Consider the following 115,343-nt stretch of genomic DNA (forward strand, 5'->3'; position numbering starts at 1 on the left):
GGATGCTTCAGCGGCCGGTTCGTCGCGTTGCGGCGCGCCTGGCACCGGCGCCCGCTCATTCGTCACACTATCTCAAAAATAGAACAAAACTTACCGTGATTCGCGACTGTGAAGCGAAAAAACCTCAATTCGGTCGGAAATGCCGCGCGGGAAGAGGGAATGGCAAGAATTGCGCCGTTGCCAGCGGGACGGCTGGAACGGCATACTGCCGGCGCGATACGGCTGGCCGGGGGCCGGGCACCGGCCGCGGTCCGTGGCGGACCGCCCCGCCACGCGCGCTGCCGCAGGCGGCGCGTATGCTACCGCAAGTACGTGTCGCGCGACGTACTTTCTTCATGGAAAACTGACTTGAATCAAACCGCCGACTCCGCCACCCCGTCCGCCGACACGTTGCTGCGCATCATCGCGGCGCAAGCCGAAATCGCGAAACTCGGCATGGATCTCGGCAGCGTGATCGCGTACGTGGCCGAACAGATGCCGAAGCTCACCGGCGCGAGCGCCGCCGCGGTCGAATTCGCCGAAGGCGACGACATGGTGTACCGGGCCGCGTCGGGCACGGCGGCCGGCATGCTCGGCCTGCGGTTGCGGCGCTCGGGCAGCCTGTCGGGGCTGTGCGTGCAGCAAGGCGAGTTGCTGCACTGCATCGATTCCGAAACCGACCCGCGCGTCGATCGCGATGCGTGCCGCCGGGTCGGCCTGCGCTCGATGCTCGTGATGCCGCTCGCGCATGCCGACACGACGGTCGGCGTGCTGAAGGTGATGTCGCCGGACGTCGACGGCTTCTCGCCGGCCGACTCGGCCACCCTGCGGCTGATGGCCGACCTGATCGCCGCCGCGATGTTCCACGCGGCGCGCAACGAAGCGAACGAGCTCTACCTGCGCGCGACCCACGACGCACTCACGGGCCTGCCGAACCGCGCGCTGTTCTACGACCGCCTGCGCCAGTCGATGCACTCCGCGCTGCGCGCAAGCGGCCGGCTCGGCATTCTCAACATCGACATGGACGGGCTGAAGCCGATCAACGACGGGTTCGGCCACCGCGCGGGCGACGCCGCGCTGCGCGAGGTCGCCACGCGGATGCAGGCCGCGGTGCGGCGCTCGGATACGGTCGCGCGCATCGGCGGCGACGAATTCGCGGTGATCCTGCCGAATATCGGCACCCGCGACGATGCCCATGCGCAAAGCACGCGGCTCGCGCGGCGGGTGGGCGAGCCGTTCGAATTCGACGGGCATGCGCTGCAGCTCGGCGTCAGCGTCGGCATCGCGGTGCTGCCGGACGACGGCACCGACATGAATGCGCTGATCGAGCACGCGGACCACGAGATGTACGAGGCCAAGCGCACGCGATCGCGGCGCTCCGCGCAAGCATGACGCCTCGCATGCGCCGGACGGGCCGTTCCCGCCGATAGCGCGCTTGCGCTGGCCCTAACCGATCGGCGACACCGCGAGCGCGAGCCCGACGACGAGCCACTGCACGATCGCCACGAGCACCGCAGCCCGGCACAGCCCGACCGCGCCGCGCACGCGTGCGTCGAGCGTGCGCCCGGCCTTCGCCGCGTCGATCCAGCCCAGATCGGCGAGCGCGCGGTCGAGCGCCGCGAGCCCGTCGTCGACCGTCCCGTCGCCTTGCGCCGCCCGCGCCAGCGCGGCAAACAGCCGCCGATCGATCTCGATGCGCACCGCGTACCACAGCGCCGCGATCCCCGATCCCGTGCTGACGACGGCCAGCAGTACCCGGGCGAGCGTCGCGGGCACCCAGCCCGCCGCGATCCACCCGCCCGCGCCGGCCGCAGCCAGCGCGGCCGCGATCGCCCAGACGCCCGCATCGAGCGCCCCGCGCGCGGCGGCGATCCTGAACGGGCCGGACGGATCGCGCATCACACGCGCCCCACGTCGCGCCGGCGATCGATCCACTGCTGCAGCACGGCCACACCGTCATCCGACCAAACCGCGCGCGGCCGCACGGCGCGCACCGCGGCCAGCGCGTCGCGCGCATCGGTGAACCCGCGCCGCGCGGCGAGCCACGCGGCCGCGCACAGCACGCTGCGCCCGTAGCCGAGCGCACAGCAGACCAGCACGTCGCGCCCTTCGCCGTGCAGGCGCTCGAGCGCCGCGACGGCCTGCGCGAGCTGCGCCGCCGTCGGCGCGACGAGGTCGAGCTGCGGCACGCACGCATACGCGAGCGATGCATCGGCCGCCGCCCAGCGCGGCATCTCGGCGGTCAGGTCGACCAGCGCGGAGAAGCCGAGGCGCCGGATGTCGCGCGTCGTCGGCGTCCGGCCGATCGACACGCGTTCGTCGATCCGCACCGGCGCCGGCTGGCGGATCGTCCACAGCCGCGAATTGACGAACGCGCCGGCAATCGTCGGCGCAAGCAGCGCGCCGATGGAGACCGGAAACCGCCCGTGCGCGTCCTTCTGGAATGCGCCGGGCGCACCGCGCCGGTAGGCCCACGCAACGCAGGCGAGCGCCAGCGCGACCCACCCCGCCGCCAGCGCCCCGGCCGGCGCACGCGGCACACAGGCCAGCGCCGCGCATGCGACCAGCGCGGCGCCGAACGCATAGCGGCGCGCGAGCGCGCGGCCGGCCTGGCTCGGCGATGCATCGGCGCCCGGCAACCGGCCCGCGGCATCGCGCAGCGGAAACAGGAACAGCGCGAGACAGCCGACGGCCGCCCCGGTCGGCACGTCGATCGCGTGATGCTGGTAGGTCGTCAGCACCGACACGCCGATCGCCGCGAACCACAGGTGCAGCACGCCGCGCGCGAACGTGCCGCGCAGGTGCTTCGCATAGACGGCCCACAGCACGACGAGCAACCCGATATGCAGCGACGGCGCCTGGTTGAACGGCTTGTCGAAGCCCATCAGCAGCGTGAACAGCGCGCCGGCCACGCCGCCCGCGTCGGGCCGCTCGAAGCCGAAGCGCAGCGGCCACGCGATGAAGCATGCGACCGACACCAGTTGCACGGTCAGCAACCGTTTCACGTGATCGAGCAGATCATCGCGGCGCGTCCAGAAGAAGAACGACAGCGCATACAGCAGGTCGATCGACCAGTACGGCACGATCGTCCACGGCACGAACGGGATCGCATGCTCCCAGCCGAACGCGAACGTCGGCACCGCGGCGCGGCGCGCGGCGAGCCAGTTCGCGAAGCCGTACGTCGAGAAGAACACGGTGCCCATCGCCGCGAGCCAGCCGAAACGCAGCGCGAACGACGCGCCGCGCGCGCCGGCCGCCGGCTCGGCCAGCCCGCCTCCCGCACCCGCGCCCGCGCCGCCGCCGAGCGCGCTCATGACGCGTCGACCCGCTGCGCGAGACTGACCGTGAAGATGCCCATCTCGTCGATCCGCTGGTCGAGCTTGCGGAAGCCCGCCCGCGCGACGAGCTCGTCCATTTCGGCCTGCGAACGGCGGCGCATCACCCACGTCGACTCGCCGCGGTGATTGTTCAGCGCGCGCGCGATGAATTCGAGCTGCGGATGCCACGGCTGCCCCGTGTAGACGAGATAGCCGCCCGGCGGCACGGCCTGCGCGAGCCCGCGCAGCGAGCGCTCGATCAGCGCGTTCTCGCCGAACAGCTCGTACAGGCCCGACACGATCGCGAGCGTCGGCCGCGGCTCCAGCGTCGCGAGCGACGCCTCGTCGAACGCGTCGCCGCGCTCGAAGCGCGCGATCGGCTCGAGGCCGCGCTGCGCGATCAGCACGCGCCCGGCCTCGACGTTCGGCGGGCTGTAGTCGCGCAGCGTGATGTCGTCGGGCGCCGCGCCGTCGCGCTCGGCGGCCATCGCGATCGCGTCGAGCACGTAGCGCCCGTGACCGGCCGCGATGTCGACGATCCGCACCGGCGTGCCGTGCGCGCGCAGCCGGCCGATCGCCGCGCCGATCAGCTCCTGCAGATGCACCTTGCGCTGGCGGATGCCGACCCAGCCCGGCGAATCGAGATACGTGCGGTCGATCAGCGCGCCGATGCCGAACCGCCCCTGCGCGCGGTTGCGGTACACGTAGTCGAGCGTCGAGCCCGAATCGAAGCCGAGCCGCAACCCGAGCGCGATGCCGTCCGACAGCGCGCCGCCGGCTTTCAGGCCGGCGCGCGTGAGCGCCCAGTATGCCCGGGCGAACACGTTGGCCGGCGGCCGGCCGAGCGCCGCGTATTCGTCGTGGAACGCGCCGCGCCGGTCGGCATCGGCGAGCGACACGCGCGGGCTCGGCGCATCGAACTCGCGCAGCACGAACGCGCGCAGCGGCGCGAGCGCCTGCGCGCGGTCGCGCTCGCCGAGCGTGTCGTGGTAGAAGCCCGGCAGCACGATGCGCTCCTTGCGCGCCGAGCCGAGCCGTTCGAAGAAGCGGTCCTGCGGGCCGCGATGCACGACCCAGTCGGCGCCCGAGATCAGCAACTGCGTCGGCACGGTGATCGCGGCCGCGTCGGCGACGATCCGCTGCGCGGTATCGTGCAGGTCGAGCAGCATGTTGACCGCGATCGGCCGCGTGATCAGCGGATCGGACGCGTAGCTCGCGATCCGTTCGGGATCGTGCGTGAGGAATTTCGGCTTCACGTAGCTGTTCACGTAGAACAGCCCGCGCAGCTTGTGTATCAGCCGCAGCCCCGGCCGCGCGAACGGCACGTAGAGCTTGATGTGGAATGCCGGCGACGCGACGACGAGCGCGCGGATCGGCGGCGCGTAGTCGTGCGCCCAGGCCGCCGCGAGCACCGCGCCGACGCTCTGGCCGACGACCGCCATCTCCTCGATCGCGATGCCGTGCGTGTCGCGGATATGCTCGACGAAGGTCTGCAGGTCGCGCACCGACGCGGCCGCGCTCGGGCTGTAGCCGCGCGCGCCCGGCGAGCGGCCGTGGCCGCGCGCGTCCCACGCAAAAAAGGCGAAATCCGGCAGGTCGAGCTCGTCGACGAGGTGCGCGACGCGCGCCGAATGTTCGTGCCCGCGATGCAGCAGCACGATCGCGCCGCGGCAGCGTGCGCTCGTCGCGGGCCAGTGGCGGTAGAACAGCGTCGCGCCGTCGTGCGTGATGAAGTCGGCCTCGCGGGCCGTGCGTGCGTTCATGCGATCTCTCTCGTTTCGTTATTCGAATCATGCGGCGCCGCCCTCCGGCGCCGGTCCCGCCCCGCGTCGGCGGCCGATCAGCCGCCCGCTTCGGCGATCCCGGCCTGCACGCGCCGCACCGCCGTCACGATCGACAGCACGATCAGCAGCCGCCACAGCCACGCGGCGGCGCCGCCGACCGGCAAGCCGAGGCCGATCCACAGCGCGAACGCGCCGAGGGCCAGCGCCCGGTCGCTCTTGCCGAACGGGCCGTCGTAGCGGCGCGTCGCGCCGACGAGCGGGCCGATCAGCCCCGCGCATTCGACGATCACCGCCGTCAGCGCGAACAGCCAGACGTCCGCCGGCGCGAACGCGGGAATGGCGAGGAACGGCAGCACGAGCGCGACGTCGGACACGATGTCGCCCAGCTCGTTCAGGTACGCGCCGAGCGTGCTCTTCTGCCCGTGCTCGCGCGCGAGCATCCCGTCGATCGCGTTGAGCGCCATCCGCGCGAACAGCCACAGCGGGATCAGCAGGAACAGCGCGCGGGCGAACACGCCGAGCCCGGCAAGCGCGCCGACGACGATCGAGCCGCCGGCCGCGAACAGCGTGACCTGGTTGGCCGTGACGCCACGTTCGGCGAGCGAATTCGCGAACGGGCGCAGACGGTTCTGGAATTTGGGTTTGAGTGCGTAGAGGCTCATCGTTTCGTATTCGTATTATTCGCGCGGCACGGTCGGATAGTTTCCCGCCGCCATGCCCCGAGCGGCGAAACGGCCTTCGTCGGCCTGGATTGAACGGCCCTCATCGTCGCCGAGCCGCCCCGATGCGTCAAGCATGCGGCCCGGCCCGCCCGCGTGGCGCCAATCTGGCGTTTTTCGGCGAAACTCGCGATAATCCGCTGGCCCGATCGCAGCGAGATCCATTCGAACTGCAGACGGGCACTCGTGCAACAGCCGATTATCACGCCGCCGACCGGCGCATTCGCCGCGACGCGACAGCGTGCGACGGCGAATCGTCCGATTATCGCGGACCTGCGACAGGCAGCCACGAACTTTGAAAAAATTTAAACAAGAGCCGTCCGGCGCGCATCCTGCCGCGCCGGCATTCCGGGGTTCCGCCCACCGCGCGTGCGCGGCGGGCCGGGCATGCACGCAGGAGGCCGCGCGCCGATGAACATCCTCAACGTCTGGCAGCGCGATTTCCTGCTGTCCATCGTGCGGCTCGTCGCCGGCGCGTATCCGGTCTGGCATCAGGCGCCGCCGTCCCCGACGCAGAAGATCTATTTCTCGAACCATACGAGCCACATCGACACGCTCGCGATCCTCGCCGCGCTGCCGCGCGACGTGCGCGCGGTCGTGCGGCCGGTCGCCGCGCGCGACTACTGGGACAGCAGCGACCTGAAGCGTCACATCGCGCAGAAGCTGCTGAACGTCGTGCTGATCGACCGTCATCGCGAATCGGGCGGCGACCCGCTGGAGCCGGTGCGCGACGCGCTGCGGCAGGGCCACTCGATCATCATCTTCCCGGAAGGCACGCGCGGCGCCGACGTGCTGCCGCAGCCGTTCAAGAGCGGGCTGTTCCATCTCGCGACCGAATTCCCCGACGTCGCGCTCGCGCCCGTCTACCTCGAGAACCTGCAGCGCATCATGCCGAAGGGCGCGATCTGGCCCGTGCCGCTGATCTGCAAGGTGCATTTCGGCGCGAACGAAGCGCTCGCCGCGCAGGAAGACAAGCCGACGTTCCTCGCCCGCATGCGCGACGCGGTCATCGCGCTCGCGCCGCCGCAGCGGCCGGCCGGCTGAGCGCGCCCCCTTCTCCCTTTTCCGGATACCAACCATGCGAACCCTCTTCTGGGAACTGGTCGCGGGCGTCACGGGCGTGCTCGTCGTCGCGACCGTGATCGGCGCGATCCTCGGCGCGCGCAGCGGCGGCGCGAGCCCGACCATCGTCAACCTGAACCAGCGCATCCGCGCATGGTGGGCGATGATCGCGATCATGGCCGTCGCGATCGGCCTCGGCAACAACGTCACGTACCTGGTGTTCGCGCTGCTGTCGTACCTGACGCTGCGCGAGTTCATCACGCTCACGCCGACCACCGCGAGCGACCATACGACGCTCTTCATCGCGTTCTTCATCGCGATTCCCGTGCAGTACCTGCTGCTCGGCATCAACTGGTACGGGATGTACTCGATCTTCGTGCCCGTGCACCTGTTCTTCGCGATGTCGCTTGTGTCGGCGCTCACGCAGGACACGCGCGACTTCCTGAGCCGCAACGCGAAGATCAACTGGGCGCTGATGGTGTGCGTGTACGGGCTGAGCCACGCGCCGGCCGTGCTGATCCTCGACATTCCGCGCTACGCGGGGCAGAACGCGCTGCTGCTGTTCTTCTTCCTGTTCGTTGTGCAGATCAGCGACGTGCTGCAATACGTCGTCGGCAAACTGTTCGGACGCCGCAAGATCGCGCCGCAGCTGTCGCCGTCGAAGACGGTCGAGGGCTTCATCGGCGGCGGGCTGCTCGCCACGCTGTGCGGCGCATCGCTGTATCGCGTGACGCCGTTCGGCTTCGGCGCGGCGTTCGGGATCTCGCTCGCGATCGTGATCGCGGGCTTCGTCGGCGGGCTCGTGCTGTCGGCCGTCAAGCGCTCGCTCGGCACGAAGGACTGGGGCTCGATGATCGCCGGCCACGGCGGCATGCTCGACCGCGTCGATTCGATCTGCTTCGCCGCGCCGGTGTTCTTCCACCTGGTGCGCTACCTGTACGTGTGAATGCGCGGGCGGTGCAATGCCGCCCGTTCCCGCGCGAAGGATCAGTACCCGTCGCGCAACGCCTTCGGCACGACGTAGCGGCCACGCGCGGCGTCGAACTTCACCGTGTAGCGTGCATGGATGGCCTTGTCGCCGCGCGTACCCGTTTCCGTGACCGTCAGCGGATAGACGTCGCCCGTGCCGGCGGTGTCCGGCGCGATCTCGAAGCGGCGTTCCTCGCAGCGCGCGCGGGCGTTCGCGCATTCCGTCGACTCCGCGTTGTCGAGCGCCTCGTCGATGCGTGCCGCCGCATGCACCAGCGCATTACCGACCGGCAGCCAGATAGAACGGAAGCGTTGCGTATAGCCTTGCCGCGTGTCGCTTTCGCCGATAACGAACCCGAACAGGTGCGGCCCAAGCCGCTCGATGCGCACCGTACCGGGTTCGCCACGCCCGCCCGATGCGATCTCCGTTTTCTTCGCGACCGGCTCGAGCGTCCTGCCGTCCGGCGAAGGCTTCAGCACGTACAGGTCGATCGCGCCCGGCGTCGCGTCCGAATCCATGCCCGGCATCCCGTTCTGTACCGCCGCCTCGGTCTCGCCGCACATCGCGAGCAGCGTGCGCGGGCCGTCCGCGGTCGCCACGCGCAGCACGCCGCACGGCGAATGGATGAAATCGTCGCCGTCCGCCTGCCAGCCCTTGCGGCTTGCGCGCCAGTTGCCGTACGTGTCGTGGATGAAGGTTTTCAGTTGGCGGTCGGGCTGGGCCGGCTCGGCGGCATGAACGGGCGACGGTGCGGCGAGCGCCGTGAGTCCCGCGAGCGCGCCAAGGGCGGCGAGCGAAGCGAAGAGCGGCTTGAGACGTATGGTCCGGTTCTGGGCAGTCATGACGAGATCAGGTCGGATGGGTGTGCGGCGGATTGTTGCAGAAACGACGGGGCCTCGTCGATCCTTCACACGTCGTCCGGGGCGGAAAAGAATGGCAACCGCCCGTTGCCGACGACGACGCGCCCTGCATCGTTGCCCATCACGTCATCGCCTCGTGCCTGCGCACATCGCGGGCGAACTCATCGAGCATGCGGACGGGCGGCGCGAACTGCTGATCCCGTGAAGGCCCGGCCTCTTCCCGTCCCCTTCCCGACCGCGACGCCCGCCGTCACGCCGGATCCGGCACCTCGATCGCCAGCAGCGCCGAACTGACCGACTTGCCGTGCGCATCGAGCGCGAGCGAGCGCGTCACGCCACCGCCGAGCGCATCGCTCAGCACGAAGTTGAACGCACCGAGCGCCGGCAACTCGTAGCGCACGACGTCGCCGTGCACGATGCCCGCGAGCCATGCCTTCACCGCCTGCGCATCGAGGTGCGTGCGCAGATGATCGTAATGACGCGGATCGCGGCAGATGACCGACACGTTCAGCGTATTGCCCTTGTCGCCGGTGCGCGCATGCGCGAGTTCACGCAGTTGCATCAGGCCTCCACGAATGAAAACGACGGCGTCACGGCCGCGCGCGGCAGCAGCACCGACTGCACGGCGATCACCTCGCGCGTCGACTTGAACGCGCCGCCGCCGCCGGCCGGCCCGTTCGTATAGAGCGTCTCGACTTCGTTGCCGATTCGCGCGGCCTCGGCGGCGTTCGCCGCGCGGCCGGCCACCCGCACGCGCACCTCGGCCGGCTCGCCGCGCACGGCCGGCGTCGCGTCGCCGTACAGCGCATCGACGCCGATCAGGTCGAAGCGCAACTCGGTCGCCGCGACGCCGGTCAGCGCGAGCCGCTCGCGAACGATGTCGAGCGCAAGATGCGCCCGCGCGAGCGCACCCGGCCCGCCGTACGAGATCTGGCCTTCGCCGATCCAGCCGTCGACATACGCGACCGACACCTTCAGCGTGTCGGGCCGCGCGGCGCCGCGCCCGCCCGTCACACGCACGCGATCGGTCGCCTCCTCCGCGACCGCCACGCGCGTGAAATCGGCCACGACATCGGGCTGCAGATACCGCGCCGGGTCGTGAATCTCGTAGAGCAGTTGTTCCTTGCAGGTCGCCGCGCTCACGCGGCCGCCCGCGTGCGGCACCTTCGTGATCACGACCGAGCCGTCGGCCGCGACCTCGCCGATCGGGAAGCCGAGCCGCGCCAGATTCGGCACGTCCTTGTAGCCGGGATCGGCGAAATAGCCGCCCGTCACCTGCCCCGCGCATTCGAGCAGATGGCCGACGACGGTCGCCTGTCCGAGCGTGTCCCAGTCGTCCATCCGCCAGCCGAATGCGTGGATCAGCGGCGCGGCGAACAGCGACGGATCGGCGACGCGCCCGGTCAGCACGACGTCCGCGCCGGCCGCGAGCGCGTCGACGATCGGCGCGGCGCCGAGATACGCGTTCGCGGATACGATGCGGTCGCGATACGCGGCGACCTCGTCGCCCGATTCCTCGAAACGGAACGCGCCGCGCAGCACGACGTCGAGCACGTCGTCGCCTTCGACCGCCGCGACCTTCAGCCCCGCGATGCCGAGCGACTGCGCGATCCGCGCGGTACGCCGTGCGGCCGCGCGCGGATTCGCCGCACCCATGTTCGACACGATGCGCACGCGCTTGACCGCCGCGACCGGCAGCACCGCCTGCATGCGCGCGTCGAGCAGCGGATCGTAGCCGAGCGCCGGATCGTTGCGCCGCGCCTGCTGCGCGATCGCGATCGTGCGCTCGGCCAGGCATTCGAAGACCAGGTAGTCGAGTTGCCCGTGTTCAGCCAGTTCGACCGCGGGCTCGATTCGGTCGCCCGAATAGCCGGCGCCCGCGCCGATGCGCACGCGCCGTTCATGTGAAGGCTTTGCTGTCATGTCCGTACCGTCGTCCGGCGGAGCGCGCCGCCGGGAAGAATCAAAAGACGCCGAGCACGACGCAGGCGATCGTCATCACGATCGACGCGCCGAACAACAGCGGAAACGTGAATTTCTGGTGCTCGGCGAGCTCGATCCCGCACAGGCCGACGACGAGGAACGTCGCCGGCGTGAGCGGGCTGACCGGGAACCCCGTCGTCATCTGGCCGAGCAGCGCGGCCTGCCCGACCTGCACGGCCGGCACGCCGAGCTGCCCGGCCACTTCGGCGATCACGGGCAGCACGCCGAAGTAGAACGAATCGGGATCGAACAGCATGCTGAGCGGCATCGACGCGAGGCCGAGCGCGACCGGAATGTGGCCGGCCATCGACGGCGGCACGAAGCCGACCGCCGCCTGCGCCATCGCCTTCAGCATCCCGCTGCCCTGCATGATCCCGGTGAACACGCCGGCCGCGAGCAGGATACCGGCCATCATCAGCGCCGCCCGCGCATGCGCGTCGATGCGCTTCCGCTGCATGTCGACGTCGGGGTAATTCACCATCAGCGCGATGCACAGCCCGACCATGAACATGATCGCGGGCGGAATCTTCTCGCCCATCACGACCATCGTGCCGAGCACGACGAGCGTCAGCACGAGGTTGAACCAGAACAGATGCGGCCGACGCAGCGCCTGCTCGTCGGCCGTCAATTCGCGCCTGGGCAGCGGGATCGACGCATCGTCGCGCGACAGGCCGAGCCGCTTCTCCTCGCGCCGCCCGAGCCAGTACGCGACGCCGAACACGAACACGAGCCCGATCGCCTGCACCGGAATCAGCGGATTGAACAGCGCCGACACCGGCAGGTGCAGCGACGCGGACGCGCGAATCATCGGCCCCGTCCACGGCAGGAAGTTGATGCCCGCGGCCATCGACACGGCGGCGGCCAGCACGCGCCGGTCCATCTTCAGCCGGTCGTACAGCGGCAGCACGGCCGGAATCGTCACGAGAAAGCAGACGGCGCCCGAGCCGTCGAGGTGGATCAGCAGCGCGAGCAGCGTCGTGCCCATCACGATGCGCGTCGGCCGCGTGCCGACCGCGCGCAGGATCCGGTCGATGATCGGGTCGAGCGTGCCGGCATCGGTGATCGTCCCGAAATAGAGGATTGCGAACACGAACATCCCGACCACGGGCGCGAGGCCCTTCAGCCCGTCGATGACGAACTTGCTGGTGTGCAGCCCGAAGCCGCCGATCAGCGACGCGGCGATCGGCACGATGATCAGCGCGACGAGCGGCGACATCCGCTTCGACAGAATCGCGGCCAGCAGCACGACGATCGTGCCAAGCCCGAGTAACGGCAGCATCCGTGTCTCCTACCTTGTCTTTTGTTGGAGACGAGCGTAAGGTCGGCGCAGCGATAGCACAATTGAAATGATTTGATCGTAGCAATCACGAATCGTTATGGATCTGAATCTTCGCGACATTCGCGCGTTCGTCACCGTCGCGCACGCCGGCAACTTCACGCGCGCGGCCGCGCGGCTGCACCTGTCGCAGCCGGCGCTGACCGTGCAGATCCGCCGGCTCGAGGAAATCGTCGGCGCGCGCCTGTTCGACCGCAACAGCCGCAGCGTCGCGCTCACGCAGACCGGGCGCGAGTTGCTGCCGCTGTTGCAACGCTCGCTCGACGACATGGAGCGCGTGCTGCGCGATGCGCGCGCGCTCGGCGAAGGCGCGAGCGGCACGGTGCGGCTCGCGTGCCTGCCGACCTTCGCGTCGAGCATGCTGCCGGAGCTGATCCAGTCGTTCCGGCGCGACGTGCCGCGCGCGGGCTTCGAGATCCGCGACGGCGTCGCGAGCCTCGTCACCGCGCTCGTGCGCAACGAGGATGCCGATCTCGGGCTGACTGGCGGCGACACGTTCGATGCGTCGCTCGAGGTGCTGTATGTGGGCGCCGACCGGCTCGTCGCCGTGTGCCCGCAGGATCATCCGCTCGCGCGCAAGCGCCGCGTCGGCACCGCCGACGTCGCCGGCGTGCCGCTCGTGCTCACCGCGCAGGGCACGAGCGTGCGCAGCGTCGTCGATGCCGCGCTGGAAGCGGCCGGCTGCACGGCCGACATCGCGTGCGAGCCGACCTACATGATGACGGCCGTCGCGATGGTGCGCGGCGGCCTCGGCGTGACGATCCTGCCCGCGACCGCCCGCGAGGTGCGCGCCGAGCCCGATCTGGTCGCGAAGCCGATCGACGATCCCGCGTTCGTGCGGCCGATCGCGCTCGTCGTCAAGCGCGGGCGCACGCTGCCGCGCGTCGCGCAGGCGTTCGCCGACCTCATGCTGGCGGAATTGAAAAAGCGCGCGTGAAGCGCGGTTCCCACATCGGGACGGTTCGCGCGTCGCTTACTTACTGCGCCGCCGGGTCGACGTGCAGCGATTCGCCAATCGCATAGAAATTGCCGCCCGCGATGTAGTGCAGGCTGCGCAGCGCGGGATCGGCCGATTCGAAATACCAGTGGCCGTCGCGGAACACGCGCGTGTCGGACCACGCGGCGACCACCTCGCCGATGAACAGGTCGTAGGTCTGCTGGTTGTGCGGCTCCGGAATGAGCCTGCACGCGAGCCAGCCCGAGCAGCCGGCGACGAACGGCAGGTCGTGACCGTCGACGTCGAACAGCGTGACGCCCGCGTCGCGCAGCTTGTCGGGCCGCTCGGCCAGACTGTGGCTGCCGACCGCATGCGTGAGCCGCAGTTGCGCGGCCGTCGGCACCTGGATCACGAACATGCCGCTGCGCTCAACGAGCTCGCGCGTCTTCGCGGATTTGTCGAGCACGACCGTCAGCTTCGGCGGCAGGAAGTCCAGCGCGCACGCCCACGCGGCGGCCATCACGTTGTCGACGCCGTCGTGGCGGGCCGACACGAGCACGGTCGGGCCGTGATTGAGGAGACGGTAGGCTTTGTTCAGCGCCACCGGCGCGATGTGACTGTTCATACGGGCTCCCTGGAGAACGGCGCGCACGGACGGATGCCCTGCGGCGCGGCGCCGGCCGTCGCACTTGCGCGCGGCCGGATCCGAGGCCGCATTCTCGCACCCGATTTCGATCGGCGCAGGCGCCGCGGCAGGTCACTTCGCGAACAGTTGGCCGATGTCGCGAAACGCCTTGAATTCGAGCGCATTGCCGCACGGATCGAACAGGAACATCGTCGCCTGTTCGCCGACCTGCCCCTGGAACCGCACGTACGGCTCGATCACGAACGTCACGCCGAACGAACGCAGCCGCTCGGCCAGCGCCTCCCAGCTTGCCCAGTCGAGCACGATCCCGAAATGCGGCACCGGCACGTCGTGGCCGTCGACCGCATTCGTATGCGCGCTTTCCTGCGACGCGGTTTTCGGATGCTCATGGATCACGAGCTGATGGCCGTAGAAGTTGAAGTCGACCCACTGCGCGCTCGAGCGCCCCTCTTCCAGCCCGAACACGCGGCCGTAGAAATCGCGCGCGGCCGGCAGGTCGTGGACGGGAATCGCCAGGTGAAACGGGGAAAGACTCATGATGGCCTCGTGAAGGAACGCTCGCGGGGCGCGAGGACGGCACCATGGTAGACAAGCCCGGACAAAAATTAAATCAATATAAAATTGGCTGATTAACAAACGAAATTGATGAATGATCCGCGAACTGAAAACCCTCGTCGCCGTCGCCCGGGAAGGCACCTTTGCCGCCGCCGGCAACCGTATCGGGCTCACGCAGGCGGCCGTGAGCGCGCAGATGCAGCGCCTCGAAGCCGAACTCGGCTTCGCGCTGTTCGACCGGCAAGGGCGATCGGCCCGGCTCAACGAGCGGGGCCATCACGTGCTCGACCAGGCGCAGACGCTGATCGGCCTGTACGAGAACCTGAGTTCGACCGCGGCCGGCTCGCCGGCCGCCGTGCGCGTGACGATCGGCGGGATCGCATCGGTGCAGAGCGCGCTGCTGCCGGCCGCGCTGGCCGCTTTCCATCGCCGGCACCCCGCATGCCGCACGCGCGTGATACCGGGGCTGTCGATCGAGCTGGTCAACCGGGTCGACGCGGGCGAGATCGACATGGCCGCGATCATCCGGCCGCCGTTTGCGCTGCAGAGCGACCTGCACTGGACGACGCTCGCACAGGAACCGTTCCGGCTGATCGTGCCGCGCGGCGTCAAAGGCAAGGACTGGGCCGCCCTGCTCGCGAGCGAGCCGTTCGTGCGCTACGATCGCGCGTCGTTCGGCGGCCGCCAGGTCGACCGCTTTCTGCGCAAGATGCACATCGCGGTGCGCGACACCTGCGAACTCGATGAGCTCGACGCGATCGTCAAGCTGGTCGAGAACGGCGTCGGCGTCGCGATCGTGCCGCAAACCGCCGTGTATCGCCGCTGGCCGGCCGGCGTGCGCGCGATCGACCTCGGGCATCACACGTTCCATCGCGACATCGGCCTCGTGCATCGCGCGCGGCGCACGATGTCGGAACCCGCGCAAACGCTGGCGCAACTGATCGAGGCGGCGTCGCGGCGACGCTCGCCGCCGCAAGCCGCGTGATCGACACGTGGCGGCTCGGCGGCGAATGGGCAAGCCGCGATGTCGTCCGCCCGACGCGAATTGCCCGCCTTTATCACATTCATTCCGGCCACGCCAATTCAATCCGTTAAATAACGATTTGACGAAACGATAACAATGTTGGGAATGAGGCAATTCGCCCGAAAACCACCTCGAATTATCACTCGACACGCAAAACTCAACGACACCTCGCCCAAACTCAGCCCCCTATTGGTACGCAACGATCAATAATCCAAATCCCTCAATGATGAATTTCATAAAACAGGCCTGTCTGCCCCAGGCCACAATGGAGAATTTCATTTTTGCGGTTTTATCGCGGCTCTGTAGTCTCCTGCCATTCCGGATCACGAACCCACACCAATGCGCAAGGAGATGACATGAAACGCACGACCCTCTCGCTGATTTCGCTCGCGTCGTTCGCGGCGATGCCCGTCGCGCATGCGCAGTCGAGCGTCACGCTGTACGGCGTGATCGACACGTCGATCACCTATGTGAACCATGCACAAGGCAAGGACAACGCGTGGATGCTCGGCAACAGCAGCGCGGGCAACCTCGCCGGCAGCCGCTGGGGCGTGAAAGGCACCGAGGATCTCGGCGGCGGGCTGAAGGCGCTGTTCCAGCTCGAGAACGGCTTCGACCCGAGCAACGGCCGGCTGGGCCAGGGCAACCGCCTGTTCGGCCGGCAGGCCTTCGTCGGGCTGGCGAGCGACCGCTACGGCACGCTCACGTTCGGCCGCCAGTACGACCCGCTCATCGATCTCGTGCAGGGCATCACCGCCGACAACTATCTGGGCAGCGCGTTCGCGACGCCGGGCGACGTCGACAACTACGACAACAGCTTCCGCGTCGACAACGCGGTGAAGTACACGTCGGCCGTCTATTCGGGCCTGCAGTTCGCGGCCATGTATTCGTTCGGCGGCATCGCCGGCAGCACCGGCGCCGCGCAGTCGTACTCGGCCGCCGTGTCGTACAACAACGGGCCGTTCAGCGTCGCGGGCGGCTACTTCCACGCGACCAACAGCCCCGCGTCAAGCGGTGTGCGCAACGGCTGGACGAGCTCGTCGGACGGCACGTTCGACGGCCCGATCAATAACGGCTACGCGAGCGCCCATTCGATCGGCATCGCGCGCATCGCGGGCCAGTACGTCGCCGGCCCGTTCACGTTCGGCCTCGGCTACAGCAACGCGCAGTACCGCCGCGACGCCAGCTCGGTGTTCGGCTCGAACGAGCACTACAACACGGGGCAAGGCTTCGTGAACTACCAGGCGACGAATGCGCTGCTCGTCGGCGTCGGCTACAGCTACACGCGCTCGGGCGGCGACACGTCGGCGACCTATCACCAGGTATCGGCCGGGGCCGACTACAACCTGTCGAAGCGCACCGACGTCTACCTGACCGCCGCGTACCAGCACGCGAGCGGCCAGACCGGCGACGGCAAGGGCGGCTCGATGGCCGCGCAGGCATCGATCGGCTCGTACGGTTACGCGGGCACGAGCTCGCAGACGATGGTCAACCTCGGCCTGCGTCACCGTTTCTGATCGCGATACGGCAGGACGGCCGGCCGCGCGCGGCGCGACCGGCCGAATCCGCATTGCGCAAACGGCGGCTTCGGCCGCCGATTTTTTATCGCTTTCTATCGCCCCCGCCAACGGCCGCCGGGCGATTTTCCCTGTCGCGCCGCTTATCGCCGGCTTTACCGCGTGGCTGACGCAGCACGTCAGGTTTCCATCGCCGCCGTTGCATTCGCATGCGCATAATTTCCGGCCATTTTTACCGATCAGGCATCGGCTCGGTCCCTGATCCGGCGCGATAAAAATGCCCGGCGAACGCGCGGGCAAATGCAAAGGAAAGTTTGACGCGAACCATTTGCCCGCCTGCTATGGCACACTTCGCGTCTGCGTAATTTCCTTGCACCGGGCGGCCGGATTCCGCCCCATCCTGCCATGCCGCGTCATACTTCTCGCCCGCTCGGTCGCGCCACGCCGACCATTGCCTCGACGATCGCGCTCTCGTGCGCGCTCTGCGGCGTCGCGCGGGCCGACTGCCTGGACGACGCGGCCGCGTTCCAGCACGTGAGCGTCAGCCTGATGCGCGGCATCGCACAGGTCGAATCGGGAATGAATCCGAACGCGGTCAACACCAATACCAACGGCACGGTCGACATCGGACTGATGCAGATCAACAGCACGTGGCTGCCGACGCTCGCGCGCGAAGGCATCACGCGGGAAAGCCTGTTCGATGCGTGCACGAACGCGTATGTCGGCGCGTGGATCCTGTCGCAGAACATCCGCCAGCTCGGCCCCAACTGGAACGCGATCGGCGCGTACAACTCCGCGTCGCCCGACAAGCGCCTCGCGTATGCGCGCAAGGTCTATGATGCAATCCGGACCATGCCGGATTCGCCGGATACTCCCATGCCCATCCTTCCACCGTCCTTCACGCCGCCGCAACAGGCGCAGACGTACAACCCGTTCGCGAGCCTGAGCGTGTCGGCGCCGCCCGTCACGCGCGCACGCACGATATCGCCGGCCTCGCCGCCTCCGCCGCCGCAGGGCGGCCCCGCCGGCCCGGCCGGTACGTACAACTTCGGATGGACGGTCACCGGCGCCGACCAGGCCAAGCCGACCCAGGTGTTCGACGACGGTGCGCGGGTCTACGTGCAGTTCAGCGACATGAAGCACGTGCCGGCGATCTTCACCGAAACGTCGGCCGGGCGCGTGCTGATGTCGTGGGAGCTGCAGTTTCCGTATGCCGTCGTGACGCGTCCCGCGCAAACGTTGATCTTCCAGCTCGGGCCGTTCGAAGCGCGCGCGCAGCGCAGCGCGGCGGCCGCAGGCATGACCGCGCAGGCCGGGACGGCGGGCACGGCGACGGCCGGGGCATCGAAGAAATCGGCCGGGACGGCCGCGCATGCGGCGACGAACACGGCGTCCAATACGGCAGCGAAACGCACGGCCTCGGCCGATGCGCTGTGGTACGTGAATACGCCGTCGACGTCGGGCACGGCGGCGGCCTCGCCTTCGACCGCGAATATTCCCGCCACGCTGCCGACGGCCATCACGTCGAACACGCCGCCGCCCGCGCCGGCTCAGGCACCGGCCGCGGCCGCTCAGCCGTCGCGCGCCAGCGCGGACGCCCTGTGGTACATCTCGAAGTGACGCGCGTCCGACCGCACGCGCATCGCGGCGATCATGGGCCCGCTGTCGGCCGCGGTTCGGGCGCGTTCATGTCGTCCACCCGTTGCAGCTCGGCCGTGCCGTTCTGCCTGAAATACACGCGCAGATAACGTGACGTCGACGATTCCGGCTGCGGAATCGTCACACGCCCTCACCCGCGCCGCACCCAGATCACCTTGCCGTCGCGAATGCCGAGATTGCGGCGCTCCTCGCGATAGTCCATCGTGCCCGGCAACGACTTGCCGTCGCGCTCGAGCACGCGCCACAGGCAACCGTCGAGCAGCGCGGCCGCATCGGTTTCGGTCTTGCCGACCAGCGCGTCGTCCGGCGTGGCGTCCGCCTTGCACGCCGGCGTGGCGCCCGGCTGCGCGGGAATCGTCGCCGCGCCGCCGGCGGTGGCGTTGCGGTGCTGCGTGTTCATGTCTGCACATCCTGCAAAAGTTGCGCTCGCAACGAGTGCGACGAGCATCGCGATCGTGTTCTTCATCGGTTTCTCCCTGTCTCGGCCCGGCGGTCCATGTGCGGCATTCGTGCACGACCGGGTATCGCATGCGTGATCGGTTCCGCACGCTGCCGGCCGTTTCCTGACGGAGCGGGCCAGCGAACGGCGGCCATTTTCGACCTGGCCGAGCCGTCTCGGCGCACCTGCGTCGCGGGCCGGCCTGACGCCGGACCCGAGCGCATGTTACCGCACGCGGTTCGCGGCGACCGCGCGACGCCGACGCAACGCGTGCGCCCGGCACACGCCGGCCCGCGTCGGCATCCGTTCAGAACTTGTAGGTGACGCCCGCGATGCCGTAGTAGTTGCTGCGCGACTGCACGATCGGGCTGTCGCCCGCGCGGCCGAGCAGCCGCGTCACGCCGCCGGTCGCGAGCACCGACCAGTGCCGCGACAGCGTCCAGTTCCATGCCACCGCCATCGACGCGCTGTCGACCCCGCCGCTCGCCGAATACGGCCGGAAGCGGCTCGTCAGCGACTGTGCATCGGTCACGCCGTAGAAGGTCTGCATGTAGCGTCCCGAGCCCGCGTGCACGGTGCCCGTCACGATGATCTCGTGCCGCGACGTCTTGAGCACCGGCACCGCGAGATCCACGTGCCCCGACACGCCGCGCGACGTGTGCGTCACCGGCGTATCGATCGTGACGCTCAGTTCCGCCGCATCGAAAAACGTCACGCCGGCGCGCACGCCGACGAGCACCGAGCCCGGAATCCGCCCCATTCCCTTCAGGTAGTCGGAGCCCGGCAGATCGAAGCGGTTCTCGTCCGCGCGGCCCGCGTCATAGCTCACCGCCGCCGACACGAACGCACCGTGCGGCAGGTTCAGCCGGTAGCCGGCGCCCTGCGTGCTGTCGATGAAGAAGCCGTTGCCGAACGTGGCGGAAAACGACGGCGCGACGACGCCGCGATACTGGTTGCTGCCCGCGTAGCGCGGTGCGAACCCGCCGCCGAGCGACAACGCATACTGGTTTTCCGCGTGGGCGGCGGCGGCGAGGGTCAGGCCGGCGAGCGGCATGCAATAGCGGTAGCGGCGAAGTAATGGGCGCACAATATTGAGATAAGAGTGACGAAGCCCGCAGTCTAGGTGCCGCCCTGCGCCGAGACTGTCCCGAATGTGCGGCGAATCTGTGCGCAATTGTGTTCGATTGTTCGAGATTGTCTCCCCGCTGCCCCGCCGGTCGATCCGCCGGATAGAATTCGCGTGCCGCGTCGCGCACCAGCCTGCCGGGTGCGAAATGGCGCGTGCGCCCTGAGGAGACCATGAACGAAGTTCCGCTCAAATACCGTGTGCTGCTGATCGAGGACGACGATCGCCTCGCGCAGCTCGTCCGCGAATATCTCGACGGCTACGAATTCGCGGTGACGGTCGTGCGGCGCGGCGACCTCGCTGTCGCGGGCGTCCGCGAGCACCAGCCGGCCCTCGTGATACTCGACCTGATGCTGCCGAATCTCGACGGCATGGAAGTCTGCCGGCGCATCCGCGCGTTCACCAACGTCCCGGTGCTGATCCTGACCGCGCGCGCGGACGTGTACGACCAGGTCGCCGGGCTCGAGACGGGCGCCGACGACTACGTGACGAAGCCGATCGAGCCGCGCGTGCTCGTCGCACGCGCCCGCGCGCTGTTGCGCCGCGCGCAGCCGGCCGCGTCGGAAGCGCCGACCGTCGCGCCCGACGCGCTCGTATTCGGCGAACTCACGATCTCGCCGCCGAACCGCACCGTCACGTGGCGCGGCGAGCCGGTCGAGCTGAAGACCGCCGAATTCAACCTGCTGCTGATCCTCGCGCGCGCGGCCGGCACCGTGCTGAGCCGCGACGACATCCTGAAGCAGTTGCGCGGGATCGAATTCGACGGGCTCGACCGCTCGGTCGATTCCGGCATCTCGAAGCTGCGCCGCCGCTTCGAGGACGCTTCGTCGGAGCCGCACAAGATCAAGACGATCTGGGGCCGCGGCTACCTGTTCAGCCCTTCCGCATGGGACGAGTGAATGCTGCGCCCGCTACTCCGGTTGTATCTCGTCGTGATCCTGTTCGTCGGCGCGTCGATCATCTTCATCCAGCTGTCGTTCGACCGGATCTTCTACGAGCGCGGCGCGCAGGCTCAGCGCGACTCGCTGACGACCTACTCGTTCGTGCTGAACGACTATCTCGAACGCCATCCGGGCGCGCAGCGCGAGCTTGCGTTGCGCGAACTCGCGCTGCACGGCCGCGAAGGGTTCGGCTTCATGTCGATGGCCGACGCGCGTGCGCAATTGAGCGGCGCGCCGCTGCGCGATCTCGATGCCGGCCGGATCGCGATCAGCTACAACGGCAAGGATTACTACATGCCGCTCGCGGACGGCTCGGTGCTGCATGCGCGCCCGATCGAGGCGCCGGACCTCGACATCCGCATCTATGCGTACATGCTGCTCGCGCTCGCGACGCTGCTCGCGGTGGTGCTGTGGATTCACTACCACTGGCGCGACATTCGCCGGCTGCAGGATGCCGCGCGCGCGTTCGGCGCCGGGATGCTGTCGACGCGCGTGAAGCTGTCGGGCAAGTCGAACATCTACGAGCTGTCGCAGCAGTTCAACGACATGGCCGCGCGCATCGAGGCGTCGATCAAGCAGCAGCGCGAAATGATGCACGGCATCTCGCATGAACTGAAAACGCCGCTCGCCCGACTCGAATTCGGGCTCGCGCTGCTCGCCGACGCCGACGAAACGGGCCGGATGCGCGAGCGCCGCGACGCGCTGCGGCGCGACGTGCGCGAACTCGACGAGCTCGTCACCGAGCTGCTGACGATCGGCCGGCTCGAACAGGGGGCGAGCGAACTCGCGCCGATGGACGTCGACGTCGACGCGCTGATCGACAGCGTCGCCGGCAACGTCGCGGACGACATCGCCGATCGCGGCATCGCGCTCGACGTGTCGACGCTCGATGCGCCCGCGACCCATGTCTGCGATCCGAAGCTCGTCGCCCGCGCGCTGCTGAACCTGATCCGCAACGGCGCGCGCTATGCGTCGCGCAAGGTCGTGCTGGCCGCCACGCGAGACCGGTCCGGCGCGCTCGTGCTGAGCGTCGACGACGACGGCCCCGGCATTCCGGCCGCCGAGCGTGCCCGCGTGTTCGAGCCGTTCCAGCGGCTGGACTCGAGCCGCGACCGGCAGACCGGCGGCTTCGGGCTCGGCCTCGCGATCGTGCGGCGCGTCGCGCAGGTGCACGGCGGCGACGTGCGGCTCGAGGATTCGCCGCTCGGCGGCGCGCGCTTCGTGATCACGCTGCCCGTGCGCGCGCTGCCGGACACGCTCTTCGACGTCGCGCAGGACGCAGCGAGCACGCATGCCGACGCGCGGCGCCGCAGCGGCACGGGTGCGGTCATCCCGCTTCGATAAAACACGCGGCGTGCGTCGGCCTGCCCCGCCCGACCGCGCCGCCGCTCAGCGCCGGCGCAGCAGCGCGACGAAGAACAGGCTGCCGAACAGCGCGGTCACGATGCCGATCGGCAGATCCTCCGGCGCCGCGAGCGTGCGCGCGGCGACATCGGCCCATACGAGCAGGATCGCGCCCGCGAGCGCGGCGACCGGCAGCAGCCGGCCGTGCTCGGCGCCGACGACGCGACGGCACAGATGCGGCGTCACGAGTCCGACGAAGCCGATCGCGCCGCTCACCGCGACCATCGCGCCCGTCGCGAACGACGCGACGACGAACACCTCGCGCCGCATCCGTGCGCTCGGCACGCCGAGCGACGCGGCGGCGACGTCGCCCGACATCAGCGCATTCAGTTCGCGCCGGCGCGCATGGAGCGCGCCGACGGCGAGCACCGCGCACACGGCCGGCACCGGCAGCAGGTCCCAGCGCGCGAGCCCGACGCCGCCGAGCATCCAGAACAGCACCGACGATGCGGCGCGCTGGTCGCCGAGATACAGCAGCAGGTTGCCGAACGCGGCCATCATGAACGACACCGACACGCCCGCGAGCAGCAGCCGGTCCGATTCGAGCCGGCCGCTCCGGTAAGCGAGCGCGACCACGCACGCGGTGGCCGCGAGCGCCCCCGCAAAGGCGGCGGCCGACAGCGTGAACGGGCCGAACGCCGCGCCGGCCACCACCGTGACCGCGACCGCGCCGAGCATCGCGCCCGCGCTCACGCCGAGCAGGTGCGGATCGGCCAGGCGGTTCGCGGTCGCCGCCTGCAACGCGACGCCGACCGTCGCCAGCGTCGCGCCGACGATCGCGGCCAGCAGCGCACGCGGCATCCGGATCAGCCACACGATGCTGTCGTCGCCCGCTGCCGCGGCGAACGCGTCGGCGCCGCCGAACGCCGACGCGACGTGCGCGGCGACGATCCGCACCGCGGCCGGCATCGCGATCGGCGCCGGGCCGAACGCGGCCGACACGACGATCGACGCGATCAGCAGCACGGCCAGCGCCGGCAGCACCACGCGCATGCGGGGCCGCGCCACCTGCCCGCGCACGCTCATCGCGCCGCTCCGGCAAATGCGGCCGGATACAGCGCGCGTGCGAGCGTCTCGACGGCCGCGACGTTCTCGGGGCCCGGCGTCGCGGCATCGTAAGGAATCACGACGAAGCGCCGGTCGCGGATCGCGGCCACGCGCGCGAGCGCCGGCTGGCTCGACAGGAACTGCTGCTTCTGCGCGGCCGTGACCGCCGAATAGTCGACGATCACGATCACCTGCGGATCGCGCGCGACCACGCTTTCCCAGCTCACCTGCGTCCAGCTGCGCGGCAGGTCGTCCATCACGTTGCGTGCGCCCGCCGCCGCGAGCAGCGCGGTCGGCATCGCGAGCCCGCCCGCCGTCATCGGCTTGTCGGTGCCGCTGTCGTACACGAACACGCGCACTGGCGCCGGGCGCCCGATCGCACGCGACACCGCCGCGAGCCGCGCGCGCATCGCGGCGACGACCTGCGCGGCGCGCGCATCGACGCCGAAGATCCGGCCGAGATTGGTCAGGTCGCGGAACACGTCGTCGAACGATGCGGCCGACTGCTTCATCACGTGCGAACACGATTCGGTCAGTTCGTACGTGCGGATGCCGAACGGCGCGAGCGTCGCCGGCGTCACCGGCCCGCCGACATGCATCCCGTAGTTCCAGCCGGCGAGATAGAAGTCGGCGCGCGCGGCGGCCAGCACTTCCAGCGACGGATACTGGCTCGCCAGTTCGGGCACGCCGCGCAATGCGTCGCGCACGCGCGCGGTGCCCGTCTTCCAGCCGCCGATGCCCGTATAGCCGACGAGCCGGTCCTTCAGGCCAAGCACGAGCATCATCTCGGTGAGGTTCACGTCGTTGCTCACCGCGCGCCGTGGCGCACGCTCGAACGTCACGTCGCGGTCGCAACTGCGCACGGTGACCGGATAGGCGAGCGCGTGAACGGCCGCGCAGCCGAGCACGGCGGCGACAAGCAGCCGGCGGGACACGAAGGACAAGAGAGTAAACGGCATGGCGGTCATTCCGGATGAAGCGGCGTGATGCGCGGGCGGCCCGTGACGGGATGGCGATCGACAAGCGCGGCGACGCCGAACACGTCGCGCAGCAGCGCTTCGGTCAGCACGTCGTCCGGCGCGCCGGACGCGACGACGCGTCCGTGCGCGAGCACATGGAGCCGGTCGCAATACGCGGCCGCGAGATTGAGGTCATGAATCGTCGCGAGCGTCGCGATGCCGAGGCGGCGCACGCGCGCGAGCAGTTCGAGCTGGTGACGCAGGTCGAGATGATTGGTCGGTTCGTCGAGCAACAGCAGTTCGGGCTGCTGCGCGAGCGCGCGGGCCAGCAGCGCGCGCTGCTTCTCGCCGCCCGACAGCGACGCGAAACGCTGGGCGCGGCGCTCGACGAGGCCCACATCGTGCAGCGCGGAGTCGACGATCCGGCGATCGTCGGCCGATTCCGCATCGAACGCCCGCTTGTGCGGCGTGCGGCCCATGCCGACCAGTTCGTCGACCGTCAGCCCGAAATCGTCCGGCGTTTCCTGCTGCAGCACCGCGATGCGCCGCGCGACCGCGCGCGGCCGCATGCGCCACACGTCCTCGGCGTCGAGCGCGACGCGACCCGCGTCGGGGCGCGCGTAGCGGAACACGCAGCGCAGCAGGCTCGTCTTGCCGCTGCCGTTCGGGCCGACCAGCCCGACGAATTCGCCTTCGGCCACCGTCAGCGTCACCGAATCGAGCACGTCGACCGCGCCGCCGGGAGACCAGCGCACGCGTTCGATGTCGAGCATGTGGGTGACGGCACGCATGTCGTGCCGGCCTAGAAGCGCATCGTCGCGACGAGCTCCGCCGAGCGCGACGGGCCGAGCAGCCATTGCTCGCCGCCGTTCGACGTCGTCACCGCGTACGTGCGGTTCGCGAGATTGCGCAGCGTCAGCGCGAGCTCGGTGCGCGACGTCGGCTGCCAGCGCAGCGACGCATCGAACACCGTATACGACGGCACCTGTATGCGATTGGCGTCGTCGCCGTAGGTCGGGCCGACGTAGCGCACGCCCGCATTCGCCTGCCAGCGCTCGGCGAACGCCCAGCCGAGCCACAGGTTCGCGGTCCGCTGCGGCACGCCGGACGGCACGTTGCCGGCCCGCGACACCGTCGCGCCGCCGGCCGTCTGGTTGAATGCGTCGTAGCGCGCACGCAGCAGCGCGACGTTCGCATCGACCGTCCAGCCGTGCGGCAGCCGCGCGCCGCCCGTCAGCTCGACGCCGCGCGACGACTGCCGGCCAACCTGCTGGCGCAGCGCCGGATTGAACGGATCGGTGCTGAGCAGGTTGCGCTTCGTGATGTCGTACACGGCGAACGTCCAGTACGCGCGACCGTCGAGCAGCGTCTGCTTGAGGCCGGCTTCCCACTGTTCGCCGGTCGCGAGCCGGTAGTCCGCCTGCGACGCCGACAGCGTCAACAGCGAGCCGACGCCCTCCGCGCCCGTCGTGTACTGCGCATACGCGCTGAACGTCGGTACGATGTCGAACACGAAACCGGTGCGCCAGCCGACGTTCGCGAATCGCTTGTCGAAGCCCGCGCCGGTCGCCGCCTGCTCGCGGCTGAACGCGATGTGGTCGTAGCGCAGGCCGCTCACCCACGCGAGCCGCGGCAGCACCTCGAGCCGGTTCTCGGCGAATACCGCCGCCTGCCGCGCGCGCGTGCCGAACTGCGGCACGGTCGGGTCCGGGCTCGTGAATACGCCGGGATCGAAGCCGTGCGCCGGTACCGTCGTTTCGCCGCCGTACGGCGAATTGTTGATGCCGCTGAACGTGGTCTGGCTGAATTCCGTGCCGACGACGAAACGGTTCGCGCGACCGAACAGCATGCCGTCGAAGCGCGCGCTCAGCCGGTCGCCGATCTGTCGCTGATGGTGGCCGATGTCGAGATAGTCGCCGCGCGTGACACGTCCCGTCGCGCGGTCCAGCACATACGATTCGGCGTTGCGCCAGTGACGGTTCGACGTCAGGTAATAGAGCTGGTTGTCGATCGTCACGCCGGCCGCGGGCCGGTAGCTGGCCGACAGGCGCGTCCACTGGTCGTAGTACGAAATCGTCGCGTCACCGACCGTGTAGTTCAGCTTGCGCAGCGACGGATCGAGCACGCCGTTCGGCGCGGGCACGCCATAGTACGTCGCGGGCATCTGGCGCCCGTAGTCGTAGTCGAGCGTCAGCGTGAGCCGGGGGCTCACGTCGACTGTCAGCGCGCCGCCGATGGCCGTCGTATGCGTATCGGCCCGCTCGGCGAGACCGTTCGCGCGCGCATCGCTCGCGTAGAAGCGGTACGACAGCCGCGGGCCGAGCGCGCCCGTCGTATCGAACGCGAAGCGCTTCGCGCCGTCGGGGCCGATGCCGGCCTGCAGCGTCGTCTCGCGCGCGCGCCGAGGCCGCTTCGGCACCACGTTCACGACCCCGCCGATCGCCCCTTCGCCGTACAGCACCGATGCCGGCCCGCGCAGCACCTCGATGCGCGCGACCGACCACGTGTCGAACGGAAACGTGATCGTGCCGGCCGCCGGCATCAGCCGCACGCCGTCGAGCAGCATCATCACCGATTCCTGCCCGCTGAAGCCGCGCACGCTCGATGCGGTGCCACCGGTGCCCGGTGCGATCGCGCTCGCAAAGCCGGCCGTGCGCGTGACCGCGTCGAGCACGGTGCGATCGCCGCGTGCTTCGATCGTATCGGCCGTGACGGTTTCGACGCTCGCGGGCGTGTCGAGGCTCGCGAGCCCGAGCCGCGAGCCCGTTTCGAGCGGTTGCGTCAGCGGGTCGGCCGGTGCGGACGAAGCCGTGACGCTGATCGCCGGCAGCGCGTGCCGGTCGTCCGGCGCCGATGCGGCGGCTTCGGCGGCCAGCGCGTGCCGGTCGTCCGGCGCCGATGCGGCGGCTTCGGCGGCCAGCGCGCCGGTGGTCGCGATCGCGCAGCCGACCAAGGTCGTGCAACCGCGTGCCGCGCGCGTGCGCCAGGCGCTCGCGTTCCGGCGCGGCGCGGCATGGCGCCGCTCCCCGCGCGCCGGGGTGTGTCCGATTCTCGTCACGTCGTATCGATCTTCGCAGGATGTCGTCGCACACGAGCGGCCCGGGCAGCCCGCCCGGCCGGCGACGAAAACCCCGGATGATACAATATATCAACTTGATTCGTCAGGATTTTGATAGCTTGGGATGCCGCTCCGCGCGTCTGCGGCGGGAAACCGAACTGCATCCGCGGCTTGTCGGCCTGCGGCCGGTTGCGTGCCGTGAACGCGTGCACCCGCACACGTACGCGCTTGCCGTGCGCGTCGTCGAGGCCGCGCCCGACCTCGCGCAGGGCCGGCAACGCGGCCGCAAGCCGGTTGCACGCTAGCGCGTGTTCCCGCTCACCCGCCGGTCTTGAACGCCGGCAACTGCTGCCCGAGCCGTGCGCCCATTTCCGCGCCGAGCGCCTGCAGCGCATTGAACGGCCGGATCATCACCTCGAATTCGACGATCCGCCCGTCGTCGTCGAAGCGGATCATGTCGATCCCCTTCAGCGCCTTGTCGCCGACGGTCGCGTCGAACTCCAGCACGACGCTCTTGCCGTCGTCGGTCGCGAACTGGCGGTGATACGTGAAATTCTCGAGGATCGTGATCACCGTGCGCAGCGCCATCAGGAGCGCGGGCGCCGGCCCGTACGGCTTGAACGCCATCGGCGAACGGAACACGGCGTCCGGATGGACGATCGATTCCAGCGCGCCGAAATCCTTGCGCTCGACCATCGCGTGCCACGCGTCGAGCGATTTCGCGACGGCGGGATGAACATTCAGCAGTGAGTGCGTCATCGCGGTCTCCAGTAACGTTGTTGGATCGAATGGAAACGAGTCGGTATCAAAGCGTCGCGGCCAGCGTCGTGCCCTGGTGAATCGCGCGCTTCGCATCGAGTTCGGCGGCCTCGTATGCGCCGCCGATCAGATGCACGCGGCATCCGGCGGCTTGCAGTTGCTCCGCCAGCTCGCGCGACGGCTCCTGCCCCGCGCAGATCACCACGTTGTCCACCGGCAGCGTCTGCTCGACGCCGTCGATCGTCACGTGGAAACCGTCGTCGTCGATGCGGCGGTACGTGACCGCCGACGACATCCCGACGCCGCGCGCCTTCAGCGCCGCGCGGTGAATCCATCCGGTGGTCTTGCCGAGCCCGTCGCCGACTTTCGACGCCTTGCGCTGCAGCAGATGCACGTGCCGCGCCGCCGGCTCGGGCCGCGCGGCGCCGAGCCCGCCCGCGGTCGCATACGTGCTGTCGACACCCCATTCGCTGAAGAAACGGTCGGCATCGACACGCTCGCCGCCGTCGCGATGAACGAGATATTCGGCGACGTCGAAGCCGATGCCGCCCGCGCCGACGATCGCGACGCTGCGGCCGACGGCCATGCCGTCGCGCAGCACGTCGAGATAGCCGAGCGCCTTCGGATGGTGGATGCCTTCGATCGGCGGTGTACGCGGCACGATGCCCGTCGCGATCACCACTTCGTCGAATTCGCGTTGCAACAGCATCTCGGCGCTCGCACGCGTATTGACGTGCAGCGTGATGCCGCGCAGCTCGATCTGCCGGCGGAAGTAGCGCAGCGTCTCGTTGAACTCTTCCTTGCCGGGCACCTTCTTCGCGAGGTTGAACTGGCCGCCGATCTCGGCGCCGGCCTCGTACAGCGTGACCGCGTGACCGCGTTCGGCCGCCGTGACCGCGAAACCGAGGCCCGCCGGCCCCGCGCCGACCACCGCAATCCGCTTGCGCCGCGGCGCGGGACGAATCACAAGCTCGGTTTCATGGCACGCACGCGGGTTCACGAGGCACGACGTGATCCTGCCGCTGAACGTATGGTCGAGACACGCCTGGTTGCAGCCGATGCACGTGTTGATTTCGTCCGCGCGCCCTTCCCGCGCCTTGCGGACGAATTCGGCATCGGCGAGGAACGGCCGCGCCATCGACACCATGTCGCAATAGCCGTCGGCGAGCAGTTGCTCGGCGACTTCCGGCGTGTTGATCCGGTTGGTCGCGACGAGCGGAATGCCGACCTTGCCCATCAGTTGCCGCGTCACCCACGCATACGCGGCGCGCGGCACCTTGGTCGCGATGGTCGGAATGCGCGCCTCGTGCCAGCCGATACCGGTGTTGAGGATCGTCGCGCCGGCCGCCTCGATCGCCCGCGCGAGCCGGATCACCTCGTCGAGCGTCGAGCCGCCTTCGACGAGATCGAGCATCGACAGCCGGTAGATGACGATGAAGTTCGCGCCGACGCGCTCGCGCACGCGCCGCACGATCTCGACCGCGAAGCGGATACGGTTGTCGTACGCACCGCCCCACGCATCGTCGCGATGGTTCGTGCGCGCGGCGATGAATTCGTTGATCAGGTAGCCCTCGGAGCCCATGATCTCGACGCCGTCGTAGCCCGCATGCTGCGCGAGCGCCGCGCATCGCACGAAATCGGCGATCGTCTCGTCGACCTCGTCGCTCGTCAACGCATGCGGCGTGAACCGGTTGATCGGCGCCTTCAGCGCGCTGGGCGCCGCGAGCGCCGGGTGATACGCATAGCGCCCGAAATGCAGGATCTGCAACGCGATCCTGCCGCCTTCCGCGTGCACCGCGCGCGTCACGACACGATGGCGTTCGGCTTCCGCGTCGGTCGTCAGCATCGCGCCGCCGGGCGCCGGGCGGCCACGCTCGTTCGGCGCGAAGCCGCCCGTGACGATCAGCCCGGCCTCGCCCCGCGCGCGCTCCGCATAGAACGCCGCCATCCGCTCGAAGCCGTTCGGCGCCTCCTCGAGGCCGACGTGCATCGACCCCATCAGCACGCGGTTCCGGAGCGACGTGAAGCCGAGTTCGAGCGGGGTCGTCAAATGCGGATAACGGGATGTCATCGGGAGCGTCTCCAATTTTTATGCAACAAGTTGCACGAATGGTAGCTCGCCGCCCTCGTTTATGCAACATGTTGCATAAACAGGGTCCCGTCGTTTGTGCCATGGCGCCGATATGGCAAGATGCAGGCCATTGCGCAGCCTCCTTCGATCCGACATGTCCCTGCCTCACGCGCTTCTCACCGCCCTCGCCGAACGTCCCGGTTCGGGGTCCGAGCTCGCCGATCGTTTCGATCGCTCGATCGGCTACTTCTGGCAGGCGACGCATCAGCAGATCTATCGCGAACTCGGGCGTCTCGAGGAAGCGGGCTGGATCGAATCGCTGCCGGCCGAATCCGGTCGCGGCCGCAAGCGCGCGTACCGGATCCTGCCGGCCGGCAAGAAGGAATTGCGGCGCTGGATCGCCGAACCGGAAGATCCGACGCCGTTGCGCGAAGCATTGATGGTGCGCCTGCGCGCGGAGGCCGTGCTCGGGCCGGCCGGCCTCGAGGACGAGATCCGGCGGCGCATCGCGCTGCATCAGGAAAAGCTCGACCTGTATCTGCAAATCGAGGCGCGTGATTTTTTGGCGGCCGGCGACCCGGCGGCCGGCGAGTCACGCACGAAGCGCCTGCAGCATCTGGTGCTGCAGGCCGGCATCGCGAACGAGCGGTTCTGGGTCGAGTTTTCGCAGCACGCGCTCGATACGCTGCGTCTGCCGAAGGATTGACGCCGCGGCGCGGCGGTTCGCTTCACCGCCGCTCGACATCGTGCGTCTGACTACATGGCGAGGATGCCTTTACAACGGTCGCCCCGCGCCCGTCGTCATGAAGAACCCGCCGCGCGGCCCGCGTTGAATCGCCGCGCGGCGAAACCGGATCACGCGTCCGGGAAAATCACCACCTTGCCCTTCACCTGCCGGTTCGCCATCCGCGCGATCGCGTCGGCCGCACCGTCCAGCGACACGCGCTCGGTGATCGCGGGCCGCACCTTGCCGGCCGCGAACCATTCGGCGAGCAGCCGCATGTTCGCGGCATGCTGCGCCGGATCGCGGCGCACCGCATCGCCCCAGAACACGCCGAGAATGTCGCGCTCCTTCAGCAGCGCGAGGTTCAGCGCGATCTTCGGAATCTCGCCGGCCGCGAAGCCGACCACGAGAAACCGGCCGCGCCAGGCGGTCGCACGCAGCGCCGCTTCGCTGCATGTGCCGCCCACCGGATCGTAGACGACGTCGGCCCCGCGCCCGCCGGTCAGTTCGTCCACGCGGCGGCGCAGATCCTCGGTCGCATAGTCGATCGTCTCGTCGGCGCCCGCTTCGCGGCACAGCGCGAGCTTGTCCGCGCTCGACGCCGCCGCGATCACGCGCGCACCGAGCGCTTTCGCGATCTCGATCGCGGCGAGCCCGACGCCGCCGGCCGCACCCAGCACGAGCAGCGTCTCGCCCGGCTGCAACCGCGCACGCTGCTGCAACGCGTGCAGCGACGTGCCGTACGCGAGCACGAGCGCCGCGCCCTGCTCGAACGTCATGCCCGGCGGCAGCGCGGCGAGCTGGTGCGCATCGGCCACGCACTGCTGCGCGAACCCGCCGTGCCCGGTAAACGCCATCACGGAATCGCCGGGCCGCCATGCGGTGACGCCGTCGCCGACCGCATCGATCACGCCGGCAAACTCGGCGCCCGGCGAAAACGGCAGCGCCGGTTTCACCTGATAGAGCCCCTGGACGATCAGCGCGTCGGGAAAATTGAGCGACGCCGCCTTCACCTGGATCCGGACCTGCCCGGCAGCCGGTTCGGGAATCGCGACGTCCTCGATGCGCAAGCGGTCGATCGGGCCGAATGCGGTACACAACAGGGCTTTCATGCGCTTCTCTCTCCTTGCGCGGCGTGGCCGGGCATCGGTATGGTCCGCGGGATCCGCCCGCTCGGCCGGTTCGCGACGAACGCACGATGGCCTTCGGCGTCGGCACGATCGTCAGCATTCCGGCTGGCAGAAATTTAGCACGGTCGTTCGCAACCGACAACGACGCACACGCGAGTCCGCGCACCGGGAGGCGCGCCGGGTCGCGCGATGCGGCCCGGCGCCGCCGCCACGAACGGTGGTTGCGTCAACCCGCCCGCGGTTTCGCGAGCTGATCGGCAACCGGCAGGCTGCGGATACGCGTGCCGGTCGCCGCGAAGATCGCGTTGGTCAGCGCCGGCGCGACGGGCGGCAGGCCCGGTTCGCCGACGCCGCCGAGCGGCGTCGAGTAGTCGTCCGGCGCGACGAGATGCACGCGGATCTCGCGCGGCGCCTCGTTCATCCTCAGCACCTGGAAGCCGTTGAAGTTGCTCTGCTCCGGGTGGCCGTCCTTGAACGTGATCTCGCCGTGCAGCGCGATGCCGAGCCCCATCACGACCGCGCCCTCGAGCTGCGAGCGCACGCGCTCCGGATTGACCTGCGGCCCGCAGTCGATCGCGATGTCGACGCGCGGCACCGAGATCCCGCCGTCCGCGCCGACCTGAACCTCGCACACGGCGGCCGTGTACGACACGAAGCTGCGATGCGCGGCGATCCCGAGCCCGTGCCCCTTTGGCAGCTTGCGCCCCCAGCCGGCTTCGCGCGCGACCGTCTCGACCACGCGCCGCAGCCGCCCCGTATCGACCGGATACAGCGCGGGATCCTCGCCGTAGTTCACGTTCTTCACCGTGATATGCGGTTCGAAACGCCGCGCGGGCCCGATCAGTTCGAGCAGGAAATCCTTCGGATCGCGGCCGGCCGCATGCGCGAGTTCCGACACGAAACTCTGGATCCCGAACGCATGCGGGATGTTGTACACCGAACGGAACCAGCCGATCCGCGTGTGCGCTTCGGCGGCCGGATTCTCGATCCGCACGTTCGGAATCGCGAACGGCAGATCCGCGATGCCCTGCGCGAGCTCGCCCGGCTGCTCGTGCACGACGCCGGCCCGGAACGTCGACTGGATCGACGGCGCGACCGTGCGATGCTGCCACGCGACGACCTTCCCCGACGCATCGATCCCGCCGTCGAACGCCTCGAGCGACACCGCGTGGAAGTAGTCGTGCGCGATGTCGTCCTCGCGCGTGAAGGTCAGCTTCACGGGCGCGCCGACCGCCTTCGACAGCAGCGCGGCTTCCACCACGTAATCGGGCTTCGACTTGCGCCCGAAGCCGCCGCCGAGCAGCGTCACGTTGACCGTCACGCGCTCGGTCGACAAGCCGAGCGCCTTCGCGATCTCGTCGCGCGTGGTCTGCGGCGCCTGCGTGCACGTCCACACTTCGCAACGGCCGTCGGCCACGCGCGCGACGGCCGCGGGCGGCTCCATCGTCGCATGCGCGAGATGCGGGACGTAGTACGTCGCACGCACGCGTTTCGCGGCGCCGGCGAGCGCGGCCGCCGCGTCGCCGTCGTTGCGGATCACGTCGCCCGGCTGCGCGGCGGCCGCTTCGAGCGTCTTGCGATAGGCGGCCGAGTCGTAGCCCGCATGCGGCCCGCGCTTCCAGTCGATCTTCAACTGCGCGCGTGCCTGGATGGCCGTCCACGTATCGCGCGCGACGACGGCCACGCCGCCGAGCGGCTGGAAGCCGGACGGCAGCGGCGTCGACGCCAGTTGCACGACCTTGACGACGCCCGGCAGCTTCTCGGCGGCCGACGCATCGAACGACGCGACCGTGTCGCCGTAGGCCGGCGGTCGCGCGACGACCGCATACAGCATGCCGTCGAGCCGCGTATCGATCCCGTACTGTGCCCGGCCGCCGACGATGTCGCGTCCGTCGATCAGCGCCGTCCTGCCCTTGCCGATATAGCGGAATTCGGCCGGCGCCTTCAACGCGAGCGTCGTCGTATCCGGCACCGGCAGCGCGGCCGCTTTCGCCGCCAACTCGCCGAAGCCGAGGGCGCGTCCGGTCTTCGGGTCGACGACCTCGTGCACCGTCACCTTGACCTGGCGCACGTCGACGCCCCACTCCGCAGCGGCCGCCTGCGCGAGCATCGTGCGCGCGGCCGCGCCCGCGCGGCGCAGCGCGGCGAAGCTCTGGCGCAAGCTGCGCGACCCATCGGTGTTCTGGTTGCCGTAACGCGCCTCGTCGCCGACCGCTTGCGCGACCTTCACGCGCGCCCAGTCCGCGCCCAGCTCGTCGGCCACCACGAGCGCGACGCTCGTGCGCACGCCCTGCCCCATCTCGGAGCGGATGCAGGTCACCGTGACGGTGCCGTCCGTTGCGATCGCAACGAACAGGTTCGGATCGTCGCGCAAGCCGTGCGGCATGCCCGCGCCGCCATACCGCGGATTCGCGCTGACGGGCGGCTGCACCGGCGCGGCCGCCTGCGCGAGCGACGGCACGCCGAACGCGAGCAGCAGCCCGCCTGACGCGAAGCCGAGCAGCAGCGCGCGGCGGCTTTCGTTGTGGACGGAAAGTTCGGATGCGCTCATGCGGCACCTCCGCGGCGCACGGCCAGCCGGATCGCCGCGCGAATGCGCGTATAGGTGCCGCAGCGGCAGATGTTGCCGGACATCGCATCGTCGATGTCGGCGTCGCTCGGATGCGGATTCGTCTTCAACAGCGACGCGGCCTGCATGATCTGCCCGGACTGGCAGTAGCCGCACTGCGCGACGTTCAACTCCTGCCACGCCTGCTGCAGCGGGTGCGTGAGGTCCGTCGACAGCCCCTCGATCGTCGTCACGCGCTTGCCGGAAGCCGCCGCGACCGGCGTGATGCAAGACCGGATCGCCACGCCGTCGAGATGGACGGTGCACGCACCGCACAGCGCCATGCCGCAGCCGAACTTGGTGCCGGTGTGGCCGAGGACATCGCGCAGATACCAGAGCAACGGCATGTCGGGATTGCCGTCGAAGTGCTGCTCGCTACCGTTGACGGTCAGCGTGATCATCGTTCACCTCCTGGTTGCGATGCCCGCCGGGCAGGCATCGGGTGGGGATTCGAACGGCGCGGCGCACATTCCGAACGATCAGGCAGGCGTGGCGCCGTTTCGTCGGCCGTGTCCCGTGCAGGCACGGCCGGGCGGATGCCGCGAACGATGCTGTCGGCCGTTGCCCGTGCAACCTTTCAACCGAACGCCGGCCGGCCGCTCGTCCGCATGGATCGCCGTCGGCATTATCGAACCATTTCGGATTCGACGTCGGATCGGGGCGATTCGGGAGTTTTAGGCAAACGGGAAGAAAACACGGCCGGGAACGAGGCGTGGCGGCGGCATGGCTGGCGAATGCAACGGCGCGATTCGTGTCGGGGCGCACACGTGCAAACATCCGGCCGACCTCGCGGCCGGACCGGATGCTCGATGGATGCGCGCGAACGCGTCGAAACGCGCTACCGCATGGTCTTCCTCACGGCGAGCGCAACGCCTGCAACCCGAGCGTGAGCGCGTTGAACGGCATTTCGGCAGCACCCATCGCGAAACTCGTCGTCTTCGTGGGCACGCCGGGCGTACGCATCAATGCGTGCACGATCCGCTCGCTCGCATGGCCGTCGCCATACGGATTGCTCGCGCGCGACATTTCCTCGTAAGCGCTCTCGCTGTCGAAGAGCCGCGACGCCTCCCACACGATCCTGTCCTGGTCGGTCCCGACGAGCCGCGCGGTGCCGGCCTGAATCGCCTCGGGCCGTTCGGTCGTCTCGCGCGTGACGAGCACCGGCTTGCCGAGCGCCGGCCCTTCCTCCTGAATGCCGCCCGAATCCGTGATGATGAAATACGCGCGCGACATCAGGAATACGAACGAAAGATATTCCTGCGGCTCGATCAGGTAGATGTTCGGCACGCCGCCGAGCCGCGCGCGCGCCGGCTCCCTCACGTTCGGATTCAGGTGCAGCGGATAGACGAACTGCGCATCCGGATAGCGTTTCGCCAGCGTGCAGAGCGCGTCGCAGAAATTCCGGAACGGTTCGCCGAAACTTTCGCGGCGATGGCCGGTGATCAGCACGACGCGCCGCGACGGTTCGAGAAACGGGAAGTACGCGGCGATCCGGTCCGTTAGCGCGGCGGTGCGATCGAGCATGCGCTTGACCTCGTGCAACGCGTCGATCACGGTATTGCCGGTCAGCGAGACCGCCCCGCCCGGCACGCCCTCGCTCAGCAGGTTGTCGCGTGCCTGCCCGGTCGGCGCGAAGTGCCATGACGACACCGCATCGGTCACGCGGCGATTCAGTTCCTCCGGCCACGGCGACCAGATGTCGCCGCTGCGCAGCCCAGCCTCCACGTGCCCGACCGGCAGATAGCGATAGAACGCCGCGAGGCTCACCGCGAGCGTGGTCGTCGTATCGCCGTGCACCAGCACGACGTCCGGACGCAATTCGTCGAAGACCATGCCGATCGCCTGAAGAATGCCGGTTGTCACGTCGGTCAGCGTCTGGCCCTGCCGCATCAGGTTGAGATCGTAGTCGGGCTTGATGTCGAACAGCGTCAGCACCTGGTCGAGCATTTGTCGATGCTGCGCGGTCACGCATACCCGGGCGTCGACACCCGCCTGCGCCTTCAGCGCGCGCACCAGCGGCGCCATCTTGATGGCCTCCGGCCGAGTCCCGAACACAAGCAAGATCTTCTTCATCGTTGTCCTCGTTTAGCCGCTTCGCGCGTGGCGATCCTGCACGTGGCGCGAAGCATGTATTCGGGCGGCGCACCCCGTACTCGCGCGCGATCGACATGCCGTGGTGCTGCGGGGCGAGCGGGCCACCTCGTCCGCGCGGTCCGGGCCGCGCGAATCGTCGTACTACCGGCCGGTTGCGGTGGATCCATCACGTCATGAACAGCTCCTCGCCGTGTCGAGTGTCAGGTCCTCCTGCTACAGCAATATTCAAACCAGCCGGCCCGCATCCCGGCCCGCTTCGTTTCACGGCGATCGTGTGCACGCGGCGCGTTGCGGAATGTTTCACAACTGCTACGGGCGCCCGCACCGCCGCCCCCCGCGACAACGACAAACAGCGGGACGCGCGCGCGATCCGTCCGACGACGTCGTCCGACGAATCGCGCATGCCTGTCGTCACGCGCGACGCATCGAAGCGCGCGCATCTTTCGACGCGCGTTGCGTCGTCTCGATTCGCCCCTTTCGTCGGTGCAGCGCGTGGCGCGCGCGGCCGTCGGCCGCCGTCGCGCGTACGGAATTTCTCCGGCGCGAGACGGCGCTTGCGTCACACGAATCGGTGCGCGGGAAATGTTGCGAATGTGTAACGCGGCGCCGAATCCGGCAAATACATCGGAGTGCGTTCCATTTTCCTCATGCGAAACCGGCGCGCGTTTCGACCGCCATACCGCCGCCTGCGCCCCAATGGACGGGACGAACCGGCCGCCACGCGAAATGCGCAACGCTTGCCGCCGGCGCCGCGCGGGCTGAATGCGATCCGTGCACGCTGATTCGTCAGTGAATCAAAACGCGCCGCCCACGCGCGTCCCGGATCTGCTTCCCGGGCACGGCGCCTTGCCGCACGGGGCATCCGGGCAGATGGCTCACGCCTTGCTTGATGTCGGACAGGTGTCCCGAAGCACTCGCACGGCAGCAGACGGACGGGGACGCCAAGGCAACGAAGCCGGGAGGCGACGCAACGCGTCCGTCCGGGGCACCCGACCACGGCCCCTGCGCGACGGACGCGCCACCGCTTTCCATTGACATCCGCGCGATCCACGCAGCGCTTCGGCGCTCGCGGTCGTCGTTGCGGGACCGGGGACCAGGACATGAAGAAAACGCGCACGGCGTCACTCTGCGAGCAAGGCATCCTGCTGCTGATCGTGCTTGCCTGCTCGCTGATCGTGCGCGATACCGACACCGCATCGCAGGCAATTGCCGAACCCGCCCGGTTCGGCGCACCGGCTGCCAACGCCGCGAACGCCGCACACATCGCGATCGCGGTGGAGCGCGCCGCGCTCGACAGCGTGACGCTGTCCCGCTCCGCGCAGGCGTCGCCCGATCCGGATGCGTCGCTCGCGCCGCCGCCCGCCCCCCCGCCGGACCTCACGCTCGATCCCGAATTGCTGCTGATGCCGTGCGTGGCCTACCTGTGGCTGTTCACGCTGCTGACGTGCGCGTATGCCGCGCGGCACTACGTATTCAGCATCGACCGCCTGTTCAAGCCGCAGCATGCGCCCTACCGGACGATGACCCACGGCGATTGGCCGCGGCTCACGGTCTTCGTCGCCGCCCACAACGAGGAAACCGTCATCGTCGATTGCCTGATGGCGCTGCTGGCCACGACCTACCCGCGCGACCGGCTGACGATCATTCCGGTCAACGACCGCTCGACCGACAACACGCGCGCGCTGATCGAGGAAGTCCGGGCGCTCGCGCCCGAGCTGATCCAGCCGTTTCACCGCGAGACCGGCAAGCCGGGCAAGGCGGCCGCGCTGAAGGATGCACTGCGCTTCATCCGCGGCGACATCATGGTGGTATTCGACGCCGACTACCTGCCGCGCCCCGGGCTGCTGAAGGAACTCGTCGCGCCGTTCTTCGACCCGGAAGTCGGCGCGGTGATGGGCCGCGTCGTGCCGCAGAACGCCGACAGCAATCTGCTCGCGCGGCTGCTCGATCTCGAGCGCGCGGGCGGCTACCAGGTCAACCAGCAAGCCCGCAACAATCTCGATCTGGTGCCGCAGTATGGCGGCACGGTGGGCGGCATCCGCAAGAGCGCGCTCGACGCCGTGGGCGGCTGGTGCGACGACACGCTCGCCGAAGACACCGACATGACCTACCGTCTGCTGCTGAGCGACTGGCGCACGGTCTATCTGAACCACGCCGAATGCTACGAGGAAGTGCCGGAGCGCTGGGCCGTCCGCGCCCGGCAACTGACGCGCTGGGCGAAGGGCCACAACCAGACGATGCTGCGCTATCTGCTGCCGGTGCTGCGCAATCCGCTGATTTCGCGGCGCTGCCGGCTCGACGGCGCGCTGCTGCTCGGCGTATTCGCGATGCCCGCGCTGCTCGCGATCGCCTGGAGCGCCGCGCTCGCGCTCTACCTGTTCAACGGCGTGAACTCGACCGCGCTCGGTCTGCTGCTGTCGCTGTTCGCGCTGTTCTCGTTCAGCACTTTCGGCAACTTCGGCGTGTTCTTCGAGATCGTCGTCGCCGCGCGGCTCGACGGCCGCGCGACGCGCCTGCGGCTCGTGCCGGTCAACGTCGTCGGCTTTTGCGTGACGATTGCGGCGGTCGTCTCCGCGCTCTGGGGGCTCCTGCTCGACGCCGCGTTGCGCCGCGAACTGAAATGGGACAAGACCGAGCGTTTCCGCCGGCAACTGAAACCGGAGCGATGAGCGATGACGACCTTCAACGTGATGGTGCCGGTGGCCGGCGTGCTCACCCTGCCGTTCCTGCCGCTGCTGCATGAACTGATCCGGCGCAGCGACGTCGCGGCGCTGCCGATCGGCGACGGGCCGTTCGTCGATCAGGCGCTGCTCGCCGCGCGCTGGCACGACGCGCTGCGCGCGCACGTGGCCGGCACGCCGCCGGCGGAGGCGTCCGTCGCCCCGCCGTGGCAAGCGCTCGGGCTGGCCGTGCAGCACGCGGACGCGATCCACGTCGCACGCGACGCGCATCGCGACGACGTGCTCCACGCCGATCGCACGATCACGCTCGACGACGGCGCGCGGGCGGCGTACGCATTCGCCGACGAGCGCATCGACATCCACACCGGCGCGACGATCGGCACGCTCGCGCATGCGCCGCTGGTGGACGTCGACGGCGCGGTGCTGCGCGGCGTCGTGGTCGGCGGCACGGTGCGCCTGCGCGGCGCCGGCGGCTTCGCGTGCCTGTATGGCGAGCCGATCGTCTTCGGCGCGGCGCCGGACCCGCGGCCCGCGGACACGGCGGCCGCTCCGCGCCGCGCGATCTCGCTCACCCGCCACTTCGCGTCGCTGCCGCATCGCTTCCTGCACGGCCGTTACCTGCTGCCGTGCGACGTTCGCCTGCCCGCGCATACGGTCGTGCAAGGCAACCTGATCGTCGACGGGACGCTCGTCCTCGGCGAAGGCTGCGTGCTGCGCGGCAGCGTCAAGGCGCATCGCGTCGAGCTCGAACGTCACGCGTTGCTGCACGGCGCGGTGTTCGCGCGCGACGACGTGTTGCTCGCCAACGCGAGCTGCATCGACGGCGTCGTGTCGGCCGGCGGCCTGCTGCGGCTCACGGGTGCGCGCATCGGTGTCGCCGGTCATCCGGTCAGCGCGTGCGCGCGCGACGTGTCGATCGTCAATCATGCCTGCGTGCATGGCGATCTCGTCGCATGGCGCAGCGGCTGGTTCCATACATCCCGTCAAGGAGCGCCTCATGTCTGATCGCCCCAGCCATCGCGGCCCGCGCGCGCCGGTTGCCACCCTCGCGATGCTGTGCGGTGTCGCCTTCGGCGCGCCCGCGGCGCTGGCGGAGCAGCCGGACGATGCCGCCGCCGTGCAGCCTCCGCCCCCCGCGACCGTCATCACGCCGCGCATGCGCGACGAGTCGATGTTCGTGCGTGTGGACGCGGAAGGCCTTCCGGACGGCGTGCCGCTCGCCGAGTTCACGCCCGAGGATACGAACCGGCCGCCGCTGCCCGATGCCGTCGTCGCCCATGTGCAGGCGCCGCAGGAATCGCATACCGAACTGACGCTCGGCTATTCGAGCGCGCACCTGACGCACGGCTACGGCGACTGGTACGGCGTCCACCTGCGCGGCGTCTATCAGGATGGCGGCCGCACCATCCTCGGCGAACTGGCGCAACTGCACCGCTTCGGCGAGAACACGCAGCTCGGCGCGCTGACCTACGTGCAGGATCTCGGGCCGGACTGGTTCGGCGGTATCGGCTTTTCGGGCACCACGTCGGGCACGATCCTGCCGAGTGCGCGCATCGACGCGTCGATCAACCGCAAGCTGTTGCCCGATCGTTCGCTGGTCGTATCGCTCGGCGCCGGCTACGCATGGAACCGCAGCGGTCACCGCGATCAGCTCTATCACGCCGGGGTGATCTGGTACGCATTGCCGAAGTGGATTTTCGAGGCAGGTGCGAACTATACGGTCGATTCGCCCGGATCGGTGAAGGCGCCCGGCTACTACGGCGCCGTCACCTACGGCGAAGCCGGCAAGAGCGTGATCGTGCTGCGCGGCGGGGTCGGCCGCGAGGCGTATCAGGTCACCGGCTCGGGCACGCAGATCGCGGATTTCCGCAGCCACGAGATCACCGCGAAATGGCGCTACTGGTTCACGCGCAAGTGGGGAACGCAGCTCGAACTCGCCTATTACCACAACCCGTACTACTCGCGGATCGGCGGCGAGCTCAGCGTGTTCTATCGCTGGTAGGCGGGCGGACGCCGTGCACACGCATCCCGTCCGTCCTCCCGTCGATCGTTCGCTGCGCATCCACGCGCATCCGCAGCGCTGGCTGTGGTCGATCGCGCTGCTGACGCCCGCGCTGTACGCGTCGCTGTGGTTCGGATTGCCGCTGGCGTGGCGCTACTGGCGCGCGGTCATGGCGTGGGGCGCGCGCGAGATCGATCCGGCGCTTCACGTGATCGTGATCGGTTATCCGCCCGACGCGCCCCGCGTGCCGCTGCTGTCGATCGACGTCGCGGCCCGCCTGCCGGGCGGCATGCTGCTGGCCGCCACCGCCGCGCTCTGTGCGATCGGTTTCGCCGCATCGTTCATCCGGCGTGCGAACTGGCTGCCTGTTGCATATCTGTTACGTATCGCGAGCTTCACCCAGTTGCTGATTTGCGCGTACTTCTGGCTCGCGCCGGGCACGTTCCCGTATGTCCCGCAACTGCATCTGCGCGACATGTTCGTGCTGCACGGCGCGGCGATCGCGCTGATCCCGCTGGTGATGGCCGCGCTGTACTACCCGCTCGATTTCTCGCTGCTGCAAAAGGCCGCCGCATCGCTGCTGGTGCTCGGCTACTTCGTGGTCGCGCTGCCGTTCGTGATGCTGCTGCATGCGACGATCATCCATCACGGCTCGCTGCTGTTTCTGCCGTTCTGCTATTTCCTGCTCGGCGGGCCGCTGCTGATCGGGCTGCTGGTCACGCTCTATACCTACTGCGCGAGCTGGCCCGGCGCACTGACGCGCGATCGCGATTCCGTCTGCTGATAGGGCCGTCAAACGCGCCGTATCAGCGATGAAACGAATCCGCCGCGTTTGCGACCGCGCCGCGCGACGTGCATCGCAGGAAGCCAGCAGGACCGGGCCTCCTGCGCCAATGGCACGTTGTTCGCTTCTTTCAACGTGTCGCATCGAGTCCTCTCGTCGGCGAAGGCAGCGCCGCGCACCGACGCATGTGCGCAACCGGCTGCCGTCGGCACGCACCGCTCGATACCCGACGAACCGGACAGCCGCACACACCTACGGGGCTGGATTGGTCGACCTGGCGGCACGCGGATCACGCTGCCGCACGCCCCCATTCCTTGAGCGAGGAGCACACCATGTTGGCAAAGTCAGGCAAGTTCTTGCGGATCCTGTTCGCGCTGTTCGCGCTCGCGTTCGCATTCAGTCCGGGCGGCGCTCAGGCGGCCACCAACCAGCTTCTGCTGTTGGTGCCCGACACGCTGACGCTGCCCGATCCGCGCGTATCCGCATGGCTCGACAGTGCGCAGGAGGAAGGGCTGCAGATCAAGGTGATGACCGACAGCCAGTTCATGGCGGCCGGCGCGTCGCTGTCGCAGTATCCGGGCCTGATCCTGCCCGATCAGGTACATACGACCGCGGCCGACTCGCTGGTAACGGCGATCCAGAACTATGCGCTGAACGGCGGCAAGGTGATGCTCGTCTACGATTTCGGCGTGCTGAATGCGGCCGGCTTCTACGTCAGCCCGAAATCGCGCTTCAGCAGCATGGTGGGCGTGGACTACGTGCTGTATGACCAATACGGCGGCAACATGATCGGCCTCGGCAACGTGACCGGCATGAGCAGCTGGTTGCGCACGCTCCAGGTGCCTCCCGGCAAGTCGATGGCGTGGACCACGGCTTCGTCGAGCACCACGACCGCGAGTGCGCTCGCATCGACGAGCACGTCGGGTACGTCGACGAATTCGACGTCGGGCACCGCACAGTTTCTGGCCGCCAGCCCGTCGAACCCGGGCGGCCTCGCCAACTACAACCACGGCGCATGGTTCCAGTACGCGACGCCATCCACGGGCAGCGGCGTGCTGAACCAGACGGCTCCGAAGCTGACCGGCACCGTGACCGGCAAGCTGAAGAAGACCACGACGTACACCGCCAATTCGCTGCTGAGCACGTCGACCGGCAAGACGGCCAACACGCTCGCGTCGACGCTGGCCACCACCACCGACACGCTCGAAGGCATCTCCGGCTACGTGTACGGTTTCCTCACCTATCCGAGCTTCGTCACGCAGGGCACGTACACCGGCACGACGATCCTGACCTCGCCGACCTTCGGGCTGGTGTCCGGCTACAACACGTACGGCAACGGCGGCGTGCTGTTCGTCAACCTGCCGCTCGCGTACCTCGACGGCCAGACCGACGGCATGCTGATCCACGGCTACCTGCATTATTTCGGCACGCAGATGCTGAACCTGCCGTCGCTGTCGCCGCTGCCGAAGGCGATGGCCGGCCTCGTATTCAACTGGCACTTCTGCGCGGGCGATCAGCTCCAGCCGGCGCTCTACCTGAAGAGCCTCGGCGTGTGGAACAACGGGCCGTTCTCGCTCGTGGTCACGGCCGGCCCCGATGAAGCGGCGTTCGGCGACGGTGGCGGCCTCAATCTCGCCAACAACCCGCCCGCGCAGAATCTCCTCAAGTATTTCGTGAGCAAGGGCCATCGCGTCGGCAGCCACGGCGGCTGGATTCACGACTACTGGGGCGCGAATGCGAGCGAAACGAACGCGAGCACGTTCACGCAGTACCTGGTGATGAATCACCAGGCCGTTCAGGCCGTGACGGCCGTGCCGGATGTCGAGTACGCGGCGCCGGAAGGCAACACGCCGACCTGGTCGGTCAACTGGCTCGAAAGCAACGGCTTCAACGGCTACTACTTCACGGGGCACACCGGTTCGGCGCCGACCCGCGCATACCGCAACGGCGCGCTGCTGAACCCGGGCCTGTGGGCTTACCCGGTGATGCCGTTCGGCAAGTACGCGACGTTCGAGGAGTTCCAGCAGTACGCGGTGCCGACGGCCGACGTGAACAACTGGTATGCATCGCTGATGAACTTCGTCGTCGCGAACCGCACGAGCCGGCTGATCTATGCGCACCCGCTCGGCGCGTCGTCCTATACGTCGACGCTGTCCGCGATCTTCTCGCAAGCCAATACGCTGAAACTGACGGGTCAGTTCAAGTGGTACACGATGAGCGACATCACGACCTTCGATCGTGCACGCCTGAACGTCACGTGGTCGGCCACCGACACGGGCAGCGGCTGGGCGTTCGCCGCCAGCCACCCGACGAGCCTCGCGAACATGACGTGGCTGCTGCCGAAGAAGGGCTTCGCACTGCCGGTCATCACGCAAGGCTTCGGCAGCGTCGTCATCACCGACTCGACGTACTGGCTCGTGACCGCGAACAGCGGCACCAGTCTCAAGTTCACCAGCGCCAAGGTGCACTGAGCCGCGACATCGACATACCCGCCGGCGCGCGACGCGGCCAACGCCGCGCCCGGCGGGATTTGCGCAGGACCACCGCGCAGGAGCCCCCATCATGAACCGGCCCGCGCTGTTCCCGGCCGCACGCGCACGCGTGACGGCCATCGCCCGGCTATGCCGCCTGTGGTGCGTCGCGTGCTGTGTCGCCGCGTGCGGCGTCGCGCTGCACGCGAGCGCCGCCGAACTCCAGCTCAACGGGCTCTACCAACGCCCGGACGGCGCGATCACCGTGCGCCTGAACGGCGCCGGCATCGATCCTTACTTCGCGTCGAAGGCGCTGCTCGCCGCCGCCGACGCCGGGCTCGACGCCCATCAGGCCGCGCTCGCGTGGATCGCGTGGCTGTTGCCGCGCCAGCGTCCGGACGGCGGCTTCGATCGCTACTGCATGAAAAGCGGCCAGTACAGCGCATGCGCCGAAGCCGATGCCGACGACGCGATGATGGCGACCTGGATCGAACTGCTCGCCCGCTTCGCGCCGCCCGACGGCCTGCCCGCCGCATGGGAGCTCAGCCTGAATCGCGCCAGTGCGCACCTGGACACGCTGCTCGCCAAGCCCACGGGCGTCTATCAGATCTCGTCGACGCTGCGCGTCGCGCTGCTGATGGACAACGTCGAGGTGCACAGCGCGTTCCAGGCGCTCGCGGCGTACTACGTCCGGCATGCCGACTCCACGCACGCCGGCCCGTGGAGCCAGCGCGCCGACCGGCTCGCGTCCGCGATCCTGAAGGTGTTCTGGCGCGGCACGCAGTCCGGCTTTCGCGCGAGCACGCAGCGCATCAGCGACACGACGTTCTACCCCGCGAAAGTCGCGCAGATCTTTCCGCTGCTGTCCGGCATTCAGGTTCCCGAACAATCGAACGACACGATCTACGCGCAGTGGATGCAGAAGTACGGCAAGACCTGGCTGCAACTCGCCGGCTCCGATTATCCATGGGGCTTGATCGCACTGGTCGCACTCAAGATGAACGACAGGAACACGGTCGCGTGCTGGCATGCGCGATCGGGCCCGTACCGGCACGGCGCACACTGGAACGTACTGGAGGAAGCGCTTTACCTGGCATTCGAAAGCCGGATGGCCGACCCGGTCGCGCCCGCTCAATGCGGCTTCACGACGGCGGCGACAACGGAGACCGCGTCACGCTGATCGACGCGTGCGCACGGTCCGGGGGAATCTACAGGGAAGGAGACGTGTCATGTGTGGCATCGTCGGCGCGGTCGCGCAACGGGACATCGTCCCGATTCTGATCGAAGGTTTGCGCCGCCTGGAATATCGCGGCTACGATTCATGCGGGGTGGCGACCGTCGTCAACGGCCAGGCACGCCGCGAGCGCAGCGTGTCGCGCGTCGCCGACCTCGACGCCCACGTGCGCAGCGCCGGCCTGTCCGGCAGCACCGGCATCGCGCACACGCGCTGGGCGACGCACGGCGCGCCGGCCACCTGCAACGCGCATCCGATCTTCTCGCGCGACGAGATCGCGCTGGTACACAACGGCATCATCGAGAACCACGAAACGTTGCGCAGGCAACTGGCCGACGAACACTACGAGTTCGACGGACAGACCGACACCGAAGTGGTCGCGCACCTGATCCACAGCAAGTATCGCGGCGACCTGCTCGCCGCCGTGCGCGACGCGACCTCGCAACTGCACGGCGCGTATGCGATCGCGGTGTTCAGCAAGCACGAGCCGCAGCGGCTGATCGGCGCGCGGGCCGGCTCGCCGCTCGTCGTCGGCGTGAAGGACGGCGAATGCTTTCTCGCGTCCGACGCGCTCGCGCTCGCCGGCATCACCGACCGCTTCATCTTCCTCGAGGAAGGCGACATCGTCGAGCTGACGCCGGGCGGCGTACGGGTGCTCGATCGCAACGGCGCGCCGATCGAACGCGCGATCCAGACCGTTTCGTCCACGCAGGGCGTGGTCGAGCTCGGGCCGTACCGGCACTTCATGCAGAAGGAAATCTTCGAGCAGCCGCGGGCCGTGGCCGCGACCATCCCCGATGCCGGGCTGTTCGACCCCGCCGTATTCGGCCCGGACGCCGCGCGCGCGTTCGAACAGATCGACAACGTGCTGATTCTCGCGTGCGGCACGAGCCACTACTCGGGCCTGACCGCACGCCGCTGGCTCGAGACGATCGCGCGCCTCCCCGCGCAGGTCGAGATCGCGAGCGAATATCGCTACAGCGACGCGCTCGCGACGCCGAACACGCTGGTGGTCAGCGTGTCGCAATCCGGCGAGACCGCCGACACGCTCGCCGCGCTGAAGTACGCGCAGGCGCTCGGCCACATCGACACGCTGGCGATCTGCAACGTGCCGACCAGCGCGATGATGCGCCAGACCAGCCTGCGCTTCCTGACACGAGCGGGCCCGGAGATCGGCGTCGCGTCGACCAAGGCGTTCACGACGCAGCTCGTCGCGCTGTTCATCCTCGCCGTGACGCTCGGGCGGCTGCGCGGCTACGTCGACGACGCGCAACTCGCGCGCTATGCGCTGCAGTTGCGGCGCCTGCCTGGCGCACTCGAGGACGTGCTCGGGCTGGAGCCGCAGATCGCGCGCTGGGCAGCGGAATTCTCGCAGCATGAAAACGCGCTGTTTCTCGGGCGCGGGCTGCACTACCCGATCGCGCTCGAGGGCGCGTTGAAGCTGAAGGAGATCTCGTATATCCACGCGGAAGCGTATCCGGCCGGCGAGCTGAAACACGGGCCGCTCGCGCTCGTCACGCACACGATGCCCGTTGCGACGATCGCGCCGAACGATGCGCTGCTCGAGAAGCTCAAGTCAAACATGCAGGAAGTGCGCGCGCGCGGCGGGCAGCTCTACGTATTCGCGGATGCCGATACGCGGATCGACAACGGCGAAGGCGTGTCGGTGCTTCGGATGCCGGATTACTACGGGCTGTTGTCGCCGATTCTGCACGTCGTGCCGTTGCAGTTGCTCGCGTATCACGCGGCGTGCTTGCGGGGCGCGGATATCGACAAGCCGAGGAATCTGGCGAAATCGGTGACGGTGGAGTGATGGGCGGTTGCTCGACGCGCGCGGGCCGGTGAAGATCGCCAACCGATCGAGCCGGCCCGCCCTGCACGATTCGCCGTCGATTCGTGCCTTGTCGAATCCCGAATACTTCGTACAATACTTAAACCCTATGCCGGCCAGTCCACCGTGGAAAGGCTGGCCGGGACCGCCTTCGCCCCGAATCGGGTAACCCCCGTTCGGCGAACGACAACGGAAACCTACCGCGCAACGCAGGCCGAATCTCTCCGGGGGCCGCAACGTGTCGACGCATGCCAGGAAGCCGCTGATATCGCTCGTCGTGCCTTTTCATGACGAAGAAGAAACGATCGACGCATTCTTTGCCGAAACGCTGCCCGTTCTGGAGTCGGTCGGCTCGGTGCGCTTCGAGATCGTCTGCATCAACGACGGCAGCCGCGACGGCACGCTGGACCGGCTGCTCTCGGTCGCCGCCGGCGACGCGCGCGTGCACATCGTGGATCTCACCCGCCGCTTCGGCAAGGAGGCGGCGCTCACCGCCGGCATCGACGAAGCGGCCGGCGCGGCCGTGATCCTGATCGACGCCGACCTGCAGGACCCGCCCGCGCTGATTCCCGCGATGCTCGAACGCTGGCGCGCGGGCGCCGAGGTCGTCGCCGCGAAGCGCACCGACCGGATGTGCGATCCGCTGATGCAACGCGTGGCGGCCTCGCTCTACTACCGCGTGCACAATCGGCTCTCCGAAGTGGAGATGCCGGAGAACGTCGGCGATTTCCGGCTGATGGACCGCCAGGTCGTCGACGCGCTGCGGGCGCTGCCCGAACGGCGGCGCTTCATGAAGGGCCTGTTCGCGTGGGTCGGCTACCGTACCGAGATCATCGAATACACGCGTGCGCCGCGCAGCGGCGGCCGCTCGAAATTCTCCGGCTGGCGGCGCTGGAATTTCGCGCTCGAGGGCATCACGAGTTTCAGCACGGTGCCGCTGCGCGTGTGGACCTACGTCGGCCTCGCGTTCGCCGCGCTGTCGTTCGTCTACGGCGCGTACATCGTGATGCGCACGCTGCTGTATGGCAATCCGGTGCACGGCTACCCGTCGCTGATTTCCGTCGTGCTGTTCGTCGGCGGCATCCAGTTGATCGGCATCGGCGTGATCGGCGAATACCTCGGCCGCATCTATCACGAATCGAAGCAGCGCCCCGTCTATCTCGTGCGGCGGCGCTACCGCGCCGAGCGCGATGCGGCCGCGCGACCGGCATCGAAGCTGCTGCAGTTCCCGCTCAAGCGCACGCACCCGGCGCGCCGCCGGGTCGCGACGCCGGCGGCCACGGGCATCGCCGCGCGCAAGGCGTCGTTCAAGTAAGCGCGGGCCACGTCAATTGGACATCCTCCGGCAATCGACACGCCCGACGGCGCGGCCCGTCGTCGCGTGGCTCACGTCGCGACGCGTCGTCCTGTACAGCGCGCTGATGCTGGTGTCGTACGCGCTGTTCATTGCGATCTGGATCGCGGTCGTTCGTCACGCGTCCGGCAGCGGCGGCGTCACGCCGCGCCCGGGCGCCGACTTCTCGGTGTTCTGGTCCGCGTCGTACGTGATGCTGCACGGCACGCCCTCGCACGCATACGATTTTTCCGCATTCTCGCGGCTGGCGACCGGGCTGTTTCCGAACCTTCCCCGCGACGTCTTCGCACCGTGGCTGTACCCGCCCACCTATCTGCTGCTCGTGACGCCGCTGGCGCTGCTGCCGTTCGCGCTTGCTTATCCGCTGTTCGTCGCGTTCGGCGTGCTCATGCTCGGCCTCGCCGCGTGGTGCGTATCCGGCCTCCGCGCGATGCCCGGCGCATCGCGCGCCGGCGCATTCGCGCTGGTTGCCGCGCCATGCGTGTTCGTCACCGCGACGCTCGGGCAGAACACGTTCCTGACCGCCTCGTGCGCGGCGCTGGCCGTTTACTGGGCCGATCGGCGGCCGATATATGCCGGCCTGTGCATCGCGCTGCTGTCGGTCAAGCCGCAACTGGCGCTGCTGTTCCCGTTCGTGCTGGTCGCCGCGCGCGCATGGCGCACGATCATGTGGGCCGCGCTCGCGACCGGCGCGTTCGCCGCGTCGAGCGTGCTCGTCTGCGGCGTCGAGTCGCCGCGCCTGTTCGTCGCCAGCGCCGGCATCGCCCGCTCGATCGTCCTCGAGCATGGCGTCGGGTTCTGGCTCGCGTCGCCCACGCCGTTCGCGGCGTTTCGTCTCGCGGACGTGCCGCTCGGCGCCGCGTACGCCGCGCATGCGTGCATCGCCGCGATCGCGATCTACGCCGCTTGCGTCGTATGGATGCAGTCGCGCGACACCCGCGTGCGTGCGGCCGTACTGACGGTCGCGACGCTCGTGGCGAACCCGTACGTGTGGCACTACGAACTCGCGTGGCTTGCCATCGCGATCGCGTGCATGCTGTCGATCGGCTGGCGCGACGGCTGGCTGCGCGGCGAACAGGCCGCGATCGCGCTGATGTGGGCGCTGCCGATCGTCGAATACCTGAACCCGTGGCTGCAACTGCCGCAGATCGGCCCGGCCGTGACGCTCTTCGCGCTGCTGGTGCTGCTGCGCCGCGCCCGCCACGACGCTCGCAACAGTCACAACGCAAGCCGCGGCGGCACGTACACGCCGTAGTACGGCCCGACGCCCGTCGCGACGCCGGTCATCTTCACACCGGCGACGAAGTGCCCCTGGATGTACTTGTATGCGCCGCCGAGCGACACGTCGATGTGGAACGCGGCAAATGCGACGATCGGCACGTAGGTGCTGCTCGACGTCTGCGTGACGACCGGCAGCACGACCGTCGCGCCGACCGGCACCGACGTGTAGAGCGTCGCCTTCACGCCGGTCGCGAGATAGATGCTGTCGCCGATATTGAGCGTCGTCGGGTTGCCGGTCACCATCAGGCCGCCCATCGTCGTCGTGTCGGTCGCGGTCGACTGGAACGACGTCCACTGACCGCCCATGCACAGCGCGCCATACGTCTGGCCGTTCGTGATCGAAAACTGGTACGGCAGACCCGTGAGCGGATTGATCAGCGGCTGGTTGGTCTGCGCGTTCCAGTACTGGTTGTACACGCACTGGTCGATCGCGATCGGAAAGAGCCCGCCCGCCGCGACGCCGCCCGGCGCGGCGAGCACCGCGATCGCGGTCGCGCCGCCGGATGCGCCGGGGATGCCGAGCAACCCGCCGAGCAGCAGTGGAATCGAGCCGCCATTGATGCCCGGCGCGCGCGACACGGTCACCTGCACCGCCGGCACGTCGTACGGGCCGGGCGTGATCGTGGTCGGCTGCATCGATCCGGGCGTGCGCGTCACGTTCCAGTAGCCGGTCGTCACGGTGCCGCTCGCGAGCCGCGCGCCCGCCGCCGAATTCAGCGCGATCACGCCGTTCGCCGCCGGCGCGGCCTGCGACCAGTTCAGCGGCCCGCCCGTCGGCGACATCATCGCGTCGGCCGCGGCGAGCGCGGCCGCGTCCGCCGCATTCTGCAACTGGTTGCGCACCGTGGCGATCCACGCGATGTCGATCGCCAGCGCGCCGAACGACAGCAGCGGGATCAGGAACATCAGGAAGAACAGCGCGACGGAACCGCGTTCGCGCGCGGCGCCGATGCATCGCGTGCCGGCCGCGTCATTCATAGAGCATCACCGAGGTAGCCGAGATCGTCACGGGGCCCGTCAGCGCGCTGAACGCCGAACCGAGCACCAGCCCCGCATACGTGTAGGTCACCGTGACCGTCAGCGCGGTGCCCGCCGTCGTGCCGTTCGCCTGCGTCACGGTCACGGTCGGCGTCGTCGGCGTGCCGCCGGTGATCAGGCTGTTCTGCGTATAGCTCAGCGCGACGTTGGCGATCTGCGTCGGGGTCAGCATCGGCACGCGCAGCACGACGCCGGCCCGCGCGGCTTCGCGGCTCGCGTTCGTGATCACGGCCTTGTCGCACAGCAGCAGGCTCGTGTCGATGATGCCGATCAGCACCATCAACAGGAACGGCAGCATCAATACGAATTCGAGGGATACGACGCCGCGCGCGTGGCGGGCGCCCGTCGCCCCGCGTGTCATTTTACGGCCCCCGCGGCGGGCGGCACGGCGCGCGGCTCGAGCGCGGCGCCCTTCGACGGCCGCGACGCATCGCCGACCGGACGCGCCGCGAGCTGCGTACGCACCGCCTGGTACACGCGCAGATTGTCGGCCACCGCCGACGCGGGCAGGTCCGCAGACAGCAGCTTCTTCGCCGAATCGGTGTTGCCGAGCACGCCGTACGCGAACGCGAGGTTCTGGCGCGCCTGCCACGGCGCATCGGGCAGCCCGGCCACGTCGAGCAGCACGTTCACGCCTTCGCGCGGACGATTGCTCAGCACGAGCGACAGCCCGAGGTCGACCCGCAGCCCCTGCGCGTCCGGATGCGCGCTCAGCGCGTCCCGGTACACGTTCTGAGCGTCCTCGTGGCGGCCCTGAAGATCGAGCACCGTGCCGAGCCCCTGCGCCGCGAGCGGCAGGTTTGGCTGCGCGGCGAGCAAGTCGCGATAGCGGCGCGCGGCCTCGTCGAGTCGACGCTGTCGCAACGCGACGCGCGCGAGCCCGACCTGCGGCCCGAGTTCGGCCGGCGCAAGCTGCCGCGCCTGCTCGTACAGAATACGCGCGCGCTCCAGATCGCCTGCGCGATAGTTCACGTCGGCAAGCCCCAGTTGCGCGGCGAGCGAATCGGGATGCCGCGCCAGCACCTTCGCGTACAGCGTCGACGCGAGATCGACGTTGCCGCCGGCCAGCGCGCTGTCGGCGATGCGCAATTCGGCCTGCGGGTCGTCGCTCTTGTGCGACAGCGCCGGCCGCGTCTGGATACCCGGCGCGCAGCCGCCGGCGAGCAGCGGCAGCACGGCTGCGAAGGCGAACGCACGGAGCGCGGGGCCTGTCATTTGAACACCTCGAGCAAACGGATGGCCGCCGGGCCTGCCGCGATCAGGCCGACCGTCGGCAGGATGAACAGCATCATCGGCAGCGTGATCTTCGGCGCGAGCTTCGCGGCCTGCTCCTCGAGCGCGACGATCTGCTCGGTGCGCTCGCTGCGCGACAGCGTTCGCAGCGCCTGCGTGATCGGCGTGCCGAACCGCTGCGATTGCGTGAGCGTCGTGGCCAGCGAGCGCGCCGACGCGAAGTCGACGCGGATCGCGAAATGCGTGAGCGCTTCGGACACGTTGCCGCTCAGCGTCAGCTCGTCCGCGCACACCGTCAGCTCGTCGGCGAGCGGCGGGCAGATGCGCCTGAGTTCGCGCGCGACGCGCCGCACGCCCGATGCGAGGCTGTTGCCGGCCATCGTGCAGATCACGAGCAGGTCGAGCGCATCCGGAAAGCATGCGGCGATGATCCGCCGGCGCCGCCGGATCATCGCGCCGAGCACGTATTCCGGCACGATCACGCCGACCACGAACGCGGCGACCATCGCCACCGCGCGGATCACGAAGTATTCGCCGAAGCGCGGAATATACGGGCTGAACACCATCGCGACGCCGGCGAACAGCACGCCGCAACTGAGCTTGATGCCGATCATCGACGACACCGCGCGCCGTTCCCGAAAGCCCGCGCGCGCCAGCTGCAGCGCGAGCTTCGCGCGCTGCATCGGATCGAGCACGGGCAGCCGCTCGCCGAGCTGCGCGAGCCGCCGCGTCAGGTCACGACGCACGTCGCCCGGCTGCAGGCGCCCCGTTCCCAGCTCGGGCGACCGCTGTCCGGCGGCCTGCTGCACGCGCACGGCGATGCGCCGGCGCGTGCCGCCGCCCGGCGTCGCGAGCGCCGCCGCGACGCACGCGAGCAGCAGCAACAGTTCGAGGCCGCGGGCGGCCACCATCGACATCGTCATCGTGCAGTATCCAGTTTCGAGATCTTGCGAATCGTCACCAGTCCGATCGTCAGCAGCGTCGCGGCGATCGTCAGCATCACGCGTCCGGCATGCGTATCGAACAGCAGCATCACGTATGCGCGGTTCACGAGGAACAGCGCGCCGATCATCACGAACGGCACCGCCGAGATGATCTTCGTCGTGATCCGCCCCTCGGCGGTCAGCGCGCGTGTCTTCAGGCGGATGTCGCGGCGCGTGCGGATGATGCTCGACAACTCGTCGAGCGTCTCGCCGAGGCTGCCGCCGGTCTCGCGCTGCAGCAGCAGGTAGACGGTGAAGAACGAGAAATCCGCGATCATCAGCCGGTCCGCCGCGTGCGTCAGCACGTCCTTCAGATCCGCGCCGACGCGCAGGCTGTCGCCCATCGTGCGGAAGGTCGAGCGCACCGGCTCGGCGGCGCTGTCGCCGACCGTGCTGATCGCCTGCGTGACGGGAATGCCCGCGCGCACCGCCCGCACGATCAGGTCGATCGCGTCTGGGAACGCCTCCAGAAAGCGCAGCCGGAAGCGCTCGACCAGCGCGCGATAGCTCGCGCGCATCGCGATCAGCGGCAGCCCGACGTAAATCGCCGGATGCACCACGCGCGGCAGCGCCACGAGCTTCACCACGACGATCCCCGCGACCGCGCCGGCGATCGTGCTCGCGACGACGATCCGCAGCCCGCGCTCGCCGCCGACCGCGCGCACGCGCGTCACGTAGCGCTGCACCCATGCCCGCACGCGGGTCTGCCGGCGCGGCAGGTTGAACAGCGCGACACCGGCCCCGGCTGCCGCACCGGCGGCCCGGCCCGTCAGCGATGGCGCAATGCGCTGCATCCGCGCGCGAATGCGCTGCTCCGGCGTCTGGCGCGCGCGGTCGAGCAACGCCGACAGGCCGAGCCCCACCGCGAGGATCACGACGAAGGCGCCGAGCGCGAACAGGTCCGCGGTCCTCATTGCCGGAACGCCTCGTTAAGCGCGTCCTCGACGCCGTAGTACGCGGCGCGCGGCGCGAAGGCGGGCCGCAGCGACGACGCCTCGAACACGCCCTTCACCGCGTCGCGCGTCGTGTCGCCTTCCTGGCGGAACGCGAACAGGTCCTGCGTGATCACGACTTCGCCTTCCATCCCGACGATCTCGGTGATCCGCGTCACGCGGCGCACGCCGTCGCGCATCCGCTCGACCTGCACGAACAGATGCACGGCGCTCGCGATCTGGCGCCGGATCGACAGCAGCTGCAGGTTCGCATTCGCCATCATGACCATGCTTTCGAGCCGGCTGATCGCGTCGCGCGGCGAGTTCGCATGGATCGTCGTCATCGAGCCGTCGTGGCCCGTGTTCATCGCCTGCAGCACGTCGAATGCCTCCGCGCCGCGGATTTCGCCGAGGATGATGCGGTCGGGCCGCATGCGCAGCGCGTTGCGCACGAGATCGCGCTGCGAGATGCCGCCGAGCCCTTCCGTGTTCTCCGGCCGCGTCTCGAGGCTCACCACGTGCGGCTGCAGCAGTTGCAGCTCGGCAGCGTCCTCGATCGTCACGATCCGCTCGTGCTCCTCGATGTGCTGCGACAGCGCGTTGAGCAGCGTCGTCTTGCCCGACCCGGTGCCGCCCGAGATCACGATGTTCAGCCGGCACGCGCATGCGATCTTCAGGACCTGCAGCATCCCGTGCGAGATGTTGCCCTGATGCGCCATCCGCGCGAGCGTGATGTCGCGCTTCGCGAACTTGCGGATCGAGATCGACGCGCCGCGCATCGCGATCGGCGGCAGGACCACGTTTACGCGGCTGCCGTCGGCAAGACGCGCATCGACCATCGGGCTGCTCTCGTCGACGCGGCGCCCGACCGCCGCCGCGATCCGCTGCGCGACGCTCGTCACGTGCGCGTTGTCGCGAAACTTCAGCGGCGTGAGCTCGAGCCGCCCCGCGCGTTCGACGTACACCTGGTCGGGGCCGTTCACGAGGATGTCGGACACGGTGTCGTCGGCAAGCAGCGGCTCGATCGGCCCGACGCCGAACATGTCGTTCAGGATCGCGTCGACGATCAGCACCTGCTCGCCCGTGGTGATCTTCAGGCGCTCGCGCTCGACCGTGTGCGCGGCCACCTGTTCGATGCCGGCCCGCACTTCGTCGCGCGTCTTCATCAGCGCGGCCGACATGTTCATCGACGCGAACACCGCGTTGCGGATCGCGTCGAACTTGCCGGAGCGGATGAGCGCCTCCTGGGTATCGGCCGTCGCGGCCGCACGCGCCGACGTGGACATGGACGCCGGCACCGGGCTTACGGCCGGCGCGGGCGCGGTGTCGTGCGGCGCGGGGCGAGAACCCGCCGGCGCAGGGTCCGGTGTCGGCTGCTTGCGGGTACCGAACGTCACGATCCCTTCCTCCATTTGACGAAGCGCGCGTACCACGGCTCGGCGACGGCCATCGATTCGCCGGTGATGCCGTTCGCGAGCAGCCGGATCTCGTCCAGGAAGCCGCGGCGTTTCGAGCGTTCGATCGGCTCGCCCAGGTTCTCCGCGATCGCGAGCGACTGCGCCTCGTGCGGCAGCTCGCGCAATTGCACACCGCCGAACGCATCCTCGAAATCCGACTGCGCGACGCGCCCCTTGACCGGCTCGAGCGGATTGTTCAGCACCATCGACAGCAGCCGCTCGCCCGGCATTTCCTTCACGAAGCGCGCAAGCCGCGCGGCTTCGTACGCGGCGTGCACCGACCGGTCGGCGACGATATAGACGAGATCGGACACCGTCAGCGCATCCTCGAACAGCTTGCCGGCACGGTAGCCGACGTCGAACAGCACGTAATGGAAGCGGTCCTTCAGCATGTCGACGAGCTGCGCGATCGCATCGTCGCGCAGCAGCGCGTCTTCGCCGTATGCGAGTTCGGCCGACAGCACGTGCAGGCGGTCGCCCTTCGTGACGAACATGCGGTCGAACAGCGCGTCGTCGGGGCGCAGCTCCATGTTCAGCAATTCGATCAGCCCGTTGTTGCTCGACAGCCCGAGCATCGAGTTCGCGCCGCCGCCATGCAGGTTCAGGTCGACGTACGCGACGCGCCGACGCTTCTCCCCCGCCAGGCAGCGCGCGAGGCTGACCGCGATCGTCGTCGCGCCGACGCCGCCGCGCGCGCCGACGAAGCTCACGATCTTGCCGGTGCGCACCTGCACGACCGACTCCGTCGTGGTCAGCGCGCGCCGCATCAGCTCGACGGTCAGCGGCTTGACGATGTAGTCCTGCACGCCGATGCCGAGCAGGTTGCGGAACAGCCCGACGTCGTTCTGCGTGCCGATCGCGACGACCCGCACCGACGGATCGCACACGTCCGCGAGCCGCATCAGGTCCGACACCGGCAGCACCGAATCCGACACGTCGACGATCAATTGGCGCGGCGAGCGCTCTTGCTGCTGCAGCAACCGGATCGCGTCGTCGCAGTCGCCCGGGTGCACGTGGGCGCGCGCGATCGACAGATCCTGCGCGACGCGGCGGATCACGTCCTCGCTGCCCGCATCGGACACGACCGCGAGGAGATCCGCCGCTCCGGCGGAGGCGGCGCGCTTGGCGTTCTGGCGGTCGAGGACGTTCATGGGCGGCATCGCGATCGCATCGTGAGTGGGTCAATGACCGGGCGAGCCGGTCGTCGTCTGCGTCTTGCCCGGCGCGGGCTGCTTCACGCGGTCCTCGACGTAGCGGCGCACCGCGTCGGCCGCCACTTGCGCATCGGCGCCGCCGTACGGCACGGGCGCGACGAGGTCTTCCGGCCGCGCGAGCATCGTCGCGAGATTCGTGTAGGTCGCGCAGCCGAACGGCACGCCGGGCCGCCCGAACCCTGCATCGACGAGATGCGACGGCTGCATCAGCTTCGCGCAGTCGGGCGGCACCGCGCGCACGCCGTCGAAGCCGATCGCGCGCACATCGGGCAGGTTGATCGGCGGCGGCGCCGACAGGCAGGCCGCGAGCGCCAGCGGCAACGATGCGGTGAACAGGGTTCGAACTCGCATGCGCGCTCCTTGGCTCAGTACACGAAGCCCGCGGCGCCGACGAGACGCGGCGTGTCGCCCGACAACAGGTCCAGCCCGAGATTGCGCTGGATCGCGAACTCGAGGTCGCTGCTCGGCCGCGCGACGGTGTCGAGCGCCTGCTCGAGCTGGCCCGGCCCCGTCGGCTGCACGATGTACGGCGTCACGATCACGACGACCTCGGTCTTGTGGTCCTGGAAGTTCTTCGATGAAAACAGCCGGCCGATGATGGGCAGCCGGCCGAGCCCCGGGACCTGCGACACGGTATCCGCGGTCTGGCTCTGCAGCAGGCCGCCAATCGCGAAGCTCTGCCCGCTCGACAGCTCGACCGTCGTCTCCACGCGCCGCACGGAGAGCCCCGGCACCGTGATGCTGCCAGTCGTCACGCTGTTGCTCGTATCGACCTCGCTCACTTCCGGGCGCACCTTCAGGCTGATCCGGTTGTCGGCGAGCACGGTCGGCGTGAAGTCGAGCGACACGCCGAACGGCTTGTACTCGACCGTGATCGCGCCGGTCGTGTTGCCGGCCTGCGCGACCGGAATCGGAATCTCGCCGCCCGCGAGGAAGCTCGCGGTCTGCCCGGACATCGCGGTAAGGTTCGGCTCCGCGAGCATCGTGATCAGCCCTTCCTGGTCGAGCGCATCGAGCACGACGTCGATCGACCAGCGCCCCGTATGGAAGCCGCCGAGCACCGAATACGCGCCGCTCGGCGACAGGTTGAACAGCTTGTTCGTCGGATCGAACAGCGTGCGTCCGTTGAACAGCCCGCCGACGAAGTTGCCTGCCGCGCCGAGCGAACTCCAGTTGATGCCGAGCTGCTGCGTGATGTTGCGGCTCACTTCCGTCACGCGCACGCGCAGGTTCACCTGGATCGGGCGCGACAGCGTGAGCCGGTTGACGATCTTTTCCTTGTCGCTCACATAAGGCGCGAGCGACTGCATCACGGCGTCCGCGTCGGCCGCGCTCGGCACCTTGCCCGACACCATCAGCGAGCCGGGCGCGCCGGACACCGACAGCTTCAATTGCGGGAAGCGGCTGTCGAGCACCGTCTGCAACGATGCGGTATCGACCTGCACGATCACGGTCCGGCGCAGGATCGGCCGATGATTCGCGCCGAGCGCGATCAGCGAGGTCGTGCCGGCCTTCTTGCCGAACACGAACACGGTGCGCGGCGACGGCACCTGGATGTCCGCGATGCTCGGGTCCGCGACGAACATCGCGGTCGCCGGTTCCGGCAGCGACAGCATCTCGCCCTTGCCGGTCGCGATCGACAGCGCCGCGCCGGCGTCCGCCGCCTGCGCGCGCTGCGCAAGCGCGACGCCCGGCGCGACGACGCAGGCCACGCACCAGAAAGCGATCCAACGAACCATGCGCACCATTCGTGTTCCCGTCAAATGCCGGCCGCCGGGCGGCCGGTTCCGAATCGACACCTCGTCATCGCGTCACTGCGCGACCGCCGCCCGCGGCACCTGCGCCGTCGCGTCGGCGGCGGCAGTGCCCGCTGCGGGCGCGGCCGGCGCAACCGGCGCAACGGGCGCAACCGGCGTGCCCGGCCAGCCGGATGGCAGCGGCGGAAGGCCCGGCGTACCCACACCACCGCCGCCGCCACGCGAGCCGTCATCCACCGATGAACCGCGATAGATCACCACCGTATTGCCCTGCGGCGCCGGCCGCGCGCCCGTGTCGGCTTTCGCGGACGGCGAGCGCGTCGCGTCGCGGAACGCGCGCGATACGTCGCCGGCCCACACCGGCGGCGTATCGGGCTCCTGTTCGGCGCCGCCCGCCGCATCGCGGCGGTCGCTCGTCGCGAAGCTGCGCAGCGCGAGCGACAGCGAACCGAGGCGCGTCGCGACCAGCACGACCTGGGCCGTGCGCGGCGCGACCTCGAGCGTGACCGTGCGCGCGCGCACCGGCGCATCGGGTGCGCTCGCGGGCGCCTTCGCGCGCTGGAATTCCGAGCCGACGGCGAGCACGCGAGCACGGCGCACGACCGTCTCCGCTTCGAACGTGCCGGGTGTCGTCGCGGAACCCCCGATCTGCTGCGTGAGCACGACGTCGACGAAGTCGCCCGGCTGGATCAGCCCTGCGTTGCCCGACACGTCGTCGACCGGCACCGAGATCGCGCGCATGCCCGGTTGCAGCGCGGCCGCGAGAAAGTCCGGCGCGCCGGCCGGAATCACGTTGTCCGCGCGGATCGGCGTACCAGCGTCGACGCGGTTGCGCAGCAGCGCACCCTTGAGCTCCGCGCCCGGCTGGGACTCGACGAATGCGCCGGCCGGCACCTGCGCGCTCGGGATGCGCTTCCACGCAAGATCGTTGTCGCGCAGCAGCAGCCCTTCGGGCAGGTCGGCCGCCGCGACGCGCACGTTGACGTCGCTCGCCGCGCCGGACACCGCCGGCGTCGACGCGGCGACATAGAGCTGACGCAGGACGAACGCACCGACGGCGGCAGCGATGATCAGCACGGCCATTCTCAGAGGTTTGGGCATGGCGGCGTGCGTCCCCGCTAGGTGAGCGAAACCGCGTGAGGAAACGGCGCCCAGACGGCCAGTGCGCCGCCGAGCGAAAGCGCGACGCCGTACGGCACGCCGCGCGTGTCGATCGTGCGCGCCGGCGCAATGCGCCAGCGCTGCCATGCGACGGCCGCGAGCACGGCGAGACCGCACGCCGCGCCACTCGCGCCGACGATCGTCAGCACCGGCAGCGCGAGGCCCGGCCCGGCCCACAGGAAGACGGCCGCCGCCAGCTTCACGTCGCCGCCGCCGATCCAGCCGGCGTGACGCAGTCCGGCGAACAGCAGCAGCATCGCCGCCGCGGTCCCCACGTGAGCGGCGAGCTGCGCGAGCCCTTCGCGCGCGAGCGCGGCCGCGACGAAATACAGCATCGCGAACGCGAACACCGCGCGGTTCGACAGGCGCCTCGTGCGCACGTCCTGCAGCACGAGCGACATCAGCACGAGCGTCGCCGCCGACTGTACGAGATGGAGCATCGGAGAGCCGTCCGTCGGCGCGCCCCGGCTGGATACGGTACCGCTGCGGATCCGTGTATTCGTCGGCGGCGCGCGGGGTCAGGGAGGTCAGATCAGCGCGGTGACCTTGTTGATCAGCGACGTGAACACGGCCGGCAGGCCACCGGTGTTGCTGCTCAGGATCACCCCGACCGCCGCCAGCGCGACCACCACGATGCCGGCGAGAACCGCGTATTCGAGCGAGCTGACGCCGCGTTCATCACGCAGCAGGGATTTGACGTAGTGCAGCATGACAACCTCCGTGTGACGGGGTCGTTGATCGACCGTTGAATGTAAAGACGCGGTGTTGCTTCGGTGGCGCACTGCGTTCGCCCATTCATGACTCATGCGACAGCCTGGCAACGGGCCGTTCGCATCCCCCGGAATCCATTCGATCGCTGCAACGCGCGGACGTCGGCAACGGCCATTGCCAGCGCCCGCTTGTTGCGTGCCCGCATCGGCACGATGCGGATCAAGCTGATTCGTCTAGGGTATAGACAATTTTTTCGGCGTTTTCAAATAATTAAGCGTCGAAATGTATTTATGAAAATGCCCGTGCACAAGTAAATCCGGAATCCGACGCCCGGGGTAATTACTGCGCCCCGCATGATGTCATCGCGAGCCCGATTAAGAATCCTTACTGCTTCGGATGGGCGATTTCTGGAACCGGGAACAATTTACGCATTTGTTCAATTTTTGACCGCCGCGCAATCCTCCTTATTACCTGGGTATCGGTTCTTGACGATCGATCCGGGCACGACGTGCCGCTCGATCGGCGTCGCGCGGCGTGATTCACGATTGCACTTTCCAGGTCCATTCACGTGCCGTCACGACTGCGGACAATGACGCGCGGCGGCGGCTTCCGGTCAAGGGCGATTGCGCGGTTCCGCCACGTCGAGAGACCGCGGCGGAGACCGGCGAATGCCGAGGCGCGCCACCCCGAGATCCCCGCCGCTCAGCGACGTGTGCTCGAACCGCTGGAACGACTCGGCAATGTGCTTGCGCAGCAGCGCGACGTCCCAAGGCTTGATCAGCAGCTTCTGAACGGACCCGTTGCCGGACGTGGCGGCGATCGACGCGCCGTCGCCGTAGCTGGACAGCAGGATGCGCACGATGTCCGGGTACAGCGTCTTGACCCGCTGCAGCAGGTCGAGCCCGGACACGCTCGGCATCCGGAAGTCCGACACGATCACGCCGACGCGATGCTGGGCCAGCAGGTCGAGCGCTTCGTCGGGATCGGTGGTGTCGAGAATCTCGTAGCCGTCGCGGCCGAGCGCCTGCCGGAGCATCTGCAGCACCGCGCGGTCGTCGTCCACCAGCAGCAGCGTGCGGTGCAGCAGTTCGCGCTGCCGGCAGTGCTCGGGCAGCTCCGAGCCGGCGGACAGCATGTCGGCGATCTCGTCGCCGGTGACCGGATGGCTGAAGTAGTAGCCCTGCATCGCATGGCAGCGATGCCGGTTCAGGAACGACAGCTGGGCTTCCGTCTCCACGCCCTCGGCCACCGTCTCCATGTGCAGCGACTCGGCCATCGCGATGATCGAGCGCGTCAACGACGCGCCTTCCGCGCTGGTGGTGACGTCGCTGAGGAACGAACGATCGATCTTGACGACGTCGATCGGCAAGTCCTTCAGGTAGGACAGGCTCGAATAGCCGGTGCCGAAATCGTCCAGCGACAGCACGACGCCGAGCGCCTTCAGTTCGCGCAGCGTGTGTGCGATCGCATTGGAGTCCTCCATCAGCACACTTTCGGTCAGCTCCAGTTCGAGCGAGTCCGGCTCGAGACCGGTTTCCGCGAGCGCGGTGCGCACCAGGTGGGCCACGTCCTGCTGCCGGAACTGGCGCGCGGACAGGTTGACGGCAATCCGGATCGGCGGATGCCCTTCCCGGCGCCACGCGACGGCCTGGGCGCACGCGGTGCGCAACACCCATTCTCCGATCGGCAGAATCAGCCCGGTTTCTTCGGCGATCGGGATGAAGCGGTCGGGCGGAATCACGCCGATTCCCAGGCGTCGCCAGCGAATCAGCGCTTCGACGCCGCTGATCTGGCCGGTCTTGAGATCGACCTTCGGCTGGTAGTACAGCTCGAGCTCGCCATTCGACACGGCCTGATGCAGCGCGTTTTCGAGGATGGCGTGCTCCTCGACGCGCGCGCCCAGTTCGCGCGTATAGAAGCTATAGCAGTTGCGTCCGTGTTCCTTCGCGCAATACAGCGCGGCATCGGCCGTCTTCAGCAGCGTCTCCGCGTCGGTGCCGTCGGTCGGGTAAAGGCTGACGCCGACGCTCGTCGTCACGTGCAGGTCGTGGCCGTCGAGCACGAACGGCGCGACGAAGGTGTCCAGGATCTTGCGGGCGATCGCGTCCGCGTCCGACGCCGTCGACAGGTTGACCAGCATCACGACGAACTCGTCGCCGCCAAGCCGCGCGACCGTGTCGCCGTCGCGCACCGAACTCTTGAGCCGCGCGGCGACGACCCGCAGCAGCCCGTCGCCCGCCGAGTGGCCGAAGCTGTCGTTGATGTGCTTGAAGCGGTCAAGGTCGAGCACCATCACCGCGATCAGTTGCCCGGTGCGTCGCGCCTGCGACATCGCCTGCTCCATCCGGTCGCCGAGCAGGTTGCGGTTCGGCAAGCCGGTCAGCGCGTCGTGATTGGCGAGGTATTCGATGCGGCCCTGCTGCATCTTGCGCTCGGTGATGTCCTGGACGATGCCGCGCAGGATGATCGCGTGGCTCGGATCACGGCCGGACTCCGCCTGATGCAGCACGTAGCGCTCGGTGCCGTCCGCGTGGATCAGCCGATGCTCGATCGAGAACGCGACGCCTTCGGTGCGCAGGCTCGCGTAGGACTGCACGAGGAGCGGCTGCTCGTCGGGCGGAACGGCTTGCACGAGGCGTTCGAACGTCGGCGGCGTGTCGGCGGCGTCGAGCCCGAGAATCCGGTACAGCTCCGGCGACCAGTAGCCGTCCGTCCGCCCGGCCTGGTATTCCCAGTTGCCGAGGTGCGCGAGCGCCTGCGCATGCGTGAGGCTGACTTCGGTCGTCGCCAGCTTTTCGACCGCCGCGGCCGCGCGCAACAGATAGCGGATCCGGTAGCCGAGCAGTTTCCACCGCATCGGCTTGGACACGAAGTCGGTCGCGCCGGCGTCGAACGCGCTGGCGATCGACGCGTCGTCGTCGTTGCCCGTGAGCATGACGATCGGCACGCGGCGGCCCTCGGGCAACGCGCGCAGCGCCCGGCAACAGTCGAATCCGTCGCCGCCGGGCATTTCGACGTCGAGCAGCACGACGACCGGACGATGACGCAGGAACGCATCGATGCCCGCCTGCGGACCTGTCGCTTCCTCGACGCGAAAGCCTTCCGGTTCGAGCGTTTCCACGACCAGCAGGCGCGTCATTGCATCGTCGTCGATGATCAGAATCGTCGGTACATCGGCATGCTCGTCGTTCACGACCGTCCTCCTGTTGTACTGCCGCGCGATCGTCATGGCGATCGGCCGGCGTCCCTTCAACCGTCCACGCGCTCCGCGATCAACGCCGCATGCGCGTGCCCGAATTCCGCTTCCGTGCCGGCGACCAGTTCCACCGCCGCGTCCACGTCGGCGGCGCGCGCGAGCCGCTCGATCTCGCGGCAACGCGCCGACAGCAAGTGCGCGCCGACGTTCGCGCTGCTCGATTTCAGCGTATGAGCGGCCAGCTTCAGCGCATCGGCGTCGCCCGCTTCGACCGCCGCATGCATGTCGCGGATCAGCCGCGGCGCATCCGCCGTGAATTGATCGATGATCCGCGTCAGGACATCGGGGCGGCCCGGCCGCTGCAGCGCGCGCAACGCATCGAGCGCCTTATGGTCGATCACGCTTGCTTCGTCATCCGGATCGATGGCGGCGCCCCCCGTCGCTTCCGGCTTCGCTTCGACGCCGCCGCCCGTCGTTGCCGCATCGGTTCCGGTAGCCGGCGCGCACGCCGCGCCGCCGACATGGCGCGCGAGCATCTGCAGCAACGCATCGCGGCGAAACGGCTTGCCGAGATAGTCGTCCATGCCGGCGGCCAGACAGCGCTCGCGGTCGCCGCTGAGCGCATTGGCCGTCAACGCGATGACCGGCATGCGCGGCGCGCCGGCTTCGGCTTCGCGACGGCGCAACTGCCGCGTCGCCTCGAAGCCGTCGAGCCGCGGCATCTGGCAGTCCATCAGCACGACGTCGAATACGTCGTCGGCCAGCCGATTCAGCGCCTGCTCGCCGTCGTCGGCCACCGCCACCTGATAGGCGGTGTCCTCCAGCATCGCGAGCGCGATCTGCTGATTCACGACGTTGTCCTCCACCAGCAGCACGCGCGCCGAAATCGCATCGAGCGGCCGGCCCGGGCCGGCGCCGGCGTCGTCGGATAGCGGTTCCGGCGAAGTCAGCCGCGGCGGCATCACGTGCATCGCCGACGCGATGGCCGTGTGGAGAGCGGCGCCACGAAGCGGCTTCGTCAGCCGGGCGGCGATGTCGAGTTCGCGCGCGACCAGGACGCTGTCCATCATCTCGAACGCGGTCAGCGTGATGATCCTGAGCGCACGCAACGACGGATCGCGGCGGATGTGCTGCACGAGCGAGATGCCATCCATGCCCGGCATCCGCACGTCGACGATCGCCAGATCGAACGGCGCGCCGTCGGCGACCGCCGCGCGCAACTGCGACAGTGCGTCGTCGCCGCCGATCGCCGTGGCGACGCACAGCTGCCATTCGATCGCGTGTTCGAGCAGCACGCTGCGATCGGTCTCGCTGTCGTCCACGATCAGCACCTTCAGGCCCACGAGCGACGGCCGCGCATCGGCTGCTACGCCGACCTCGCCGGATGCCGGCTCGAACCGGGTCGTCACGGTAAACACCGAACCCTTGCCGGGCGTCGATTCGAGCGTGAGCTCGCCGCCCATCATCTCGGCCAGCTGGCGGGAAATCACCAGACCGAGCCCGGTGCCGCCGTATTTGCGCGCGATCGAGTTGTCGGCCTGCTGGAACGGCCGGAACAACTGCGCGGCCACCTCGGGCGCGATGCCGATGCCGCTGTCGGCGATCGTGAACACGATGCGGCCGTCGTCCGAATACGATGCGCCGAGCGCGACGTGCCCGTGCTCGGTGAACTTGATCGCGTTGCCCAGCAGGTTCGTGAGCACCTGGCGCAACCGCACCGGGTCGCCGCGCATCCACTCCGGAACGGTGTCGCCGCGCCGGAACTCGAGCGCAAGCGCCTTGCGTTGCGCGTTGGGCTCCAGCAGCGCGACGACATCGTCGAGCAATTGATGCAGATTGAAATCGATGCGCTCCAGCGTCAGCTTGCCCGCCTCGATCTTCGAGAAATCCAGAATGTCGTCGATGAGGACGAGCAGCGTCTGGCCCGATCGATACACGGTGTCGACGAACTTGCGCTGCTTCGACGTCAGCCGCGTGCGCTGCAGCAGTTCGGTCATGCCGAGCACGCCGTTCATCGGCGTGCGGATCTCGTGACTCATCCGCGCGAGAAACTCCGATTTCGCCGAATTCGCGGCTTCGGCCGTGGCGATCGCCGCCTGCAACGCGACGTCGCGGCGCTCGATTTCGTCGAGCATCATGTTGAAGCCGGCGATCAGCACGGCGACTTCGTCGCTGCCTTTGTGCGTCATGCGCAACGACAGGTCGCTGCCGCTGCGAATGCGGGCCATCGTGCGCGTCAGGTTCGACAGCGGCCGCGAGATCGACGTGCCGAGCCGATGGCTGATCACCAGCCCACCGATCGCGAGCAGGAACGATACCCCCACGATCATCAGGATCGCGGTCGCCACGGCCCGGTAGACGTCCGATACGATGCCGCGCTGCTGAAGATCGACGCGCACGGCTTCCTGCTCCGTGTAGGCCGCGAGGCGATTAGCCGTCGTGTCGACGTCCGCGACGATGCGCTGCATGGCCACGTCGTTGGACAGCATGTCGGACTTCACGGCGAGGATGCGGCGCGCGGATCCACCGAGCGCCGTGGTCAGCCCGACGACATCTTGCGCGCGTTTCGCGTTGCCCGGGCCGTCCGCGGCGAGCGCATCGCGCAGCGCGCCGGCGGATGCGGTCAGCGCGCCGATACTCTTGCGCAGTTCGTCGTCGGCGCGCTTCAGACGGTCGGCGCTGTCGCTTTGCGCGATCATGCGCAGGTCGAACGCCAATGCGTTGATGCCGCCGCTCACGACCGCCGACAGCGATGCAACCCGCGCGGCTCGCCGCCGGAATTCGATCGCGTCGTCGAGGCGCCGTCGCGCCTTGACGATCTGCAACGCGAACGGGTCCGCGATCTCCGCGAGCTTCGCGTCCAGCGCATCGAGCGACTGCAGCACCCTGTCCTCCTTCGCGCGGTAGCGGGGCGCGACGGCGGATTCGGCGAACATGGCGCCGCGCAGCGCGACGAGGCCGTCCTGGCCGTCGAGGATGTCGGCCGCCACGCGCCCCAGCGCGCTCGTCACCCCCTGTGCGGTGGCGGCATCGAGGTTCGGCGCCGCGATCGCGAGCGCATTGCGTGCGCCGTCGAGCGACGCCTGCATGCGCTCGCGCAGCGGCGCGAGCCGGTACCGGTTCGGCGCGACGTCGACGCGGCCGGCGATCGTCATGATGTCCTTGACGTTCGTGCGGACCTGATCCAGTGCATGAATCGTCCGGTTGTAGGCGGTGTTGGCCGCGAGCGCGCCGCTCACCGCCGCATCGGCATCGTCGTCCAGCCGCTCGATTTCCTTGCCGATCTCGGTCAGCAGCGTGGCGCCCCGCGCCTGCAGGCCTTCGATCAGCCGGCGCTCGGCGAGGAGTTGCGCATCGCCGCGCAGGCGCTTGTCGATCCCTTCGTTCATCGAACGGAACATCGTCCGCAGGTCGGTGGACGGCTCGGCGATGCCGTGCCCGTCGATCGCGCGCACGGCGGCCGTGATGCCGGCAATCCGCTGCAATTGCGTTTCGATCTCCGACGACGACTGCTGTCGCTCCGACGCATCCTGCGCGTGCTGGAGCCGACCGAACTCCACCGCAAGTTCCGCATAGGCGCGCTGCAGTTCGTTGCTGCGCATCTGTAGCGGCAGCGATTCCGTCGTCAGCGTGCGCACGCCGGACGCAATCCCGTGCACCGCGAGCAGGCTGGTCACCGAAATCGCCACCGCCCCCAGCAGCATCAGGCTGGTGCTGGTGACGAGCTTCGCCTTGATGTCCATGCAACCCTCCAGGATCGGGATGGCTCGGCGGCCATCCGTCCGCTCATTGCGCCGGCACGACGAGCGGCGCGACGCGGCCGTGCTCGATTTCGGTGAGGAACACGTCGTTCAGCGCCTGGTGATCGTCGGTGCTCAGATTGGCCACCAGCCCGCCGAGGTCGAGATGCCGGATCGACTCGAGCGCCTGCTTCAGCGTCGCCCGGCTGGGTGCCGGCCCCGCGCGTTCCAGCCCGATCAGCGCGACCTTCGCGTCGAGACAACCCTCGATGTGCACCACGCCGATGTGCTCGTCAGGAAAGCGCCGCGCGATCAGCCGTGCACAGTCCCTGATCACGGGGCGCTCGCTCTGCGGCAGCGGCACGACCTGCGAGATCACCGTGCCGTTCGCTTCGTCGCCGATCAGGCGCAACAGGTCGTCGGTGCCGACGAACGACACCGCCGCGAGACGGGCCGCGAAGCCTTCGCGGTGCGCCGCGCGAATGAATGCGGCGACCGGCGTATACGGGCCGACCATGACGACGACGTCGGGCCGCGCGTCGAGTACGGCAGCGAGCCCCGTGTCGACCGCCGTCGTGCCGCGGCGAAACGTGCCGGTGGCGACGACGTCGAGGCCATGGCGGCGCAGTGCGAGTTGCGTGCCGGCCAGCACCGCGAGCCCGAAGCCGTCGTCCTGATAGAACACCGCGAAACGCTTTGCGCGGTCGTGCACGATCAAATGATCGACCAACGCGCGCGTTTCGTCGTCATAGCTCGCCCGGATGTTGAAGACCTCCGGAATCACCGGCCTGCGCAGCGCCATCGCGCCGCTGAACGTACCGACGAGCGGGATGCCGGCGTCCCGGATCATCGGCAGCACCGCGGTGGTTGTCGGCGTGCCGACGTAGCCGAACAGCGCGAGGACGTTGCCCCGCTCGATCATTTCCAGCGTGTTGTCCACCGTCCGGTCGGGTTCGTAGCGGTCGTCGGCGACGACGAGATCAATTTTCCGCCCGTGCACGCCGCCGTGAGCGTTCGCGTCGTCGAATACGGCTTGCGCACCGATCAACAGCCCGCGCCCGAGGCCGGCGGAATTGCCCGACTGCGCGTTGACCATGCCCAGGCGGATCGTGTCGTCGGTCACGCCGGGTTCCGCTGCAAAGCCCGCGCCCTGGCCGCTCAGTGCGGTGCAGCACGCGAACAGCACCAGCACGCGCCGGCCGCCGGGACGCGCGAGCGCGTGCAGTACGTTCGAGAACCAGATGCCGGAACACATCCGTGCGACTGACACACCCTCGTCCATGTTGGGCTCCCGTTCGGCACCGGTTGTTCTGATTCGATGGTGCACCCCGCCGCATGCCGCACCGGTGCCGTGGTACGAGTCAATTAGTCATATATATAGGTGGCATCCCTTGCGACTGCAAGCCGGAGGAGCGGATCGACGCCGTTTGTCGAGAATCGTTTCGCTGGGGCGACGGAATGCGGGTGGACGCGATCGGGCAGGATCGCCTTCCGGCATTTCGATACAGTCGTCAGTGCGGTGATTTGTTGCGGAAATCGATGCGTCAGGGCACGGCGCGGCGATCATCTCGCGCGTTGCGAGCATCGTGAACGTCGTGGCCTTGTCGTGTCCGGACCGCCCGAGCGGCAAGCGGATTTCGGGGGCGCCCGGTTCGATGTCGATGTCCTCGACAACTAGTGCGCTGTGCCGTGTCCGTGACGATGGATGAATACGCGCCAGCGTTTCGGGTTGACTGCCGCGATTCGGTCCAGTTGGAATAAGCAAAGGAATGCAAAACAAATGGACGAGGCTGATGCGGTTCGTCCGTGCGGTGTCTATCGACCGATGGGATGATTTCCGGCACGACGGTAGCAATGGAGTTCATCTACCTTGGATATGACATCGGTTTCCGATGCAATCTCCCGCTCTCAAGCCGTGATCCTTCAACTCGTGCGTCAAGTTTCAGAGGCCGCGCGCTCCGCTTAATACTGATCATCGGCTTCCCCCGCACTCCGTCAGCCTACTCCTGGGATACAGACTCCTGGCCGTCATTCGCGCCCATCGGAATGGGCGCGAGCCGATCACACCAAGTCAGGCCTGCTTGATGTAGAAAGTGACCGTCGCATTGTCTCCTGAGCCTCCGTCGTAACCGACTTTGTAACCGGCAGCGCTTACGGTTATCGAGTATCCGTTTCCGCCGTAATACGGGTTGTCCCAGTAGATCCGCAAGTTTTCGATACCGCCACCGTCGGCAAATTGATATTGAAGCTTCCCCTCGGTTCCGGTCATGAAGCCGTCGGAATCGCTCTCCCATTCCCCCGTTTGTCCATTCGGGATCTTCTCCGGCGGGTACGTGACCCATTCGCCATGCAGCAGATTGATCGATGCCGAGTCCAGAAACAACGTGCTGCCCGAGTTGTTTTGCAGCTTCACAACAGTGCTTCGTGCGGACATTTCGTTCTCCACAATAAAGTGTGATTACGCATCGCAGCCGTTTTTTAATGCATACCCCGCAATGCATTTCAAACATAGAACGCGAACATCGGCACCGAAAGCTGATACTTATGACAGTCGAATTTTATGGAATAGCTTAAGAAATTATTCAAACAATTGTGACATCAAAAATCACAACGTAAAAACCACAAAAATAGAATCGAGCAGCATTTGATTCGCAAAATTAACCGCATTGCTTCCTTAAAAATCGCACGAAACACCACGGTTTCATGACAACGACACCGCGCCGCGTTGAGAGCATGGCACTTCAGGTGTCAAACGGTTCGCTGCGGGAGACCAACCGTGAATGGGCACTGGCAAGCGCTTGTGGCTGGCCCAGCTCCACTTTCGTGACAATCCCGCCCTGTGGATACGAAATCTGCGGCCCTGTCTTGGTGGTGTCGTGCGACCGGCTCGACATTGCGGCGTACGGCGCCATCAAAATAAGCATTTGTCAGTGAAAACTTCCGGTCTCACATGGATTTGTTGTGTTCCGGACTGACTGCAAACATCTACACGCTGCCTACAAGAGCATACCGACAGACGACGATGGGAAATTTGAAAGCCATCAGCCAACGCGCTGATTTCATTGGCCCGCCCTACACGATTCGAACGTGTGACCTACGGCTTAGAAGGCCGTTGCTCTATCCAACTGAGCTAAGGGCGGTCGGGGAGAAAAGACACGGCCGGACACGGAGCGGCATTCGGCATCGGGCTTTTGAGTAACGAAGCAGCAGCAACACCGCCCACTGCCCCACGACAACTCAAACCCCCGAAACAAAACGGGTCCGGCACGAAGCCGAGCCCGAAATTATACCCGATCATCGCGCCGGATCACGCGATACGGGCGCCCGCCGCATCAAACCGGCTGCGGATGCAGCATGAACCAGCCGAGGCAGACCGCCCCGGCGATCACGCAATACACGCCGAACGACGCGAGCCGGCCGCGCCCTTCGAAATAGCGCATCAGGAACCGCACGCTCAGGTACGCGGCGATCGCCGTCAGCACGCCGCCGAGCAGCGCATCGGCGAGCTGGTCGCGCGCATGGAACAGCTTCGGCAGTTCGAGCACGCCCGCGGCAAAGATGATCGGCGTGCCGAGCAGGAACGAGAATTCCGCCGCCTTCTCCGCCGTCAGCCCGGCCGCGTTGCCGGCGATCATCGTCAGCCCGCTGCGCGAGAAGCCCGGAATCAGCGCGCCGATCTGCGCGAGCCCGACGAAGAACGCCTGCTTGAACGTCATCTTCTCGGGCGGCTGGTGCGCGCGGCTACGCTGGATGCGATCGCCGAGCCACAGCAACACGCCGTTGACGATCAGCGCGATCGCAACGATCCGCAGGTCGTGAAACACGCGTTCGATGCGCTTCTCGAGCAGCAGCCCGACGATGCCGGTCGGGATCGTGCCGATGATCAGCGCCCACATCAGGTGCCCGTCGTCGTTCTTGCGACCGCCGAGCTGCGCGAAGAAACCGCCGATCAGCGCGATCCACCGCGCGCGGAAGTACCACAGCAGCGCCAACGCGGTACCGAGGTGGAGCGCGACGAGGAATGGCAACAGCTGCGGCGCATGCTTGTCGATGTGCATGCCGAACAGCGCCGGCACGAGCAGCGTATGGCCGAGGCTGCTGACGGGGAAGAGTTCGGTGACGCCCTGCAGGACGCTCAGGAATACCAGAAACCAGAGGCTCACGCGTCGGTCCTTTCAGTGAAGATTAAGCGGGAAGGAAGGCGGACGACGCGATGCGCGTCCTGAAAAACGCGCCCCGATTATGCCGAGCCAGGATTACCGCGCCAAGGCATTTGGCAGGATATTGCGGCAATGCACACAAACGCTTGCAATTTGTAAGCACTCAGAAAGCAAAAAGCCCGCCATTTGCATGGCGGGCCTGTCGATTTCGGCAGAAATTGCCGTCAGCGGCCGAGCTGATAGAAAAATAATACCGTGCTGCCGGTAAACATGCCGAACAGTGCGATTCCCATTGCCATTGCCAGATCCATGGCCCCCTCCACGAAGTGTCATGACCCGGCAACATCACCGGTTTAGAGGCATTATCCCGACGGTTGACAGCGTTAAAAACTCGCAATTTCCCGAGAAGGGTTTTCCCGGACCGCCCGCGGCCCGATAATGGAATGCACGTTGCTCCCCTCACCCGCCCAACCCGATTCGCCATGCCGATCTTCCAGCAACACGACATTCACGAACTTCATGCCGGCCCGTCGCTCGTCCGGGTCGCCCCACAATTCGGCGGCCGCCTGCTGTCCTGGCACGTCGATGGCGAACCGGTGATCTTCTGGCCGGAAACCGCCGACTGGAGCAATCTCGCCCGCGTGCGCGGCGGCAATCCGCTGCTGTTCCCGTTCCTCGGCCGCCACCGCGTCGACGGTGAAATCGGCCGCTGGCGCGATGCCGCCGGCGTGGTCCGCGACCTGCCGATGCACGGTTTCGCGCGCGATCTGCCGTTCGATGCACACCCGTCGGCCGACGGCGCCGCGCTGTCGATGACGCTCGACGCGAACGACGCGCTGCGCGCGAGCTACCCGTTCGATTTCCGGTTCGAAACGACCTACCGGCTGGCCGACGCGCATACCCTCGACGTCGCGCTGACGACGACCAATCGCGGCGACACGCCGCTGCCTTACTACGCCGGCCACCATTTCTACTTTGCGCTGCCGCACGGCGAGCGGGCCGAGACCTTCCTCGAATTGCCGCCCACCCACCGTTGCCACCAGCGTGCGGACGGCTCGATCAGCCCGCTCGAACCGGGCGAGGCCCGTTACCGTCTCGACGATGCGGACATCCTCGACCGTTTCCACTGCCTCGACGGCGAACCGTCCACGCCGGTGCGCATCGTGATGCCGGGCCGCCGCCGCACGATCGAGATCGCGCTGGACCTGCCGGGCTCGATCCCGTGGTACGCGGTCACGACGTGGACCGAAAAACCGGATTCCGACTTCTATTGCGTCGAGCCGTGGCTCGGTCTGCCCGATGCGATCCACAACGGCCGCGGGCTGCGCATGCTCGCGCCGGGCGCGACGGAAACGGCGACGCTGCGGATCCGCGTGATCCCGCTCGCCGGCTGATTCGACACGCATCGGACCGGGCCGCTGCGGCCGCGCCCGCAGCCGAAACTGCGGCGTGCGGGTCGAACCCGTTAAAATCGGACGTTTTGTGTTGCCTGCCGCGTCACGCGCGGCAGGGTTTTGCGAGGTTCAATGTTCGGAACAACAACGAAGCGACTCTTCGCAGCCGCCTGCGCCGCCCTGCTCGTCGCGTGCGGCTCCGCACCCGTCGGCCCCGGGTTCTATCGCGTCGAGCGTGGCGACACGCTGTACAAGATCGCGCGCGCGAACCGCACGTCGGTCCAGAGCATCGTGCGCTGGAACCAGATGACGAACCCCGATGCGATCGAAGTCGGGCAGGTGCTGCGCGTCGCGCCGCCGCCCGGCTCGGCCACCGCATCGACGCCGTCGACCACCGGCACGGGCAGCGCGGGCCGCGCGCGGCCGGCTCCGCCCGCGCCGGTCGAATCGGCGGTGAAGCCGGCCACGAGCATTGCGCTGATCTGGCCGGCGGCCGGCAACGTGGTGCGCACGTTCGATGGCTCGAAATCGAAGGGCATCGACATCGCGAACTCGCCGGGCACGCCGGTGGTGGCGGCCGCGCCGGGCGTCGTGGTCTACGCCGGTAACGGGCTGCGCGGCTACGGCAACCTGATCATCCTGAAGCACAACGCCGATTACCTGACGGCCTACGCGCACAACCGCGCGCTGCTGGTGAAGGAAGGCCAGTCGGTCACGCAAGGGCAATCGATCGCGGAGATGGGCAACAGCGACAGCGATCGCGTCGCGCTGCATTTCGAACTGCGCTATGGCGGCCGCTCGATCGATCCGTCACGCTACCTGCCGGCGCGTTGAGCGCACGGCACACGACACACGATGCCGGCGCGCATCGCGTGTCGTGACGGATAAAACGGAAAAAATCGAGTCAGCGCTTGCGCAGACGTCCGGTGAAACGGCCGGACAACGGATCGACGTGGCGGGCAAACGCCACCAGCCCGCCGATTCCAATCAGGCTGAACCCCGCAGCTATCAGAAGCAAATCCATGATCACACCACTGTTTTGTCTTGATCTTATGCGTCATTGTGGAATCGTGCACTGAGCCCCGCCTATTGGACGAGTCCGAACATTCCCTATCAGCAAACACCATTGTGGATGCGTCCGAGTGAAATCCTGATGTAAGCCGTTCACCCAGCGCCACGTTCGACACCCAGGAGACCATGCGATGCTGCCCGCCGCCGACCGCTACGACCTGCTCCTCTCCCGCTTCCGGTGGGACATTCCGGCGCGCTACAACATCGGCGTGGACGTGTGCGACAAATGGGCCGACGGCAGCGGACGCATCGCGCTGATCCACGAAACGGCGCAAGGCGACGTTTCCCGCATCACGTTCGACGAACTGAAGCATGCTTCTAATCGGCTCGCGAACAGCTTTGCGCGCGCGGGCCTGCGGCGCGGCGACCGGATCGGCATCTTTCTCGCGCAAGGCCCTGAAACGGCCGTCGCCCATCTCGCCGCGTACAAGTTCGGCGCGATCGCGGTACCGCTCTTCACGCTGTTCGGCGTCGACGCGCTGGAGTACCGGCTCGCGAACAGCGAGGCGGCCGCGCTCGTCACCGACGCGGCCGGCTACGCGAAGATCGCGCCGCTGCGCGCGCAGTTGCCGGCGCTGCATACCGTCTACTGCATCGGCGACGATGCGCCCGACACGCCCGGCGTGCTCCGCTACGACGCGGCGCTCGCCGCCGAAGCGCCGGATTTCGTGCCGGCGGATACGGCCGCCGACGATCCGGCCGTGATCATCTACACGTCCGGCACGACGGGCAAACCGAAAGGCGCGCTGCACGCGCATCGCGTGCTGCTCGGCCACTTGCCGGGCGTCGAGATGTCGCAGCAGTGCTTCCCGCGCGACGCACGCCTGTTCTGGACGCCCGCCGACTGGGCATGGATCGGCGGGCTGCTCGACGTGCTGCTGCCGTCATGGCATCACGGCGTGCCGGTGCTCGCACGTCGCTTCGAGAAATTCGACGGCGAAGCCGCGTTCGCGCTGATGGCGCGGCACGGCGTCACCCACGCGTTCCTGCCGCCCACCGCGCTGAAGCTGATGCGCGCCGTCTCGGCGCCGCGCGAACGCTACGCGCTGTCGCTGAAATCGGTCGCAAGCGGCGGCGAATCGCTCGGCACCGAACTGACGGCGTGGGGCCGCGACGCGCTCGGCGTGACAATCAACGAGTTCTACGGGCAAACCGAGTGCAACATGGTGCTGTCGTCGTGCGCGGCGCTGTTCGATGCGCAGCCCGGCGCGATCGGCAAGGCGGTGCCCGGTCACACGGTCGCGATCGTCGATGCGGACGGCACGCCGCTGCCGCCGGGCGTCGAGGGCCGCATCGCGGTGCGCCGCCCCGACCCGGTGATGTTTCTCGAATACTGGCGCAACCCCGCCGCGACGCGCGACAAGTTCGCGGGCGACTACCTGCTCACCGGCGATACGGGCACCATCGACGCCGACGGTTTCGTGCGCTTCGTCGGCCGCGACGACGACGTGATCACGAGCGCCGGTTACCGGATCGGCCCGGGGCCGATCGAGGACTGCCTGCTCACGCATCCGGCGGTGCGAATGGCGGCCGTCGTCGGCGTGCCCGACGCGACGCGTACCGAGATCGTCAAGGCGTTCGTCGTGCTGAACCCTGGCCACGTCGGCGACGACGCCCTCGTGAGCGCGCTGCAGGCACATGTGCGCACGCGGCTCGCCGCGCACGAGTATCCGCGCGCGATCGCGTTCGTCGACAGCCTGCCGATGACCGCGACCGGCAAGATCGTGCGCCGCGCGCTGCGCGACGCATGAGCCGCCCGCCCGCGCTCGGCCCTCCCGACCGGATGGTTTATAGTGGCGCCACGCAGTCTTTCCAAGAAACCGATGTCCTCTGATCAACACCCCGCCACGGGCGCGTCGCACAGCCCGCTCTACGCCAAACTCCTCGGCGAAACCGCCAAGATCGACTGGTGCGATCTCGAACGCTTCTTCGCGCAGGGCAAGCTGCTGTCGATCGCGCGCGACCTCGATCTCGTGAGCGTCGCCGAAGCAGTCGCCAACGACGATGCCGAACAGGTCACGCGCTGGCTGTCATCCGGCCTCGTCGCGCGCATGCCGGCCGAAACGGCTGCCGACTACGCCGCACGCAATCCGGAGCTGTGGGCCGTCGTCGTCTCGCCGTGGGTGTGCGTGCAGGAACGCGCCTGACGCGCCCGCCATGTCCGGATCCGCGGTACCGCACGGGGCCGGCAGCGCGTCGGCCGCCGTCACGCATCGGCGCGTCCTCGCGCTCGCGTTCCCGATCGTCGTCGCGAACCTGACCCAGCCGATCCTCGGCGCCGTCGACACGGCCGTCGCCGGCCACCTCGACGGCGCGCAGTATCTCGGCGGCGTCGCGCTCGGCGGGCTCTTCTTCAATTTCGTGTTCTGGGGCTTCGGCTTCCTGCGGATGGGGACGACCGGGCTCGTCGCGCAGGCGCATGGCGCCGGTGACGCCGCCGGGATCCGCCTGAACCTGCTGCGCGCGCTGATCGTCGCGTTCGCGCTCGGCGCCGCGGTGCTTGCGCTGCAGGTGCCGCTGCTGTCGTTCGCGCTGTCCGCGTTCGGCGGCAGCGATGCCGTCCGCGCGACAGCGCTCGCATACAGCCACGCGCGGATCTGGAGCGCGCCGTTCGCGCTCGCGAACTACGTGGTGCTCGGCTACCTGCTCGGCGTGCAGCGCGTGCGGCTCGCGCTCGTCGCGCAGGTGTTCATCAACGCGGTGAACATCGGCGCCGTGCTGCTCTACGTGTACGGCTTCGGCTGGGGTATCGCCGGCATCGGCGCCGCCACCGCCACCGCGGACGCATGCGGCTTCGCACTCGGCGCGTGGATGCTGTGGCGGCTGCGGCCGAGCGGCCTTGCGCCGCTCGCGATGCGCACGCTTGCCGACCGCGTCGCGCTCAAGCGGCTGATCGCGCTCAACCGCGACATCTTCCTGCGCACGCTGTGCCTGCTCGGCGCCTTCGGGTGGTTCGCGCATCTCGGCGCGAAACAGGGCGACGCGACGCTCGCCGCGAACGCGCTGCTGCTGAATTTCCAGACGTTCATGGCGTATGGCCTCGACGGCTTCGCGCATGCGGCCGAGGCGCTCGTCGGCGCGGCGGCCGGCGCGCGCGACCGCCGCGCATTTCGGCAAGCCGTACGCGTCACACTGTTCTGGTCGGCACTCGGCGCGCTGCTGTTCGCGCTCGTTTACTGGGCGGCGGGTGGCTGGATCGTCGCGCGCCTGACCGATCAGGCCGAGATCCGCGCCGTCGCGCTGCGCTACCTGCCGTGGGCCGCGATCTCGCCGATCGTGTCGGTCTGGGGCTTCCTGCTCGACGGCGTGTTCATCGGCGCCACGCAGACACAATCGCTGATGCGCGCGATGGTCGTGTCCTTGTCGATCTTCATCGTGGCCACGCTCGCCGCCGTCGGACCGTTCGGCAATCACGGCCTGTGGTTCGCGCTACTGTTGTTCATGGCGGCGCGCGGTGCGACGCTCGCGCGCCACCTGCCGGCGCTGGTGCGGCGCATTGGCGCCGACCCGCCGGTCGCTTCCGCGGCCCGTGCGTGACGGCGGGGCCGCCGGCCGTTACTGCACCGGCTTCGGCGGCGGCGCGTCGAGCATCGACGGCGGCGTCATGTCGGTCGGCACGCCGTGATAGTCGGCCGGATCTTCCGGCGGGTGGCCGCGGCGCGCCTGGCGAGGATCGCTGCTGCAGGCGGCAAGGAGGGATGCGGCCAGCACGGCCAGCAGGAAACGGGTCATCAGGGAGGGCTCCGGAAAACGGCGCGCCCATCGCGCGCCGGGACCGCGCCGAGTCTAGCGGAAATCCGGTTTCGGGGTTGCGCCACGCTTGTCCTACTATGTACGCATGGCGCTGTGCCGTCGAAAGGAGGCTGCCATGTCGTCTGAGGAAATTGCGGGCCTGATCGGCCTGATCATCGGTCTGATGGTGCTGGTCGCCCTGTCGTACTTCGAGTCGCGCGAATACAAGCGCAGCCACGGAGGCGAAGGGATGATCCACCACTGGATGACGGAACACCACCTGCTCGACTGGCGGCGCAAGCACTGAGCGCGCCGCTGCCGCTCGGTCCCGCCTCGGGCCGTCGCGAACGTGCCGCTCTGCGGCACGGTGATCGTTGCGTGCCGCGGAAATTATCAGGGCCGGACATGCATGCATGGGCCGGACACACGAACGCCGTCGCGCGGCTAGCGTGCGACGGCGTTCGCTTGCGTGCGCCGCACCTGACCGGCGCGACGCGATTCGGACCGTTCAGCCCAGGAAGTGGCGGGCGTAGCGCGCGTTGATGTCCGACAGACGGAACAGCGTCAGGAAATCCGCGCAGTTGAAGTCGGGATCCCAGGCCGGGGCGCCGCAGATCTTCGCGCCGAGACGCAGATAACCCTTGATCAGCGGCGGCGGCGCGACGACGGTGCCCGTCTGCAGTTCGTCGACCGGCAACGCCGTGTGCGGGAACGCGCGATACTCGGGTGCCGTCAGCGCGCCTGCCGACAGCGACTGGTACAGGTTCGCCGCATAGTGGCCGCCATCGGCCATCGACACGCTCGCGCAGCCGAGCATCGTCTCGTAGCCGTTCTGCATCATGTACGCGCCCAGGCCGCCCCACAGCGCCATGATGACGGCGCCGCTCCGGTAGTCGCTGTGCACGCACGAGCGGCCGACCTCGACCATCTTGCCGCGCAGATGCGTGAGGCGCGACAGGTCGAATTCGCCTTCCGCGTACAGGCGGCCGACACGGGCCGCCTGGTGCGGCGGCAGCACGCGGTACGTGCCGACGACTTTCAGCGTGTCGAGATCGCGGACCAGCAGATGATCGCAATACGCGTCGAACGGATCGACGTCGAGACCGGACGGGCCGCTGACCTGCGCGCCCATCTCTTCGGCGAACACGCTGTAGCGAAGGCGCTGGGCTTCGCGCAATTCGTCTTCCGTACGCGCCCATGCGGCGCGCAGGCGATACTCCGATGTGACGGTTTCACTGGCGCGCGGCAGATGGCGCCGCGACGTGTCGAGGGGCAGCGAGGCAAAAGGGAGCGTAGGCGTCGGCAGTTCTCGCATTAGGCTTTCCTGATCGTAAGGAATAGGACGACATGCCCGCCAATGTAGTAACCGGCCGTGACCGTTATGTGGCACGACCGTGTCCGTTCAATGACGTGTCGCCGAATTGACTTTAGCAGAAAGCTTGCGAAACCGTATGATCAATCCCTTCAAACCCATTCAGGCGGGCTTTACACCAGTTCGGGCGTCAAAACCGCCCGCAACACGGCCTGCCGGCTGCCGTCGCGCGTGCGGCTCGCGAGCCACACGATTCCGCCCTTCTTGACGCTCCAGCCGTCGTCGCCGCCGGCGACGAGCTGCGCGGCGACGCTGCCGAGCGTCGGCTGGTGGCCGACGATCACGACCGTCGGCGCGATGCCTTCCGGCCAGCCGGCCGCCGTCAGCACGTCGTCGACGCTGCCGCCCGGCGCGAGCGCGTCGACGGTCCGGTACTGGTCGGTCAGCGCCTCGACGGTCTGCACGGTGCGCGCCGCCGGGCTCGCGAGAATCACGGTATTCGTCTCGAGGCGGCCGCGCAGCCATTTGGCCATCGCCTGCGCGTCCTTGCGGCCGCGCACGGTCAACTGGCGCGCGAGATCGCTCGTCGCGTAGTCTTCGGCTTCGGCGTGGCGCCACAGGATCAGGTTCATCATGATGTTCTCCTTGCGTCGGCAGGCGGCCGCACGCGAATGCCTGCGGGGCGGCCGATCATCAAGGGAATTGTCGCAAATCGTGGCAGATTCGCCGCCGCGGCATTTACCCGCATATCGTGATTGACCGAATCGGTCGTTCAACGTTATTATCTCTGGCTCGTCGGAGCGTAGCGCAGCCTGGTAGCGCATCTGATTTGGGATCAGAGGGTCGAAGGTTCGAATCCTTTCGCTCCGACCAAAGAATCAAGGGGTTAGCTGATGCTAACCCCTTTTTCGTGGGCGCAATGTCAAGCCGTTGCTACTATTTTGCTACCATCTGGGGCGACTTCCATAAGGAGGAACCACGCCCGATGGCAGCCCGTCTCATCTCCGTTCTCGATGTAGCGGATCAGCTTGGGTCACTGTTCGCTCATGTACTGCAATGCCTTGCCGAGCAAACTCGACGGCATGACGATGGACAGATGCTCGACCAGCATGTGCTCAATGACGGCGAGCACGCGGGTGCTGTACCGGGAGCGCAGTCGCTTCCACTTCGCGCGCGCTTTCCAAGACGTCGTAGCCCGCAGTTTCCCATTCGTGCGCCGCGCCACACCGAAATCAATACTTTGCCTTTTGGCCGTCATAGACGATCGACGGCACGCTCTCACTACATCTCCACGGGCATCACACGTCAACCGACATGACCCGCTGTGAGGCAACGAGCGTCGGTGGCGGGGTGCACTTGCAAATACAGAGGTCATCACTCAGCGCGACCCGCCGTCCGTCAGGCCCTGTCATTGGAAGTCGCGGACCGGCGCATTGAATCTTGCCGATCGATTTGCAAGCTGGGCAAATTACGTCGTCGTCTTCGTGCGCGATATGCCTGCCGTCCAGTTCAAACGGTGTTGCCTTCACGCTAACGGTTCCCGCAACGGTCGTATGATCGCCATCGAGAATCAGATATCGGGTCATTTTCCGTTACCTCAGTCACGTCCCGAAACGGACGAATACAGGTGTGCCATCTTCGCCACGCAGTCAGCCATGTGGAGCCACGCCTCCGATTAAAAAGGCCAATCTCGCCATCCCGACGCCCACGCACCAGCCCATCAAAAGAGGACCGATTTCCCCCGTGTACTCGCGGTCGTACTTCCAAGCTGCGATGAATAGCAACGGCACAGGTACACCGATCATCCCGATCATCTTGGGCCAATCGGCATACGGAGCGAATACCTGAAGCGCGCTGCTCACAAGGACCCAGCACGGCAGTCCCAGGACGAACAGCAACCAGCCGAACCCTATTAACGTCACGGGGTGTGCACGCCTCTTAACTTCATTCGGTTGGGTCACGTTGAGCGATCTTCCTTCTCGATTACAAAAGAGGTCATCCGCTTGTAGCCCTCCAACGGGGAACCGGATCAAGACTGATCAATGTATGCAACGAGTTCCCAAGCAACAGGGGCCATGCGCTGACGTGTACCCAGCATGCTGTCGAGGACCGCTAGCCGTCGAGGTTCATGCACGACAACGGAGGGTAACGCGTCGCCCTTAAGAAACCTGCGTTTCGCATCACCCACCTGACCGGCGTCCAGTTTCGCGCACCATACGCCATCTTCCGGACACTGCTGTCCGGTACGCGCGACGGTCCCCAACGGCACCCGCGTTGCGATGCTCGCAGGCTGATCTTCTTGCGCGGTTTTCTCCGTCTGACTTGCCAGAGGTAACCCTGTTGCAGGGTCGAGACGCTTCGCCTTCGCCATCCGATCGATGACTTCCGTCGACGGTTTCTGTGGAGGAGCTGCTGCTTCCTGCTCTTTTTGCCATTGGAACGTGCCATCCCACGGCGGAAGCTTCGCAGGGGGGAGCGGCACGATCTTGTCGATATCCGGGACCTTGGGATTGCGACCGTCGTTCGCATCGATGAACTTACCGATTGCACTGTATCGACGAGCACGCTCAGGATCGGCGGCCACCCCAATGTAGTTGAGCTTATCATTCGCTGGCGGCCCCTTGAAACCGTCCTCCAATGAAAGAGCCCCTTGCCTGTCGCCAGCCGCTGCGGCTTGCTGGAATGCTTGAAGTGCACTTGGATACCGCTGCTTTATCGTCTCGATAATTCCGAGGTTATTAGCAGCTTTACCATGCCCTTGATCGGCTGCACACTGGAACATCGCGTATGCGATGTCCGGTGCCATATTATCCGGGGCAAGGATGTCAGCAACATAGTACTGAGCTTCAGCATTTCCCAAATCTGCGGCCTTGCGGATGTATCTTCGAGCCGCCTCATCGTCTCTCTGAACCCCGTACCCATTCAGAAGATAGTGCCCAATATCATAGTAGCCGCTTGGCACACCTGCCTTGATAAGCTGTTCAGCTAGATCAACGCTTTCCTTCTCAGGATCGGGTGAAGATGCCATTCCCGACGATACTAAGATTTGCAGGTTGTGATTTGCCTTATAGTGGCCAAACGCGGCCGCGATGCGGTAGTACCTAGCGACATCGTTGAAATCCTTCGGTCCTTCCCTCTTTTCAAGGAATCGGGCGTACTGAAAAAGAGCATCCGCCTCCGGATCAAGGGGCGGCAGATGGTCGGCTTCATGCGTGCATGTGAAGGCGAGATTAAGGCGCACTGCGCTAACATCGGGCAACGGATTCATAGCACTTTCGTTCTTCGAACAGGCGGTCAGCAGGCAAACAACGGAGATGGCAACTAGTACGCGCATGATCAATCAAGCCTGCTTCGTGTTGTCGTATTGGAAGAAAAACTGACGAGCGCAGCCAAGGGCTGAAGATTGCTTCCTCGCAGGCGTTTGTTTCGATCCGTGATCTTCACCCACTGATTGAATGCGTCGGTCATGTTGTCACCTATCGCTGCACTATTGACGTCATTACCGCTCGCGGCTCCCTGCCCCTCAGACGGAGCCGGTTTCGTATGTATTGCCCACAACCTCTTCCGCAGAGCCCTGCTCACATCGCCATGCTCGTGGCAGATGTTCAACTCGCTATCCACCTCCATGCTTCGCGTGTTGATGTTTGCCGAACCATGCGTCAGAAACACGTCATCGATGACCATGATCTTGCTGTGCACATAAGTGTCCATCCACTTTCCTGCTGGAGAGTCTGGCGCAACCAGAGTACAGATCAGTGTCTTCGGCCCCGGAATATCGCCTGGAATGACTTGCCCCTTGTTATTGTCAGCAATCTTGGCATTCACGTCGTTGAGCTGCTTCTGCAAATCCTTTTTGTGCGCTTCGTTCTTTTCCAAGGCTTTGGCGATCTCAGCCTTCGAACCCGTTCCATAGGTCTGAATCAACTGCGCCGTGCTGTCAGTACCGTCAATGCTCGCCGCTAGATTGCGTCGCTGCTGCTGATACACGTCGTTCCGCTCCAACCTTGTCACGTTCGGCATCGTGTCCGCGTGTCCCAGCGATTCCATCATCCGGTATGTCGTAAGCGCCTCACCAGCACCGTCGTGACGGAGTTATCGATTACCCCATCGATTGGTCGCAAGTCGCATCAACGCGGCGTTGGCAGCACGCAAATCGAATAGCTCCGGGTCGAATCCTGGGCCGACCCATTGACGATAGTTATCCGCTTCTTCGCTGTCAGGACTGTCGCGCAACGTGGTCAGGAACGTTTCATACCCTGGCGCACCGCCGACGTCTTCCGGTGGGCAAGCGCGAGCACCATCGATCACCCTGGACTCGCCCCACGACTCGTCTGCAATCGTCTCAACGCTTTCGACCACGATCTGGTGATCCCAGCCGTCTCCGAAGTCATAGCGATAGAGAATGTGCGAGTCAGGTCGCAGGACTTTGTTCAGTTTGGTTTTCCGGTCGTCGAATGTCTTCGATCGATCCATGAACTCTAGTGCCGCATCGACATCGAACATGGCGTAGGTTTTGCCGTCGATCAGGAAGTCGTGCATGTGTGTGCTTTCCCATCCGAAGGCTGCTTGCAGAATGTGGTGTAACTTGCGCAGCGAGTCGGGCCCTTCGACTGTGATCCGGCGCCAGATAGGCGGTTGGATATACAGTAATTGCACGTGCAAGGTATAGCGCTGGAACGACTTGGCCATCTGATCTCCGAGGTCTGGGCATCAGTGGCATTATCCCTTCACGGCGTGGGAGGGGTCACCGTCCAGGGCAGCAGTTCGTCGATTCGGTTGATCGGGTGAGCGGCGATGCGCGCCAGGACATGACGCAGGTACGCCTCGGGATCGATACCATTGAGCTTGGCCGTGCCGATCAGGCTGTAAATCGCGGCCGCACGTTCGCCGCCGGAATCCGCGCCGGCGAACAGGTAGTTTCGTCGGCCCAGGGCAACGCCGCGCAGTGCCCGTTCGACCGGCAGATTGTCGATTTCCAATTGTCCGTCGTCACAGTAGCGAGTCAATGCTTCCCACCGGTTCAGGACATAGGGGATGGCCTGATTCGTGTCCGATTTGCGCGAGAGTGTTGCCAGCGCGGCGTTTAGCCACACATGGAACTGTTCGAGTAATGGTTTGGCGTTCGTCTGCCGGTGCGCTTGCCGCTCGTCTGGCGATTTGCCCCGGATCGCTTCTTCGACCTCGTAGAGCGCGCCGATGCGTTCCAGCGCTTCCTTGTTCAGCGCGTTGGGCCGCGCCGCGTACAGATCGTAGAACTTGCGCCGGGCATGCGCCCAGCAAGCCGCCTCAAGTACCTTGCCGGTCTCGTAGATCTTCTGATAGCCGCCATAGGCATCGGCCTGCAGCGTCCCCTTGAACTTGGCCAGATGCTGTTGCGGATGCTCGCCTTTGCGATCAGGGGTGTAGGCGAACCAGACTGCCGGTGGCGCCTTGTCGCCCGAGTATCGGTCATCGCGCACATAGACCCACAGCCGCCCGGTTTTCGTCTTGCCATTGCCCGGCGCGAGCACCGGAACTGGCGTATCGTCGGCGTGCAGCTTCGTGGCTGCCATTACATGCAGGCGCAGCGCATCGACCAGCAGTTGCAGTAGCTTGGCACTGTGCCCCACCCATTTCGCCGGCAACGAGCGATCCAGTTCCACGCCTTCTCGGGCGTAGATCGCCGACTGGCGGTACAACGGCAGGTGATCGTTGAACTTCGCCACGAGCACATGCGCAAGTAGTCCCGGGCCGGCCTGACCCCGTTCGATGGGGCGGCTTGGCGCTGCCGCCTGTGCGATCTGATCGCAACAGGTGCACGCCAGTTTCGGTCGAACATGGCGAATCACGCGGAAGCTGCACGTACTCCAGTTGCTCGGACACGTCTTCGCCGAGCGGCGTCATCGCGCCACCGCACGCCTTGCAGGTTTCGTCGGACTCCGGCAGGTACGTTCGTATGTCGCGCGGCAGATACTCCGGCAGCGGCTTGCGTTGTATCTGTTCCGGTACCGTGCGCGGTGCCTTGGGAATCTCGATGGGCGCAGCGCCTTCGTCGACTTCGAGATCTTCCAGTTTCAGTTCGAGCTGCTCGATCTGGCGATCCAGTTTCTCGGAGCTGCGCCCGAATGCCATACGGCGCAGCTTCGCGATCAACAGCTTCAGGTGCTCGATCTCGGCCTTGCCCGTGGCCGCCACGGCTTCGTGTGATTGGACCAGATCTTCCAGATGACCGATGCGCGCATCGCGCTCAAGCAACAAGGCTTTGAGCGCTTCGATGTCATCCGGATAGGCGTTGGCCGTGGTCAGGCCCGCAGTTTACGCGGGCGCCGGGAGGTTTACAACGCCGAACTCGGCTCGGTCGTACGCACCGGCTGCCGCCAGTCGATGCCTTCGAGCAGCATCGATAACTGGGCCTGACTCAGGCAGACCACGCCGCCATCGGCGCGCGGCCAGATGAAGCGCCCACGCTCCAGGCGTTTCATCAGCAGACACATGCCGTCGCCGCTCCTCCACAGCACTTTGACCAGATCGCCCCGCCGGCCACGAAACACGAACACGTGCCCGCTGAACGGATCTCGCTCCAGCACGGTCTGGACCTTAGCCGCCAGGCGCAGCGCATGTCGGTCACGCCTGCAGCCAACCAGACGCGAGTTCGACTCGGCAAACCGATCACGCTGCCATCCCCGGCATGCCGCGCAACATGTGCAGCACCAGCGTCAACGTACTCTCGTTCGGAGCGCCTTCGATGCGGACATGGGCGTTGCCTACGTTGATCTCAATCGCGCCGGTCGGTATCGTGGTCGGCGGCGACACCGGCACCAGCGGCGTAGTCTCGGCAAGCGGCGTCTCCACTTTCACCGGTAGCAGTCCAGCCGAATCGTATTCGCCGGCCCGCAACGAACGGCGCCATTTGAACACCAGATTCGCATTCAGGCCGTGCTCCATTGCCAGGCGCGCGACCGACACGCCGGGCTCGCATGCCAGCCTGGCCATCTCGCGCCGGAATTCGAGCGGGTGATTCGGGATGCCTTTGCGGCCAATCCTCTTTGGTGCTTCTGTTGTCAAAGTAGTCCCCGCTACTTGAAGTGGTGGGGACTACTTTGGCAATTTCTGGTCAGGCCGTCGAGACGGTGCTGGAGACTCGCTTACTGCAGACCGGACGCCACACCGGATCGGGCCCGCACGCCTGCTCACGGTCCACAATCCGGCATGTAAATCCGAGCTAAGTCGATCACCGAGGTGACACTAGTCTCCGACCTGCGTAGCGGTGCTGCCAATCAACATGCAACCGCATTCGGTGTGGTGGCCATGTAGCGCGACACGCTCGCCGCCAATTGTCAATGTTGGATGTGCTTCAATGATCTTGTTAATGCCGTGCGATTTGCCATCGGGATATTTCTCTGGGCAGTCAACGAGATCATGCAGACGAGCAATCGCCTTACCTCCAATCGTATGGATATCCGAGCCGCTGATCACGCGCCCCCCATGCGATGTCATATCTCCGACCACGATGATAGCTAGTGCCATTTTGCACCTCAACAAAGTTGAGAACGAGTTTCTGCGTGTTGTCTGGACAGAGGTGCGCGCGCATCAATCACCTTCTTGATTGGATTCCTCGTCGGGATAAGACGGGTAGGTGCTTGCTATCCTACCTTTGATGTAGGCTATGCGGCCGTTATATGCCTTCATCAAACACGCGTTATCACTACAGGAATTCCGTACTGTCTTGATCCAGTTGATTTGATTCAGTCTCACTGGATCTTGGTATGAAATTTCTTTCGAATTGGTCAGCATCATCGCAACGTAGCCACGATTGACGGTCGCATCGAGTTTAATCAGATCTGGATTCTTGCATATAAGGTGTTCGACATTCGTTGCGGCTTTACTGCAGTCGAAACTTTGCTCCGCATTTGCTGGCGCATGGGTCTGACGCGCGAAGGCGTACGCCCAAGAACCGTCGAGCAGCACCATCTCGTCCTGCGATCGATAGATCATCGCAGATCGGAGGCCCGAGCAGAGCGGTGCGTCGACATCACCCAGAATATAGGTATCCGTCAGCGCCGCGCCTTTCGCATGGAACTTCGCGCTCAGAAAGGCATTGAATTTGTCTCTGGAACCGAACGAGTGAGAGATGACCGGGTCGACATAGAAGTTCATTTTCTTGTCGATCTTTACGTTGCAACTGTGCCCGGTGTAATGAAGTGCAAACGCACTGTCATCGAAAGTGAGAAAAGCTGCGGTCTGGGGATTGACCGGAAAGGGCAACTGGTGTGTGTCATGTCCTTGTTCGAACTGCGCTGCACCTATCATTCGATATATTTCCTCGGCCGATGCATGCGCCGGCCCAAAGACCACCGACATCAGGAGGATTAAGCTCAGTGTGATTTTCTTCATGAAAAAAGACATCGTTCGTTTAATGGTTGGAATTGTAAGTGCCTAGGCAAAACATGTCGTGCTCTCGTTCGCGGCGCGTCTTGTTTTCGATATCCAGGAATTCGACAGGTGCTCCAGTGTAGTCACCGTTGTTCAGTTTACGACACAGACTTGGCGCTTTGCTCAGACTGCCCATGTTAAAGGCGAGCGAGACCAGTGCATCGTACTCGTGCTGGTAGAGCGGTACGCTGATCGCATTCTTGACACGACCTTCGATCACCGCGACATCGTTGTCAAAAAGTGTCTGAGCCTCAGCAACGGTTATCTTGCTCGACATTGCAATGTACCCGTTCGCCGCACAACTGCTTTCGGCAATCAGGTGACCCCAGCCAACCGTGCAGTAGCCCTTACTGTCGTTGTAATAGTAAGTATTTGCCTTCGCAGTGTCATAGTGCACACCCTCCCACCCCTTGATAAATGCCTTGCCTTGATCCGAAATTTTCAATTGCGCTATCGGGATCCGTTGACCAGTAGGCTTGAGAGGAGGGGCATCGAGAAATGTCGCCTTGTAGCCCTCCTGCAGAATCGCAAGCGAATCGATCAAGTCGCTGCGACGCTGGAACGGAGCGGCCAACGATGATCCATTCAGTTTCGAGTGGGGATCGAATCCGAGAGCGCCCGAATACGTCTCGAAATGGAGCATCGACACATTTTCGCTTCCGACGACATGCAGCGGGGTACCGTTGCCCTTCAACAGCACTCCGCTGTTAGCAAGAACTTGCCCCTGGCTTACTGTGTCTCCGATTTTCACCTTTGTGGACGATGGATCGACTTCGCCGTACAAAGCGATAAACTCTCGGCCATCAGAGGTCTTGTGATGAATACTGATTTGCCAAGTTTGGCAATAGAAAAATTCGCATTTGATAACAACACCCGGTGCAATCGCTACGATCGGAGTGTGTGCCTGCACGTAAAGGTCGCGGGCCGCATGCTTCCGACCGCCAGCGCGATTCGCACCAAATCTTGCTTGATCATGACCACCGCCATGTAAAGGTTTGGTCCATGTATAGTCCGACGACGTCGTTCCGTATACGCCACCCTCGTCATTTAGCGGGCGGGTTTGTATCGGAAAAATTATAGGTGCAGCGCCCTGACGAGGTACCGAAGTCGGGGCTCCGCTATCGTTGTTCGGATGATCGTTCTGCGGTGGGCTACCCGGTGGATTTGGTTTCTTTGGCGTCGGCTCATCCGATTTCCGAGTCTCGGCCGGGGGGACCTTCAATTTTTGGCCTACGACGATGAGGTCTGATTTCAGTCCGTTCACCCGCTTGAGCAAATCAACGCTCGTATGATATTTCTTCGCGATTGTCGTCAGATTGTCGTGCGACTTGACAACGTAAGTGCCGCGCCAGTAATTGCCTTTCGCCGTATCGTCGACTTTGGTCGGCAACTCATGCTTGGTCTTCGGACTGGTCAGATTGAAGTAGGCCTGGGACAGAGACGCGTTCAAACGCGCGACTTCCTTCATCGTATCGCTAGTCCAACGCTTCACATGCACAGATAGCGCAGTGCCCATTTGAACCGAGAACCGGATGGCACCCTCCGCATTTGTCGATGCGGCGTGATAGACCTGATTCGCGCGGTCTTCCATACCCTTGATCTCGATTTTCAAATCCTGGATCGGTCGGCCAAAGTGATCCTTGAAATAGACCGTTACGGCGGACAGAGGATCAGTGTTGGTATTCGGGGCGGTCATGATTTTTCCGGATTGGCTCGAATGGCGTTCAGGCGCTGTGATTGACGTAATGATCCGGATCGTCTGGAGTAGCTTCGCCGGAATCGCTGGACGATGGGGCTACCGATTCGACTAGCCAGGACCCTTGAGTGCCGACGAGTACCTGGAGGGTCTCGGGTTGGTCGGTCGTCAAGCGTGGCGTGCGACCATGCTCATCGAGAGTACCCTGAGCGACCACCTCACCATTCTCCCGTCGCGCCGTATATTCGACCTCGCCGAATTCTCTCTGCCAGTAGATATCATAGACATCGAGTCGGTTGCTGAATGCTTTGGGCATGTCAAAACCGGGTACGACGACAGGTAGCGACTTCGGGCCCGGCAGCGCATGGTTGCCTGCATAGGCGGTCCATTGCGCGGGCGTACCATGCTCGATTCCTGCACCGCTGATTCGGATATAACTACCGCGCGCGTTGAGCAGGATTTCCTCGGCGGCGGTGATCTCGATCCGACGCTTTGCGCTGATCAGTTTCAGAACCTGATCGGCGATAATCTCGACATTATCCGACTGCGCCTGGATTTCTACCTTACCCTTTGCTGCGAATAGCTTCATCCCCGCATTCTTAACGAATAGGCTGACTTTTTCGGCCACGCTTGCGATCAATGATTTCCCTGCAGCCAGATGCGTGCTTTCACCGCTGACGATATTTACATGCTGGTCAGCCGTGATCTGCGTCGACTGTTGCGTTGATGTCGCGATACCGGCCGGGCTCGCGAACAACATGATCGGGGCCTTGAAACCGTTCGCACTGCCGGTACCGCCACCGGCGGTGCGACCTCCGGTAGAAGTGCCGGCAACACTTGCCTGCGTCGCGTCGGTAAATGCACGCAACGCATCATAGCCTGCGCTGAGACTCTCAGCGCGATGCCCTGCACTTGCATCAGAAAGCGACTGGACAACGCTTTCCGCATTGACGAGCTGGCTGGTCGCGTGACGCGCATCCATGGGCTGTTTGACCGATGCGTCGTAGCTTGAGACGAAAAGCCCCTGCGCCGCACGAATTGCGCCGTGAGCGTCCGATTTCAAATCGAAACCGCTGCCGAGATAGGGGCCGCGGGTGTTACCGTCCTGATCGATGAGATAGCCGAGGTGGAGGAGCGTGTTCGAACTGCTGCTGAACAGCCGAACACGATTCTGCGCAGTAGCGTCGTCCAGGACCATCTCGTTGTAGCCAGCACCTGCATACTCTTTCGATCGGTAGCCCGACAGGATGCCATTGCTGTGCCATTGCGGCTGAACGCTCCCGTTGTAAACGCGATGCAGCACGATGGGCCTGTCACAGTCACCTCCGACATAGCCAACCAGCACTTCCTCCCCGACTCTCGGAACGTGTACGCTCCCGTAACCTCCGCCCGTATCCGATTGTGCGACTCTCACCCAGCACGAGGCATTCGCGCCCCCTGAACTTTGACGGTCCCACACGAACATGACCTTGACGCGGTTCAATGCGTCCGTATACACCTCTTCGCCCTGCGGCCCGACGACGATTGCCGTCTCCAACTCCATCGTCGGCTTCTTGTGTTCGAAGGGACTCCGATACGGAACTGTGACACGCTGCGCCTCGACTTCGACCAGATAAAAACCGGCCGAGCCATCTTCATGAGTGACGATCTCACCCGATTGCTCAAACTTTGCCTGTGCTAGTTCGCTCTGCAAGCTATATGGAAAGCTCGCTTCGTGATTCGATAGCGGCAGATTGTTTTCAACGTACCGACGCACTTTGATCGATGCGAATTCTCGGTGCCCGGCTTGATCACGATCGTGCTCAGGATGGCCAATCAGTACAAAACGGCGGCCGGCATCAATGGCCCGAACGCCCCCCATGCCAAGAAATCTCTTCGCTCTCGATTCCCATTCCTCTAGATGAATCTTCGAGAGATGTTCACCGCGATCCCGGTTCAGATACGTGTAGGCGCCGGTATATTCGTAGACTTCCGTCTGTTCCGGCAAATTTCCTTGACCGGCCATCGTCGGCAGCGTCGTACCTTTCGGGTTGGCAATAGACGATGGTGCCTTGTAGTCAAACGTACGCGTAGTATGTACGGTACTCTGCAATGTCCGCGAGCCTGCCCATTGCGTAAAAGCATCCGTTTCGCCAGTCGCGCCTGATTTGGAGAACTCGACTGGATTGGGAGATACCTCATCAAGCGAGTAAATGTCATCGGTTACGATGAGCCTGTGTGACTTCCCCTCGTTGTCCTGGCGCCAAAAACCGAACAAGCCTTCTTCTTCCATCAATCGATGGACAAAATTCCAATCGGTTTCACTCTGACGGCAGTACGAGCGCGAGGGTAACGTCTTCAGCAAGGCGAATTCGAATTGTCCCCGCGCTTGTGGATGCGCATTGAATACATCGGTGAGGATGGCGTCAACGCTCTGGTCCTGCCAGTACCGCATATCGCTGCGGAACTTTAGGAAATGCATCCATGAAGCGAAGGCCAACTGATAGCTTGAAAGGCCTCCGTCAGTACCGAGTCTGCGAGCTGTATGAATGTATCCGTTGATCGGTAAATAAGACTTGTTCGCTTGCTGCAACCAAAGGGTCATCGGCTGAGCAATCAGCGTTTTGAGCTCAATATCACCTGCTGTGGATACCATGTCGAGCGTGACACCGAAGTCACGGCCAAGCTCGGAGTAAGTCACCGCCCGACGCGGGACAAGCGCATTCTCCGGCAGCGATGGGATGCTCGTCTTGAGCAGGCGATCTTGCTGGATCAGGCCGCCACGAATTGCCTGAGCCACTTCGGTCATGTTCATGCGTTATCCATCTTGTTGTTTTTTGCAAGCCCCAATGGCCTGCGCTCTCACAGGAACGGCTTCCCGTTATGTCGCCGCAATTTTAGCGATACCGACAGGCCTTGAGAATGTATCTTGACCGTGAAAACAACACTATGATCTGACAAAAATTCATACACTCGTCTGCGAGAGGCCGGGCTTAATGCGCGTAGCGCCGTCATTTATTACTCATTCAACACAATTTCCTTTCATATACATTTCCAAATCGCGATGTAGTCGAGTGTCCGTGCAATCATGATTCCGGCGGCCGCACCGGACAGATGCTCGAGATGCGGGGGCTCGCGTTTAGACGCAATCGGCGACAGTAAATCGTTAGTGAGAAATTCTCTGAGTCGCGCTTGAGCATCAGCAATAACGTAGGGCGGGGAATTCAGTAATTGCTCATCGCGGAATATGCCAATCGTATCCGTCGCGGCACGCCACGCCCTGTACGCGAAGGCGCGAATATGGGCGCGTCCGATTATCTTGGGACACGCGCACCGGACACCGATCGATGCCGTGGCGCTTGACCCGCAATGCGACTCGGTCGCCGCTCGCCGCTACCGATAAACGGCCCGTGGCTGCACTGGCGGGGCGACAACTAGCGTCCTTGCCCGCCCGCTGCTTTTTCTCGCTATCGCTCATCGTTCGACTCGGAATCAGAGAGCCGCAGGTTCGAACCCTTTCGCTCCGACCAAGGAATCAAGGGGTTCCGGTTGACGACTGTAGCCCCATTTACGTTGACGGGCGCTTTTTTCCCGGCCCTCGAATCGCACACCCGTTTTCCGTGTCCGCAGCAGTACGGCCCGGCACGGACCACCCGCCGCATCGACGCGCCCGCGCCTCCCCACCCAGGCCCGCGCACGGAACTTGCTGGAACACGCGATAATACGTGTGAACAACCCGCAACCGCGCATGAAAAACAACATTCTGGAAACCGCCCTGTGTGCGTCGCTACTCGTGCTTGCGACCACCGCCGGCACTGCGTCGGCGAAAGCGCTCGACGACGCGCTCGACTGCCATTCGACCGGGCACAAGTTCGTCGCGCCGCTGCTCGCCGCCGGCGACATCCAGTCGGAGCCGATGCACGTCGAGTCGAATTCGGTCAATGCATTCCGCACGAACCACCCGCTGACGGCGTACGGCTTCGGCGTCTATGTCGTGCTCGGCTACCAGGCGAACGACCCGATCTTCCGTCCGGGCGACGGCACGCCGATCGGCGACTGGGCCTACGGCGTCGTCGTACGCGGCACGAAGGGTTCGGTGGAGGAAGCCGTACGCAAGGCCGGCAGCGACGCAACCGTCAAGCAGGCGTTCCCGTTCCTGACCGCGATCGTCTGCTCGTCGGATTGAGCAAATCGGCAGCACGAACCCGCGGGCGCGCCTGACGGGCGCCGCCGCGGATCACCCATGACCACGGGACCTCGAGCGCCTTGCGGGGCCCGCTATCGCCCCTCACGCGCCGGTATACACCACCCGATACGGAATACCGACCTTCTCCCACTCCGCCGCCTCCTGGCTGAGGCTATAGTCGGTCAACGGGTTCTGCTCGACCCATGCGTTCGGCAAACGCACCTCGTACCCGCCCTTCTTCATCTGCGAAACCGAGATGTCGGGCAGCCCCGCATCGGTCCGGCGCCGACACAGCAGCGCAGCGAGCCGCAGACAGAACAGCAGCGGCCACTCGACCTCGCGCGCCTGAGACAGCTTGCCGAGCTTGCCCGCATGGCCGAGCACGAGCGCCGCGAGCCGCGCCTGGTCGGTACGCGAAAAACCCGGCATGTCCGCATTGCTCGCGATATAGGCCGAATGCTTGTGATACGCGCTGTGCGAGATCGACAGGCCGATTTCGTGCAACGCGGCCGCCCAGCCGAGGAACATCCGCCCTTCCTCGCGCGCTTCCTCGTCGCCTTCCTCCAGCTCGTCGTAGAAGCGCACGGCGAGCGCACCGATCCGCTCGGCCTGCGCGCGATCGACGCCGTAGCGGCGCGTGAAACCCTCGACGGTCACCGCCCGCATGTCCTCGTGCTGCGTCCGGCCAAGCAGGTCGTACAGCACGCCGAGGCGCAGCGCGCCGTCGGTCGTATCGACGTAGTCGACACCCAGCTCCTCGAATACCGCCAGCATGATCGCGAGGCCGCCCGCGAGCACCGGCACGCGGTCGGGCTTCAGCGCGATCAGCTTCAGCCGGTTGACATTCTCCGCCTTGATCAGCGCACGCTTGAGCCGCTCGAGGCCGCCGCGCGAAATGCCGTGCGTGATACCCGGATCGTTGAAGCCGTTCGCCTCGACGAGCTCCGCGAGCGCGCGCGCGGTGCCGGACGAGCCGATCGCCTGGTCCCAGCCGGCCTTCTTGTACTCGCTCGAAATGATCTGGATCTCGCGCTTGGCCGCGAGTTCGGCCTGCCGCATCGTGTATTCGTCGACGTTGCCGGCCGGGAAGAACGTGCGGCTATGGCTCACGCAGCCGATATAGAGGCTTTCCATCACGATCGGCGTGTAGTGCGAGCCGATGATGAATTCGGTCGAACCGCCGCCGATATCGACGACGAGCCGCTTGCCGGCGCTCGCCGGCACCGAGTGCGCGGCGCCCGCATAGATGAGGCGCGCTTCTTCGCGGCCCGCGATCACTTCGATCGGGAAACCGAGCGCCGCCTCGGCCTCGCCGAGAAATTCGGCGGCGTTCTTCGCGACGCGCAGCGTGTTGGTCGCCACCGCGCGCACATGGTCGGGATGGAAATCGCGCAGGCGCTCGCCGAACCGCTTGAGCGCCTCCCAGCCACGCTCCTGCGACGCGCGGTCGAGCATCTTGTCGCTCGACAGCCCCGCGGCCAGCCGAACCGGCTCGCGCAGCGCATCGACGGGATAGATCTGGCTGCCGGCCGGCGTTTCCTCGACGCGCCCGACGATCAGCCGGAAGCTGTTCGAGCCGAGATCCACGGCAGCCAGCAAGTGGGGAGTTGTAACCATCAGAAGGGGCTCCGTGCGCGTTCTTCCGCGGCAGCCGTTCCGGCAACCGAGGGCGGTCAATCAAAGGCGACATTTTAAGCGTGGAACGCTTGCCGTTGCCACGCTTGACGGGCATGCACGCCGCTCGACTCCATATAGCCGAAACATTTATGCGACGAAAGGGTTACGGCGTAGAATTTCCGGATATAAAGGCATTATTGTCATCAGCACGTCATCGTACCGTGAGAGTTTCCGAGCGTCTGTTCGAATCATCGCCTGAATTACCCTCTACCCTGCCGATGTCCGTCCGTTACCCGCTTCTCAATCGTGAACTCGGCATCCTCGGTTTCAACGAGCGCGTGCTGGCCCAGGCGGCCGATCCGCATGTCCCGTTGCTCGAGCGCCTGCGTTTCATCTGCATCACCAGCAGCAATCTCGACGAATTCTTCGAAGTCCGGATGGCCGGCCTGCAGGAGCAGATTCGCGACAACCCCGGCGCGCTGACGCCCGACGGCATGTCGTTGCAGCACGCTTACGATCTCGTCGTCGAGCGCGCCCAGCGGCTCGTCCATCGACAGTACACGATGCTGCACGAAACCGTGCTGCCGGCGCTCGAACAGGAAGGCATCTACTTCCACGCGAGCGACACGTGGAACGACGAGCAGCTCGAATGGGCGCGGCGCTACTTCCTCGACGAACTGCTGCCCGTGCTGACGCCGATCGGCCTCGATCCGGCCCACCCGTTCCCGCGCGTGCTGAACAAGAGCCTGAACTTCGTCGTCGAGCTCGAAGGCCGCGACGCGTTCGGCCGCCAGGCCGTGATGGGCATCGTGCAGGCGCCGCGCGCGCTGCCGCGCGTCGTGCGCATGCCGCATGCGCTGTCGGGTTTCGAGCACGGCTTCGTGCTGCTGAGCTCGTTCATGCAGCGCTTCGTCGGCGAACTCTTCCCGCAACTTGTCGTGAAGAGCTGCAATCAGTTCCGCATCACGCGCAACAGCGAGCTGTTCGTCGACGAAGACGAAATCACGAACCTGCGTGTCGCGTTGCAGGGTGAATTGCCCGCGCGCCACCTCGGCAATGCGGTGCGCCTCGAAGTGTCGGCCGACACGCCGGCGCACATCGTGCGGCGCCTGCTCGACGAAAGCGAGCTCGGCGACAAGGACTGCTATCGCGTGGCTGGATCCGTGAATCTCGTGCGCCTGATGCAGATTCCCGACCTCGTCGATCGTCCCGACCTGAAGTTCACGCCGTTCACCGCGTCGACCCCCGCGGCAATCGCCAACGCGCCGACGATGTTCGACGCGATCGACGCCGGCGACATCCTGCTGCACCACCCGTACGAGAGCTTCCAGCCCGTGCTCGAACTGCTGCAGCAGGCCGCGAGAGACCCGAGCGTCGTCGCGATCAAGCAGACGATCTACCGCACCGGCACCGACTCGCCGCTGATGGACGCGCTGATGGAAGCCGCGCGCAACGGCAAGGAAGTGACCGTCGTCGTCGAGCTGCTCGCGCGCTTCGACGAGGAAACCAACATCAACTGGGCATCGCAGCTCGAAGCGGTCGGCGCGCACGTCGTATACGGCGTGGTCGGTCACAAGTGCCACGCGAAGATGATGCTGATCGTGCGCCGCGTCGTCGAGGGCGGCAAGGCGTCGCTGCGCCGCTACGTGCACCTCGGCACCGGCAACTACCATCCGCGCACCGCACGCCTGTACACCGACTTCGGGCTGATGACGGCCGACCAGAAGATCTGCGAGGACGTTCATCACGTATTCCAGCAACTGACCGGGATCGGCGGCGAACTGACGCTGCACGAACTGTGGCAGTCGCCGTTTACGCTGCATCCGCGCATCATCGATTCGATCCGCGCGGAGATCGACAATGCGCAGGCCGGCAAGCGCGCGCGGATCGTCGCGAAAATGAACGCGCTACTGGAGCCGTCGGTGATCGCCGCGCTGTACGAAGCGTCGCAGGCCGGCGTCAAGGTCGACCTGATCGTGCGCGGCGTCTGCGCGCTGAAGCCCGGTGTGCCGGGGCTGTCGGAAAACATCACGGTGCGCTCGATCGTCGGCCGCTTCCTCGAGCACCACCGCATCTACTATTTCCACGCGGGCGGCGCCGAGGACGTCTATCTGTCGAGCGCCGACTGGATGGACCGCAACCTGTTCCGCCGCGTCGAAGTCGCGTTCCCGATCCGCGATCGCAGGCTCAAGCGTCGCGTGATCGCCGAAGGGCTGTCGGTGTGCCTCGGCGACAACCAGTCGGCCTGGCAGATGCACAGCGACGGCCACTATCGCCGCCGCCGCACCGGCAAGACGATCCGCAACGCGCAGCTCGGATTGCTCGCGAAGTTCTGTTCGTGAGCCGCCCGCGCGATGCGGGTCGCGCGTCGCGCCGGAATGAAAAAAGCAGCCCGCGGGCTGCTTTTTTCAACGGCGGGCCGCTACGCGATCATGCTTCGTAAGCGGCCGGCCGGATCGCGATGACGCGCGAGCCCGGGAACCGCGCGGTGAACGTACTGCCGCGCCCTTCCTCGCTCTGCACGTACAGATGCGCGTCGTGCCGCTGCAGCACGTGCTTGACGATCGCGAGCCCGAGGCCCGTGCCGCCCGTGTCGCGCGAACGGCTGCGATCGACCCGGTAGAAGCGCTCGGTGAGCCGCGGCAGGTCGGCGGCCGGGATCCCGAAGCCGCTGTCCGTGACGGAAAACACGCCCTGCGCGCCGTCGCGCCGCCACGACACGGCGATCTTGCCGCCGTCCGGCGTATAGCGGATCGCGTTCGTGACGAGATTCGCGAACGCGCTGAACAGCTCCGTCTGCGCACCGGTGACCCCGAGCGTCTCGTCGATCGAGAACGTGATGTCGTGATGCCCGTTCGACAGCGTGTTCGCATCTTCCTTCAGATGGTCGAACACCGCCCGCATGTCGATCGCGCGATCGACCGGCGGCTTGCTCTCGCCTTCGAGCTTCGCGAGCACCAGCAAGTCGGTCACGATGTGCCGCATCCGCGACGCCTGCTGCTCCATCATGTCGAGATAGCGCGCGCGATCCTCCTCGTTCAGCGGCAGCTCGCGCATCGTCTCCAGAAAGCCCGACAGCACGGTAAGCGGCGTCTTCAGCTCGTGCGACACGTTCGCGACGAAGTCGCGCCGCATCGCGTCGGTGCGCTCGAGCTCGGTGATGTCCTGCGTGAGCAGCAGCTTGCGGTTCTCGCCGTACGGAAACACCTGCACGGCCAGCACGTTCTGCCGCGAATCGCCCATGCCGCGCATCAGCAGCGTGTCCTCGTAGTGCTGCGCATTCAGGTAGCGGACGAAATCGGGATGACGCACGAGGTTCGTGATGTGCTGGCGCAGGTCGCGCTTCGCATCGAGGCCGAAATGGACTTCGGCGATCGCGTTGCACCACTCGATCTGGTCGTGGTCGTCGAGCATCGCGACGCCGTTCGGCGACGCCTGGATCGCCTGGATGAAGCGCGAGTGCTGCTGTTCGACCTGCCGCACCTGCGCATGCCATTGCTTCGCGAGCTTGTGCAGCCGATAGTAGATCTCGCCCCAGATGCCCGGCGCGCTCGGCACTTCGCCGTAGACCGGCGCATCGAGCAGCCGCCACAGACGCTGCGTATGGAAGGTGCTGAAAAAGCCCTGCGCGACCAGCATCACGACCACGAACACGAGGCCCGCGGTCGGGCCGGCGAACACGCCGACCAATACGCCGATCAGCACGAGCAGCACGAGCGACACCAGAAAGCGCGCCCAGATGATGTTCATGATTCAGCGTCCGAAAGAATGAACGGCATGCCGCGGCACACGGCACGCCCGAGTACGTTACGCGTGCTTGGCGAGACGGTAGCCGCTGCCGCGCACGGTTTCGATCATCGCATCGCAGCCGGCCGGTTTCAAGGCCGCGCGCAATCGCTTGATGTGGACGTCGACGGTGCGCTCCTCGACGAACACGTGGTCGCCCCACACCTGGTCGAGCAATTGCGTGCGGCTGTGCACGCGCTCCGGATGCGTCATGAAGAAATGCAGCAGGCGGAACTCGGTCGGGCCGAGATCGAGCTTGATCTCGCTGCCGTCCCCGTGCGCGGCGACGCGATGCGTGGCCGGATCGAGGCGCAACCCGTTGATCGACACGACGTCCTCGGTCAGCTGCGGCGCGCGGCGGCGCAGCACGGCCTTGATGCGCGCCATCAGCTCCTTCGGCGAGAACGGCTTCGTCACGTAGTCGTCCGCGCCGATTTCGAGGCCGAGCACCTTGTCCTGCTCGTCGCCGCGGGCGGTGAGCATGATGATCGGGATATGCTTGGTCCGTTCGTTGTTGCGCAGGTCGCGCGCGAACGCGATACCGGACTTGCCCGGCAGCATCCAGTCGAGCAGCACGAGATCGGGCAGCACGTCGCTGATCAGGTTCTGCGCCTGTTCGGCGTTGTACGCGCGGATCGGGCAGTGACCGGCGTGCTGGAGATTCACCGAGATCAGTTCGGAAATCGCGGGCTCATCTTCAACGACGAGAATGTTGCTGGGCATCGGCACCTCTGTTCTTCCTGTACGGAGTCGATTAACTGTTGGCTTCGCGATCGAGCGTGTCGCGCGGCTGGTGCCGCACGTCGGTGCCCTTCACGATGTAGATGATGAATTCGGCGATGTTCTTCGCGTGGTCGCCGATCCGTTCGATCGCCTTCGCGATGAACAGGTATTCGAGGCCGACCGAGATCGTGCGCGGATCTTCCTGCATGTACGACACGAGCTTGCGCACGAATGCACGGAATTCCTGGTCGATCTCCTTGTCGTCCTTGACGATCTGCGCGGCGGCCACCGTATCGAGGCGCGCGAACGCGTCGAGCGCGCGGCGCAGGATCGTCACGGCCATCTCGCCCGACACCTTGATCTCGGCGATGTTGACCGTGCGCGCGGCCGGCTCGTCGATCAGGCGGCGCACGCGCTTCGCGATCTTCTCCGCTTCGTCGCCGGCGCGCTCGAGGTTCGTAATCGTTTTCGAAATCGACATCAAAAGACGCAGGTCACGCGCGGCAGGCTGCCTCCGCGCGATGATGTTGCCGCATTCCTGGTCGATCTCCACTTCCATCGCGTTCAGCGTTTCCTCGGCCGCGATCACCTTCTCGGCCCGCTCGCGATCGAATTCGTTCAGTGCGTGCATCGCGCCGACGATCTGCGACTCCACGAGTCCGCCCATTTCCAGCACTTTCGACGACACGGCATTCAGGTCCGCGTCGAACTGGCTCGACAGATGTTTATCCGACATGACTGTTGTTCTCCGTCATCAGCCGAAGCGGCCGGTGATGTAGTCTTCCGTTTCCTTGCGCACCGGCTTGATGAAGATCTTTTCGGTTTCGCCGAACTCGATCAGCTCGCCCAGGTACATGTAGGCCGTGTAATCCGAGCAGCGCGCGGCCTGCTGCATGTTGTGCGTGACGATCACGACCGTGTAGTCGCTCTTCAGCTCCGCGATCAGCTCCTCGATGCGGCCCGTCGAGATCGGGTCGAGCGCCGAGCACGGTTCGTCGAGCAGCAGCACTTCCGGCCGGATCGCGATGCCGCGCGCGATGCACAAGCGCTGCTGCTGGCCGCCCGACAGCCCGTAGCCGCTCTGGCCGAGCTTGTCCTTCACTTCGTTCCACAGCGCGGCCTTCGTGAGCGCCCACTCGACGCGGTCGTCCATTTCCGAACGCGTGAGCTTTTCGAACATCTTCACGCCGAACGCGATGTTGTCGTAGATCGACATCGGGAACGGCGTCGGCTTCTGGAACACCATGCCGATCCGCGCGCGCAGCAGCGAGATGTCGCGCTTCGTCGTCAGCAGGTTCTCGCCGTCCATCAGGATTTCGCCTTCGGCGCGCTGCTCCGGATAGAGCGCGAACATCTTGTTGAACGTGCGCAGGAGCGTCGACTTGCCGCAGCCCGACGGACCGATGAACGCCGTCACCTTCCCTTCGGGAATGCGCAGGTTGATGTTCTTCAGCGCGTGGAACTTGTTGTAGAAGAAGTTGAGGTTGTTGACCTCGATCTTCGCGTTCAGCGGCGCGAGCGGACGGCCGTGCGCCGCGTCTTGCGTGCCGGCGGGCGCAGCAGTGCGCTCGACGGGATTCAGGTGGCTTTCTGCCATATTCATCGGATTGCTCCGCCGTTACTTTTTCGAGAAGATCGAGCGCGCCAGGACGTTCAGTCCGAGCACCCCGAGCGTAATCAGGAACACGCCCGCCCACGCGAGCGACTGCCACTCCGCGAACGGGCTCATCGCGAACTTGTAGATCGTGACGGGCAGGTTCGCCATCGGCTGGCTCATGTCGACCGAGAAGAACTGGTTCGACAGCGCGGTGAACAGCAGCGGCGCCGTTTCGCCGGCAATCCGCGCGACCGCGAGCAGCACGCCCGTCACGATCCCGCCGACCGACGCGCGCAGCGTGATCTTCAGCACCATCCGCCACTTCGGCGTGCCGAGCGCGACGGCCGCTTCGCGCAGCGCGTTCGGCACGAGCTTCAGCATGTTCTCGGTCGTGCGGATCACGATCGGAATCTGCAGCAGCGCGAGCGCGATCACGCCGGCCCAGCCCGAGAAGCGCCCCGACTTCGCGACGACGATCGCGTACACGAACAGGCCGATGACGATCGACGGCGCCGACAGCAGGATGTCGTTGATGAAGCGGATCGTGCTCGCCAGCAGGTTCTTCTGCCCGTATTCGGCGAGATAGACGCCCGCGAGGATGCCGATCGGCGTGCCGACCAGCGTGCCGAAGCCGCACAGCAGCAGGCTGCCGACGATCGCGTTCGCGAGACCGCCGCCTTCCGTGTTCGGCGCCGGCGTCGATTCGGTGAACAGTTGCAGCGACAGGCCGCCGACGCCGAGGTGCACCGTGGTGTAGAGAATCCACACGAGCCACAGCAGGCCGAATGCCATCGCGGCGAGCGATGCGGTGAGCGCGATCGCGTTGATGGCCTTGCGCTTGCGCTGCAGGCGGTTGCGCATCGCGTCGAGCACGGCGCCGTCCGGCCCCGGGAAATTCATGATGGGCTCGCTCATTTCTTGCCCTCTCCCTTCTCGAGACGAAGCAGCAGCAGTTTGGAGATGGACAGCACGATGAACGTGATCACGAACAGGATCAGCCCGAGTTCCATCAGCGCGGACGTATGCAGGCCCGGTTGCGCTTCCGCGAATTCGTTCGCGAGCGCCGACGTGATGCTGTTGCCCGGCGCGAACAGCGACACGCTGTCGAGCAGGTTCGTGTTGCCGATCACGAAGGTCACGGCCATCGTTTCGCCGAGCGCGCGGCCGAGGCCGAGCATCACGCCGCCGATCACGCCGGTCTTCGTATAGGGCAGCACGACCTTCCACATCACTTCCCAGGTCGTGCAGCCGATTCCGTATGCCGATTCCTTCAACAGCACCGGCGTGACCTCGAACACGTCGCGCATCACCGACGCGATGTACGGGATGATCATGATCGCGAGGATCACGCCGGCCGCGAGGATGCCGATGCCGATCGGCGCGCCGGACGTCAGCGGGCCGAGCACCCACACGTCCTTGAACAGCCGGCCGATCGGCTTCTGGAAGTATTCGGCGAAGATCGGCGCGAACACGAGCAGGCCCCACATGCCGTACACGATCGACGGAATCGCGGCGAGCAGCTCGATTGCGATGCCGAGCGGACGGCGCAGCCACACGGGCGCCAGCTCGGTGAGGAACAGCGCGATGCCGAAGCTGACGGGCACCGCGATGACGAGTGCGATCAGCGACGTCACGAGCGTGCCGTAGATCGGTACGAGTGCGCCGTAAATGTCCGAGTTGGGGTCCCACTCGGATTGCCACAGGAAGCCGAGGCCAAACTTCTGGATGGTCGGCATCGACGCAATGATCAGGGAAACGATGATCCCGCCGAGCAGCAGCAGGGTCACGATCGCGGCGAGCCGCGCAAGGCCGCCGAACAGGACATCCCCGAGACGGCTCGGCGCGCGCTGCTGCGCGGTGTCGGGCGATCGTGAGGACGTGTATGAAATATCAGACATGGGTGCCTGCTTTGGATCGCCGGGCGCCGTAACGCCCGGCCTTACCGCACACACTGCCCGACCGGCGCGGCCGGGCAGCGAACCGCTGGATCGCTTACTCGGCGGCGACCGGCTTGCCCGACGCGTCCGTCACCTTCGTCTTCCATTGCTTGCGGATTTCCGTCTCGACCGTCGCCGGCAGCGAGATGTAGTCGAGGCTGTCGGCAGCCTTCTCGCCGTTCTTGAACGCCCAGCTGAAGAACTTCAGCGTTTCCGCGCCCTGCTCCGGCTTGTCCTGCTTCGCGTGCAGCAGCACGAACGTCGCGCCGACGACCGGCCAGGCTTCCTTGCCCGGCTGGTTCGTCAGGATCTGGTAGAACGACTTCGACCAGTTCGCGCCTGCCGCCGCGGCCTTGAACGTTTCCGTCTTCGGCTCGACCACCGTGCCCGTCGAATTCTTCAGGGCCGTGTAGACCATGTTGTTCTTCTTCGCGTACGCCCATTCGACGTAGCCGATCGCGCCCGGCAGGCGCTGCACGAAGGCCGCGACGCCGTCGTTGCCCTTGCCGCCCGTGCCCGTCGGCCAGTTGACCGTCGTGCCTTCGCCGATCTTCGACTTCCACTCGTCGTTGACCTTCGACAGGTAGTTCGTCCAGATGAAGCTCGTGCCCGAACCGTCGGCGCGGCGGACCACGGCGATGTCCGTATCCGGCAGCTTGACCTTCGGGTTCAGCGCGGCGATCGCCGGGTCGTTCCACTTCTTGATCTTGCCGAGGTAGATGTCGCCGAGCACCGGGCCCGACAGCGTCAGTTCGCCGGCCTTCACGCCCGGCACGTTGACGACCGGCACCACGCCGCCGACCACCGTCGGGAACTGGAACAGGCCTTCCTTCGCGAGTTCTTCGTCCTTCAGCGGAGCGTCCGAACCGGCAAAATCGACCGTCTTCGCGACGATCTGCTTCAGGCCGCCCGACGAACCGATGCCCTGGTAGTTGACCTTCGAACCGCCGGACTGCTGGTAGTCGGCAGCCCATTTCGTATAGATCGGCATCGCGAACGTGCTACCTGCGCCCGTGATGTCGGCAGCGTGGGCGGCGACGGCGAAAAGCGCGCCAGCCAGGCCGGCAATCGCGGTTTGCATCAATTTCATGAGACCTCCAGTGTGTGAGCGGATGACTACGGCACCGCGAAGGTTAGGGGCTGCTCATGACGGTAATGTGACAATCGATGAAACTGGCGTGACAGTAACATGACTGGTTGAAAGGGAGTATCGGGTGGCGCGCCGGGGGCGCAGCGGCGGTGATGGCGGCAAGAATTGCCTGCATCGGAGGGCGGGAGCGACGCTGTTTTCACCGATGTGCGGGACGTCGTGGCGCAGCGTCAGCCGGACAGGAAGCCGGGTGCGGCGGCAGGCCGGCTTCCGGGGTCGGATGCGTGATTTGAGCGGAAGACTGCGTGGGCGGAAGGTCACCTCTATCAGTACGGCAAACCTTCGCGTCCGACAAAATCACGGCGCCCGAAGGTGCCGCACGCAAATTCGTCAGAGCCGGCACGCGGGCGGTCGAACCACCGCGCGCCGCTGACATGGATCAGCTCGTCGCCGCCCGCACTGCGTCGGCAATCGCCTCCGCATGGCGCGCCGCATCGGCCGCCTGCTGCGCTTCGACCATCACGCGCAGCACGGGCTCCGTACCCGATGCGCGGATCAGCACGCGCCCGCTACCGGCAAGCGCGGCTTCGGCGGCATCGATCGCGGCGCGAATCGACGCGCTGCCCTTCCAGTCGGCGCCCGGCTTCATCCGCACGTTGATTAGCTTCTGCGGGAACAGCGTGACGCCGTCGAGCATCTGTGCGAGCGTGCGACCGCTGCGCTTCAGCGCGGCCAGCACGAGCAGCGCCGACACGATGCCGTCGCCGGTCGAATGCCGGTCGAGCGACAGGATGTGGCCCGACCCTTCCGCGCCAAGCTGCCAGCCGTGCTCGCGCAACTGCTCGAGCACGTAGCGGTCGCCGACCGCCGCGCGGACGAACTTCACGCCCTCGCGCTGCAGCGCGACTTCGACGGCGAGATTCGTCATCAGCGTGCCGACCGCGCCGTCGACCTTGCCGTCGGTCGCGATCCGATCCTTCACGAGCACGTAGAGCAGTTCGTCGCCGTTGTACAGCCGGCCGGTCGCGTCGACCACTTGCAGGCGGTCGGCATCGCCGTCGAGCGCGATGCCGAGATCGGCGTGGTTCGCCCGCACCGCGCGCACCAGCGCGTCCGGCGCGGTCGCGCCGACGCCGTCGTTGATGTTGAAGCCGTTCGGCGCCACGCCGATCGGAATGACGTCCGCGCCGAGTTCGTGGAATACGTGCGGCGCGATCTGGTACGCGGCGCCGTGCGCGCAATCGATCACGAGCTTCAGCCCGCGCAGATCGAACGCGGCCGGGAACGTGCTCTTGCAGAATTCGATGTAGCGGCCGGCCGCGTCGTCGAGGCGACGCGCCTTGCCGAGACCGTCGGACGCCGCGCATTCGAGCGGCTTGTCGAGCCACGCTTCGATCGCGGCTTCGGTGTCGTCGGGCAGCTTGTTGCCGTCCGCCGAGAAAAACTTGATGCCGTTGTCGTGATACGGGTTGTGCGACGCGCTGATCACGACACCGGCCGACAGGCGCAGCGCGCGGGTCAGGTACGCGACGCCGGGCGTCGGCATCGGGCCGGCCAGCATCACGTCGACGCCGGCCGCCGAGAATCCGGCCTCGAGCGCGGCTTCGAGCATGTAGCCCGACACGCGCGTGTCCTTGCCGATCAGCACCGTCGGACGCGAGCCCGCCGCGACGTCGGCCGAGCCGGCCAGTACCTTGCCGGCCGCATAGCCGAGACGCAATACGAAATCCGGCGTGATGGGCGCTTCGCCCACCGTGCCGCGAATGCCGTCCGTGCCGAAATATCGACGTCCCATGGGGTCCTTCCTCCTTCGTTTTTCTGACTTGCTTATCGTTGCCGCGCGGCTACGCGCACGGCATTCCAGACTTTGAGCGCATCGACCGTCGCCGCGACGTCGTGCACGCGCACGATCGCGGCACCGCGCTCGACCGCGCACAACGCGGCCGCGACGCTCGCCGCGACGCGCTCCATCGGCGGCTTGCCGCCGATCACCGCACCGAGCATCGACTTGCGCGACATGCCCGCGAGAATCGGATAGGCGCGCCCGTCGGGGCGCGCGGGCGCCGTGTCCGGCAACGCGGCCAGCAACGCATAGTTGTCGTCGACGACCGCCTTGCCGAACCCGAAGCCGGGATCGACGCAAATGCGCTCCGCCGCCACCCCCGCGTCGCGCAGCGCCTGGGCGCGCGCGGCGAGAAAATCGCGCACGTCGGCCACGACGTCGCCGTAGTCGGGCTCGCCGACCTGCATCGTCTGCGGCTCGCCGAGCATGTGCATCGCGCACAGCCCGCTGTTGCCCTCGCGCACCGCGTCGATCGCGCCCGGCTGGCGGAACCCCCAGATGTCGTTGATCAGGTCCGCGCCGGCGGCCAGCGCCGCACGCATCACGGCCGGCTTGTAGGTATCGATCGACAGCGGCACGTTCAGCGGCCGCAGCGCCTCGACGAGCGGAATCACGCGCGCGAGTTCCTCGTCGAGCGGCACGGGTGGCGCGCCGGGGCGCGTCGATTCGCCGCCGATATCGAGCAGGTCCGCGCCGTCGGCAATCATCCGCTCGGCCTGGCGCAGCGCATCGTCGCGCGCGAGGAAGCGGCCGCCGTCGGAAAACGAATCGGGCGTGGCGTTAAGGATGCCCATCACGAGCGGGCGTTCGAACGTCAGTTCGAACCGGCCGCACCGGAGCGGCGCGGGAATGAACGGGGACACAGCGGAATCGGACACGAGCAACGGACGTGAATGAATGCAAAACGGGCCGGTGTGAAGCCACACCAGCCCGTATACGGCGCTAAAGCGGAGATTATGCCGCCGGCGACGCCGGCGCCGGCGCGGTGCCCGGCTTGACCTCGGCGGCGGCGCTGCCGCCGCCCGACGAATCGCCGCCGACAGCCGGCGAGCTCTTCGGCGAGCGCGGCGGACGACCTTCCATGATGTCGTTGATCTGATCGGCGTCGATCGTCTCCCACTCCATCAGTGCGGCCGTCATCGCTTCGACCTTGTCGCGGTTCTCTTCGAGCAGGCGGCGCGCGAGGTTGTACTGTTCGTCGAGCACGCGGCGGATTTCGGAATCGACCTTCTGCTGCGTCGCTTCCGAGATCGTGCGCGTGAAGCCGCGGCCGAACGGCGACGCATCGTTCTCGTCGTCGACGTACACCATCGGCCCGAGCGCGTCGGTCATGCCGAAGCGGGCGACCATCGCACGCGCCGTCTGCGTGGCCTTGTTGAAGTCGTCCGATGCGCCGGTGCTGACGAGGTTCATGAACAGCTCTTCGGCCACCCGGCCACCGAACAGGATCGCGAGGCGGTCGAGCAGGTAATCCTTCGAATACGTCTCGTTGTCATGCTCCGGCAACTGCCACGTGACGCCCAGCGCGCGACCGCGCGGGATGATCGTGACCTTGTGCACCGGGTCGGCCTTCGGCAGCAGCTTCGCGATCACCGCGTGGCCCGACTCGTGATACGCGGTGGCGCGCTTCGCTTCCTCGCGGATCACGGCCGACTTGCGCTCCGGACCCATGAAGATCTTGTCCTTCGCGTCCTCGAAATCCTGCATCTCGACGATGCGCTTGCCGCGACGGGCGGCGAACAGCGCAGCCTCGTTCACGAGGTTCGCGAGATCGGCGCCCGAGAAGCCCGGCGTGCCGCGCGCGATGACCGCCGCGTCGACGTCGTTCGCGATCGGCACCTTGCGCAGGTGCACGCGCATGATCTGCTCGCGGCCGCGGATGTCGGGCAGCCCGACATAGACTTGGCGGTCGAAACGGCCCGGACGCAGCAGCGCCTTGTCGAGCACGTCGGAACGGTTGGTGGCGGCGATCACGATCACGCCCGAGTTCGCCTCGAAGCCATCCATCTCGACGAGCATCTGGTTCAGCGTCTGTTCGCGCTCGTCGTTGCCGCCGCCCATGCCGGCGCCGCGATGACGGCCGACCGCGTCGATTTCGTCGATGAACACGATGCACGGCGCATGCTTCTTCGCCTGCTCGAACATGTCGCGCACACGAGCCGCGCCGACACCGACGAACATTTCGACGAAGTCCGAGCCCGAGATGCTGAAGAACGGCACCTTCGCTTCACCCGCGATCGCGCGGGCGAGCAGCGTCTTGCCGGTACCCGGAGGGCCGACCAGCAGCACGCCGCGCGGAATGCGGCCGCCCAGTTTCTGGAATTTCTGCGGATCGCGCAGGAAGTCGACGAGCTCGGACACTTCTTCCTTCGCTTCGTCGCAGCCCGCGACGTCGGAGAAGTTCACCGCGTTGTTGTTCTCGTCGATCAGCCGCGCACGCGATTTCCCGAACGAGAACGCGCCGCCTTTGCCGCCTCCCTGCATCTGCCTCATCATGTAGAACCAGAACACGATGATCAGGATCGTCGGCCCGAGGTAGTACAGCGCGGACATCAGCGCGTTCGGCTCGTCGTCGGCCTTGCCGCTGACCTGCACGCCGTACTTCATCAGATCGCCGACCATCCAGATGTCGCCGGGCGACACGATCTGGTATTTCTGGCCATCAGCCGGAGTGACGGTGAGGTTGCGCCCCTGAACGATGACGTTCTTGACCTTGCCGTTCTTGGCGTCGTCCATGAACTGCGAATAGGACACGCCTTCCTGGACGCGGGGCTTGTCGAACTGCTTGAACACCGTAAACAGCACCAGTGCGATCACCAGCCACACCGCTGCCTTCGAAAACATATTGTTGTTCAAAGCACCACTCCTTCACTCGTAGACGAGCGCCTACATTTTCCTTGCGGCGCCCCTCGGTCATTCTAATCCAGTCCGACCACCCCTGCCATAAGCATTGACAACCGCCGCGATAGCGCTTCGCTTGTCCGGCAAGGGCCGGAGCCCGTTTGCGGCAGCGCCTGCGCGTCAGCGCGGATGCTTCAGCTGCCGACCCAAAATGAACGTTTCGGACGATTTGTCGCGAGATGCCTTGGGCTTGCGCGGCGCGACAACCTTAAACTGCTGTTTGAACTTCTCGACGATCTGGCTGTAGCCGCTGCCGTGAAAACACTTCACGAGCAGTGCACCGTCCGGCTTCAGATGGTTCTGCGCGAATTCGAGCGCCAGATCGCAGAGATGCTCGATACGCGCCGCGTCCGCCGACGCCACGCCTGAGAGGTTGGGGGCCATGTCGGAAATAACAAGGTCCACCGCGCGGCCTTCGAGCACCTCCTCGAGCCGGTGGAGGACGTCGTCCTCGCGGAAGTCGCCCTGCAGGAAATGGACGTCGGCGATCGGCTCCATCGGCAGGATGTCGAGCGCAACGATCGTGCCGTCGATGCCGCCCTCGCGCTCCGCGTCGCGCTTCTTGCCCTGCGCGAGCTTGTTGCGCGCATACTGGCTCCAGCTGCCCGGCGTGGCGCCGAGATCGACGATCACCTGGCCCGGACGGATCAGCTTGTCCTGTTCGTCGATTTCCTTCAGCTTGTACGCGGCGCGCGCGCGATAGCCCTCCCGCTGCGCCATTTTGACGTACGGGTCGTTGATGTGGTCGTGCAGCCAGTGCTGGTTGAAGCGGTTTTTTGCCATTCGAGAGAGAGATTGCTGCCCATTGCTTCGTGAAGCCGCGCTTTTAGCGGATAATACGCGTCTTCTTCGCGCGGCTGCGGCCCCTTTTCAGGCCCAAGCCGCGATTTTACGTGGTTTCGGCGCACGGCTGACGTGGTATCGCCCCGCGATCGCTTTTCAGTCAGCGCGCCCTTATTTAGATTTCGACATTTCCATGCCCGCCCTTTCGCTTTCTCCCGCCGAGCGCTCCGCGCTGCGCTCCCAGGCCCATGCGCTCAAGCCCGTCGTGCTGATCGGCGCCGAAGGGCTGACCGACGCCGTGCTGAAGGAAATCAAGGTGCACCTCGACGCGCACCAGTTGATCAAGATTCGCGTGTTCGGCGACGAGCGCGACGAACGCATCGCGATCTACGACGAGATCTGCGACCGTCTGAACGCGGCCCCGATTCAGCATATCGGCAAGCTGCTGGTGATCTGGAGGCCGGAAGCCGCGGCGGCCCCGGCCCGCGGCCGCCGTGCCGGCGCGCTGCCGAGCGCGGCGGAAGCCGCCGACGACAAGAAAGGCCGCGCGCCGCGCACCGTCAAGGTCGTCAAGGTGTCGCCGAACGCGAGCCCCGTGCGCCGCCCGCGGCCCGTGAAGGTCACGGTGCGCGGCAACGAGCGTGTGACGGCGGGCGGCACCGTGAAGCGCGCGAAAAAGCGCCAGGCCAGCACCAAGCGGCCGTTCCAGGACAAGTAAGCCGCTTGCGCGGCACGGATGCCCGTGCCGCCCTGCCCCGTCGTTGCGCAACGCGCAACGACGGGCGCTCAGGCTTCGCGCGCCGGCAGGCGCCAGATCAGCATCAGCCCCAGCACGCTCTCGACGAGATAGAACACGCTCGAGACACCGTGCAGCATCCCGAAGCGGCTCGCATACGGCGAATTCGCGATATCGGTGCCCGCGTCCATCGCGGCCACCCGCAGCGCGTTCATGAACGGCTGCAGCGCAAAATACCCGACCAGCACGCACACGACCATCGCGGCGACGATCCAGCGCACGCGGCGATACTCGTTGCCGCCGCGTCGCACCTGCTGGTTCGACAACGCGAGCAGCAGCACGCCGCACACGACGCCGACGATCGCCTCGATGCGAAACAGCTGGGCGGCGACCGAACCGGCCGTCATCCGCTCCAGCGTCTTGAACAGGACGGGCGCGACCGCATACCCGATCGTCAGCAGGCTGCCGACCCATACGGCCGACAGCAGACGGAACACGCGATGCGGCATCACGTCGCCCCGCTTCAGATGTAGCTGACCGAGATGATTTCGTACTCACGCACGCCGCTTGGCGCCTGCACGGCCGCGACGTCGCCTTCGGACTTGCCGATCAGCGCGCGCGCGATCGGCGAGCTGACCGAGATCAGGCCGTGATCGATATCGGCTTCGTCGTCGCCGACGATCTGGTACTTGACCGTGTCGCCCGACTCGAGATCCTCGAGTTCGACCGTCGCGGCGAACACCACGCGGCCATCGGCGTCGAGCACCGTCGGATCGATGATTTGCGCGGCGGACAGCTTGGATTCGAGTTCCGCGATGCGGCCCTCGATAAAGCCCTGCTTTTCCTTCGCTGCGTCGTATTCGGCGTTTTCGGACAGATCGCCCTGTGCGCGGGCCTCCGCGATCGCGTTGATCACGGCCGGCCGCTCGACGGACTTGAGGCGCTGCAATTCATCGCGCAGTTGCTCCGCGCCACGCTTTGTCAACGGAATGGTGCTCATAAACGGCTCAATCGCTAAAAACGGCTATAAAAAAAATCACCGCGATTAAGCGCGCTTCCGATGCACTGGAAACACCGCCTAATCGCGGCACGTGTTGCTTCGACAGGTAACTGAACGCTTAGTTTAGGCGAGCGTGAAGACCTTGTAAATCATAGACTTCCAGATCCTTCAGGTAGCGCAAGCCCTCGACGGCCGCGCGCGCGCCCGACATCGTCGTGTAGTACGTGACCTTGTGCGCCTGCGCGCTCATGCGGATCGAACGCGAATCGGCGATCGCCTGGCGCGTCTCGTCGACCGTCGTGAACACGAGCGCGATCTCGCCGTTCTTGATCATGTCGACGATGTGCGGACGCCCGTCCTTCACCTTGTTCACGACCTTCACCGGCACGCCGGCCGCTTCGATCGCGGCAGCCGTGCCCTTGGTCGCGACGATCGGGTAGCCGAGGTCGTGCAGCATGCGCGCGACTTCGACGGCCTTTGGTTTATCCGCGTCCATCACGGTCAGCAGCACCGTGCCCGACTCCGGCAGGCGCGAACCGGCCGCGAGCTGCGACTTGAACAGCGCTTCGCCGAACGTGCGGCCGACGCCCATCACTTCGCCGGTCGAACGCATTTCAGGCCCGAGGACCGGGTCGACGGTCGGGAACTTCACGAACGGGAACACCGCTTCCTTCACGCTGAAGTACGGCGGCTCGACTTCCTTCGTCACGCCCTGCTGCGCGAGCTTCTGGCCGACCATCGCGCGCGCCGCGATCTTCGCGAGCGGCAGGCTGGTCGCCTTCGACACGTACGGCACCGTGCGCGACGCGCGCGGGTTCACTTCCAGCACGTAGATGATGTCCTGCTTCGAGCCGTCCGCCTGCGGCACCTGCTGGATCGCGAACTGCACGTTCATCAGGCCGACCACGTTCAGCGCCTTCGCCATCGCGCCCGTCTGCCGCTTCAGCTCGGCCACGGTTTCCTTCGACAGCGAGTACGGCGGCAGCGAGCATGCCGAGTCGCCCGAGTGGACGCCCGCCTGCTCGATGTGCTCCATCACGCCGCCGATGAACACGGCTTCGCCGTCGCAGATGCAGTCGACGTCGCACTCGATCGCGTCGTTCAGGAAGCGGTCGAGCAGCACCGGCGAATCGTTCGACACCTTCACGGCCTCGCGCATGTAGCGTTCGAGGTCGCGCGGCTCGTGGACGATTTCCATCGCGCGGCCGCCGAGCACGTACGACGGACGCACGACCAGCGGATAGCCGATTTCGTCGGCCAGCGCGAGCGCTTCGTCCTCGGCGCGCGCGGTGCGGTTCGGCGGCTGGCGCAGGCCGAGGTCCTGCAGCAGCTTCTGGAAGCGTTCGCGGTCTTCGGCCGCGTCGATCATGTCCGGCGACGTGCCGACGATCGGCACGCCGTGCGCCTCGAGGTCGAGCGCGAGCTTCAGCGGCGTCTGGCCGCCGTACTGGACGATCACGCCGACCGGCTTTTCCTTGTCGACGATCTCGAGCACGTCCTCGAGCGTCAGCGGCTCGAAGTACAGGCGGTCGGACGTGTCGTAGTCGGTCGACACCGTTTCCGGGTTGCAGTTGACCATGATCGTTTCATAGCCGTCCTCGCGCATCGCGAGCGCCGCGTGCACGCAGCAGTAGTCGAACTCGATGCCCTGGCCGATCCGGTTCGGCCCGCCGCCCAGCACCATGATCTTCTTGTTGGTGGTCGGCTGCGCCTCGCACTCTTCCTCGTAGGTCGAGTACATGTAGGCGGTTTTCGTCGCGAACTCGGCCGCGCACGTGTCGACGCGCTTGTAGACCGGGCGCACGTTCAGCTCGACGCGGCGGCGGCGGACGTCTTCCGGCGTCGCGCCGAGCAGCTTCGCGAGGCGGCGGTCGGAGAAGCCGCTCTGCTTCAGGTAGCGCAGCTCGTCGAACGTCAGCGACGCGAGCGTGCGGCCCACGAGCGCCTTTTCCTTCAGGATGATCTGCTCGATCTGCTCGAGGAACCACGGGTCGATCGCGGTTTCCGCGAAGATTTCCTCGGCCGTCATGCCGATGCGGAACGCATCGCCGACGTACCAGATGCGGTCCGGGCCCGGCTCGTGGATCTCGATCGCGATCTCGTCGCGGTTGGTCGACTTCTCGTCGAGACCGTCGACCCCGACCTCGAGGCCGCGCAGCGCCTTCTGGAACGATTCCTGGAACGTGCGGCCGATCGCCATCACCTCGCCGACCGACTTCATCTGCGTGGTCAGGCGCGAATCGGCTTCGCGGAACTTCTCGAACGCGAAACGCGGGATCTTCGTGACGACGTAGTCGATCGTCGGCTCGAACGACGCCGGCGTCTGGCCGCCGGTGATTTCGTTCTTCAGCTCGTCGAGCGTGTAGCCGACCGCCAGCTTCGCGGCGACCTTCGCGATCGGGAAGCCGGTGGCCTTCGATGCGAGCGCCGACGAACGCGACACGCGCGGGTTCATTTCGATGACGACCATGCGGCCGTCCTTCGGGTTGATCGAGAACTGCACGTTCGAGCCGCCCGTGTCGACGCCGATCTCGCGCAGCACCGCGAGCGATGCGTTACGCAGGATCTGGTATTCCTTGTCGGTGAGCGTCTGCGCGGGAGCCACCGTGATCGAGTCGCCGGTGTGCACGCCCATCGGGTCGAGGTTCTCGATCGAGCAGACGATGATGCAGTTGTCGGCGCGGTCGCGCACGACTTCCATCTCGTATTCCTTCCAGCCGAGCAGCGACTCTTCGATCAGCAGTTCGCGCGTGGGCGACAGGTCGAGACCGCGCTTGCAGATCTCCTCGAACTCTTCGCGGTTGTATGCGATGCCGCCGCCCGAGCCGCCGAGCGTGAACGACGGGCGGATCACGACCGGGTAGCCGCTGCCGCCCGTCTCCGCCATGATCTGCGCGTGCACCTGGATCGCTTCTTCCATCGAATGCGCGATGCCCGACTTCGCGGAGCCGAGACCGATCTTGGTCATCGCTTCCTTGAACTTCTGGCGGTCCTCCGCCTTGTCGATCGCTTCCGGCGACGCGCCGATCAGCTCGACGCCGAACTTCTCGAGCACGCCGTGGTGGTGCAGGTCGAGCGCGCAGTTCAGCGCGGTCTGGCCGCCCATCGTCGGCAGGATCGCGTCCGGGCGCTCCTTCTCGATGATGCGCGCGACGACTTCCCACGTGATCGGCTCGATGTAGGTCACGTCGGCCGTGTTCGGGTCGGTCATGATCGTCGCCGGGTTGCTGTTGACGAGAACGACCTTGTAGCCCTCCTCACGCAACGCCTTGCAAGCCTGCGCGCCCGAATAGTCGAACTCGCACGCCTGGCCGATGATGATCGGGCCGGCGCCGATGATGAGGATGCTCTTGATGTCTGTGCGTTTTGGCATGGCTTGTGAATTCAATAAGTAATCGTTGTCGTGGGTCGGCCGGCGGCGCTCAGCTCATGGTCGCGAGCGCCAGCTTCACCGAGAAACCGATGAACAGGCCGCCCACGCTGCTCGCCGCGCCTGCCGCGAGCTTGCGGCGGCGGCGGAAGTGCTCGGCGAGCCGCGCGCCCGCGAAGATCAGCGTGCTCAGGTACAGGAAGCTCGCGCATTGCGCGATCGCCCCGAGCACGACGAACGACAGCGCGGG

99 protein-coding genes, 2 tRNA genes and 1 pseudogene (1 of these 102 only partly in view) are annotated in these 115,343 nt (G+C 66.5%); 30 read left to right on the top strand and 72 right to left on the bottom strand.

Annotated elements, in window-relative coordinates:
• Positions 1-348: 348 nt before the first annotated feature.
• Positions 349-1,371: a sensor domain-containing diguanylate cyclase gene (locus tag LGM42_RS14425; protein ID WP_226232526.1), complete on the top strand. Its 1,023-nt coding sequence runs from the start codon at positions 349-351 to the stop codon at positions 1,369-1,371.
• Positions 1,372-1,425: 54 nt separating this feature from the next.
• Here LGM42_RS14425 and LGM42_RS14430 read toward each other — a convergent pair whose 3' ends face one another.
• From LGM42_RS14430 to LGM42_RS14450, 5 genes are all read right to left on the bottom strand, one after another.
• Positions 1,426-1,878 (bottom strand): hypothetical protein, encoded by a 453-nt coding sequence (locus tag LGM42_RS14430; RefSeq protein ID WP_226232527.1) that lies wholly within the window; start codon positions 1,876-1,878, stop codon positions 1,426-1,428.
• Positions 1,878-3,293: a phosphatase PAP2/dual specificity phosphatase family protein gene (locus LGM42_RS14435; RefSeq protein ID WP_226232528.1), complete on the bottom strand. Its 1,416-nt coding sequence runs from the start codon at positions 3,291-3,293 to the stop codon at positions 1,878-1,880. The genes LGM42_RS14430 and LGM42_RS14435 overlap by 1 nt, the downstream gene beginning before the upstream one ends.
• The gene (locus tag LGM42_RS14440; protein ID WP_226232529.1) at positions 3,290-5,059 is read right to left on the bottom strand and encodes a bifunctional alpha/beta hydrolase/class I SAM-dependent methyltransferase; all 1,770 of its coding nucleotides are present in this window, start codon (positions 5,057-5,059) and stop codon (positions 3,290-3,292) included. Before LGM42_RS14440 ends, LGM42_RS14435 begins: the two co-directional genes overlap by 4 nt.
• A 77-nt stretch (positions 5,060-5,136) precedes the next feature.
• A complete protein-coding gene (locus LGM42_RS14445) occupies positions 5,137-5,742 on the bottom strand; it encodes a CDP-alcohol phosphatidyltransferase family protein (protein WP_059573799.1) in 606 nt (201 codons plus the stop codon).
• A 15-nt stretch (positions 5,743-5,757) separates the two neighbouring features.
• On the bottom strand, positions 5,758-5,964 hold the full coding sequence (locus tag LGM42_RS14450; RefSeq protein ID WP_155644620.1) for a hypothetical protein: 207 nt from the start codon (positions 5,962-5,964) through the stop codon (positions 5,758-5,760).
• Between the two features lie 246 nt (positions 5,965-6,210).
• Here LGM42_RS14450 and LGM42_RS14455 point away from each other — a divergent pair, with 246 nt between their 5' ends.
• The gene (locus LGM42_RS14455; RefSeq protein ID WP_226232530.1) at positions 6,211-6,843 is read left to right on the top strand and encodes a lysophospholipid acyltransferase family protein; all 633 of its coding nucleotides are present in this window, start codon (positions 6,211-6,213) and stop codon (positions 6,841-6,843) included.
• Positions 6,844-6,877: 34 nt separating this feature from the next.
• Positions 6,878-7,807 (top strand): phosphatidate cytidylyltransferase, encoded by a 930-nt coding sequence (locus LGM42_RS14460; protein ID WP_059573800.1) that lies wholly within the window; start codon positions 6,878-6,880, stop codon positions 7,805-7,807.
• 41 nt (positions 7,808-7,848) lie between these two features.
• Here LGM42_RS14460 and LGM42_RS14465 read toward each other — a convergent pair whose 3' ends face one another.
• The 4 genes from LGM42_RS14465 to LGM42_RS14480 form a co-directional block, all read right to left on the bottom strand.
• Positions 7,849-8,673, bottom strand: coding sequence for a topoisomerase IV (locus tag LGM42_RS14465; protein ID WP_226232531.1), 825 nt, complete (start codon positions 8,671-8,673; stop codon positions 7,849-7,851).
• A gap of 268 nt (positions 8,674-8,941) precedes the next feature.
• Entirely contained in the window at positions 8,942-9,253 is a 312-nt protein-coding gene (locus tag LGM42_RS14470) for a hypothetical protein (protein WP_059573802.1), read from the bottom strand.
• Positions 9,253-10,614, bottom strand: coding sequence for an acyclic terpene utilization AtuA family protein (locus tag LGM42_RS14475; protein WP_226232532.1), 1,362 nt, complete (start codon positions 10,612-10,614; stop codon positions 9,253-9,255). Before LGM42_RS14475 ends, LGM42_RS14470 begins: the two co-directional genes overlap by 1 nt.
• 40 nt (positions 10,615-10,654) lie before the next feature.
• The gene (locus LGM42_RS14480) at positions 10,655-11,953 is read right to left on the bottom strand and encodes a CitMHS family transporter (protein ID WP_059640911.1); all 1,299 of its coding nucleotides are present in this window, start codon (positions 11,951-11,953) and stop codon (positions 10,655-10,657) included.
• Between the two features lie 97 nt (positions 11,954-12,050).
• Between LGM42_RS14480 and LGM42_RS14485 the strand changes: the two genes are divergently transcribed.
• A complete protein-coding gene (locus LGM42_RS14485; RefSeq protein WP_060011698.1) occupies positions 12,051-12,947 on the top strand; it encodes a LysR family transcriptional regulator in 897 nt (298 codons plus the stop codon).
• 40 nt (positions 12,948-12,987) lie between these two features.
• Here the strand turns inward: LGM42_RS14485 and LGM42_RS14490 are convergent, their stop codons facing one another.
• Together LGM42_RS14490 and LGM42_RS14495 are read right to left on the bottom strand one after the other, a co-directional pair.
• Entirely contained in the window at positions 12,988-13,572 is a 585-nt protein-coding gene (locus tag LGM42_RS14490) for a flavin reductase family protein (RefSeq protein ID WP_226232533.1), read from the bottom strand.
• Positions 13,573-13,704: 132 nt separating this feature from the next.
• The gene (locus LGM42_RS14495) at positions 13,705-14,130 is read right to left on the bottom strand and encodes a VOC family protein (protein ID WP_059573807.1); all 426 of its coding nucleotides are present in this window, start codon (positions 14,128-14,130) and stop codon (positions 13,705-13,707) included.
• Positions 14,131-14,242: 112 nt separating this feature from the next.
• Here LGM42_RS14495 and LGM42_RS14500 point away from each other — a divergent pair, with 112 nt between their 5' ends.
• From LGM42_RS14500 to LGM42_RS14510, 3 genes are all read left to right on the top strand, one after another.
• Positions 14,243-15,133 carry a LysR family transcriptional regulator gene (locus LGM42_RS14500; RefSeq protein WP_226232534.1) on the top strand — a complete coding sequence of 297 codons (891 nt, stop codon included), beginning with the start codon at positions 14,243-14,245 and terminating at the stop codon, positions 15,131-15,133.
• 395 nt (positions 15,134-15,528) lie between these two features.
• Positions 15,529-16,689 (top strand): porin, encoded by a 1,161-nt coding sequence (locus LGM42_RS14505; protein ID WP_060011690.1) that lies wholly within the window; start codon positions 15,529-15,531, stop codon positions 16,687-16,689.
• A gap of 405 nt (positions 16,690-17,094) precedes the next feature.
• Positions 17,095-18,309 carry a transglycosylase SLT domain-containing protein gene (locus tag LGM42_RS14510; protein ID WP_226232535.1) on the top strand — a complete coding sequence of 405 codons (1,215 nt, stop codon included), beginning with the start codon at positions 17,095-17,097 and terminating at the stop codon, positions 18,307-18,309.
• Between the two features lie 169 nt (positions 18,310-18,478).
• Here the strand turns inward: LGM42_RS14510 and LGM42_RS14515 are convergent, their stop codons facing one another.
• Complete coding sequence (locus LGM42_RS14515) at positions 18,479-18,814, bottom strand: hypothetical protein (protein WP_060318151.1); 336 nt, start codon at positions 18,812-18,814, stop codon at positions 18,479-18,481.
• Between the two features lie 280 nt (positions 18,815-19,094).
• The gene (locus tag LGM42_RS14520; RefSeq protein WP_226232536.1) at positions 19,095-19,841 is read right to left on the bottom strand and encodes a MipA/OmpV family protein; all 747 of its coding nucleotides are present in this window, start codon (positions 19,839-19,841) and stop codon (positions 19,095-19,097) included.
• Positions 19,842-20,086: 245 nt separating this feature from the next.
• Here LGM42_RS14520 and LGM42_RS14525 point away from each other — a divergent pair, with 245 nt between their 5' ends.
• Both LGM42_RS14525 and LGM42_RS14530 read left to right on the top strand, forming a co-directional pair.
• Positions 20,087-20,812 (top strand): response regulator, encoded by a 726-nt coding sequence (locus LGM42_RS14525; RefSeq protein ID WP_226232537.1) that lies wholly within the window; start codon positions 20,087-20,089, stop codon positions 20,810-20,812.
• Positions 20,813-22,198: an ATP-binding protein gene (locus tag LGM42_RS14530; protein ID WP_226232538.1), complete on the top strand. Its 1,386-nt coding sequence runs from the start codon at positions 20,813-20,815 to the stop codon at positions 22,196-22,198.
• Positions 22,199-22,243: 45 nt separating this feature from the next.
• On the opposite strand, the gene LGM42_RS14535 is transcribed toward LGM42_RS14530, so the two are convergent.
• The 6 genes from LGM42_RS14535 to LGM42_RS14560 all read right to left on the bottom strand — a co-directional run bounded on the left by LGM42_RS14535 (position 22,244) and on the right by LGM42_RS14560 (position 30,152).
• On the bottom strand, positions 22,244-23,284 hold the full coding sequence (locus LGM42_RS14535; RefSeq protein ID WP_226232539.1) for a FecCD family ABC transporter permease: 1,041 nt from the start codon (positions 23,282-23,284) through the stop codon (positions 22,244-22,246).
• Positions 23,281-24,273, bottom strand: a complete 993-nt coding sequence (locus LGM42_RS14540; RefSeq protein WP_226232540.1) for an ABC transporter substrate-binding protein — start codon at positions 24,271-24,273, stop codon at positions 23,281-23,283. The genes LGM42_RS14535 and LGM42_RS14540 overlap by 4 nt, the downstream gene beginning before the upstream one ends.
• Complete coding sequence (locus LGM42_RS14545) at positions 24,270-25,055, bottom strand: ABC transporter ATP-binding protein (RefSeq protein ID WP_060965887.1); 786 nt, start codon at positions 25,053-25,055, stop codon at positions 24,270-24,272. Before LGM42_RS14545 ends, LGM42_RS14540 begins: the two co-directional genes overlap by 4 nt.
• 11 nt (positions 25,056-25,066) lie before the next feature.
• Positions 25,067-27,322 carry a TonB-dependent receptor gene (locus tag LGM42_RS14550; protein ID WP_413227413.1) on the bottom strand — a complete coding sequence of 752 codons (2,256 nt, stop codon included), beginning with the start codon at positions 27,320-27,322 and terminating at the stop codon, positions 25,067-25,069.
• Between the two features lie 318 nt (positions 27,323-27,640).
• The gene (locus tag LGM42_RS14555; protein WP_059573819.1) at positions 27,641-28,081 is read right to left on the bottom strand and encodes a nuclear transport factor 2 family protein; all 441 of its coding nucleotides are present in this window, start codon (positions 28,079-28,081) and stop codon (positions 27,641-27,643) included.
• A gap of 46 nt (positions 28,082-28,127) precedes the next feature.
• Positions 28,128-30,152 carry an FAD-dependent oxidoreductase gene (locus LGM42_RS14560; RefSeq protein ID WP_226232541.1) on the bottom strand — a complete coding sequence of 675 codons (2,025 nt, stop codon included), beginning with the start codon at positions 30,150-30,152 and terminating at the stop codon, positions 28,128-28,130.
• A gap of 154 nt (positions 30,153-30,306) precedes the next feature.
• Between LGM42_RS14560 and LGM42_RS14565 the strand changes: the two genes are divergently transcribed.
• Positions 30,307-30,858: a PadR family transcriptional regulator gene (locus tag LGM42_RS14565; protein ID WP_226232542.1), complete on the top strand. Its 552-nt coding sequence runs from the start codon at positions 30,307-30,309 to the stop codon at positions 30,856-30,858.
• 149 nt (positions 30,859-31,007) lie between these two features.
• Here the strand turns inward: LGM42_RS14565 and LGM42_RS14570 are convergent, their stop codons facing one another.
• The 4 genes from LGM42_RS14570 to wecB all read right to left on the bottom strand — a co-directional run bounded on the left by LGM42_RS14570 (position 31,008) and on the right by wecB (position 36,687).
• Positions 31,008-31,988 (bottom strand): NADPH:quinone oxidoreductase family protein, encoded by a 981-nt coding sequence (locus LGM42_RS14570; RefSeq protein WP_226232543.1) that lies wholly within the window; start codon positions 31,986-31,988, stop codon positions 31,008-31,010.
• Positions 31,989-32,232: 244 nt separating this feature from the next.
• The gene (locus LGM42_RS14575; protein ID WP_226232544.1) at positions 32,233-34,557 is read right to left on the bottom strand and encodes a xanthine dehydrogenase family protein molybdopterin-binding subunit; all 2,325 of its coding nucleotides are present in this window, start codon (positions 34,555-34,557) and stop codon (positions 32,233-32,235) included.
• Positions 34,554-35,015: a (2Fe-2S)-binding protein gene (locus tag LGM42_RS14580; protein WP_059573824.1), complete on the bottom strand. Its 462-nt coding sequence runs from the start codon at positions 35,013-35,015 to the stop codon at positions 34,554-34,556. The genes LGM42_RS14575 and LGM42_RS14580 overlap by 4 nt, the downstream gene beginning before the upstream one ends.
• A gap of 454 nt (positions 35,016-35,469) precedes the next feature.
• Complete coding sequence (gene wecB, locus LGM42_RS14585) at positions 35,470-36,687, bottom strand: non-hydrolyzing UDP-N-acetylglucosamine 2-epimerase (RefSeq protein WP_059640937.1); 1,218 nt, start codon at positions 36,685-36,687, stop codon at positions 35,470-35,472.
• Between the two features lie 1,121 nt (positions 36,688-37,808).
• On the opposite strand from wecB, the gene LGM42_RS14590 reads away from it, so the two are divergent.
• From LGM42_RS14590 to LGM42_RS14630, 9 genes are all read left to right on the top strand, one after another.
• Complete coding sequence (locus LGM42_RS14590) at positions 37,809-39,377, top strand: glycosyltransferase family 2 protein (RefSeq protein WP_226232545.1); 1,569 nt, start codon at positions 37,809-37,811, stop codon at positions 39,375-39,377.
• Positions 39,378-39,380: 3 nt separating this feature from the next.
• Positions 39,381-40,394 (top strand): polymer-forming cytoskeletal protein, encoded by a 1,014-nt coding sequence (locus LGM42_RS14595; RefSeq protein ID WP_226232546.1) that lies wholly within the window; start codon positions 39,381-39,383, stop codon positions 40,392-40,394.
• Positions 40,387-41,391 carry a YaiO family outer membrane beta-barrel protein gene (locus tag LGM42_RS14600; RefSeq protein WP_226232547.1) on the top strand — a complete coding sequence of 335 codons (1,005 nt, stop codon included), beginning with the start codon at positions 40,387-40,389 and terminating at the stop codon, positions 41,389-41,391. Before LGM42_RS14595 ends, LGM42_RS14600 begins: the two co-directional genes overlap by 8 nt.
• 13 nt (positions 41,392-41,404) lie before the next feature.
• Positions 41,405-42,175 carry a hypothetical protein gene (locus tag LGM42_RS14605; protein WP_060318106.1) on the top strand — a complete coding sequence of 257 codons (771 nt, stop codon included), beginning with the start codon at positions 41,405-41,407 and terminating at the stop codon, positions 42,173-42,175.
• A gap of 332 nt (positions 42,176-42,507) precedes the next feature.
• Positions 42,508-44,646 carry a polysaccharide deacetylase family protein gene (locus tag LGM42_RS14610; protein WP_226232548.1) on the top strand — a complete coding sequence of 713 codons (2,139 nt, stop codon included), beginning with the start codon at positions 42,508-42,510 and terminating at the stop codon, positions 44,644-44,646.
• A 91-nt stretch (positions 44,647-44,737) separates the two neighbouring features.
• Positions 44,738-45,826 (top strand): hypothetical protein, encoded by a 1,089-nt coding sequence (locus LGM42_RS14615; protein ID WP_226232549.1) that lies wholly within the window; start codon positions 44,738-44,740, stop codon positions 45,824-45,826.
• A gap of 49 nt (positions 45,827-45,875) precedes the next feature.
• Entirely contained in the window at positions 45,876-47,693 is a 1,818-nt protein-coding gene (gene glmS, locus LGM42_RS14620) for a glutamine--fructose-6-phosphate transaminase (isomerizing) (protein WP_226232550.1), read from the top strand.
• Positions 47,694-47,949: 256 nt separating this feature from the next.
• A complete protein-coding gene (locus LGM42_RS14625) occupies positions 47,950-49,026 on the top strand; it encodes a glycosyltransferase family 2 protein (protein WP_226232551.1) in 1,077 nt (358 codons plus the stop codon).
• A gap of 16 nt (positions 49,027-49,042) precedes the next feature.
• The gene (locus LGM42_RS14630; RefSeq protein WP_413227414.1) at positions 49,043-50,320 is read left to right on the top strand and encodes a glycosyltransferase family 87 protein; all 1,278 of its coding nucleotides are present in this window, start codon (positions 49,043-49,045) and stop codon (positions 50,318-50,320) included.
• Here LGM42_RS14630 and LGM42_RS14635 read toward each other — a convergent pair.
• The 18 genes from LGM42_RS14635 to LGM42_RS14720 all read right to left on the bottom strand — a co-directional run bounded on the left by LGM42_RS14635 (position 50,284) and on the right by LGM42_RS14720 (position 71,931).
• Entirely contained in the window at positions 50,284-51,324 is a 1,041-nt protein-coding gene (locus LGM42_RS14635; protein ID WP_226232552.1) for a TadG family pilus assembly protein, read from the bottom strand. The genes LGM42_RS14630 and LGM42_RS14635 overlap by 37 nt on opposite strands.
• Positions 51,317-51,745, bottom strand: a complete 429-nt coding sequence (locus tag LGM42_RS14640) for a TadE/TadG family type IV pilus assembly protein (protein ID WP_059573836.1) — start codon at positions 51,743-51,745, stop codon at positions 51,317-51,319. The genes LGM42_RS14635 and LGM42_RS14640 overlap by 8 nt, the downstream gene beginning before the upstream one ends.
• Positions 51,742-52,599 carry a tetratricopeptide repeat protein gene (locus LGM42_RS14645; protein WP_226232553.1) on the bottom strand — a complete coding sequence of 286 codons (858 nt, stop codon included), beginning with the start codon at positions 52,597-52,599 and terminating at the stop codon, positions 51,742-51,744. The genes LGM42_RS14640 and LGM42_RS14645 overlap by 4 nt, the downstream gene beginning before the upstream one ends.
• Positions 52,596-53,540 (bottom strand): type II secretion system F family protein, encoded by a 945-nt coding sequence (locus LGM42_RS14650; protein ID WP_226232554.1) that lies wholly within the window; start codon positions 53,538-53,540, stop codon positions 52,596-52,598. Before LGM42_RS14650 ends, LGM42_RS14645 begins: the two co-directional genes overlap by 4 nt.
• Complete coding sequence (locus tag LGM42_RS14655; RefSeq protein ID WP_226232555.1) at positions 53,537-54,514, bottom strand: type II secretion system F family protein; 978 nt, start codon at positions 54,512-54,514, stop codon at positions 53,537-53,539. Before LGM42_RS14655 ends, LGM42_RS14650 begins: the two co-directional genes overlap by 4 nt.
• Positions 54,511-55,929 (bottom strand): CpaF family protein, encoded by a 1,419-nt coding sequence (locus LGM42_RS14660; protein WP_060011740.1) that lies wholly within the window; start codon positions 55,927-55,929, stop codon positions 54,511-54,513. The genes LGM42_RS14655 and LGM42_RS14660 overlap by 4 nt, the downstream gene beginning before the upstream one ends.
• Positions 55,926-57,149 carry an AAA family ATPase gene (locus tag LGM42_RS14665; RefSeq protein WP_226232556.1) on the bottom strand — a complete coding sequence of 408 codons (1,224 nt, stop codon included), beginning with the start codon at positions 57,147-57,149 and terminating at the stop codon, positions 55,926-55,928. The genes LGM42_RS14660 and LGM42_RS14665 overlap by 4 nt, the downstream gene beginning before the upstream one ends.
• 21 nt (positions 57,150-57,170) lie before the next feature.
• Positions 57,171-57,554, bottom strand: a complete 384-nt coding sequence (locus LGM42_RS14670) for a CpaD family pilus assembly lipoprotein (RefSeq protein WP_226232557.1) — start codon at positions 57,552-57,554, stop codon at positions 57,171-57,173.
• A 14-nt stretch (positions 57,555-57,568) separates the two neighbouring features.
• Positions 57,569-58,951: a type II and III secretion system protein family protein gene (locus LGM42_RS14675; RefSeq protein WP_226232558.1), complete on the bottom strand. Its 1,383-nt coding sequence runs from the start codon at positions 58,949-58,951 to the stop codon at positions 57,569-57,571.
• Positions 58,952-59,014: 63 nt separating this feature from the next.
• Positions 59,015-60,061: a Flp pilus assembly protein CpaB gene (gene cpaB / locus LGM42_RS14680; RefSeq protein WP_226232559.1), complete on the bottom strand. Its 1,047-nt coding sequence runs from the start codon at positions 60,059-60,061 to the stop codon at positions 59,015-59,017.
• A 17-nt stretch (positions 60,062-60,078) separates the two neighbouring features.
• Positions 60,079-60,561, bottom strand: coding sequence for a prepilin peptidase (locus LGM42_RS14685; protein ID WP_226232560.1), 483 nt, complete (start codon positions 60,559-60,561; stop codon positions 60,079-60,081).
• An 87-nt stretch (positions 60,562-60,648) separates the two neighbouring features.
• Positions 60,649-60,831: a Flp family type IVb pilin gene (locus LGM42_RS14690; RefSeq protein WP_050013708.1), complete on the bottom strand. Its 183-nt coding sequence runs from the start codon at positions 60,829-60,831 to the stop codon at positions 60,649-60,651.
• 614 nt (positions 60,832-61,445) lie between these two features.
• Positions 61,446-64,025 (bottom strand): EAL domain-containing protein, encoded by a 2,580-nt coding sequence (locus LGM42_RS14695; protein ID WP_226232561.1) that lies wholly within the window; start codon positions 64,023-64,025, stop codon positions 61,446-61,448.
• 56 nt (positions 64,026-64,081) lie between these two features.
• Positions 64,082-67,771 (bottom strand): response regulator, encoded by a 3,690-nt coding sequence (locus LGM42_RS14700; protein ID WP_226232562.1) that lies wholly within the window; start codon positions 67,769-67,771, stop codon positions 64,082-64,084.
• A gap of 43 nt (positions 67,772-67,814) precedes the next feature.
• Positions 67,815-69,050, bottom strand: a complete 1,236-nt coding sequence (locus tag LGM42_RS14705) for an ABC transporter substrate-binding protein (protein WP_226232563.1) — start codon at positions 69,048-69,050, stop codon at positions 67,815-67,817.
• Positions 69,051-69,839: 789 nt separating this feature from the next.
• Complete coding sequence (locus LGM42_RS14710; protein WP_059574313.1) at positions 69,840-70,202, bottom strand: aegerolysin family protein; 363 nt, start codon at positions 70,200-70,202, stop codon at positions 69,840-69,842.
• A gap of 629 nt (positions 70,203-70,831) precedes the next feature.
• Positions 70,832-70,908, bottom strand: a tRNA-Arg gene (locus LGM42_RS14715).
• A gap of 192 nt (positions 70,909-71,100) precedes the next feature.
• Positions 71,101-71,931, bottom strand: a complete 831-nt coding sequence (locus LGM42_RS14720) for an undecaprenyl-diphosphate phosphatase (protein ID WP_060318093.1) — start codon at positions 71,929-71,931, stop codon at positions 71,101-71,103.
• 479 nt (positions 71,932-72,410) lie between these two features.
• Between LGM42_RS14720 and LGM42_RS14725 the strand changes: the two genes are divergently transcribed.
• The 5 genes from LGM42_RS14725 to LGM42_RS14745 all read left to right on the top strand — a co-directional run bounded on the left by LGM42_RS14725 (position 72,411) and on the right by LGM42_RS14745 (position 77,930).
• Positions 72,411-73,322: an aldose epimerase gene (locus LGM42_RS14725; RefSeq protein WP_226232564.1), complete on the top strand. Its 912-nt coding sequence runs from the start codon at positions 72,411-72,413 to the stop codon at positions 73,320-73,322.
• A gap of 132 nt (positions 73,323-73,454) precedes the next feature.
• Positions 73,455-74,156, top strand: a complete 702-nt coding sequence (locus LGM42_RS14730; RefSeq protein ID WP_226232565.1) for a peptidoglycan DD-metalloendopeptidase family protein — start codon at positions 73,455-73,457, stop codon at positions 74,154-74,156.
• A gap of 368 nt (positions 74,157-74,524) precedes the next feature.
• Positions 74,525-76,144, top strand: a complete 1,620-nt coding sequence (locus tag LGM42_RS14735) for an acyl-CoA synthetase (RefSeq protein WP_060318088.1) — start codon at positions 74,525-74,527, stop codon at positions 76,142-76,144.
• A gap of 72 nt (positions 76,145-76,216) precedes the next feature.
• Positions 76,217-76,540, top strand: a complete 324-nt coding sequence (locus LGM42_RS14740) for a DUF2288 domain-containing protein (RefSeq protein ID WP_060318085.1) — start codon at positions 76,217-76,219, stop codon at positions 76,538-76,540.
• Positions 76,541-76,550: 10 nt separating this feature from the next.
• Positions 76,551-77,930, top strand: a complete 1,380-nt coding sequence (locus LGM42_RS14745; RefSeq protein WP_226232566.1) for an MATE family efflux transporter — start codon at positions 76,551-76,553, stop codon at positions 77,928-77,930.
• A gap of 18 nt (positions 77,931-77,948) precedes the next feature.
• Here the strand turns inward: LGM42_RS14745 and LGM42_RS14750 are convergent, their stop codons facing one another.
• Positions 77,949-78,125, bottom strand: coding sequence for a hypothetical protein (locus tag LGM42_RS14750; protein WP_089464674.1), 177 nt, complete (start codon positions 78,123-78,125; stop codon positions 77,949-77,951).
• Positions 78,126-78,261: 136 nt separating this feature from the next.
• Between LGM42_RS14750 and LGM42_RS14755 the strand changes: the two genes are divergently transcribed.
• Complete coding sequence (locus LGM42_RS14755; RefSeq protein WP_167351607.1) at positions 78,262-78,432, top strand: hypothetical protein; 171 nt, start codon at positions 78,262-78,264, stop codon at positions 78,430-78,432.
• A gap of 201 nt (positions 78,433-78,633) precedes the next feature.
• Here the strand turns inward: LGM42_RS14755 and LGM42_RS14760 are convergent, their stop codons facing one another.
• Both LGM42_RS14760 and sixA read right to left on the bottom strand, forming a co-directional pair.
• Positions 78,634-79,440, bottom strand: a complete 807-nt coding sequence (locus tag LGM42_RS14760; RefSeq protein WP_059573855.1) for a GNAT family N-acetyltransferase — start codon at positions 79,438-79,440, stop codon at positions 78,634-78,636.
• 170 nt (positions 79,441-79,610) lie between these two features.
• Positions 79,611-80,072, bottom strand: coding sequence for a phosphohistidine phosphatase SixA (sixA, locus tag LGM42_RS14770; RefSeq protein WP_059573856.1), 462 nt, complete (start codon positions 80,070-80,072; stop codon positions 79,611-79,613).
• A gap of 161 nt (positions 80,073-80,233) precedes the next feature.
• Here sixA and LGM42_RS14775 point away from each other — a divergent pair.
• Positions 80,234-80,310, top strand: a tRNA-Pro gene (locus tag LGM42_RS14775).
• Between the two features lie 160 nt (positions 80,311-80,470).
• Here LGM42_RS14775 and LGM42_RS14780 read toward each other — a convergent pair.
• From LGM42_RS14780 to tnpC, 6 genes and pseudogenes are all read right to left on the bottom strand, one after another.
• Entirely contained in the window at positions 80,471-80,695 is a 225-nt protein-coding gene (locus tag LGM42_RS14780) for a hypothetical protein (RefSeq protein WP_226232567.1), read from the bottom strand.
• Between the two features lie 40 nt (positions 80,696-80,735).
• On the bottom strand, positions 80,736-81,023 hold the full coding sequence (locus LGM42_RS14785) for a PAAR domain-containing protein (RefSeq protein WP_226232568.1): 288 nt from the start codon (positions 81,021-81,023) through the stop codon (positions 80,736-80,738).
• Between the two features lie 443 nt (positions 81,024-81,466).
• The gene (locus LGM42_RS14790) at positions 81,467-82,771 is read right to left on the bottom strand and encodes a sel1 repeat family protein (protein WP_413227415.1); all 1,305 of its coding nucleotides are present in this window, start codon (positions 82,769-82,771) and stop codon (positions 81,467-81,469) included.
• Positions 82,772-82,773: 2 nt separating this feature from the next.
• Positions 82,774-83,487: a phospholipase D-like domain-containing protein gene (locus LGM42_RS14795; protein ID WP_226232570.1), complete on the bottom strand. Its 714-nt coding sequence runs from the start codon at positions 83,485-83,487 to the stop codon at positions 82,774-82,776.
• A gap of 42 nt (positions 83,488-83,529) precedes the next feature.
• Positions 83,530-84,126 carry a plasmid pRiA4b ORF-3 family protein gene (locus LGM42_RS14800; protein WP_226232571.1) on the bottom strand — a complete coding sequence of 199 codons (597 nt, stop codon included), beginning with the start codon at positions 84,124-84,126 and terminating at the stop codon, positions 83,530-83,532.
• A gap of 38 nt (positions 84,127-84,164) precedes the next feature.
• Positions 84,165-85,692 (bottom strand): annotated as a pseudogene (gene tnpC, locus LGM42_RS14805) (IS66 family transposase).
• Here tnpC and LGM42_RS14810 point away from each other — a divergent pair.
• Positions 85,624-85,833, top strand: a complete 210-nt coding sequence (locus LGM42_RS14810; protein ID WP_226232596.1) for a hypothetical protein — start codon at positions 85,624-85,626, stop codon at positions 85,831-85,833. The pseudogene tnpC and the gene LGM42_RS14810 overlap by 69 nt on opposite strands.
• Here LGM42_RS14810 and tnpB read toward each other — a convergent pair.
• From tnpB to LGM42_RS14840, 6 genes are all read right to left on the bottom strand, one after another.
• On the bottom strand, positions 85,752-86,003 hold the full coding sequence (tnpB, locus tag LGM42_RS14815; RefSeq protein WP_413227416.1) for an IS66 family insertion sequence element accessory protein TnpB: 252 nt from the start codon (positions 86,001-86,003) through the stop codon (positions 85,752-85,754). The two genes, LGM42_RS14810 and tnpB, sit on opposite strands and share 82 nt — an antisense overlap.
• An 82-nt stretch (positions 86,004-86,085) precedes the next feature.
• Entirely contained in the window at positions 86,086-86,481 is a 396-nt protein-coding gene (tnpA, locus tag LGM42_RS14820; protein ID WP_006477754.1) for an IS66-like element accessory protein TnpA, read from the bottom strand.
• A gap of 180 nt (positions 86,482-86,661) precedes the next feature.
• Positions 86,662-86,943 (bottom strand): PAAR domain-containing protein, encoded by a 282-nt coding sequence (locus tag LGM42_RS14825; RefSeq protein ID WP_081066583.1) that lies wholly within the window; start codon positions 86,941-86,943, stop codon positions 86,662-86,664.
• A gap of 63 nt (positions 86,944-87,006) precedes the next feature.
• Positions 87,007-87,810: a lysozyme inhibitor LprI family protein gene (locus LGM42_RS14830; RefSeq protein WP_226232572.1), complete on the bottom strand. Its 804-nt coding sequence runs from the start codon at positions 87,808-87,810 to the stop codon at positions 87,007-87,009.
• 19 nt (positions 87,811-87,829) lie between these two features.
• Positions 87,830-89,545: a glycoside hydrolase family protein gene (locus tag LGM42_RS14835; protein ID WP_059573859.1), complete on the bottom strand. Its 1,716-nt coding sequence runs from the start codon at positions 89,543-89,545 to the stop codon at positions 87,830-87,832.
• 28 nt (positions 89,546-89,573) lie between these two features.
• Positions 89,574-92,339, bottom strand: coding sequence for a type VI secretion system Vgr family protein (locus LGM42_RS14840; RefSeq protein ID WP_226232573.1), 2,766 nt, complete (start codon positions 92,337-92,339; stop codon positions 89,574-89,576).
• 933 nt (positions 92,340-93,272) lie between these two features.
• Between LGM42_RS14840 and LGM42_RS14845 the strand changes: the two genes are divergently transcribed.
• The gene (locus LGM42_RS14845; RefSeq protein WP_059574314.1) at positions 93,273-93,710 is read left to right on the top strand and encodes a hypothetical protein; all 438 of its coding nucleotides are present in this window, start codon (positions 93,273-93,275) and stop codon (positions 93,708-93,710) included.
• A gap of 102 nt (positions 93,711-93,812) precedes the next feature.
• Here the strand turns inward: LGM42_RS14845 and ppx are convergent, their stop codons facing one another.
• Complete coding sequence (gene ppx, locus LGM42_RS14850; RefSeq protein ID WP_060011517.1) at positions 93,813-95,327, bottom strand: exopolyphosphatase; 1,515 nt, start codon at positions 95,325-95,327, stop codon at positions 93,813-93,815.
• 278 nt (positions 95,328-95,605) lie between these two features.
• Between ppx and ppk1 the strand changes: the two genes are divergently transcribed.
• A complete protein-coding gene (gene ppk1, locus LGM42_RS14855) occupies positions 95,606-97,669 on the top strand; it encodes a polyphosphate kinase 1 (protein ID WP_059573862.1) in 2,064 nt (687 codons plus the stop codon).
• 88 nt (positions 97,670-97,757) lie between these two features.
• Here ppk1 and phoR read toward each other — a convergent pair whose 3' ends face one another.
• The 11 genes from phoR to LGM42_RS14910 all read right to left on the bottom strand — a co-directional run bounded on the left by phoR (position 97,758) and on the right by LGM42_RS14910 (position 109,987).
• A complete protein-coding gene (gene phoR, locus LGM42_RS14860; RefSeq protein WP_059573863.1) occupies positions 97,758-99,077 on the bottom strand; it encodes a phosphate regulon sensor histidine kinase PhoR in 1,320 nt (439 codons plus the stop codon).
• A 57-nt stretch (positions 99,078-99,134) separates the two neighbouring features.
• Positions 99,135-99,836 (bottom strand): phosphate regulon transcriptional regulator PhoB, encoded by a 702-nt coding sequence (gene phoB / locus LGM42_RS14865; RefSeq protein WP_006750313.1) that lies wholly within the window; start codon positions 99,834-99,836, stop codon positions 99,135-99,137.
• Positions 99,837-99,867: 31 nt separating this feature from the next.
• Positions 99,868-100,572, bottom strand: a complete 705-nt coding sequence (gene phoU / locus LGM42_RS14870) for a phosphate signaling complex protein PhoU (protein WP_059573864.1) — start codon at positions 100,570-100,572, stop codon at positions 99,868-99,870.
• Positions 100,573-100,590: 18 nt separating this feature from the next.
• Positions 100,591-101,439 carry a phosphate ABC transporter ATP-binding protein PstB gene (gene pstB / locus LGM42_RS14875; protein ID WP_006490515.1) on the bottom strand — a complete coding sequence of 283 codons (849 nt, stop codon included), beginning with the start codon at positions 101,437-101,439 and terminating at the stop codon, positions 100,591-100,593.
• Positions 101,440-101,454: 15 nt separating this feature from the next.
• Positions 101,455-102,348, bottom strand: coding sequence for a phosphate ABC transporter permease PstA (gene pstA, locus LGM42_RS14880; RefSeq protein ID WP_059573866.1), 894 nt, complete (start codon positions 102,346-102,348; stop codon positions 101,455-101,457).
• Positions 102,345-103,331, bottom strand: coding sequence for a phosphate ABC transporter permease PstC (pstC, locus tag LGM42_RS14885; protein ID WP_060318064.1), 987 nt, complete (start codon positions 103,329-103,331; stop codon positions 102,345-102,347). The genes pstA and pstC overlap by 4 nt, the downstream gene beginning before the upstream one ends.
• 94 nt (positions 103,332-103,425) lie before the next feature.
• On the bottom strand, positions 103,426-104,460 hold the full coding sequence (pstS, locus tag LGM42_RS14890; RefSeq protein WP_059644229.1) for a phosphate ABC transporter substrate-binding protein PstS: 1,035 nt from the start codon (positions 104,458-104,460) through the stop codon (positions 103,426-103,428).
• A 439-nt stretch (positions 104,461-104,899) separates the two neighbouring features.
• Positions 104,900-106,255, bottom strand: coding sequence for a phosphoglucosamine mutase (glmM, locus tag LGM42_RS14895; RefSeq protein WP_059573869.1), 1,356 nt, complete (start codon positions 106,253-106,255; stop codon positions 104,900-104,902).
• A 32-nt stretch (positions 106,256-106,287) separates the two neighbouring features.
• Positions 106,288-107,229 carry a dihydropteroate synthase gene (folP, locus tag LGM42_RS14900; RefSeq protein ID WP_226232574.1) on the bottom strand — a complete coding sequence of 314 codons (942 nt, stop codon included), beginning with the start codon at positions 107,227-107,229 and terminating at the stop codon, positions 106,288-106,290.
• A gap of 28 nt (positions 107,230-107,257) precedes the next feature.
• Positions 107,258-109,159: an ATP-dependent zinc metalloprotease FtsH gene (gene ftsH, locus LGM42_RS14905; RefSeq protein WP_059573871.1), complete on the bottom strand. Its 1,902-nt coding sequence runs from the start codon at positions 109,157-109,159 to the stop codon at positions 107,258-107,260.
• 165 nt (positions 109,160-109,324) lie between these two features.
• Complete coding sequence (locus LGM42_RS14910) at positions 109,325-109,987, bottom strand: RlmE family RNA methyltransferase (RefSeq protein ID WP_059573872.1); 663 nt, start codon at positions 109,985-109,987, stop codon at positions 109,325-109,327.
• A 193-nt stretch (positions 109,988-110,180) separates the two neighbouring features.
• Here LGM42_RS14910 and LGM42_RS14915 point away from each other — a divergent pair, with 193 nt between their 5' ends.
• The gene (locus LGM42_RS14915) at positions 110,181-110,705 is read left to right on the top strand and encodes a YhbY family RNA-binding protein (RefSeq protein WP_012328238.1); all 525 of its coding nucleotides are present in this window, start codon (positions 110,181-110,183) and stop codon (positions 110,703-110,705) included.
• Between the two features lie 68 nt (positions 110,706-110,773).
• Here LGM42_RS14915 and LGM42_RS14920 read toward each other — a convergent pair whose 3' ends face one another.
• The 4 genes from LGM42_RS14920 to leuE all read right to left on the bottom strand — a co-directional run.
• On the bottom strand, positions 110,774-111,232 hold the full coding sequence (locus LGM42_RS14920; protein ID WP_226232595.1) for a DUF4149 domain-containing protein: 459 nt from the start codon (positions 111,230-111,232) through the stop codon (positions 110,774-110,776).
• Between the two features lie 14 nt (positions 111,233-111,246).
• Positions 111,247-111,723, bottom strand: a complete 477-nt coding sequence (gene greA, locus LGM42_RS14925) for a transcription elongation factor GreA (RefSeq protein ID WP_006476345.1) — start codon at positions 111,721-111,723, stop codon at positions 111,247-111,249.
• A gap of 118 nt (positions 111,724-111,841) precedes the next feature.
• On the bottom strand, positions 111,842-115,096 hold the full coding sequence (gene carB, locus LGM42_RS14930; RefSeq protein ID WP_059573874.1) for a carbamoyl-phosphate synthase large subunit: 3,255 nt from the start codon (positions 115,094-115,096) through the stop codon (positions 111,842-111,844).
• Between the two features lie 49 nt (positions 115,097-115,145).
• On the bottom strand, positions 115,146-115,343 hold the 3' end of the coding sequence (gene leuE / locus LGM42_RS14935; RefSeq protein ID WP_059573875.1) for a leucine efflux protein LeuE. Its footprint extends 474 nt past the window's final position; 198 of the gene's 672 nt are visible here — the last part of the coding sequence; its start codon lies off the right edge, out of view — the gene reads right to left on this strand; it ends in the stop codon at positions 115,146-115,148.

The organism is Burkholderia sp. AU39826, from assembly GCF_020419965.1.
Taxonomy (GTDB): Bacteria; Pseudomonadota; Gammaproteobacteria; order Burkholderiales; family Burkholderiaceae; genus Burkholderia; species Burkholderia semiarida.

What these genes read in the sequence shown, in the direction of transcription:
- glmS (WP_226232550.1), top strand. Translation starts at nt 45,876, where the DNA reads ATGTGTGGCATCGTCGGCGCGGTCGCGCAACGGGACATCGTCCCGATT.
- LGM42_RS14445 (WP_059573799.1), bottom strand. Translation starts at nt 5,742, where the DNA reads ATGAGCCTCTACGCACTCAAACCCAAATTCCAGAACCGTCTGCGCCCG.
- LGM42_RS14485 (WP_060011698.1), top strand. Translation starts at nt 12,051, where the DNA reads ATGGATCTGAATCTTCGCGACATTCGCGCGTTCGTCACCGTCGCGCAC.
- carB (WP_059573874.1), bottom strand. Translation starts at nt 115,096, where the DNA reads ATGCCAAAACGCACAGACATCAAGAGCATCCTCATCATCGGCGCCGGC.
- LGM42_RS14465 (WP_226232531.1), bottom strand. Translation starts at nt 8,673, where the DNA reads ATGACTGCCCAGAACCGGACCATACGTCTCAAGCCGCTCTTCGCTTCG.
- LGM42_RS14840 (WP_226232573.1), bottom strand. Translation starts at nt 92,339, where the DNA reads ATGAACATGACCGAAGTGGCTCAGGCAATTCGTGGCGGCCTGATCCAG.
- LGM42_RS14515 (WP_060318151.1), bottom strand. Translation starts at nt 18,814, where the DNA reads ATGAAGAACACGATCGCGATGCTCGTCGCACTCGTTGCGAGCGCAACT.
- LGM42_RS14595 (WP_226232546.1), top strand. Translation starts at nt 39,381, where the DNA reads ATGACGACCTTCAACGTGATGGTGCCGGTGGCCGGCGTGCTCACCCTG.
- LGM42_RS14490 (WP_226232533.1), bottom strand. Translation starts at nt 13,572, where the DNA reads ATGAACAGTCACATCGCGCCGGTGGCGCTGAACAAAGCCTACCGTCTC.
- LGM42_RS14440 (WP_226232529.1), bottom strand. Translation starts at nt 5,059, where the DNA reads ATGAACGCACGCACGGCCCGCGAGGCCGACTTCATCACGCACGACGGC.
- LGM42_RS14700 (WP_226232562.1), bottom strand. Translation starts at nt 67,771, where the DNA reads ATGGACATCAAGGCGAAGCTCGTCACCAGCACCAGCCTGATGCTGCTG.
- LGM42_RS14650 (WP_226232554.1), bottom strand. Translation starts at nt 53,540, where the DNA reads ATGACGATGTCGATGGTGGCCGCCCGCGGCCTCGAACTGTTGCTGCTG.
- LGM42_RS14730 (WP_226232565.1), top strand. Translation starts at nt 73,455, where the DNA reads ATGTTCGGAACAACAACGAAGCGACTCTTCGCAGCCGCCTGCGCCGCC.
- LGM42_RS14500 (WP_226232534.1), top strand. Translation starts at nt 14,243, where the DNA reads ATGATCCGCGAACTGAAAACCCTCGTCGCCGTCGCCCGGGAAGGCACC.
- cpaB (WP_226232559.1), bottom strand. Translation starts at nt 60,061, where the DNA reads ATGCCCAAACCTCTGAGAATGGCCGTGCTGATCATCGCTGCCGCCGTC.
- LGM42_RS14575 (WP_226232544.1), bottom strand. Translation starts at nt 34,557, where the DNA reads ATGAGCGCATCCGAACTTTCCGTCCACAACGAAAGCCGCCGCGCGCTG.
- LGM42_RS14455 (WP_226232530.1), top strand. Translation starts at nt 6,211, where the DNA reads ATGAACATCCTCAACGTCTGGCAGCGCGATTTCCTGCTGTCCATCGTG.
- LGM42_RS14645 (WP_226232553.1), bottom strand. Translation starts at nt 52,599, where the DNA reads ATGACAGGCCCCGCGCTCCGTGCGTTCGCCTTCGCAGCCGTGCTGCCG.
- LGM42_RS14460 (WP_059573800.1), top strand. Translation starts at nt 6,878, where the DNA reads ATGCGAACCCTCTTCTGGGAACTGGTCGCGGGCGTCACGGGCGTGCTC.
- LGM42_RS14470 (WP_059573802.1), bottom strand. Translation starts at nt 9,253, where the DNA reads ATGCAACTGCGTGAACTCGCGCATGCGCGCACCGGCGACAAGGGCAAT.
- LGM42_RS14565 (WP_226232542.1), top strand. Translation starts at nt 30,307, where the DNA reads ATGTCCCTGCCTCACGCGCTTCTCACCGCCCTCGCCGAACGTCCCGGT.
- LGM42_RS14725 (WP_226232564.1), top strand. Translation starts at nt 72,411, where the DNA reads ATGCCGATCTTCCAGCAACACGACATTCACGAACTTCATGCCGGCCCG.
- LGM42_RS14915 (WP_012328238.1), top strand. Translation starts at nt 110,181, where the DNA reads ATGCCCGCCCTTTCGCTTTCTCCCGCCGAGCGCTCCGCGCTGCGCTCC.
- phoU (WP_059573864.1), bottom strand. Translation starts at nt 100,572, where the DNA reads ATGTCGGATAAACATCTGTCGAGCCAGTTCGACGCGGACCTGAATGCC.
- LGM42_RS14670 (WP_226232557.1), bottom strand. Translation starts at nt 57,554, where the DNA reads ATGCGAGTTCGAACCCTGTTCACCGCATCGTTGCCGCTGGCGCTCGCG.
- wecB (WP_059640937.1), bottom strand. Translation starts at nt 36,687, where the DNA reads ATGAAGAAGATCTTGCTTGTGTTCGGGACTCGGCCGGAGGCCATCAAG.
- pstA (WP_059573866.1), bottom strand. Translation starts at nt 102,348, where the DNA reads ATGAGCGAGCCCATCATGAATTTCCCGGGGCCGGACGGCGCCGTGCTC.
- LGM42_RS14600 (WP_226232547.1), top strand. Translation starts at nt 40,387, where the DNA reads ATGTCTGATCGCCCCAGCCATCGCGGCCCGCGCGCGCCGGTTGCCACC.
- greA (WP_006476345.1), bottom strand. Translation starts at nt 111,723, where the DNA reads ATGAGCACCATTCCGTTGACAAAGCGTGGCGCGGAGCAACTGCGCGAT.
- LGM42_RS14555 (WP_059573819.1), bottom strand. Translation starts at nt 28,081, where the DNA reads ATGACGCACTCACTGCTGAATGTTCATCCCGCCGTCGCGAAATCGCTC.
- LGM42_RS14780 (WP_226232567.1), bottom strand. Translation starts at nt 80,695, where the DNA reads ATGACGGCCAAAAGGCAAAGTATTGATTTCGGTGTGGCGCGGCGCACG.
- pstB (WP_006490515.1), bottom strand. Translation starts at nt 101,439, where the DNA reads ATGAATATGGCAGAAAGCCACCTGAATCCCGTCGAGCGCACTGCTGCG.
- LGM42_RS14755 (WP_167351607.1), top strand. Translation starts at nt 78,262, where the DNA reads ATGTCGTCTGAGGAAATTGCGGGCCTGATCGGCCTGATCATCGGTCTG.
- LGM42_RS14920 (WP_226232595.1), bottom strand. Translation starts at nt 111,232, where the DNA reads ATGCCGCATCGCGTGTTCCGTCTGCTGTCGGCCGTATGGGTCGGCAGC.
- LGM42_RS14825 (WP_081066583.1), bottom strand. Translation starts at nt 86,943, where the DNA reads ATGGCACTAGCTATCATCGTGGTCGGAGATATGACATCGCATGGGGGG.
- pstS (WP_059644229.1), bottom strand. Translation starts at nt 104,460, where the DNA reads ATGAAATTGATGCAAACCGCGATTGCCGGCCTGGCTGGCGCGCTTTTC.
- phoB (WP_006750313.1), bottom strand. Translation starts at nt 99,836, where the DNA reads ATGCCCAGCAACATTCTCGTCGTTGAAGATGAGCCCGCGATTTCCGAA.
- LGM42_RS14740 (WP_060318085.1), top strand. Translation starts at nt 76,217, where the DNA reads ATGTCCTCTGATCAACACCCCGCCACGGGCGCGTCGCACAGCCCGCTC.
- LGM42_RS14665 (WP_226232556.1), bottom strand. Translation starts at nt 57,149, where the DNA reads ATGCCGCCCATGAACGTCCTCGACCGCCAGAACGCCAAGCGCGCCGCC.
- LGM42_RS14710 (WP_059574313.1), bottom strand. Translation starts at nt 70,202, where the DNA reads ATGTCCGCACGAAGCACTGTTGTGAAGCTGCAAAACAACTCGGGCAGC.
- LGM42_RS14610 (WP_226232548.1), top strand. Translation starts at nt 42,508, where the DNA reads ATGTTGGCAAAGTCAGGCAAGTTCTTGCGGATCCTGTTCGCGCTGTTC.
- LGM42_RS14545 (WP_060965887.1), bottom strand. Translation starts at nt 25,055, where the DNA reads ATGCGTGCCGTCACCCACATGCTCGACATCGAACGCGTGCGCTGGTCT.
- LGM42_RS14690 (WP_050013708.1), bottom strand. Translation starts at nt 60,831, where the DNA reads ATGCTGCACTACGTCAAATCCCTGCTGCGTGATGAACGCGGCGTCAGC.
- pstC (WP_060318064.1), bottom strand. Translation starts at nt 103,331, where the DNA reads ATGTCTGATATTTCATACACGTCCTCACGATCGCCCGACACCGCGCAG.
- LGM42_RS14835 (WP_059573859.1), bottom strand. Translation starts at nt 89,545, where the DNA reads ATGACCGCCCCGAATACCAACACTGATCCTCTGTCCGCCGTAACGGTC.
- LGM42_RS14790 (WP_413227415.1), bottom strand. Translation starts at nt 82,771, where the DNA reads ATGCGCGTACTAGTTGCCATCTCCGTTGTTTGCCTGCTGACCGCCTGT.
- LGM42_RS14675 (WP_226232558.1), bottom strand. Translation starts at nt 58,951, where the DNA reads ATGGTGCGCATGGTTCGTTGGATCGCTTTCTGGTGCGTGGCCTGCGTC.
- LGM42_RS14510 (WP_226232535.1), top strand. Translation starts at nt 17,095, where the DNA reads ATGCCGCGTCATACTTCTCGCCCGCTCGGTCGCGCCACGCCGACCATT.
- LGM42_RS14560 (WP_226232541.1), bottom strand. Translation starts at nt 30,152, where the DNA reads ATGACATCCCGTTATCCGCATTTGACGACCCCGCTCGAACTCGGCTTC.
- LGM42_RS14475 (WP_226232532.1), bottom strand. Translation starts at nt 10,614, where the DNA reads ATGACAGCAAAGCCTTCACATGAACGGCGCGTGCGCATCGGCGCGGGC.
- LGM42_RS14635 (WP_226232552.1), bottom strand. Translation starts at nt 51,324, where the DNA reads ATGAATGACGCGGCCGGCACGCGATGCATCGGCGCCGCGCGCGAACGC.
- LGM42_RS14520 (WP_226232536.1), bottom strand. Translation starts at nt 19,841, where the DNA reads ATGCCGCTCGCCGGCCTGACCCTCGCCGCCGCCGCCCACGCGGAAAAC.
- ppx (WP_060011517.1), bottom strand. Translation starts at nt 95,327, where the DNA reads ATGGTTACAACTCCCCACTTGCTGGCTGCCGTGGATCTCGGCTCGAAC.
- sixA (WP_059573856.1), bottom strand. Translation starts at nt 80,072, where the DNA reads ATGATGAACCTGATCCTGTGGCGCCACGCCGAAGCCGAAGACTACGCG.
- LGM42_RS14830 (WP_226232572.1), bottom strand. Translation starts at nt 87,810, where the DNA reads ATGAAGAAAATCACACTGAGCTTAATCCTCCTGATGTCGGTGGTCTTT.
- LGM42_RS14705 (WP_226232563.1), bottom strand. Translation starts at nt 69,050, where the DNA reads ATGGACGAGGGTGTGTCAGTCGCACGGATGTGTTCCGGCATCTGGTTC.
- LGM42_RS14800 (WP_226232571.1), bottom strand. Translation starts at nt 84,126, where the DNA reads ATGGCCAAGTCGTTCCAGCGCTATACCTTGCACGTGCAATTACTGTAT.
- LGM42_RS14615 (WP_226232549.1), top strand. Translation starts at nt 44,738, where the DNA reads ATGAACCGGCCCGCGCTGTTCCCGGCCGCACGCGCACGCGTGACGGCC.
- LGM42_RS14525 (WP_226232537.1), top strand. Translation starts at nt 20,087, where the DNA reads ATGAACGAAGTTCCGCTCAAATACCGTGTGCTGCTGATCGAGGACGAC.
- LGM42_RS14760 (WP_059573855.1), bottom strand. Translation starts at nt 79,440, where the DNA reads ATGCGAGAACTGCCGACGCCTACGCTCCCTTTTGCCTCGCTGCCCCTC.
- LGM42_RS14535 (WP_226232539.1), bottom strand. Translation starts at nt 23,284, where the DNA reads ATGAGCGTGCGCGGGCAGGTGGCGCGGCCCCGCATGCGCGTGGTGCTG.
- LGM42_RS14480 (WP_059640911.1), bottom strand. Translation starts at nt 11,953, where the DNA reads ATGCTGCCGTTACTCGGGCTTGGCACGATCGTCGTGCTGCTGGCCGCG.
- LGM42_RS14685 (WP_226232560.1), bottom strand. Translation starts at nt 60,561, where the DNA reads ATGCTCCATCTCGTACAGTCGGCGGCGACGCTCGTGCTGATGTCGCTC.
- LGM42_RS14530 (WP_226232538.1), top strand. Translation starts at nt 20,813, where the DNA reads ATGCTGCGCCCGCTACTCCGGTTGTATCTCGTCGTGATCCTGTTCGTC.
- phoR (WP_059573863.1), bottom strand. Translation starts at nt 99,077, where the DNA reads ATGAACATCATCTGGGCGCGCTTTCTGGTGTCGCTCGTGCTGCTCGTG.
- LGM42_RS14570 (WP_226232543.1), bottom strand. Translation starts at nt 31,988, where the DNA reads ATGAAAGCCCTGTTGTGTACCGCATTCGGCCCGATCGACCGCTTGCGC.
- LGM42_RS14795 (WP_226232570.1), bottom strand. Translation starts at nt 83,487, where the DNA reads ATGATGGAATCGCTGGGACACGCGGACACGATGCCGAACGTGACAAGG.
- ppk1 (WP_059573862.1), top strand. Translation starts at nt 95,606, where the DNA reads ATGTCCGTCCGTTACCCGCTTCTCAATCGTGAACTCGGCATCCTCGGT.
- LGM42_RS14590 (WP_226232545.1), top strand. Translation starts at nt 37,809, where the DNA reads ATGAAGAAAACGCGCACGGCGTCACTCTGCGAGCAAGGCATCCTGCTG.
- LGM42_RS14495 (WP_059573807.1), bottom strand. Translation starts at nt 14,130, where the DNA reads ATGAGTCTTTCCCCGTTTCACCTGGCGATTCCCGTCCACGACCTGCCG.
- LGM42_RS14735 (WP_060318088.1), top strand. Translation starts at nt 74,525, where the DNA reads ATGCTGCCCGCCGCCGACCGCTACGACCTGCTCCTCTCCCGCTTCCGG.
- LGM42_RS14430 (WP_226232527.1), bottom strand. Translation starts at nt 1,878, where the DNA reads ATGCGCGATCCGTCCGGCCCGTTCAGGATCGCCGCCGCGCGCGGGGCG.
- LGM42_RS14580 (WP_059573824.1), bottom strand. Translation starts at nt 35,015, where the DNA reads ATGATCACGCTGACCGTCAACGGTAGCGAGCAGCACTTCGACGGCAAT.
- LGM42_RS14640 (WP_059573836.1), bottom strand. Translation starts at nt 51,745, where the DNA reads ATGACACGCGGGGCGACGGGCGCCCGCCACGCGCGCGGCGTCGTATCC.
- LGM42_RS14505 (WP_060011690.1), top strand. Translation starts at nt 15,529, where the DNA reads ATGAAACGCACGACCCTCTCGCTGATTTCGCTCGCGTCGTTCGCGGCG.
- LGM42_RS14655 (WP_226232555.1), bottom strand. Translation starts at nt 54,514, where the DNA reads ATGAGGACCGCGGACCTGTTCGCGCTCGGCGCCTTCGTCGTGATCCTC.
- LGM42_RS14540 (WP_226232540.1), bottom strand. Translation starts at nt 24,273, where the DNA reads ATGACCGCCATGCCGTTTACTCTCTTGTCCTTCGTGTCCCGCCGGCTG.
- glmM (WP_059573869.1), bottom strand. Translation starts at nt 106,255, where the DNA reads ATGGGACGTCGATATTTCGGCACGGACGGCATTCGCGGCACGGTGGGC.
- LGM42_RS14845 (WP_059574314.1), top strand. Translation starts at nt 93,273, where the DNA reads ATGAAAAACAACATTCTGGAAACCGCCCTGTGTGCGTCGCTACTCGTG.
- LGM42_RS14745 (WP_226232566.1), top strand. Translation starts at nt 76,551, where the DNA reads ATGTCCGGATCCGCGGTACCGCACGGGGCCGGCAGCGCGTCGGCCGCC.
- LGM42_RS14435 (WP_226232528.1), bottom strand. Translation starts at nt 3,293, where the DNA reads ATGAGCGCGCTCGGCGGCGGCGCGGGCGCGGGTGCGGGAGGCGGGCTG.
- LGM42_RS14750 (WP_089464674.1), bottom strand. Translation starts at nt 78,125, where the DNA reads ATGACCCGTTTCCTGCTGGCCGTGCTGGCCGCATCCCTCCTTGCCGCC.
- LGM42_RS14910 (WP_059573872.1), bottom strand. Translation starts at nt 109,987, where the DNA reads ATGGCAAAAAACCGCTTCAACCAGCACTGGCTGCACGACCACATCAAC.
- LGM42_RS14785 (WP_226232568.1), bottom strand. Translation starts at nt 81,023, where the DNA reads ATGACCCGATATCTGATTCTCGATGGCGATCATACGACCGTTGCGGGA.
- LGM42_RS14450 (WP_155644620.1), bottom strand. Translation starts at nt 5,964, where the DNA reads ATGGATCTCGCTGCGATCGGGCCAGCGGATTATCGCGAGTTTCGCCGA.